Below are 109653 nucleotides of genomic sequence, written 5' to 3'. Positions count from 1 at the left end.
CGACCCCGCCGCCGACGCTTCCGCCGACGCCACCCAGCCCGTCGCCGCCGCCCCGCCCGTCCCCCCTGCCCCGGCCGACGCCACTCAGCCCGTCCCGGCCCCCTCGGCCGACGCCACTCAGCCCGTCCCGGCCCCCTCGGCCGACGCCACCCAGCCCGTCCCGGCCCCCTCGGCCGACGCCACCCAGCCGGTCGCCCCCTCAGCCGACGCCACCCAGCCGGTCGCCCCCTCGGCCGACGCCACCCAGCCGGTCGCCCCCGAACCCGAGGCGGCCCGCACCCAGCCCATCCCGGTCGGCACGGTCGCGGCACCCACCGAGCCCATCCCGGTCGACACCCCGATCGTCCCCGCGATGACCAGCCCCGGCATCCCACCCGGCCCCGGCGGCGTCCCGAGACTCCCCGGCCAGGCCCCGTCCACCACCACGGTCCCCACGGTCGTGGTCGGCACCTACCCCGAGTACGCCCTGGCCCAGCAGGCAGTCGACCACCTCTCGGACGAGAAGTTCCCGGTAGAACGCACCGCCATCATCGGCACCGACCTACGCCTGGTCGAAAACGTGCTGGGCCGTCTGACCACCACCCGAGCGGCCGGCGCCGGAGCCGCCAGCGGCGCCTGGTTCGGCCTCTTCGTAGGCTTGCTGTTCGGCCTGTTCAGCAACTCGAACTGGTTCGCCGTCATCTTCGTCTGCCTCCTGATCGGCGCAGCCTGGGGCGCCATCTTCGGCGCCATAGCCCACGCCGCCACCGGCGGCCGCCGGGACTTCGCCTCCCGCAGCTCCCTGCAAGCCGGCCAGTACGCAGTGGTGACCGACCCCGACGTAGCCGACGAGGCCCGCCACCTCCTGATCCAACTGAACTGGCGCGCCTCCGGCGCCAGCTAGCCCCCGCCCCACCCACCTCTCGCATAGTGAGCCGCCCGTTCCAGCCAGTGGACCCCATCCCGCATTCCGGCCCACCGTCCCGCCCGTGAACAACGGCGTTCACATGCTGGGCAGTGCACGCGCGCCGTCCCCATATTTCGCCTATTTCCGGGCGCCCCTCGCCACCGCAGTCGCAACGATGTAGCCGACATGCGCGCTCCGAACACCAGCCCACCAAGATCGGCAAAGCCCCCGTCGACGGCGCACCCCGCGGAAGCGACTCGGCGCCCCAACAGCATCAGACGCAACAAACGGCACGCCGCCCAACACCCTCCGATGCCGGCCGCCCCGACCGCCAACGACAAACCCGGCCCGCGAACAGCACCCCCCTCGACCACGGCAAGACCACCGGCGAAGGCCGCCCAGCCCTCACCCCCCGCGCGCCCCCGAGCGCAAACCACGAAAGGCGGCGTAGCCGCCGCACCCCCAACCTGTAGGTGGGTGATCTCCTTGCGACGGCAGCCGAACGCCATCTGCTGGTGGGAGGCGGTGCAAGCGGTTTTTGCTTGCGCCGCCTCCCACCAGCAGATCCCCTATGGTTGTCGCCGCAAGGAGATCACCCACCGCCCCACCGCAGCCACCACGCAAGGGCTGATCTTCGCAGCGATGGCCGGGTCTGGGCAGAGCCCAGGGTTTTGCCCCCAAAACGCGAAAAGGGAACCCGCCGCCCCCCGCGAACCGCCCCCACCCTTCTGGGCGGGGCCAACTCAACCACCCGGGTACGACAACTCCCCGCCGCTATCCACAGCTCCCGGCCGAGGGCAGCCCCAACGGACCGCCCCCACCCGTTGTGGGCGGGGCCAGGAAAGCACAGGCGTACGACAAATCCCGGCCGTTGTCCACACGGCGAAAAACCTCAGAACCCGGCGTCCAACTCATGGCGGAGCTTCGCCAGCGCCTTCGCCAACAGCCGGGACACATGCATCTGCGAGATCCCGATCTGCTCCGCGATCTGCGACTGGGTCAAATTCCCGTCAGCGAGGTGGCGTTGTAGGCGCGGGCGCCCTCCAGCCCCTCCAGCACGTCCTCCTCGGTGATCGACAGGTGCGCGGCGATGTCGGCCACCGTCGGCGACCGCCCCAGCGAGTGGGTCAGCGTGCTGTTCGCCTCGGTGATCGCCAGCCGCAACTCCTGCAACCGGCGGGGGACCCGGACACTCCACGTACGATCGCGGAAGTGTCTTTTGATCTCGCCGATGATGGTCGGAATGGCATATCCCGCGAAGTCGACCCCGCGGTCCGGGTCGAACTTGTCGACCGCCTTGATCAGGCCGACCGTGGCCGTCTGGACCAGGTCGTCGGTGGGCTCGCCCCGCCCGGAATACCGATGGGCGAGGTGGCGGGCCAGCGGCAGCCACGCCTCGATGGCGTTGTCCCGCAGGGCGGGCCGGGCGGGGTGGCCGGCCGGGAGAGTGGTGAGCGTGGCGAGGAGGTCGGTAGCGCTCTCCGGCCCGGCGTACGTCTGGATCATGGGTTTGGTCCTCCAGAGCGGGCAGAGAGCCGTGCCCGCACGCGGCGACCGTTCAGTGCATCCACGTTAACCAGAAAGCCTAGCCGAGACTAGCCGAAAGTATGAGTCATTCACGTCGAACGGCCGATCCGTGCGGGGACCGGGTGACCGAGGCGGGATTTACTGTCGTCCCCGCGTGGTAAACAGCGGGAAACAGTTGCGAACCAGGAGACGGGAAACAGGGATGGCCACTCTCGGCATCGACATCGGCGGCTCCGGGGTCAAGGGGGCGCCGGTCGACACGGCGCGCGGCGAGCTGCTCGCCGAGCGGTACCGCGTGCCGACGCCGCAGCCCAGCGACGTGACCAGCGTGGTCGAGGCGGTGGCCGAGGTGGCCACGCAGTTCGACGGCGTCGACCGGGTCGGGATCACGTTCCCGGGCGTGGTGGTCGACGGCGTGACCCGCACGGCGGCGAACGTGGACAAGTCATGGCTCGACGCCCCGGCGGCAAAGCTGTTCGCCGAGCGGCTGGGCAAACCGGTCACCGTGCTCAACGACGCCGACGCGGCCGGTGTGGCCGAGGTCGCGTTCGGGGCCGGGCACGACCAGCGCGGGCTGATCATGATGCTGACCTTCGGCACCGGCATCGGCAGCGCGCTGTTCCTCGACGGCGTGCTGATCCCGAACACCGAGCTGGGCCACCTCGAGCTCGACGGCAAGGACGCCGAGCTGCGCGCGTCCGACCGGGCCCGCGAGGCCGAGGAGATGAGCTGGGAGAAGTGGGCCGGCCGGGTGGAGGACTATCTGCGGCACGTCGAGATGCTGTTCTCGCCCCGGCTGTTCATCATCGGCGGCGGGGTCAGCAAGAAGTCCGACAAGTTCTTCCCGTTGATCGACATCCGGACCCCGATGGTCCCGGCGACCCTGCTGAACAACGCCGGCATCGTCGGCGCGGCGGTCACCGCCGAGCAGGCCGAGGGCGACCCGGGCGCGATCCAGACCGACGCCGCCGCGGCCGCGCGAGCCTGAGGAGTCCGATGCCCCGCACCATCGCCACCAACACGACCGTCGACCGCGAGGGGCTGCTGGAGTTCCTCCGGCCCCGGCACCACGCGATCCTGATGACCACCCGCCGGGACGGCCGGCCGCAGGCCTCGCCGAACACGTGCGGCGTCGACGCCGAGGGCCGGATCGTGATCTCGACGTATCCGGAGCGGGCGAAGGCGTACAACGTGCGCCGGAACCCGGAAGTGAGCGTCCTCGTGCTCGGGGACGACTTCGGCGGGGCCTGGGTGCAGGTCGACGGCACCGCCGAGGTGCTCGACCTGCCCGAGGCGCTCGAACCGCTGGTGGAGTATTTCCGGGTGATCTCCGGCGAGCACCCGGACTGGGACGAGTACCGCCAGGCCATGCGGGACCAGGGCAAATCGCTGATCCGGGTGACGATCGACCGCTGGGGGCCGATCGCCACCGGCGGCTTCCCGGCCCGGCTGGCGGAAAGCTAGGCCGCGATCTCCCGGGCGGCACCCAGCAGGTACAGCAGGGTGTCGCGGTGCATCTCGGCGATCGGCTCCAGCAGGTCCGGGTGGCGCAGGAGCACCGCGGCCTCGCGGTCGCGCGGGTCCGGGTTGAGCAGGCGGCGGAACTCGGTGGGCAGGCCGCCGGTCCGCCGCGGGTACGGCCGGGGCCGGTCCTCGTCGAACGGGACCGCCGCGGCCACCGCGTCGACGCCGCGCCGGGCCAGCATCGGGTCGGCCAGCAGGCAGGCCGCCCAGCTCACCACGACCTCGTCGACCCAGGTGCGCCAGCCCTCCTCCTCGGCGTTCTCGTCCTCGGGCTCGCTGCCGACCCGCCAGTCGAGCACCGCCGAGCCGCCCGGCCCGGCGATCGCGACCAGCGCCGCGTCCATCTCGGTCGGGTAGCGCAGCCAGGCGGCGACCGTCACGGCCTGCCGGGCCTGCAGCTCCGACAGGGTGTGCGCGATGGTGTCGGGGGTGCCCGCCGGGTAGGCCCGCGACAGCCAGTGGGTGCTCGCCGCGATCACGGGCGAGAGCTCGACGGACGGTCCGGCCACCGGTGACTCCTCGAAGGTCTGGCACGGTCCCTTTGCGGCCGCGTCAGGGGTACACGTCGGTTCCGCCCGGTACGAACTTGAGTAGGGTCACCGGGATGGGACCGCACGGCAACCGACGCGCTCCCGTGCACGTGGCGGTCGCCGGTGGCCTCGCCGAGCTGCGCCCCGATCCGGCCCGTCCGCAGGGCTGGACCCTGCTGGTCGACAGCGTGCCGCAGTCGTATGTCGACCTCGCCGATCCGGAGTACCTGCCGTTCCCGTACGAGAGACAGCTGGGGACGGTGATGCGGTCGTGGAGTGCTGATCGCGTACGGGAAACGGTCTTGCACCTGGGTGGCGGCGGGCTGACGCTTCCTCGCCTGCTGCACCACACGCATCCCGGTTTTTCCCAGGTGGTCGTCGAGCGTGACCCGGCGATCCTGGCGCTGGTGTCGCGGTTCCTGCCGTTTCCCGAGCAGATCGAGGTACGGATCGGGGACGCCCGCGCGGAATTGGAGTCGGTGGAGCCGGCCGGCTTCGGGCTGATCGTCTCGGACGTCTTCGTCGGCGTGCACATGCCGGGCAGCGTGGCCGACGTCGGATTCGCGCGCGCGGCCCGGCGCGCGATTCGTCCGGACGGTTTACTTTCGATGAACTTGACGGACGTCCCGCCGCTGGCGCGGACCCGGATCCAGGCGGCCACCGCCCGGGCCGCCTTCGACGACGTGGCCCTCTACGGCGACCTCGACGTGGTGCGGGGGCGACGGGTGGGAAACGTGATTTTGCTGGCCGGTAACGTGCCGATGATCAGAGGGGGCAAGCATGAACGGGTGCTGCGCGGGGACGATCTGACCAATTTCATCGGCGGCGCACGACCGCTCCTGGACGAGCCGCGCTGAGCGCTCTCCGGTAGGTTGAGAAGGACCCCGGCGCCCCATTTCGCCGCGCCTTTTCGTGCCCGTCTGACTACGGTGGAGATCATGACCGGTCGTTTTCCCATCGAGGACGTGACTCCGTCGGTGTCCTGTGGCCGCTACCCCGCCAAGGCGGTGGTCGGCGAGCTCGTCCCGGTCTCCGCGACGTCCTATCGCGAAGGACACCGCGCGCTCGGCGTGAACGTGGTATGGCGCGGTCCGGACGGCGAGTCCGAGCCGTTCACCCGTCTGCAGCCCGGCGAGCCGGGCCTCGACCGCTGGCACGGCACGATCCGGCCGGACCGGGTGGGCCGGTGGACGTTCACCGTGGAGGCGTTCGACGATCCCTACCGGACGTGGCGGGACGCGGTGGTGAAGAAGATCGGCGCCGGCCAGGGCCTGGAGGATCTGGCCAACGACCTGGCCGAGGGCTCCGAGGTGCTGGACCTGGCCGCCAAGATCGTGCCGCACGACCACGAGGAGCGGGTGCGGGCTGCCGCGGCGGCCCTGCGCGACGAGCAGATGTCGCTGTTCGCCCGGGTCTCCCCCGCGCTCGACCTGGAGGACCTGCTCTGGCACAACCCGGTCCGGCACCAGGTGACCACGACCCGGTCGTACGCGATCTGGGTCGATCGCCGGCGGGCGCTGTATTCCGCGTGGTACGAGTTCTTCCCCCGCTCGGAGGGCGCCGAGATCGGCCCGGACGCCACCCCGGTCAGGCACGGCACCTTCGCCACCGCCGCCGCCCGGATCCCCGCGGTCGCCGCGATGGGCTTCGACGTGCTCTACCTGCCGCCGATCCACCCGATCGGCCGGGTCAACCGCAAGGGCCGCAACAACACGCTGGTGGCCCGCCCGGAGGACGTCGGCTCGCCGTGGGCGATCGGCTCGGCCGAGGGCGGCCACGACGCGATCCACCCGGAGCTGGGCACCCTCGAGGACTTCCGCGCCTTCGTTCGTACGGCGAATGACAACGGGCTGGAGGTCGCGCTCGACCTCGCCCTGCAGGCCGCCCCCGACCACCCCTGGGTGACCTCGCATCCGCAGTTCTTCACCACCAAGGCCGACGGCACCATCGCGTACGCCGAGAACCCGCCCAAGAAATACCAGGACATCTACCCGATCAACTGGGACAACGACTACCGCACGCTGCGCGACGAGGTGTACCGCGTGGTGATGCACTGGGTCGAGCAGGGCGTCAAGATCTTCCGGGTCGACAACCCGCACACCAAGGCGGTCAACTTCTGGCAGTGGCTGATCCCGAAGGTGAAGGAGACCGAGCCGGACGTGCTGTTCCTGGCCGAGGCCTTCACCCGGCCGGCCATGATGAACGGGCTCGGCAAGGTCGGCTTCACCCAGTCGTACACGTACTTCACCTGGCGCACCACGGCCTGGGAGATGCGCGAGTACATGGGGCAGCTGCTCGCCTCGCTGGACTGGATGCGGCCCAACTTCTGGCCGAACACGCCGGACATCCTGCACGAGTCGCTGCAGCACGGCGGCCCGCCGATGTTCAAGATCCGGGCGGTGCTGGCCAGCATGCTCTCGCCGTCCTGGGGCATGTACTCCGGCTACGAGCTGTTCGAGCACGTCGCGAGGCCCGGCTCGGAGGAGTACATCGACAACGAGAAGTACGAGCTGAAGCCGCGGGACTGGGCGGCGGCCGAGCGCACCGGGCGGTCGCTGGCGCCGTACATCACCCGGCTCAACCGGATCCGGGCCGCCAACCCGGCCCTGCACTGGCTGCGCAACCTGCGCTTCCACGAGGTCGACAACGGCGCGCTGCTGTGCTTCTCCAAGCGCGACCCGGAGACCGGCAACACCGTTCTGGTGGTGGTGTCCTTCGACGCCAGCAACGTGCAGTGGGGCAACACCACGCTGAACATGCCGGAGCTGGGCATGGAGTGGCACGAGCGGTTCACGGTGACCGATCAGATCACCGGGCAGGCGTACGAGTGGGGACAGCACAACGCGGTCCGGATCGACCCGTACGTGGAGCCCGCGCACGTCTTCGTGCTGCACCGTCAGTGATTCAAGAACCTGCGGGTGGGTAGGTGGGGAACGCGATGGACCTGATCGAAGAGCACGACCCGGCCGAGGGCAGCCACGTCGAGGACGGTGTGGTCGAGCACCCGACCGCCGAGGACTTCGGCCACGCGCGGGTGCTGCCCGCCGATGCCACCTGGTTCCAGCGGGCCGTCTTCTACGAGGTCCTCGTCCGGGCCTTCTACGACTCGTCCTCGGACGGCTCGGGCGACCTGCGCGGCCTGATCGAGCGGCTCGACTACCTGCAGTGGCTCGGCGTCGACTGCCTCTGGCTGCCGCCGTTCTACCAGTCGCCGCTGCGCGACGGCGGCTACGACATCAGCGACTTCTACCGGGTGCTGCCCGAGTTCGGCACGGTCGACGACTTCGTGGCGCTGCTCGACGCGGCGCACAAGCGCGGCATCCGGGTGATCACCGACCTGGTCATGAACCACACCAGTGACCAGCACGCGTGGTTCCAGGAGTCGCGCCGTGACCCGGACGGGCCGTACGGCGATTTCTATGTGTGGAGCGACACCAGCGAGAAGTACCAGGACGCGCGGGTGATCTTCGTGGACACCGAGGAGTCCAACTGGACCTTCGACCCGGTGCGCCGGCAGTTCTTCTGGCACCGGTTCTTCTCCCACCAGCCCGACCTCAACTACGACAACCCGGCCGTGCAGGAGGCAATGCTCGACGTCCTGCGGTTCTGGCTGGACCTGGGCATCGACGGCTTCCGGCTGGACGCGGTCCCGTACCTGTACGAGCGGGAGGGCACGAACGGGGAGAACCTGCCGGAGACGCACGCGTTCCTCAAGCACTGCCGCAAGGTGATCGACGACGAGTTCCCGGGCCGGGTGCTGCTCGCCGAGGCGAACCAGTGGCCGGCCGACGTGGTCGAGTACTTCGGCGACCCGAAGACCGGCGGCGACGAGTGCCACATGGCGTTCCACTTCCCGCTGATGCCGCGGATCTTCATGGCGGTGCGTCGTGAGTCCCGCTTCCCGATCTCCGAGATCATGGCGCAGACCCCGGCCATCCCGGACAACTGCCAGTGGGGCATCTTCCTGCGCAACCACGACGAGCTCACGCTCGAGATGGTCACCGACGAAGAGCGCGACTACATGTACTCGGAGTACGCCAAGGACCCGCGGATGAAGGCGAACGTCGGCATCCGCCGCCGGCTCGCCCCGCTGCTGGAGAACGACCGCAACCAGATCGAGCTGTTCACCGCGATGCTGCTGTCGCTGCCCGGCTCGCCGGTCCTGTACTACGGCGACGAGATCGGGATGGGCGACAACATCTGGCTCGGCGACCGCGACGGCGTGCGTACGCCGATGCAGTGGACGCCGGACCGCAACGCCGGCTTCTCCACCGCCAATCCCGGCCGCCTCTACCTGCCGGCCAACCAGGACCCGGTCTACGGCTACCAGGCGGTCAACGTGGAGGCCCAGCGGGACAGCTCGACGTCGCTGCTGAACTGGACGCGTACCATGCTCGCCGTGCGACGCCGCCACGACGCGTTCGCCGTCGGCACGTTCCGCGAGCTCGGCGGGTCGAACCCGTCCGTGCTGGCCTACCTGCGCGAGAACGGCGACGACGTGGTGCTGTGCGTGAACAACCTGTCGCGCTTCCCGCAACCGATCGAGCTCAACCTGCAGCACTGGAACGGGTACACGCCGGTCGAGCTGACCGGGCACGTGAACTTCCCGCGGGTCGGCCAGCTGCCCTATCTGCTGACCCTGCCCGGGCACGGCTTCTACTGGTTCCAGCTGTGCAGGTCGGAGGAGAAGCAATGACGTTGCCCTTCGCCGAGTGGCTGCCGCAGCAACGCTGGTACGCCGGCAAGGCCCGCACGCTGTCGTCCGTGAAGGAGGCGTCGTCGACCCGCCTCGGCGACAACGTGGACCTCGTGCTGATCGACGTCGAGTACACCGACGGCAGCTCCGAGCGCTACCAGGTGATCGTCGCCTGGGACCACGGGCCGATCGCCGAGTTCAGCGGGGTCGCCACGATCGGCACGACCGAGCACGGCACCGGCTACGACGCGCTCTACGACCAGGGCGCCGCCCGGTACCTGCTGTCCCTGGTCGAGGCCGGCGGGACCTGCGGCGACGTGGTGTTCGAGCCGGAGCCGGGGGCGCGGTTCCCGGGCGAGGACGCGTACCCCCGGGTCTTCGACGCCGAGCAGAGCAACACCAGCGTGATCTTCGGGCAGGAGGCGATCCTCAAGGTCTTCCGCCGGGTCGCCACCGGGATCAACCCGGATGTCGAGCTGAATCGGGTGCTCGGCCGGCGCGGCAACCCGCACGTGGCGAAGCTGCTGGGCTCGTTCGAGACCACCGAGGGCGGGGTGCCCGCGCCGCTGGGCATGGTGACCGCGTACGCCGCGAACTCGGCCGAGGGCTGGGCGATGGCCACCGCGTCGGCCCGGGACCTGTTCGCCGACGCGGAGATGGGCGCCGACGAGGTGGGCGGCGACTTCCAGGGCGAGTCGTACCGGCTCGGCGAGGCGGTCGCCTCGGTGCACGCCGACCTGGCCGCGGCGCTGGGCTCGGGCCCGGCGCCGTTCCCGCTGGACGCGGTGCTGGCCCGGCTGCGGCAGAACGCGAACGCGGTCAGCGAGATCCAGCAGTACGTGCCGGCCATCGAGCAGCAGTTCCGCTCCCTGGACGGGGAGACGGTCACGGTCCAGCGGGTGCACGGCGACCTGCACCTGGGGCAGGTGCTGCGCACGCCCGAGGCGTGGCTGCTGATCGACTTCGAGGGCGAGCCGGGGGTGCCGCTCGAGGAGCGCCGGCTGCCCGATTCACCCCTGCGTGATGTGGCCGGGGTGCTGCGCAGCTACGAGTATGCGGCGTACCAGTTGCTGGTCGACTCGGACGACGACGAGCATCTGGCGGCGCGGGCCCGCGAGTGGGTCGACCGGAACCGGGCGGCGTTCTGCGACGGGTACGAGCACGCGTCCGGCACCGACCCGCGGTCGCACGCGGCGTTGCTGGCCGCGTACGAATTGGACAAGGCGGTCTACGAGGCCGCGTACGAAGCCCGGCACCGGCCAGGTTGGCTGCGGATCCCGCTGCGGTCGATCCATCGGCTGGTCGCCAAGAACTAAGGAGCCATTCTCGTGATCGGCCACCCCGCCTCCCCGCTCGCCGCCGACCAGCGCGCCATGAACGGCGTGGTGGCCGGCGACACGCACGACCCGCACGCGATCCTGGGCGCCCACCCCTCGGGCGATGTCACGGTCATCCGCACGCTGCGCAAGGGCGCCGAGAAGGTGGCCGTGCTGGCCGGCGACGAGCGGACCGAGATGGTCAAGGTGCACGACGCCGGCGTGTTCGCGGCCGAGCTGCCCGGCACGGTCACCGACTACCGGCTCGACGTGGACGGGACGACGGTCGACGACCCGTACCGGCACCTGCCCACGCTCGGCGAGCTCGACCTGCACCTGATCGGCGAGGGCCGGCACGAGAAGCTGTGGCGGGTGCTGGGCGCGCAGCCCCGCGGCACCGGCGTGGGCTTCGCGGTGTGGGCGCCGAGCGCGCGGGGCGTGCAGGTGGTCGGCGACTTCATCGGCTGGGGGCCGTACGACGGGTGGCCGATGCGGTCGCTGGGCTCGAGCGGCGTCTGGGAGCTGTACATTCCGGACGCACACGTCGGCTCCAAGTACAAGTTCAAGATCCTCGGGCGGGACGGGGTGTGGCGCGAGCACGCCGACCCCCTCGCTCAGCACACCGAGGTCCCGCCGGCGACGGCTTCGGTCGTCTACGCATCGTCGTACGAATGGGACGATGCGGACTGGATGCGGTCGCGCGCGTCGAAGGCGTGGCACCAGGAGCCGATGAGCATCTACGAGGTCCACCTCGGATCGTGGAAGCCCGGCCTGACATATACCGAATTGGCCGACGAACTCACGAAATATCTGGTCGAAACGGGCTTCACCCACGTCGAGCTGATGCCGGTCATGGAGCACCCGTTCGGCGGCTCGTGGGGCTACCAGGTGACCGGATATTTCGCGCCGACCTCCCGTTTCGGCAATCCCGACGAATTCCGGCACCTGGTCGACAAACTGCACCAAGCGGGCATCGGGGTGATCCTCGACTGGGTGCCGGCCCACTTCCCCAAGGACGAGTGGGCCCTGGCCCGCTTCGACGGCACCCCGCTCTACGAGCACGGCGACTGGCGGCGCGGCGAGCACCCCGACTGGGGCACGTACGTCTTCGACTTCGGCCGCAAGGAGGTCCGCAACTTCCTGGTCGCCAACGCGGTCTACTGGTGCGAGGAGTTCCACGCCGACGGCCTGCGGGTCGACGCGGTCGCCTCGATGCTCTACCTGGACTACTCCCGCAAGGACGGCGAGTGGACCCCGAACCAGTACGGCGGCCGGGAAAATCTGGACGCGATCAGCTTCCTGCAGGAGATGAACGCGACCGTCTACAAGAACAACCCCGGCGTGATCACGATCGCCGAGGAGTCCACCGCGTGGCCCGGCGTCACCCGCCCCACCCACCTGGGCGGCCTCGGCTTCGGCTTCAAATGGAACATGGGCTGGATGAACGACACCTTGACCTACATGACCAAGGAGCCGATCCACCGGCAGTGGCACCACCACCAGATGACCTTCGCGACGGTCTACGCGTGGAGCGAGAACTACATCCTGCCGATCAGCCACGACGAGGTCGTGCACGGCAAGGGCTCTCTGGCCGGCAAGATGCCCGGCGACGAGTGGCAGAAACTGGCCAACACCCGCGCGCTGCTCGGCTTCATGTGGGCGTTCACCGGCAAGCAGCTGCTGTTCATGGGCAGCGAGCTGGCCGACATGCGGGAGTGGAGCGAGGAGCGCGGGCTCGACTGGGGACTGCTGGAGAATCCGTCGTACGGCGGCGTCCAGGCCCTGGTGAAAGACCTGAACCGGGTGTACCGCGACACCCCGGCGATCTGGACGCAGGACACCTCCCCGTCCGGCTTCCGCTGGATCACCAGCGAGGACTCGCAGCACAACACGTTCTCGTTCGTCCGCTTCGCCCCCAACGGCGACACGATGGCGTGCATCGTCAACTTCGCCGCCATCCCGTTCGAGGGCTACCGCATCGGCCTCCCGAAAACCGGCCGCTGGGCCGAGGTCATCAACACCGACTCCGAGCTGTACGGCGGCTCCGGCGTCGGCAACCTCGGCGAGGTCACGACCGACGACCTCCCCTGGCACGGCTTCGACGCCTCGGTCTCCTTGCGCGTCCCCCCGCTGGGCGCGGTCTGGCTCCGCCACCAGCCATAAAGATCAAGATCCCATACCGTACGGGGAGGACGAGTCCCCGGCGGACACCGGGCCGCGAGCCGCATCACCAGCTCCGACCCCGGCCGCCGGGCGGGCCCGGCCCAAGCTCGACCGCGGCTCGACGTAGTGGCCTAGGACCTGACCGGCGAGGAGTCCGGCACGCCCGCGTAGCCGGGCAGCTCGACGCCGTTGATCGCGCGGTCGATCAGGTCCATGGGCCACTCCTCCGGGCCGGGCCCGGCGTCCGGGCCCGGGCCGTCCAGGCTGCGCACGTGCAACCGGCCGATCTCCTGGTTGGCCTCGACGAACGGGCGCATCCGCCGCTCGTAGCCGGCGAACCCGGCCGCCGGGTCCCACCCGGCGGCGGCCAGCTCCCCGGCCAGGAGGTAGGCGCCGACCAGGGCCAGCCCGGTGCCCTGCCCGGAATACGGCGAGGAGCTGAACGCCGCGTCCCCGATCAGCCCGACCCGTCCGCTCGACCAGCGGTCCATCACCACCTGGGCGGCCTGGTCCAGGTAGAAATCCGGGGTGTCGTCCAGGTGCGCGAGGATGCGCGGGGTCAGCCAGCCCATGCCGGTCATCCGCTCGCGCAGCACGCGCTTCTGCGCCGCGACGTCGCGGTGGTCGACGTCGAGATCGGGCGCGCGGAAGGAGAACATCGCGATCGCCCGGGTGGCGTCCTGGATGGGCCGCAGGCCGGCCGAGCGCCCGGCCCCGGGCTCCTGGTAGTCCAGAAGCCAGCGGTCCAGCCCGAACTCGTTGGGCACCGTGTAGTAGGACAGCATCCGCCCGAGATGGCGGACGAACCGCTCGCGCGGGCCGAAGACCATCGCGCGCAGCGCCGAGTGCAGCCCGTCCGCCCCGATCGCCAGGTCGAAGCGCCGCCGGTCGCCGCCCTCGAAGACCACGTCGACCCCGTCCGCGTCCTGGGTGAGCTCGGCGATCCGGTCGCCGAAGAGGTACTCGACGCCGTCGCGGGTGTCGTCGTACAGCACCCGGGAGAGGTCGCCGCGCAGGATCTCGATCTCCGCGATGTACCCGTCACCGCCGTCGTCGTCCGCGCGGAAGGTCTCCAGCACGTTCCCGTCCACGTCCACGGTGTACGCGCCCGCGGTCGCGGTCCGGGCCGCGCGGACCGCCGCGTCCAGCCCCATCCGCCGGATGACCTCCCGGGCCACCCCGCGCGCGTCCACCGCCTGCCCGCCGGGCCGCAGCTCGGGCGCCCGTTCCACCACGGTCACCTCGGCACCCCGCCGGCGCAGCCAGTGGGCCAGCGCCGGCCCCGCGATGCTCGCCCCCGCCACCAGAACCTTCGCGCTGCTCATCGCGCCCCCTCCTGTCGTCGCACAGGTAGACAGCCTAGGAGCGGAGAACTCATCGGCCGGGCGACGAAAACATCGGGTCAGAAGATCTTCGTGAGGCGCGGGTAGCGGCGCTCCATCTCCTCGTCGTCCTCGAAGTCCCAGGAGGCGTCCGTGGGCTGCGGGGCGAGCCGGAAGTCGTGCCCGCGCTCCAGCAGCACCCGCTCGAGGTCGCCGTCGGTGGCCTCCTCGTACGCGTCCTCGGCCACGTCGTCGAGGCTCTCCCAGCCGGGCCACTCGGCCTCGTCCCAGTCCTCGCTGTCCCGGCCGGCCAGCTCCCTTACGGCCGGGACGTCGGCCAGCGCGTCCGGGTCGGCGGCCACCGCCTCGTACACGTCCCGGCCCTGCCCGATCAGCCAGGCCTGGAAGTACCAGAAGCCGTCCTCGTCGCAGACCCCGCCGCAGACCAGCCACGCCGCGCCCCACAGCCGGTGGTTGTCCACGCGATCTCGCAACGCGTCCACGTGCAACTGGAAGTCGACGATGTCGTCCGGCTCGTAGGCCGCCAACTCGTCGGTCAGCCGGTCGGTCCGCTCCTCCGGGTCGGCCGATTCCCGCCCGCTGCGCTCGATCAGCGCCCAGAACTCTTCGAGATCCACCCCGGCACTACACCACATCAAGGTGATCGTCATTCAACCATTCGGTAGCCAGCAGACCGTAGATCAGGTCGTCGGTCCACTCGCCCTTGATGAAGGTCTGCTGCCGCAGCCGGCCCTCCCGGGTGAAGCCGAGCCGCTCCATCAGCGCCGCCGAGGGCGCGTTCCGGGCGTCGCACTCGCCGGTCACCTTGTGCAGGCCCTGCAGCCGGAAGAGCCGGTCGAGGACGGCGTGCACGGCCTCGGTGGCGTACCCCTGCCCCTGGAAGGCGCGGGCCAGGGTGAAGCCGATCTCGGCCTGCAGCAGGTTGTCATGCAAATGTACGGCTACGTCCCCGATGAGTGCTTTGTCGGCGATACGCTCGATCGCGTACTGGAACCAGCCGGGCTTGTCCGGGTCGGCGGCCATGAAGCCGGCCACCGCCGTCTCGGCCCGCAGCAGCGGGAACGGCGCGTCCCACGACTGGTAGTGGGCCACCTCGGGGTCCGACCGGTACTCCGCCAGCACCGGCGCGTCGGTGACCCGGAAGCGACGAAGCAGGAGCCGATCCGTGGTGATGAGCATCCGCCGAGGATACGGGCGCGCCGGGTGGGCCGCCGTGGCCACCGCCCTGCTGCTGGCCGCCTGCGGCGACGGCACGAGCACGCCGGACTGGGCCGCCACCGGGAGCGTGTCGCCGGCCCCGGCCACCTCGTCCGCCGCCGCCGCCGTGCGCGGCGGCTGCAAGAAGCCCGCCGCGCCGAAGGGCTGGGGGCCGCTGGCGTTCGCCGACGACTTCACCGGCACCCGGCTGGACACCGGCAGGTGGTCGGTCTACGACAGCCCGGCCGGCAAGCCGCCGCGGGACGCCTCCCGGGTCACCGTCGGCGGCGGCGAGCTGCGGATCAGCGGCGGCAAGGGCGCGGACGGCCGGGACGTCTCGGGCGGGCTCTCCAACGACGTCAACCTCATGTACGCGCACGTCGACGTCTGCTTCCGGGTGGACCGGGGCGCCGGCTACTCGGCGATCGCGCTGCTCTGGCCGCAGAGCGAGAAGTGGCCGGACGACGGCGAGATCGACATCGCCGAGGTGAACCGGGGCGCCCGCGCCTACGCGAACAGCTTCGTGCACAACCACGCGAACAACGACCGGCTGGGCCACTCGACCATCGCCGACTTCACCGCCTGGCACGTGATGAGCGTGGACTGGACGCCCGACCACGTGACGTTCTACCTGGACGGCTCGAAGCAGTGGACGGTCGGGCTCGACGACCGGACCGCCGGGCTGGTGCCGACCACCTCGGCGATGCACCTGGCGATCCAGCTCGACCAGGGCTGCGACGCGTTCGTGGAGTGCCGCACCGCCGCCACCCCGGCCCGGGTCGCCATGCACGTCGACTGGGTCCGCGGCTACTCCTACGCCGGCGACTGAAGCAGCCGGTCCAGCTGCTCCCGCATGATCCGGCGGACCAGCACGGCCCGGGCCCGGATCTCCGGCTCGGACAGCTCCACCCGCTCCCCCGCCCGCCGCCGCCGGATCTCGGCGGCCAGCTCCTCGGGGACACCGAGCGCGGGCAGCCGGTCGATCGCCTCCCGCTTGGTGATCAGCCGGCCCTCGGCGATCGTCACGTCCGCCCGGGACACGGTGGTGAGACCGAGATCCACATGCAGGTCGGTACGCCACACCCGGGACCGCCGCACCGCGCCGGTCCAGTACCCGCGCAGCTCGACCCGGGCCGCCTCGGAGAGCGCCTCCCCGGAGACGGCCGGCACCAGGTCACCGGGCGGCGGCCCGTACACGGTGACGCCGAACTGGTGCAGCTCGGCGCGAGAGATGCCGCTGAGCGTACGGTGGAACATCCGCTCGTGGGCCCAGTTCACGTGCTTGACCGAGAGGTCGGCGATCTCGGTCACCGGCACGTACGCGCAGTGCAGCCTGGCCGCCCCGATCGTCCGGTGCACCTTCCGCAGCCGCTCCCGGCGGGGCCGGCCGAGCGGCGCGCCGAGCACCGCGACCAGGTCGAGGTCGCTGATCCCGGGCCGGTAGTCGCCCGAGCCGATCGACCCGCCGGCATAGAAGGCGGTCACCCCGGCCACCTCGCGGACCGCGGCGGCGAAGTGCGGCACGACGGGCGCGACCGAGAGGCGTTGGTCCATGCCCCTCAGCATGACGCTATTCGGCCACAACCCGCGGGGAGGGTCTACGCCCGCGCCCGCGGCGGCAGATAGAGTGACGGCGCCATATTCGGGGGGACTTTCATGCTTGGGGACCGTACGGAGCCGCTGCGCCCGCACGATCCGCGCGCCTTGGGCGAGTACGAGATCGTCGGCCGCCTCGGCGAGGGCGGCATGGGCACCGTCTACCTGGCGCGGACGGCCGGCGGGGTGCTGGTCGCCGTCAAGGTGGTCCGCGCCGACCTGGCCCCCGACGACGAGTTCCGCCGCCGGTTCCGCAGCGAGGTGGCCCGCGCCCGGCAGGTGCCCCCGTTCTGCACGGCCGAGGTGCTCGACGCCGACCCCGACCACGACCGGCCGTACCTGGTGGTCGAGTACGTGGACGGCCCCACCCTGGCGCACGTGGTCGAGGAGCGCGGCCCGCTGACGGCGGCCAACCTGCACAGCGTGGCGATCGGGGTGGCCACCGCGCTGACCGCGATCCACGGCGCCGGGGTGATCCACCGCGACCTCAAGCCGCGCAACGTGCTGCTCGCCCCGGGCAGCCCCAAGGTGATCGACTTCGGGATCGCCCGGGCGATGGAGGCGGCGACCAACGGCAACACCGGCGACGGGCAGATGGTCGGCACGGTGGCGTACATGGCGCCGGAGCGGTTCGGCGACGCCGACGCACCGCTGACCCCGGCGGCGGACGTCTTCGCGTGGGGCAGCGTCGTGGCGTACGCGGGAATGGGCCGCACCCCCTTCGCGGCCGACTCGCCACCGGCCACCGCCGCCCGGATCCTCACCCAGCCGCCGGAGCTCACCGGCCTGACCGGGCAGCTGCGTGACCTGGTCGCGCACGCGCTGGAGAAGGACCCGGCCAACCGGCCGAGCGCCCGCGAGCTGCTCGACCTGCTGGTCTCCGGCCCCACCCAGCCGGCCGCCACCTCGGCGGCGCTGGCCGGCCAGCCCGACCTGCGCGCGGCGGCGGCCGAGGCGCAGGCGGTCACCGGGGTGGCCGGCGACGGCCGGACCCTGGTCGGCTACGACGAGAACACGATCGTGACGGTGCCGATCTCCGAGATGCCGGTGCCGCCGGCCGGCCCGCCCCCGCCCGAGCCGGCCCGCCGCTGGTTCCTGCCGGTCGCGATCGCGGCGCTGATCCTGGCCGTCGCCGCCGGCGCGCTGATGGTGGTGGTGGGCCGGATGGGCAACCGCGCCGACGCGGTCGGGCCGCAACCCAGCGCGAGCGCGGAGACCCTGATCATCCAGGACCAGCTGAGCCATCCCCGCTACTGGCAGCCGGCCACGCTGGCGACGGAGAAGGCGGACTGCTTGTTCCGGGACGGCGCGCTGGTCGCGGAGCGGGCGAAGGCGGGCCTGTACCGCTGCTCCGGGCCGGACGACGTGGTGCCGGCCAATTTCCGGGCCGAGGTGGGCGTGCGGCTGCTGACCCCGGACAGCTGCGGGGGCATCTGGTTCCGGTTCGCGCCGTGGAAGGGCTACCTGGTCCGGGTGTGCGCCGACAAGATCTCGGTGGGCACGCACAAGTCGCAGGGGGTGACCACGATCCGGTCGTTCCCGCTCGACCGGCCGCTGCTGGTGGGCGGCGACCCGGTCCGGATCGGGCTGCGGGCCGTCGGCGGCGAGCTGGAGCTCAGCCAGGACGGGGTGTCGCTGGGCGTCGTGCCGCTGACCGACCCGGAGATCACCGGCGGGCACGTGGCGCTGGGCATCTACACCGACGGTGGAGCGCCGACGGCCGTTCCCTACGAGGTGGCCTTCTCCGACGTACGCATCTGGGGTCTGCCCTGAGGCCGGACGTTCCCGCCCGGCCTCAGTGACGCTCAGTCCTTGATCAGACCGGCCCGGCGCAGCGCCGCGGCCATCTCGTCGTTCATCGGGGCGCCGCCGCCTCCGCCCTGACGCTGGCCGCCTTTTTGCTGGCCCTTTTGCTGGCCGCGCTGGCCGCCGCCTTGCCGCTGCTGGCCACCACCGCCGCCACCTTGCCGTTGCTGGCCACCACCGCCGCCACCTTGCCGTTGCTGGCCGCCGCCCTGACGCTGCTGGCCACCACCGCCCTGCCGTTGCTGGCCCGGCCGGCCGTCCTCGCGCGGCTTGCGCTGGGCCGGCTCGTCCTGCAGCCGCATCGTGAGCGAGATGCGCTTTCTGGCCTCATCCACCTCGACAACGCGAACTTTCACGACATCGCCCGATTTGACGACGTCCCGGGGATCTTTCACGAAAGTGTTGGACAGGGCGGAGACATGGACCAGACCATCCTGGTGTACGCCGATGTCGACGAACGCGCCGAACGCGGCCACATTGGTGACCACGCCCTCGAGGACCATCCCCGGCTTGAGGTCGGCGATCTTCTCGACGCCCTCGGCGAACGTCGCCGTGTGGAACTCCGGCCGCGGGTCCCGCCCCGGCTTGTCCAGTTCGCGCAGGATGTCGGTGACGGTCGGCAGGCCGACGGCGTCGGTCACGAACTGCTCGGGGCGCAGCGCCCGCAGCAGCGGCGAGTTCCCGATCAGCGTCTTGATGTCCGCGCCGGCCGTCGACAGGATCGTCCGGACCACCGGGTACGACTCCGGGTGCACCGCGGACGCGTCGAGCGGGTCGTCGCCGTCCGGGATGCGCAGGAAGCCGGCGCACTGCTCGAACGCCTTCGGGCCGAGCCGGGCCACCTTCTTGATGTCGTTGCGGGTCCGGAACGGCCCGTTCGCGTCCCGGTGCAGCACGATGTTCTCGGCCAGGCCGGCGCCGATCCCGGAGACCCGGGTGAGCAGCGGCGCCGAGGCGGTGTTCACGTCCACGCCGACCGCGTTCACACAGTCCTCCACGACCGCGTCGAGCGACTTGGAGAGCTTCGACTCGGACAGGTCGTGCTGGTACTGGCCGACGCCGATCGAGCGCGGGTCGATCTTCACGAGCTCGGCCAGGGGGTCCTGCAGGCGGCGGGCGATGGAGACCGCGCCGCGCAGCGACACGTCCATGCCGGGCAGTTCCTGGGCCGCGTACGCCGAGGCGCTGTAGACCGACGCGCCCGCCTCGGACACCATCACCTTGGTCAGCTTCGCCTCGGGGTGCCGCTTGATCAGGTCGCCGGCCAGCTTGTCGGTCTCCCGCGAGGCGGTGCCGTTGCCGATCGCGATCAGGTCCACGTGGTGCTTGCTCGCCAGCGCGGCGAGCCGGTGGATCGACTCGTCCCACTTGTTCTGCGGCACGTGCGGGTAGATCACGTCGGTGGCGACCACCTTGCCGGTGGAGTCGACCACGGCGACCTTCACGCCCGTACGGAATCCCGGGTCCAGCCCCATCGTGGCCCGGGTGCCGGCCGGCGCGGCCAGCAGCAGGTCCCGCAGGTTCGCCGCGAAGACCCGGACCGCCTCGTCCTCGGCCGCCTGCCAGAGCCGCACCCGTAGGTCGGCGCCGAGGTGGATGAGCACCCGGGTGCGCCACGTCCAGCGGACCGTGTCGAGCAGCCAGCGGTCGCCGGGCCGCCCCTGGTCCGAGATGTTGTTGCGGCCGGCGATGCGCGCCTCGAAGTAGCCCTCGTCCTCCTCCGGGTGCGGTTCCATGGTGAGGTCGAGGACGTCCTCCTTCTCGCCGCGGAACATCGCCAGGATGCGGTGCGAGGGCAATTTGGCGTACGGCTCGGCGAAGTCGAAGTAGTCCGCGAACTTGGCACCCTCGGTCTGCTTGCCGTCGCGCACCTTGGCGAGCAGGCGGCCGCGGGTCCACATCTGCTCGCGCAGGTCGCCGATCAGGTCGGCGTCCTCGGCGAACCGCTCGATCAGGATGGCCCGGGCGCCGTCGAGCGCCGCTGCCTCGTCCGCGACGCCCTTGTCGGCGTCGATGAACGCTGTTGCGGTCGCCTTGGGGTCCAGGGCCGGGTCGCCGAGCAGCTGGTCGGCGAGCGGCTCGAGGCCGGCCTCGCGGGCGATCTGCGCCCGGGTCCGCCGCTTCGGCTTGTACGGCAGGTAGATGTCCTCGAGCCGGGCCTTCGAGTCGGCGGCCAGGATCGCCTGCTCGAGCGCGTCGTCGAGCTTGCCCTGCGAGCGGATCGACTCCAGCACCGCGGCCCGCCGCTCCTCGAGCTCCCGCAGGTAGCCGAGGCGCTCCTCGAGCGTGCGCAGCTGCGTGTCGTCGAGCTGGCCGGTGACCTCCTTGCGGTACCGCGCGATGAACGGCACCGTGGCCCCGCCGTCGAGCAGATCGACCGCCGCGGTGACCTGCCCCTCCCGAACCCCGAGCTCCGAGGCAATACGCTGATGGATCGCTGTCGTCACGCCGACGATTGTGACCGAGCCGCTCGGCGGTTGTCGCGCCACCCCGCTTGATGATCACCGGAACGGCGTCCGGAGAGCGCCCAGAGGGCCGCCTCGGTCCGCGAGGAGGCGCCCGTTTTGCGCAGCAGATTGGACACGTGAACGGTCACGGTTCGCACGGAAATGCCCAGCGCGGTGGCGATCTGCTTGTTCGCCATCCCCTCGGCGAGCAGCCCGAGGACTTCACGCTCCCGGGCCGTCAGATCGGGCCGCGGCTGTTCGAGGATGGCTTCCCCCTCGACGGCCAGCAGCTCGCTCAGCCGGTACGGGTTGCCGTCGGTGCGCCGCCACACGGCCTCGGCCACGTCCGGCGAGGCGGCGGCCGACCCGTACACCTGCCGGAGAATTTCCCCCACCTCGGCCGGCAGCAGCCCGCTCAGATGGCGCCGGACGGCCCCCGGTCGTCCGCCGAGGCGCGCGAGGGTGCGCTCGGCGAGTTGCGGCGACACCGCGGCCGTGGCCGGCTGACTGGTCACGAGCAGCAGCGCGGGCAGGTCGGTGGCGGCCAACTCGGCGACCAGGTTCAGGCTGGCCGGGTCAAGAGCATGAAGATCCTCGACCACGAGTACGGCCGGAGCCCCGCCGACAAGCGCGCGAACGGTCGCCACGGCGATCCGCAACAATGCGTCCGGCGTGTACCGCTCCCGGGGGACATCCGGATCCTGTTTCAGCCAGGCGAGCGCGTCGGGCGGCACGTCGAACCCGGTCGTGTCCCGCCCCGCGAGCACCGCGGCCAGCCAGTCGTAAGGAGCCGGCGAGTGCACCCGAGCCGCGCCGGCGAGCACCGTCGCGTCTCCCGTGTCCCGCAGAACGGCCCCCACCAGAGCACTTTTCCCAGTTCCGGCCGTACCGGTGACCACCGCGGTGATCGGCTTGCCGCCGGCGTGCACACGGGCCCAGGCCCGCCGGAGCTCCTCCACCGCGGGCGCCCGCCCCACCATCGGCATAGCCATCGTTGACACAGTAGTGCCCACCCGCCACCGCCTGCGCGGCCCAGTCGCGCACCATCCCACCCGGGCCTGCGCCACGTCCGCCCCGTCCCCACGTCGCCGCGCTCCACCCCCACGTCGCCGCCCTCCACCCCACGTCGCCGCCCTCCACCCCCACGTCGCCGCGCTCCATCCTCACGTTGCCGCCCTCCACCCCCGGGCGTCCCCGCGCTCCCTGCGTGCCGCGCTCCGCCATAACACCCGCCGACCTCCACGCCTCCGTAGCCCGAATCCCTCGCGCCCGAGCTAATCGCCCCCACACCGGGCTCACGCCCGACCCTTCGGCCCAACCCCTCGTGCCCGAGCTAATCGCCCCCAAGAGCCCCAGGCGCTCGCCCCCAGCCACCCCTGGCGCCCGAGCCAGACGCCCCAATCCGCACACCCGCGCCGCCGCCTCCGCCGAACTTTGCCGCTGCGCCATGTGGGGTGGCATCGGGCGCGAGGCAGTGACCGGAGATCGCTCGCCCGCGTTACCCACGTCGTGACGCTGAGCCGGACGATGCCGCCGCGGTCCGCCGCCCCGCCCCGGCCGGCCGACGACGCGCCCACCCGCGGATTCCGGTCCGACATCCAAGGCCTGCGCGCGGTCGCGGTCCTGCTGGTGGTGGCCGCGCACGCCGGCCTCCCCGGGCTGGCCGGCGGCTATGTCGGCGTCGACGTCTTCTTCGTCATCTCCGGTTTCCTGATCACCGGCCTTCTGCTGGGCGAAAGTTCGGCCACCCGGAAAATTTCGATTTCGCGATTCTTCGCCCGTCGAGCAATTCGTCTGCTGCCACTTTCCACTCTGGTGGCCGCGCTGACCCTGGCCGCCGCCTGGCGGTGGCTCCCACCCGCCCGGACGGCCGATCTCGGAGCCGACGCCCTGGCCGCCGCGTCCTATTCGATCAACATCCGGCTGGCCCAGGTGGCCACCGACTACTTCGCCACCACCGACCCGTCCCCGTTCCAGCACTATTGGTCGCTGGCGGTCGAGGAACAGTTCTACCTGATCTGGCCCCTGCTCCTTCTCGGAGCACTTCGGATCGGTGGCCGCCGAGCCTTCACCGTGGCCGTTTCTGTTCTTTGTTGTGCGTCTTTCGTCTACAGCATCGTTTCGACCACCCAGAGCGCACCCTGGGCCTATTTCGGATCGCCCAGCCGAGCCTGGGAGCTCTGCATCGGCGCCCTGATCGCGATCGGCTCATCCCGGTGGCGATTTGGCACTTCCGGATCGATGCTGGTCAGCTGGATCGGTCTGGCGGCCGTCCTCGCGGCCGCCGTGCTCTACGACGATCGGACCCCGTTCCCCGGATTCGCCGCCCTGGTGCCCGCCCTCGGCGCCGCCGCCGTGATCGCCGGCGGTCGCACTCGATACCTTCGGCCATTTCCGCTCATCGGCGAACTCTCCTACGGCTGGTACCTCTGGCACTGGCCGCTATTGGTTCTGATCCCGGCGCTGATCGGCCATCAGCTCGAGATCGCCCTCCGAGTGGCCCTCTGCGCCGCGGCCCTGGCGATCGCATTTGTCACCTATCGCCTCGTGGAGAACCCGATCCGCCACCGCCGCGCGCTGATCCGCCGCCCGGCCCGGGGCCTGCTGCTCGGCCTGAGCCTGTCCGCGCTTACCGCCGCACTGGCGGTGGCCGCCGTCCACCACCCGCGATCGCTCACCGTCGGCGCGGCGGCCGTCGACACCAGCGACGCCGTCCAGGCCGCTCCCGCCGCCCTCGCCCGGCTCATCGCGGCCGGCGAGAGCACCGAGCTGATCCCGGCGAACCTCCGCCCCGCCCTGAACGACGCCGCCGGCGACCAGTCCCGCCCGCAGCGCGACGGCTGCCACCTGACCCTGGTCAGCGGCGTCCGCCCCGGCGAGTGCGTCTACGGCCCGCCCCGCGCCGCTCGGACCGTCGTCCTGCTCGGCGACTCGCACGCGCTGCAGTGGTTCCCCGCCCTCGATGTGATCGCCTCGGACGCCGGCTGGCGGCTCGTGTCGTTCACCCGCAGCTCGTGCAGCCCGGCCCCGGTCGCCGTCCGCAACAGCAAGCTGAAGCGGCGCTACACCGAGTGCGACGCCTGGCAGCAATGGGTCGCCCGGCGCGTCGATCAGTTGCGACCGGATCTGGTCGTGGTCACCTCCAGCACCAACTACCTCGGCATGCTCGCCGATCACCCGGCCGATCCGCTGGCCGAGTGGAGCGCCGCCTGGGACGGCCTCTTCGGCCGGCTGCGCGCCGACGCTCGGCACGTCGTCGTGCTCACCGACACCCCGACGCTCACCGGCGACCCGGTCGACTGCATCGCCCGGCACAGCACCGCCATCCGCGACTGCGCCGAACCGGCCGCCACCGTGCTCCGCGACCAGGACGCCCGCCAAGCGATCCGGAACGCCGCGAACCGAGCGGGCGTACGCGTGATCGATCCGACCCCGTGGCTGTGCTCGCGCCGCTGCCCGCTGGTCGTCGGCGACCTGCTGGTCTACCGCGACACCAACCACCTGACCGCCGCCTACGCCGAATCGCTCGCCCCGCTGCTGAGCAGCGCCCTCCCCCGCCTCCCCTGACCCACGCGACCGCCCCTCGCGCGAACAGCCGGAAAGCGCTTGCCCCCCACACGCGGAGGCCCTGCCGCGAGACCGCCATCGCGCGAGCCGGCCACCCCACACGAGCCGGGCACCACACGAGCCGCGCACCCCACACGAGCCGGCCACCCCACACGAGCCGGCCACCCCACACGAGCCGGCCACCCCACACGAGCCGGCCACCCCACGCGGGCCGCGCACGCCACGTGAGCCGCGCAGGCGAGCCGGGTGGGCCACGCGAGTCGGTCACCCCAGGAACGCGGTCGCGCGGGACGGCCGGAAAGCGCTTGCCCGGCGCGCGGAAGCCTGGAGCGAGGCCGCCATCACTCGGGGGGCAGGAAAACGGAACGCGGTCGCGCGAGACGGCCGGGAAACATCATCCTCGCGCGGGCGGGCAGGAAAGGCCTGACCACACCCCTCCGGGTGACCCCGCGACGCCCCGGCACCCGGGTGCGCCGCTGCCCGGAATCCACCGTTCCACCAGCGGCAACGTCATGCTCGGCACACACTACGTAGGAGGTACTAGAGACATCTCCCCTGGCCTTTGGCAGTCTTGTCACATGACGCTTGTCGTTCGGGCGGTCGCCGCCACCGATCAGGGCCTCGTGCGGTCCAACAACGAAGACGCGGTTTTCGTGGGAAACCGCCTCCTCGTGGTCGCGGACGGCATGGGCGGCCTGCCCGCCGGCGAGCTGGCCAGCGAGATCCTGGTGCGCGCGCTGGGCGTGGTCGACGAGATGCCGGACACCGGCGAGCCCCTGCAGGACCTGCTCGCCGCGCTGCAAACCGCCAACGAGCGGATCGAGGCGGCGATCGCCGACGACGACGCCCGCGACGGCATGGGCACCACGGTGACCGCCATCCTGCTCTCCGGCGACCGGGTGGCCGCGCTCAACGTGGGCGACTCCCGCTGCTACCTCGTCCGCGACGGCGGCCTCACCCAGATCACCAAGGACGACACGTACGTGCAGGCCCTGGTCGACCAGGGCGTGCTCACCGCCGACGACGCCCGCCGCCACCCGCAGCGCGCCCTCGTGACCCAGGCCGTGCAGGGCGGCCCGTTCCGCCCGAACGGCCGGATGTATCCGGTGGTCGCCGGCGACCGGTTCCTGCTGTGCAGCGACGGCCTCTCCGACTACGTCGAGGACAGCGTCATCCTGCAGACCCTGTTGTCGAACGCCGACCGCAAGGCCGCCGCCGCCGAACTGGTCCACCGCACCCTGGAGAACGGCGCCCCCGACAACGTCACCGTCATCGTCGCCGACATCACCGAGGGCTGACCGCGGGCGCGCCCGTGATCACGGCGAGCCCGGCGCGAGACGGGCCGAGAGGGCCGCGCCAGGCGAGCCCCACCGGCACCGGGCGCAACCCAGCGCGGCGCAAGGCAGCGGGGCGCCACGCGACACGACGAGCCGGGCACAAGCCAGCAGGGCGCCACGCGACACGACGGGCCGGGCCGGGCACAACACGACGCGGCGGGTCGGGCCGGGTGGGGCACAACGCGACGCGACGCGACGGGCCGGGACGCGCAACGCAACGCGACGGGCCGTGCCGGGACGCAATGCAACGCAACGCGACGGGCCGGGACGCAACACGACGGTCGGGCCGGGCCGTAACGCGGCGCACCGGGACGAGGCGCGGGGCGTAACGCGGGCGACGGACCGGGGGGACCCAGCGGGGGCAACGAAGCGGAGCGCACCGTGGCGGAGCGCACCGTGGCGGAGCGTAACGCGGCCAGGCTCGACGCAGCGTGACGGGACCGGCTGCTAAGGAGCGCTCCAGCCCGCCTTCTTGCACGCCGCACTGAGGTTCTCGGCGGCCTTCTTCCACCCCGCCCCGCCGGCGGCCGCCGCGTTCCCCATCTCGGCCGCCCGCTGCTGGACCTCCTTGTCGTCGGTCTTCCCCGACGACTTGGTCACCTTGTCGGCCAGCGCCAGCCGGTCCGGCTTGGTCGACGCCTTCGGATAGCCCGCCGCGAAGTCGTCGCACGCCTGCCGGCCCGCCGCGTCGAGCCCGGTGTGCTGGTCCTTCTTGCGCGAGTTGGCCACGCACAGCGCGAGAATGATCAGCGCCGCGACCGCGACGACGGTGACCAGGCGTTTGGACGGCTTCTTCACACCCGCAGTTGTACCTTACTGTCCACCGTCGAGCTTCTCGATCAACCCCTTCGGCGCGACCGCCCGATACGCGTCCGTGCACACCTCGGCGATCTCCGACCAGTCCGGATCGCGGTCGAGCCGCACCCCCAGCCAGCCGCGATGCCCCACATAGGGCGGCCGGAAGAAGCGCTCCGGATCGGCCGCGATCAGCTCCTGCTGCACGCCCGGCCCGGCCGCGCACCACATCTGCGGGAACCCGGCGTCGTGATGCCCGCCGGCCATCAGATGCACGAACCCGCGTTTCCCCCGCACGAAGTACGCCGGCGACCCGTGACTGTCCCGCTCGACCACCTCGGGCAGCCCGAGACAGATCCCCCGCACCCGTTGCTCGGTCGCCGAAGTGTCCATGACCGAACCCTACCGATCGGTGAAACCGAGGGTCGGGATCTCAGGGCTCGCTCAGGGCACTTCCCGATGCCGGAACCGCTCACCAACGGCCACTCTTGAGTTACCCACCAGCGAGAAAGCGAGAACGACGATGAACTCGGTGCACGACTCGATGAGCCGCCAGGGCCTGGTCCGGCCGCGGGAGGGCCGCATGATCGGGGGCGTCTGCGCCGGCCTGGCGCGGCGCTTCGGGCTCGACCCGTGGCTCACCCGGCTGCTGTTCGTCCTGATCCTGCTGGCCATCCCGGGCAGCCAGATCCTGGTCTACCCGATCCTGTGGATCCTGATGCCGTCCGAGCAGCCCGCCTACGCCACCGGCTACCCGCCCGCCGTCTGATCGCAACCGATCGCACCGGGCAGGCCGATCGCCACCGGCCGCCCGGACGATCCGATCGGAAATGAGCGGAAAAGCCCCTGCGTCACCGCCCAGCACGGAGCGGCGACGCAGGTGAGCCTGCCGCCGGCGCGGCTCGATCCCCAGTCGGGCCCGCCGGCGGCAGCGCCATCGGACGACGGGCAAACCTCAACCCCAAAGACCCCAGCGTGAGTACGCCGAGCAGCACCACGAACGGCCCCGCGCCGATCGACGACACCACCCCGGCGAGCCACTCCTGCACCGCCCCGGCCGCCGCCACCACCGGATCGTGCCCGGCGTACCGCAGGTCCCGGGCGAGCCGCAGCTCGTACCACCCGTAGTAGGCCACGTAGCCGCCGCTGACCAGCAGGATGGCCCCGCCGAGCCGGGGCACCAGCCCGAGGAAGCGGCGAGCCCGGGTCACCAGCGAGGCGCGCAGCAGGGCCACCGCCACCGCGGTCGCCCCGACCACCAGCCCCATCCCGGCCGCGTAGGCGAGGTAGAGCAGCAGGCCGTTTCCGATCGAACCCGCTCGCAGGCTGGAGACGACCAGGGCGAGGAAGGGGCCGGCCGCACAGCCGAGCGAAGCGATCGCGTAGACCACGCCGAACACCACCATCGACCACGCCGATCCGGTGAGCCGCGGCGCCCGCACGCCCGGGAACGCCGGAAGCGCGCCGCCCAGCGCCAGCCACCCGCCGAGCCCGGCCAGGGCGAGGCCGAAGGCCACGGTGACCCAGGGCAGGCGCGGCTGGATCGCGTCGGCGACCGGGGTGAGCGCGAGCCCGAACGCGCCGAACACCAGCACGTAGCCGAACGTGAGCGCCACCGTGCAGCGCAGCGCGCGCAGTACCGCACGGCCGGGCGACGAGCGATCGGAAGCGATCAGAACCGACAGGTAGGCCGGCAGCAGCGCGAACCCGCACGGGTTGACGGCGCCCAGCATGCCGGCCGTCAGCGCGAGCAGCGGGCCGGCGTCCACCTCACGCCACCAGGGACTTGACCTCGGCGGTCAGCTGCAGATCGTCGAGATAGCCGGTCTTCACGACCTGACCGGTGCGGTCGAGGAACACGTACGTGCTCTGCTGGGTGATCTTGAATTTCTTCCAGATCGCGCCGGCCTGATCGTCGAGGTGCGGGACGTTGCCGACGTTGAGGTCGGAGACGAACTGGTGCATCGCCTTGTTGGTGCCCAGCCCGGCGATGCCGAGGATGCTCAGCCGGCCCTGGTACTCGTCGGCCAGGTCGGTGATGCTCTGTGCCTCGCTCGCGCAGGTGGCGCACCACGGCGCCCAGAACCAGAGGATGGTCGGCTTGCCGGCCATCTTGCCCGCGTCGAAGGAGGCGCCGTCGAGCGTCTTGCCGGTGAAGCGCAACGTGGCCGGGATCGCTGCGGGCGCGGCCGCCGAGGCCACCGCTCCCGCCGGGATGTCGGCCGGCGTGATCGGGGTGGAGGGCGTGGTGACCACGGGGGCCGCGCAGCCCGCCAGCAGCGCGGCCGCCCCGATGATGGCCAGAATCCGGCGCATCAGTGCGTCGCCTTCGCGTCGTCCAGCCGCAGCGCGAGGGCCGGGCAAACGTTTACCGCCTTGCGGGCGCCCATCTCCAGCCACGGCGGCAGCGGCGTCTGCGGGAAGGCCGGGAAGCCGTTGGCGTCCAGCCGGATGATCTCCGGCGCGACGGCCGAGCAGAGGCCGTGCCCGTCGCAGCGGGACCAGTCGAGAGCGAGTTTGCGCGCTCCGGTCTCCGCCGTGTACGGCAGCGGCAGGATGCCACGCACCGACTTGCCGCAGCCCTCGCCGTTGGTGTGCGCGTCGACGTCCTTGGCGAACACCTCGAGCGCGGAAAGCGCGAACCGGGCGGTGCCGTCCGGGTGGCTGCACGCGCCGCGGCCCTTGACCACGCCGGCCGCCTGCCGCACGTTCTCCACCGCGTTGCCGCCCAGCGACACCAGGGTGACCGCGCGGGCCAGGTCCGGCAGACCGAGGCGGCACGGGCCGCACTGGCCGGCCGACTCGCCGGCCAGGTACTGCACGACCTGGGAGACCTCGCCGAGCGGGCAGGTGTTCGAGCCGATCGGCAGGAGCATGCCGGCGCCGAGCGTGCCGCCGACCTTCGCGAAACCCTTGCGGGAGATGGTGACCGTCCTCGCCGCCTCGGCGGTGATCCACTTGCCGTGGTAGCCGCCGACCAGCAGGCCGGGGCCAATGTCGGCGCCGCACATGGCCAGCACGTCCATCAGCGGGGTGCCGGACGGCGCCTCGACGACCGCCGGGTTGGTCGCCGACCCGCCGACGGTCAGCATGACCGTGCCCGGCTCCTCGGGGATGCCGACCGCGTTGTACTCCCACGGTCCGAGCCGGGCCGCGATCGCCAGCTGGGAGAACGTCTCGGCGTTGGAGAGCAGGGTGGGCAGGCCCATCACGCCGTTGTCGCTGGAGCGCACCTTGCGGCCGGGCGGGATGTGCGCCTCGCCGTTGATGCCGCGGACCAGCGCGCCGCCCTCGCCGGAGATGAACCGGTGCGGGACGGTGACGATCCGGGTCGGGCAGGGCATCCGCCGCTCGGCCAGGGCCGCGGTGATCGAGCTCTGGCCGATGCCGTCGTCGGCGATGCCGATCACGATCTCCTCGGCGTCCAGGGCGGCGGCGGCCAGCGCCGCGCCGTCCAGGATCAGGTGCGGCGCCCGGGTGAGGACCGCCTTGTCCTTCCAGGACGGCGGCTCGCCCTCGGTGCCGTTCACCACGATCACCGGGGGCAGGTCCTGCCGGCGGCAGGAGTCGAGCACCGCACGGACCTTGCGGGCGAACGGGAATCCCGCGCCGCCGCGGCCGCGCAACTCGATCCGGTCGGCAAGGCCGATCAGTTCGCCGGACGAGAGCGCGGCGAACCCGCCGTGGACCTCCTGGTGGGCCAGGAGGTCCAGGCGGCCGTACTCGTCCATCCCCGCGGTGATCCGCGGAACGCCGATCGCGGTGACCGGCGGAACCTGAGCAGTGCTCAATTCGCTTCCCCTCGCAGCTGCGACCAGTACCGGTCGTCAGTCACGTCGTCGTCCGCCCGGCCACGGCCACCGCGGCGAGCCCCCCGGCCCACCTGACCACGCCCGGGATCCTGCTGCTCCCGCATCGCCCGGCGGCTGGCCATGTCGACCAGCGTCGGGAGTTCGTCATCGTCGTCCGCGAGGTCGACGAATCCGGTGCGGCTGTGCCGTCCCGAGTCGGCGCGGTCGACATCAGCGCCCCGGTCGCGCCGGGCCCGGGGCGCCTCCTCCGCCTCCTCGCCGAAGCGCGGCTCGTAGCGGGCGGAGCGCCGGTCGTCCTCGTACCGGCCGGCGCCGCGCTGGCGGGGCACCTCGTCGTAGCCGGGCTCGGCCCGGCGGCGCCCGCGCGGGGCGTCGTCATACGTCGGCATCGGCATCGGCTCCGGGGCGGCCCGGCGGCGGGACCGCGGGGCCGGCTCGTCGAAGTCGCCGGCCTCGATCCGGCGCAGCCGGCCGCTGGTGTCGTCCATCTCGACGCGGCGCATCCGGGTCGAGGTGTCGTCCATCTCGACGCGACGCATCCGGGTCGAGGTGTCGTCCATCTCGACGCGACGCATCCCGGTGAACGTGTCGTCCATCTCGGCGCGGCGCCACGCGCCGGTGTCCTCGAAGTCGGCACGGCGCATCCGGGTGGACGTGTCCTCGCCGGCGTACCGGCGGCCGCGCGGGGCCGGCTCGTCGTACTCGATCTCGTCCTCGATGGCGGCCCGGCGCTGCCGCGGCGGCGGCCCGGCCGGGGCGACCAGCTCGGCCCGTTCGCTCACCGGCGGTGGCGGCGCGGCGGCCGGCTGGAAGCTGTCGACGACGGCGACCGGCCCCAGGGTCTGCGGCTCGGGCTCGGGCTCGCGGCGGCGCGGCTTCTTCATCACCGGGGACGCGGTGGGCACCATGTTCCCGACCGGCTTGAGCGCGGCGCCCGCCGACGAGGAGAAGTCCTTGTTCCGGTTCATGCTGACCGACAGGCGGACCGCGAGGCCGATCAGCACGGCGAGGATGCACACGATGTAGCTGACGATGACCCAGGTCTTCGCGGCGCGGCCGGCGGCCAGGCCGTGCACCAGGGCGATCGGCCACATCAGGTACGAGATCGCGTGGATGCTGCGCCACATCCAGGGCTTGCCGCGCCCGATGAACCGGGAGCGGGCGATGCCGGTCCACATCACCAGCACCATGATCCAGCCGGAGATGGTGCCGAAGCCGACGTAGAGCCGGTTCCCCTGGTTGAGGAAGGGGATGAAGATGTCGATCACGCTGATGTGCGACTCGGCGATCTTCGTCCAGACGTGGAGGGCGAGGGAGGTCACCGCGATCAGGCCGGTGGTGCGATGGGCCGATTGCAGCAGCACCCGTTGCCGGATCGACAGCACCAGCCGGTCGGTGGCGACGAGTCCGATCATGATGGTTATGGAGAGCGCCACCAGGGCGAGCACGCCCATGTAGAACTCGGAATACATGTAGAAGTACACATAGCCGACACGACCGGGGGCGGTCATCATCGCGACCGCCCAGACGGCGGCGAGCACGCAGACGACCAGGATCAGCACGGCGCCCCTCGGCGCCGGTTTGGTACCGGTAGCACCGACGTCGACAGCAACACGATTGGCGGATCGCTGGTTGTTACCTGTCCGGGCCATTGACTCCTCGTTCTCCGCAGCGGGTCACGTCCCGGTGGGCGCCGGAACGACGGCATCCGTGGGGGATGCCCCGTGCTTCACGTCCTGCGGGCCGGGCGCCGGTCTCCCGGTCCTTGCCCTCCCCGACATACGTGTAGCGCCCGGCTTCGGATGAACGTCACGGGGCGAAAATGTCGGCCAGTTTCCACCGGGCTCCGGCGGAACCCCGCTGAGCTGGGCGGATGCCGGCGGACGATCGGCAACTAAACAAAAAATAAGGTCCGCCGTAGAGTGACCCGGCGCACCGGATGAACCTTTCACCGTCCCGGCACGAACCATCCAGTGCGCACGTGCGTGCATGTACGCGCCCGAAGGAGATGATCGTTCATGCGACACCGGGCATCGGCACGGGTCACCACCGGGCTGGCACTGATCGCCGCCGTCCTGGCATTTTTCGCGACGCCGGCCGTGGCCGCCGTCGACGGCTTTCAGGTGACGATGGGCCAGACGCCGGCCACGTTCACCATCGGTCAGGGGGCACGCACGGTCACCGCGGCCGTCGCCACCGACCGGCAGCGCCGCTGCTTCAAGGTGCGCTGGGCCCTGGTGATCACCACAGACGGCGTCAGTCTCGACCAGATCCGGGTCAATCGGGTCGAGAACGGACAATCTTTCCGCGTACGCGTTCAGCTCGGCGCCGACGCGGCCCAGATCACCGACACGCAGCCCGACCCGGGCCAGGTCTGTCGCAACCAGACCGACAGCGCCCAATGGGACATCTCGTTCACCGGCCCGGACAATGGGCGGGTCACGTTCGCCGCGCACGCCTTCGACGCGGGCGGCCGCCAGGAGCTGGCCGCGGCCGAGACGAGCAGCCGGGTGGTCACCGCGGTGGCGGACAAGCCGAGTCCGACCGAGTCGGCCAAGCCGGCGCCGACCGAGACCGACGCCGCGACCGAGCAGCCGGTGTCCGACGACCAGACCGCCCCGGCTGCGAAGGCCACGACCACGTCGGCGGCGCTCAAGCCGACCGGCGGCGGGACGCCGAGCGTGCTCGGGCCCGGCCTGATCATCGGGGCGGTGCTGGTCTTCCTCGGGGTGGCGCTGCTGCTGCGGATCCGGACCCGCAACCGCAAGGCCGACGGCGAGCCGGCCTGGCAGGCGAACACCCAGACGCTGCCGACCGGCTTCTACTCGATGCCGGACCGCCGCAGGCGCTGAGGCCGTTCCTCGATACCCGGCGCGGGTCCGCGCCGGGTATCGATGCTTGCGTGCGTATCTCGGGTGTTCCAGAACGCCTTGCCCCGGGCGAGTGCTTTGGCATAGAACGTCTTACATGCGTCCTGGGGAGCTCGCGGAGGCTTGGTTCGACATGTGCCGGGCGGGGGATGAGAAACGGTTCGCCGGACTGACCACCGAGGACTTCCTCTTCCACGGGCCGGGCGGCACCGGGGACCGGCGGACGTTCGCCGACTGGCTGCGCTGGTACCCGACCGCGTTCACCGACCAGCGGCCGGGCGTGCACGACGTGATCGCCGGCGGGGACCGGGTGGTGGTCCGCTACGTGGTGCGGTCGACCTATCGCGGGGGCTATCTCGACCTGCCGCCGCGCGGGCAGCACGTCGAGGAGACCGGGATCATCATCTTCCGGCTGGAGGGCGACCGGGTCGCCGAGACCTGGTTCGAGTCCAACGACCTCGAGGTGGCGCAGCAACTCGGGGGGCGGGTGCAGCTCGAGGCCTGACCACCGATCGGCTCCGGACCTCTGGTCAGCTCCGGGAAGCGCTTGCCCCCATCTCAGGAAAGCGCTTGCCTGAATCGATGTACGTTGATTGAATGGCGGGCATGACGCTCGATCGGAGAACGCTGCTGCGCGCCGCGGTCGGCGGTGCGGTCGCCGGCGCGTACGGGATGATCGCCTCGCCCGCGAAAGCCGGCGGCCGCCCGCCCCGCCGCACCATCTACGTCGCCGGCGACTCCACCGCGGCGACCTATGCCACCGCCGACGTGCCGCGCGCGGGCTGGGGGCAGGCACTCCCGGTGTTCCTCCGGCCGGAGATCGCGGTGGTGAACGGCGCGCTGTCCGGGGCGAGCTCGAAGAGCTTCGCCGACCTCGGCCGGCTCGACCTGATCCTGACGGCGATCCGGCCGGGCGACGTGCTGCTGGTCTCGTTCGGCCACAACGACGAGAAGAGTGACGACCCGGCCCGATACACCACGCCGTACGGAACGTTCCAGGAGTATCTGCGGCTCTACCTGGACGGCGCCCGGGCCCGGCACGCCCAGCCGGTCCTGGTGACGCCGGTCGAGCGGCGGCGCTTCACGGCCGACGGCGTCGCGTACCTGTCGCACGGGGAGTATCCCGACGCGATGCGAGCGCTCGCGACCGAGACCGGCACGCCGCTGATCGACCTGACCGCGTTGTCGTTCGCGCTGTGGAGCCGGCTCGGACCGGAGGCGACCAAGGCGTACTTCCTCTGGCTGGCCGCGGGCGCGTCGCCGAACTATCCGACCGGGGTCTCGGACAACACACACTTCCAGGCGCACGGGGCGATCGAGGTGGCCCGCCTGGTGGCGCTGCACGGGTGCACGCTGCCGGGGCGCGACTTCTGGGCGCTGCACGATCCCGCCATCCCGGACGACTCGCTGACCTGGCCGGCGACCCGGCCGGCCGAAAGCTAGCGACCCCGGCCGGCCGAAAGCTAGCGCCCCCGGCCCGCCGAAAGCTAGCGACCCCGGCCCGCCGAAAGCTAGCGACCCCGGCCCGCCGAAAGCTAGCGACCCCGGCCGGCCGAAAGCTGGAGACCCCGGCCGTGTTCCCCAGCGGTGGCCTTCGGGGAGCATGGCCGGCCCGGCACAATAGGCGATCGTGCGCCTGCCCAGTGATCTCGAGATCCGGTCCCTGCACGAGCGGTTCGCGCCGAACGCGGCCGCCCTCGACCTGGTGCACACCCATTGCGTGATCGTGGCCGAGATGGCCGCCGAACTGATCGCGAACAATCGCCTCGACGTGGACGCCGCCCTGGTCCGGGCCGGTTGCCTGCTGCACGACATCGGCGTCTACCGCCTGTACCGCGCCGACGGGTCGCTGGACCACGCCAACTACATCCGGCACGGCATCCTCGGCCACGAGCTGCTCAGCGAGTTGGGCTTCCCGGCGACGGTGTGTCGCTTCTGCTCATGTCACACCGGCGTCGGCATCACTCGGGACGACATCCGCCGGCAGGCCCTGCCCCTGCCGATCGGCGATTACGTCGCGCGAAGCCCCGAGGAACACCTGGTCATGTACGCCGACAAGTTCCACAGCAAGTCCAGCCCGCCCACGTTTCTGACGGCCGCCACCTACCGGTCGGAAGTGGCCGGATTCGGGCCGGACAAGGCCGCCGTCTTCGCCGCGATGGTCGCGACGTACGGCGAGCCGGACGTCGAGGCGCTGGCCGCCACCCACGGCCACGCGCTCCGCTGACCGCCACGTTCAACCGCGCGCCGACGAGCAGCGGCCCGGGGATGTCCACCACGGCGTCGTCCCGCTGCGGGCCGTACACAATGGTGTCCTTCTCCCCCGCGAAAGCCAGCCGCGTGGTAACCACCCATCGCCAGCCCGGTGAGCCGATCGGTCCGCTGGGCAAGCTGCAGGCCGGCGACCGCAAGCCACGAATATCCGTAACACGCGAAATTCCCGGCGACGGCGGCATCGGCCCTGCCGCCGGTTACCACGTCATGGCAGGACGCACCCCGAGCCGGCCTGATCGCCGTCACCCGCCCGCTGGCCGCCGCGCTCGCCGCGGCCTGACCACCTTCGACCGGCTCGCCCGGGCGGCGCGCAGCCGTCAGGGAGACACCTCGCCCGGCTTGCCGGAGAGCGCGGAATCCAACAGCCGGCGCAGGGACGCCGCTCTGGGCAGCGCCACCAGCTCCGGGTGATCGTGGAGAAACCGGCTCAGCCGCGGCGCTCCGGACGGGTGCTGGGCGAGAGCGCCCAGGTCCTCCGGGGAGAGGCTGCTCTCGGGCATGGCGAGGATGTCATGCAGCAGGCGCCCCAGGAGATCTTCGTCGGTGAGGATAGGCAGCGCGCCGGCGAACAGCCGGAAGGCAGTGCGGTCGCGTTCGCCGCCGAGCCCGGCGGCGGCCGTGGAAAGCACGTACTCCAGTACGAGTTCGATGCCGGGTGCATCGTGATCGAGCACCGACTGGTCGATGATCGCGAGGACGTCCATCGGCGACAGCCGGGGCGCGTCCGCAACCAGCGAGCGCACCAGGATGGTGGTGCAGCGCTCCCGGTCGACCAGAGCACCGGCGCTCACCGCGTTCGCGGCCCGCCGGTACTCCGCGATCAGATGGGATCGATCCGCGTTCGACGCGGAGGCCATCCACATGCGGAGCAGGCTGTGTGCGACCGACTCGGTGCCCGTGATGTCGGGGTGCCGGACGAACGTCGTGATCGCCTCTGGCACCTCGTACAGCAACGGTTCCAGTGCGTGCAGGAAAGTGTCGTCACTGAGATTGTTGCTCAGGCTCATCGACGTGAGCGCGGGCACCAGCGCGAAGTTGGCCTGGAACTCGGGGCGTGGCGGGGAGCCGGGAACGACGCGATGGGACCAGTCGGTGTCGACGAACAGCACGTCTGCCTGCCCGAGGCTCAGGACCATGTCGCGGCGGCCGCCGTGCCAGTCCCGCCTGACCCACAGGCTGTTCAACGACTCCAGCCACATGGTGCCGGGGATGGCCGCGCGCCATTGCAGGGCCGTGCCGCGCAACCAGTCGGCCGGGTCCTTCGCGCCGGTGAACAGCTCCGACGCACGCAACTCCCCGCCGCACGCCAGGGTCAGCAGGACGACGTTGAACGAGTAGGTGGCCATCCAGTGGTCGATGCGCTTGTCGACCGGCCGGTACGGACCCGGGGTGTAGGCCGGTCGGGTGACCGACTCGCTGGCCCGGCGCAGCAGCGACGCCCGGAAGGCACCGCGCTCGTCGTTGCGGATCAAGCCGCCGACGAAGAAGAGCACCGTGTTGCGGGCGGTCAGCGGGGTGTACCCGAGCAGGGTCTGGATCAGATCGCCCGGCAGGCGGCGACTCAGCCGGGGGCCTCGCGTGCCGACCTGCTCATGCGCGATCACCTCGCGCAGCGCGTGCACGAGAAGGCGGGCGATCAGGTACTCGCCGAAGGTGGCGTGCAGGAACTCGTACGTCTGAAGCAGTTTGTCGTCTCTGATCGCCTGCGATCGCTGGATGAAGAAGAACCGGCCGACCATATCCTGCGCGGCGGTCAGCGGAGTGCGGAAGTGATCGGCGGACGCCGACGGGGACGGAGCCAGGTCCAGTCCGGCCAGGTCGGCGTCCAGCTCCCGCTCGCTGATCCAGAGACGGTTCCGGTTGAACATCGCGAAGGCCACCACCGAGAGACGGACCAACTCGTCCTCGACCAGTTCCGCCCGGCGATGATCGGGCAGGCCGGCATGGACGCGATCGACCTCGCGCAGCGCGAACCGGGCGAGAAGTCGCTCGTAGAGCTGGCCGCTGTCCAGCGACGCCGCGTCGTGGCGCAAGGCGTTCCCGGAGGCGTCGTAGAGGGCCAGCATCAGCAGCAGCAGCGGCTGCCCGGCAAGGTCGCGGAAACGGATCAGCACGGCCGGGTCGAGCGGGTCCCGGCCGGAATCTCGGAGGCGGTCGCGGTTTGCCGTGTTCCAGACGGCGGCCCAGCGGGCGATCTGCGCGTCGTCGAACGGCTCCAGCCGGACGACCAGGCCGCCGTCGGGCAGGCGGGCACGGTCGGCGACGGCGATGCGGCTGGTCACCAGGACCACCACCGGGCGGCCGACCGCCGCCTCGCGACGCTGGAACTCGGCGACCCGCTCCAGGTAGTTCGACTGGTGCACGCCGGTCGCCTGGAGCAGTTCGTCGAAGCCGTCCAGGAGGACGACCGGCAGGGCGTCGCCGGCCAGGGCGGCCCACTCGACCGCACGGCCGATCGCGGCCCGCAGCGACCACTCCACCTGATCCAGGATGTCGGTCTCGGCGGGCACGTCGCGCAGCGGCACCCGGACCACGAGGAAGTCGGCGGCCGGGAGGCGGGCCGCGAGTATCCGGGTCAGCGCGGACTTGCCCGCGCCGGGCTGGCCCAGCACCAGCAGCGGAGCCTCGGTGGGCCGGTCGGTCGTCAGATACGCGGCGAGGAACGCCGGGAAGTCGGTACGAACCTCGGCGGTCCACCACTCCTCGGCCGACGGCCGCGCCCCGGGCCCGGCGGCCTGCACGCGAAAGTGCGGATCGATATAGGCCTCGCCCAGAGTGGGCAGCACGACGTCGCCGGGCTCGCCGCCGAGGACGGGACGCTCCAGCTCGGCTCGATAGGCGCCGGCCAGGGCGGCCCGGTCCGCGCCCGGGTCGCGGCCCGAGCCGGCGCGCCGCAGGGCGGACTCGAGCCGTTCCAGGCCGCGGGCGGCGGCCCGGTCCTCCAGCCGTCCGGCCCAGATGGCGAACTCCGGAATCTCCTCGGCGAGCCGGCGGTGGGATCGGTCGTAGCGGTCGACGGCCCACTCCGGCAACCTCGCGGCACCGGAGACACGCGGCAGCACCAGCGACAACGCGGTGGCCTGGCTCCGGTACCACCGGTCGAGCTCGGCCAGCAGACTGTCGTATGTCCGGTCCGCGGAGGGCAGCGGGATCTTCGCGCTCAGCAGGCGGTAGACGGTCGACTCGCCGGGTGGTGCGCCCAGCCGCGTGATCTCCTCCTCGGTGGTGAACCCGGTCCTCTCCGACGACCCGGCGACCAGGATCTCGTCGACGGATTCGAAGAAGGCGGCGACCACCAGCACACAATGGGCCGCCAGGAGCCGTTGGCTGCGGTCGTAGCGCTTGAGCCCGGACATCGAGTCGTTGAGCCGGGCGGTGAGGAGGCCACCGAGCCTGAGGATCTCGGTCTTGGCGTCGAAGAAGCCGAGCGCCGCTTCGCTCCCGCCCAGGGTGGCCAGGCTCAGGGCGCCACCGAGCAGATTGTCGATCGCCCTGGCCGCCGGCCCCTGACCGCCGAGAATCTTGACGGCGTCCGCATAGGAGAGTCCCTTGGGCATCGCCTCATCTTGGCGGAAACCAAGGTCTGTTTCATCACCGGGGCGCGGTTGCAGACCCTAGGCCGCCGCGGGTGTCCTGGTGAAGCCGGGCTCGGCGACCGGCCGGCCGAAGTGGTAACCCTGCAGGTAGCGGTAGCCGAGCCGGCGCAGGGCCTCGGCCTGCTCCGCGGTCTCGACGCCCTCGGCCACCGCGGACAGCCCCAGGCCGCTGCTCAGGCGGATGAGCGCCTCGGCGATCACGGTCTCCCGCCCGGCCGAGGTGATGTTGTCGACGAACGACTTGTCCACCTTGATGGTGTCGACCGGCACCGTCTGCAACAGGCCGAGCGACGAGTGCCCGGTGCCGAAGTCGTCGAGGGCGATCCGTACGCCGAGGGCGCGCAGCTCGTGCAGCGCGACCACGGCCGGCCCGCCCTCGAAGACGGCCGTCTCGGTCACCTCGACGGCCAGGCACTCGGCGGGCAGGCCGGTCTCGGCCAGCACCCGGGCCACCTGCGCGGCGAAGCCGGGGCGGGCGAGCTGCCGGGCGGACACGTTGACGCTCACCTTGTTCGGGGCGTCGGCGCCGATCGTCGCGCGCCAGAACGCCAACCGCTCACAAGCGGTCCGCAGGATCCACGCGCCGAGCTCGACGATCAGGCCGTTCTGCTCGGCGACCGGGATGAAGCCGGCCGGGCTGACCAGGCCGCGCACCGGGTGTTCCCAGCGGACCAGGGCCTCCACGGACTGCACCCGCCCGGACGGCAGCTCGACGATCGGCTGGTAGACCACCCGGAACTCGCCCCGGTCGAGCCCGCTCCGCAGCTCGGCGCCCAGCCGCGCGTGCTCGGTGATGCGCTCGTCCAGCACGGGCGTCCAGCGGACCGGCTCGCCCGAGCGCTTCGCGGCGTGCATCGCGGCCTCGGCCTGCCGCAGCAGCTCGTCCGGGTGCAGGCCGGCGCCGCCGGCGAGGCCGATGCTGACGCCGAGCAGCAGCTCGGCGACCGGCTCGCGGAGCACCCCGGTCAGCGCCTGCGCCGCGGTGACCGCCTCGGCGGCGCTCGCGTCCGGCAGCAGCACCGCGAACTCGTCGCCGCCGACCCGGGCGACCAGCGCGCCGGCCGGCGCCGCGGCGGTCAGCCGGCCGGCCAGCATGGCCAGCACCTGGTCACCGGCGGGCCGGCCGAGCTCGTCGTTGACGTTCTTGAAGCCGTTGACGCCGAGCAGGGCCACCTCGGGGCGGGCCGCGGCCGGGGCGTCGCGCAGCGCCTGCTCGAGGCTGCGCCGGTTGGCCAGCCCGGTGAGGTCGTCGGACATGGCCAGCCGGCGCAGCCTCCGCATGAATTCGGCCATCCGCACGGTGACCAGCAGGAACAACAGGACCGAACCGGCCGCGAGGGCACGCCGGTCGATGGCGTCGTGGCCGACCCACGGCACGAACAGCAGCGCCGGCGGGATCATCGTGATGCCGCCGAACACGACCAGGCGTAGCGGCCGGTGGTCGGCGGTGGCGGCCGGCGAGGGGGCCGCCATCGACGGGTGCAGCGCGGCCGCGGCCCAGCACAGGTAGGAGAGCAGGAACCCGGCGTCGATGGCCGGGAGGTCCGCGTTCCAGTAGAGCGACACTAGCGAGAACGCGGTGTCGGCGGCCAGCAGCAGCACCGAGGCGGCGGCGATCAGCCGGATGCTGGTGGTGCGGCCGCCGGGCGAGGTGAACAGCCGGGCGAGCATGACCAGCAACAGCACGTCGGCGGCCGGGTAGGTGGTGCTGATCCAGCGCTCGAGCCCGGAGGACGCCGACTCGGCGGCGACCGGGTGCAGCACGAAGACCCAGAAGGCCAGGCCCAGTCCGGTGGCGACGATCGCGGCCTCGACCAGGCCGGTGGCGTTGCCCCGGTGGCGGCGCACCAGCAGCACCAGGCCCGCGGCCAGCAGCGGGTACGCCGCGAGGTAGAACACGTCCGCGAGCGACGGGTACGGCTTCTCGTGCAGCACCTTCTCGTAGTAGCTGTAGACCACGTCGCCCAACACCGAGGCCAGCTGGCCGCCGGCGAACAGATACCACATGGCCGGCCGCTCCGGCCGGTGCATGCGGACGCCGGCGAGGATCGCGAGCGCGGCGATCAGGCCGATCGAGTCGTACGTCGCGGTGCTCGCGAAGGTGCCGCTGGGCACGAGGAAGTAGCCGAGCATCGCCGCGATTCCGCCGACGAGCCACCACCGCCACACCCTGTCCAGCCGCACGTGCGTTTATCGGCGGCACTCGTTCCCACTTGAGCCGCGGACCAGCGGAGAGAGGTTGGTCACCCCATCCGCATCCGCCGCTCGGCAAGCAGCCCGCCCACCCCCGGCACCAGCGCGAGCAACCGCGGCCGGCCACGGCGGGTCGCGGCCAGGGTCGAACCGATCACCAGGAGGTACGCGCAGCCGTGCAGCGGGCCGACCAGGGTGGCGACCGCGCGGGCGTGCACGGTGGCGAGGTTGGCCAGCAGCACCAGCAGGGAGACGAGCTCGACCCGGGCGGCGACGCGGAGCAGCACGGTCAGGCCCCCGTCGTCGAACCGGGCCGGACGATCATCAGCACCACGACGACCGTCCAGAGCAGGTTGAACACGCCCGCGAGCATCCCCAGCCGGGCCGGTAGCGACGGGCCGCCGGCGAGCGCCGCCTCCTGAGCCGGCAGGACCGCCAGGCCGAGCACGGCGGCGGCGACGGCGGTCAGGGCGATCGAGACGATCAGCCAGGCGTCGCCGAGCACGCCCAGCGACCCGGCCGTGGCCAGGCCGAAAACCGGCACGGCCAGGCCCAGCAGGGCGTAGACCCGGCAGACGCGGTGCAGCTGGCGCATGGCGTCGCGGTCACCGCGGCGGAGCGCGGACGGGAACACGCTCGCGGCCACCGTCACCGGGCCGATCGCCACGATCGCGGCGAGCACATGCAGCGAGAGCAGGACTTTTGTCACGAGAGGAAACCGTATGGGGGTGATCGTCCGCGCGGAAGTGGCTCGAATGCCACACGTCAACGGATTCTCGCCAGGCGGCCGTCTACGCTGGCGGCATGCATCGGATCGTCGTGCTCGCTCTCGACCAGGTGATCCCGTTCGATCTCGCCACCCCGATCGAGGTCTTCGAGCGGGTCCGGCTCCCCGGTGGTGTCATTCCCTATGACGTACGCGTGTGCGCGCCCACGCCGGAGGTGGACGCCGGCCGGTTCACGCTGCGGGTCGCGCACGGGCTCGAGGCGCTCGGCGACGCGGACACGATCATCCTGCCCGGCGTGCGGGACCCGGCTCACCCCGTACCGCAAACGGTCTTGAATGCTCTGCGATCGGCCGCGGCCCGCGGCACCCGGATCGCCTCGGTCTGCGCCGGCGCCTTCGTGCTCGCGGCGACCGGCCTGCTCGACGGCCGGCGCGCCACCACCCACTGGGCGGGAGCGATCGCGTTCGCTCAGCGATTTCCGCGGGTCGAGCTCGATCCGGCCGTGCTCTACGTCGACGAGGGCCAGTTCCTCACCTCGGCGGGCGCGGCGGCCGGCCTCGACCTGTGCCTGCACCTGATCCGGAAGGACCACGGCTCGGCGGTGGCCGCGGACGCCGCCCGGCTCTCCGTGATGCCGCTGGAGCGCGAGGGCGGCCAGGCGCAGTTCATCGTGCCCGAGCAGCCGCCGGCCCCGCGCGGGTCCACGATGGAGCCGCTGCTGCGCTGGCTCGAGGAAAGCGCATACCGCGAGCTGACGCTGGACGAGATCGCCGCGCACGCCGGCCTGAGCACCCGGACGCTCAACCGGCGCTTCCGCGAGCAGACCGGCACCACTCCCCTGCAATGGCTGCACCGGGCCCGGATCCGCCGCGCGCAGCACCTGCTCGAAACCACCGCGGAACCGGTCGACCGGATCGGCGACGCGGTCGGTTTCGGATCACCCACGGCGTTCCGCGATCGGTTCAAGCGGATCGTCGGGACCAGCCCGCACCACTACCGGCGCAGCTTCAGGACGTCCAGGACGAACCACTCGTCGTCGTGATGGACAGCGCTTTCCAGCCCGGGCAGGGCGGCCAGCTCGTCGTGCACGTGGGCGCCGTCCCAGGTCGCGCCGGAACGGTCGCGGTAGTGCATCGCCACGATCTCGCCGCCCGGCTCCAGGCGCTCCCGCAGGCCGCGCAGGAGAGCGGCGAGATCGCCGGCGGACAGGTAGTAGAGCAGGTCACCGATCACGATCAGGTCGAAGGTGCCGGCCGGCAGGTCGGCGGGCAGAATCGCCTGTTCCACCGTGACGTGCGGAAAGTCACTCACCGCCGCGGCCGCCTGCCGCACCGCCTCGGGCACCGCGTCGACCGCCAGCAGCTCGTCGCAGCGCGGCGCCAGCTGCCGGGTGAACAGGCCGACCGCGCAGCCCGGCTCGTAGGCGCGCCGGTACCGCGGACGCAGCAGGCTCGCCGTGGTCACCGCATATTTGCGCTGGTCGGACCACTTGGTGGCGTTGTCCCACGGGTCGGTCTTCGCCTCGTACATCCCGATGAAATGCTCCAGCGAGACGGATCGGTCCGGCGGCGACGGGTCGCCCTGTGCTCGTGTCACGACCGGAATTGTGCCAGTCGGGTCCCGGACCGAGCGGTACAGCGGGTTGCCCGCCCTCACTAGCGTGGGGTGGCGTGCGGGTCAGGCTTCTCGGGCCGGTCGACGTCACCGTGGAGGGCGCCGCGCGATCCGTCGCGGGTACCCGCCGGCAGGCGGTTCTCGCCGCGCTCGCCCTGGCGCCCGGGCATGTCGTCAGCACCGATCGGCTCGCCGACCTGGTGTGGGGCGACGCGGCCCCGCCCACGGCGGCGAACACGCTGCAGAGCCACGTGTCCTACCTGCGCCGGCTGCTCGGCGGGCGGGACGCGATCCTGGCCCGGCCGCCGGGCTACCTGCTCGACCTGGGCACCGAGCCCACCGACGTGGCCGCCGCCGAGCGGCTGATCGGGCAGGCCGAGCAGAGCGCCGACCCGGGCCACCGGGCCGGGCTGCTGAGCGAGGCGGTGGCGCTGTGGCGCGGGCCGCCGCTGGCCGACCTGCCCGGCTTCGAGCGCGAGGCGCAGCGCCTCGACCAGCTGCTGCTCAGGGCCCGGCGGCAGCTGGTGGACGTCCGGCTGGAGCTGGGCGAGCACGCGGCGCTGCTGGGCGAGCTGACCGAGCTGAGCCGGCAGTACCCGCTCGACGAGGAGGTGGCCGGGCGGCTGATGCTCGCGCTGTACCGGGCCGGGCGGCAGGCGGACGCGCTCGACGCGTACCGGCGGCTGCGCGGCACGCTGCGCGAGGACCTCGGGATCGACCCCGGTCCGGCCGTACGCGACCTGGAGTCGGCGATCCTGCGGCAGGACCCGTCGCTGGAGCTTCCGGCCATGCCCGCGTCCGCCGAGGTTCCGGCCCAGTTGCCGCTGGCGGTATCGGCTTTCACCGGCCGGGCGCGGGAGCTGGCGGCTCTCGACCGGCTGATGGACGAGGAGGTGCAGTCGGTGGCGATCGCGACCGTCTCCGGCACCGCCGGCGTCGGCAAGACCGCCCTCGCCGTCCGGTGGGCGCACCGGGCCGCCACCCGCTACCCGGACGGCCAGCTCTACTGCGACCTGCGCGGCTTCGACCCGGGCGGCGGCGCGGCGGTCGACCCGGTCGACGCGCTGCGCGGCTTCCTCACCGCGCTCGGCATCCCGGCCGACCGGGTCCCGGACGGCCTGGCCGCGCGGGCCGGCCTCTACCGCAGCCTGCTGGCCGGCAAGCGGGTGCTGGTGCTGCTGGACAACGCCCGCGACGTCGACCAGGTGCGGCCGCTGCTACCCGGCGCGCCCGGCTGCCTCGTGCTGGTGACCAGTCGCGATCGGCTCACCCCGCTGCTGGCCATCGAGGGCGCCCGGCCGGTCACGCTGGACGTGCTCTCCCCCGGCGAGGCGCGCGACCTGATCACCGGGCGGATCGGGCAGGGGCGGGCCGCGGCCGAGCCGGAGGCGATCGACGAGATCGTCGAGCGGTGCGCCCGGCTGCCGCTCGCGCTCGCCATCGCCTGCGCCCGCGCCGCCGCGTACCCGGAGCTGCCGCTGGCCAAGCTGGCCGGGGAGCTGCGCGACGCAGCCGGGCCGCTGGACGCCCTGGCCGGCGACGACTGCGGCACCGATCTACGGGCCGTCTTCTCCTGGTCGTACCAGCGGCTCGACCCGGCGGCGGCCCGGCTGTTCCGGCTGCTCGGGCTGCACCCGGGACCGGATGTGACCGCTTCGGCGGCAGCCAGCCTCGCCGGGTTGCCGCTCGATCGCACCCGCCCGCTGCTCGCCCAGCTGACCCGGGCGCATCTGCTCACCGAGAAGACCGCCGGCCGGTTCTCGGCGCACGACCTTCTTCGGGCGTACGCGGCGGAGCTCGCCGGCCGCGCGGACGACCCGGCCATGCTCGGGGCGGCCCAGGTGCGCCTGCTCGACCACTACCTGCACAGCGCGTACCGGGCGGCCGGGCTGGTGCATGTGCCGTCCGACCCGCTCGCCCTGGACGACCTGCGGGACGGGGTGACGGTGGCCGAGCTGGCCGGCCGGCCGGACGCGTTGCGCTGGCTCGGGGCCGAGTACCCGGCGCTGGTCGCGGCCATCGACCGGGCCGCGGAGGAGGGCTTCGACGCGTACGTCTGGCGGTTGGCCTTGATCTTGTGGGATTTCCAGGATCGGCAGGGGCGCTGGCACGACCTGGACGCCTCGATGGCGAGCGCGCTGGCCGCCGCGTATCAGATCGGCGATCGCGACGCGCAGGCCCGCATCCACCGCCGGGCCGCGGTGGCCGGTCGCCGACTGGGCCGCGGTGACGACGCCGAGCGGCACCTGCGGCTCGCGCTCGGCCGCTACCGGGAGCTGGGCGACCGGGCCGGCGAGGCGCGCATCGTGATCAGCTTGACCGTGGTCTTCGATCAGGGTGGCCGGTACGCCGAGGCGCTGCGGCACGCTCAGATGGCCTTCGACCTGCACCTCGAGCTCGGCGACCGGCGCGGGCAGGCGACCGCGAGCAACATGATCGGCTGGTGCCTGGCTCGACTCGGGAACTATGCGGAGGCCGCCTCGCACTGCCGGCGCGCGCTGGCCGAGCACCGGGCGATCGGCGACGAGGACGGCCAGGCCGAGGCCCTGGACAGTCTCGGCCTGATCAACCACCACCTCGGCCGGTACGAGCAGGCGGTCACCGACCTGGAGGAGGCGCTGCGGCTGTTCCGGCAGGGCGGCGACCGCTACGCGCAGGCCCAGGTGCTCGACCACCTCGGCGACACCCGGGTGGCGGCCGGTGACGAGCCGCTCGCCCGGGCCGCCTGGCGCGAGTCGCTGGCGATCCTGCACGAACTGGCCCACCCGGACGCCGACACCATGCGCGCGAAGCTCGACGCGCTGCGCTGACCGGTTCCAGCCGCGCATCAGGCCCGCTCCAGCGCGAGCTGGGATCGTGCCCCCGTCCGATCGGACAAAGGGGGGAAGAAAATGAAGTTACCAAGCATGCTCGCGGTCGCGGGCGCGCTGGCGATGATGGTCGCGGCCGCGCCCGGGGTGGCGCAGGCGGCGTCCCCGGCCTGGCCGCAGTTCGGGTTCGACGCGGCGAAGACGGGCGCCAACCCGGCCGAGAAAACGGTTACCCGCGGCACGGTCGCCGGGCTCACGCTCGACTACGTCGCCGTCGGCCCGGGCAGTGACCTCTTCGACGCCATCTCCGACTCGTCGCCGGCCGTGGTCGGCGACGTCGCGTACATCGGCACCGACTCCGGCTTCCTGGTCGCCTGGCCGGCCACCGGATGCGGCAGCGACACCTGCTCGCCACTGTGGACGGCGAAGCTGAGCAACGGCGTGCACACCACCCCGGCGGTGGCCGGCGGCCTGGTGTTCATCTCGTCGGCCGGTTCGGTCGACAACGGGATCGGCACGCTGTACGCCTTCAAGGCGGCCGGCTGCGGGCAGGCCACCTGCAAGCCGGTGTGGAGCGCGCCGGTGCCGAACACCCAGTCGTCGCCGACCGTGGCCGACGGCGTGCTGTACATCGTCTCCGGCGACGGGCGGCTGCTGGCCTTCACCGCCGCCGGGTGCGGGAAGGCGACCTGCGCGCCGCTGTGGAGCGGCAACCTGAAGACGTCCGGGAACGGGTCGCCGGCCGTGGCGAACGGGCTGGTCTACGCGACCTCGTCGGAGCGGCTGATCGCGTTCCGGGCCGCCGGCTGCGGGCTCAGGACGTGCCCGCCGGTCTGGGCGAGCCAGCCGGTCGCCGGGTCGGACACCGGCGCCGGGCTGATCCAGGACGCCGGGCCGACGGTCAGCGGCGACAAGGTGTACTTCCCGAGCGTCGACTTCCAGGCGCCGGGCGGGAAGGCGGGGACGGTCTACGCGTACTCCTCCTCGGCCTGCCTGGCCGGGAACAACCTGAACTGCTCGCCGCTGTGGGTGGCGCACCCGGCCGACTTCGACTCGATCAACACCAGCATGACGGTCGCCAACGGGATCCTGTACGGCAGTGCCACCGGCTTCGTGTACGCGTTCAACGCGAACGGCTGCGGTCAGCCGGTATGCGGTTTCCTCTGGCTCGGCGGGCTGGGCCAGAGCGGCGGCACCCGGGCCGCGCCGTCGGTGGCCGGCGGGGTCGTCTACTACACCCAGAACGTCGGCCTGATCGGCGGCTTCGACGCGGCCGGGTGCGGCGACATCACGTGCTCGCCGCTGTGGTCGGCCTTCACCGAGCAGTTCGACGGGTTCATGACGACACCGGTGATCGTGAACGGCCGGGTCTACGTGGCCGGTCCGGCGCTCGCCGGCCAGCCCACGATGTGGGTGTACCACCTGGCGAAGTGAGGTGATCGGCCGGCTCCGAGGCCTGGGTTCGCCACGCCGTCCGCGGAATCGGGCGTCGGAATGACTCAGCCCGGGGCCGGCCGCTCCGCCCATCGGTGATCGAACGAGGGCGGAACGGTTTCCGCCCGTCATGCGCCGGACGCCTGATGGTCACCGAGGCTGCCGAGAATGTCGGGATGAACGGGACGGATGTGGCGCGCGACCTGCTGACCCCGATCCCCGCGCACGCGACGACGGGCCTGTCGGTCGTGTCCGCCTCGGACGGCGTGGGCGTCGTCGCGATGGATCCGGGCCCGTCGCTGGCGAACGTGATCGGATCGCTGCACTCGAGCGGCCTGATCACCCTGATCGACGCCGCCGGCCTGGCCGCCATCATCGCCGCCGGCCCCGCCGAGATGGACGGCGTGATCCCGCTCGGCTCGGCCGCGACGCTGCGTTTCCTGGCGCCCGCGCGGGGCCGCCTGACCGCCACCTGCGCTCTCGACGCGCACGCCCGCGATCAGTTGGCCGCCCTGTTCGCCCGGGCCACCCCCAAAATCAAAATCAAGACCACCGCCGACGTACGCGACGAGCGCGGCACGCTGGTCTGCGAGGGCACCTTCCGATGGAGCGTCCGCCGCATAGCCTGACCGTCCGCGACCGCCTACGGCCGAACTCGACCGCCCCCGACCACTCGATTCCTGGGCCGTCCTGATCGAACGCGACCGTGTCTGACCGCTCGATTCGCGCGCCGTCCCGGTGTTGTCCGATCGAATGCGACCGTCATGGGGCGGCCTGGTCAGGCGGTCGCGAGCGTGCTGAAGGCGGTCAGGGTCGGCGTGCCGGCTGAGCGGTCGAGCACGGCGAACGTCACTTGGTCGAACCACGGGCACTCGGCCAGGGCACCGGCGAACATGTCGGCGACGTCGGCCGGGGCGTTGCCGAAGACCCCGCAACCCCAGGCGCCCAGGACCAGCCGCCGATGGCCGTGCGCGGCGGCGACCGCGAGGATTCGGCGGGCGCGCCGGGCCAGCACCTCCGGGACCTCGGCGAGGCGCCGCGGCTGGTCGCCGGCCATCGCCGCGCGGTTGGGCGCGGCCGCGGTGAGGAACGAGACCAGGTACGGATCGTCCAGCAGCGCGCCCCGGTCGTCCCGGATCACCGGCACCCGGGGCGAGTAGATGACGCGATCGGAATAGGTCAGTTCGGCATGCGCGCGGTGATAGTCGTAGAACTCGCCGGCCGCCCGCAAGCACGGGTAGAGGGCCGAACTACGCGCGACGCTCTCCTCCTGGGCCTGCGCCCCGTTGAGGAACCCGCCGCCCGGCTTGCGCGCGGACGCGAACACCAGCGCGGCCACGTCCCCGCCGAGCCTCCGCGCGGCCGCCAGCGTCGACTCGTCGGTCACCTCGACGGCCATGGCACCCGGACGGCCGGGGCCGAGCGGCTCCTCCGGCTGGTGCAGCCGGGTGCCCGCTACCGCCCGCGCCACCAGGTCGGCGATGACCACGTCGCGGTAGCCGCCCCGCTCCACGATCGCCACCGTCTCCCGGCCGATCGCCCGCAATCGTTCGCTCCGCACGTGGTTGCTCACGTCCGCCATGGTCGCCGCCGCCCACCTCGGAGCGCGACCACTTTCCGGACCGGGCACGACGTCGCGCAACCGCCCGGACCGGATCAGAACGCGCAACAAGCCGCAGAACGGCGCCCGAGCCGAGCGCGGAAAGGCGCCGGCAGGTGCCTCCGACGCGCTGCCCGGCGGGGTCTCGGCCGTGGCTGTCGACGCGTCAGCAAGGTGTCCACGGGCCGGCATACCGATCGAGGTTGCCGGGGCGCCACTACTTGACGGGTGTGATCGGCGTTCCCACGGCGCGGCGCCGGCCGGTGTAGTGCGCCCACGTGATCGACGCGATCTTCAGGGCGACCAGCGCCACCATCGCGTCGACGGCGATGCCGGTCCACCGCGAGTGCGCCACGGCGGTGCCGGCCGCCCCGACGTGCAGGGCGATGACCAGGACCGCCGCCGGCGGGAGCAGGATCGTCCGCAGGCGGGTCCGCGGCGCGCCTCGCCGGGGCGGAGATGTCATCGCGGGGGTGGGTCGAAAGGGGGCGGCGCCGGGAGGTTGCTGCCAGCTCACGGACAACGGGTCGCGGCGGCTGAACCGCTGCAGGTCACGGTCGATGACGTCGCGTATCCGCGTGAGCCCGTCCTCATCGGTGGCCTCGATGCGCACGGTCAGGGTGTCGCCGTCGGCGGTGAGGGTGCATCGGCCCCAGGGAGTGAAGGTGACGGTTCCGCTGGTGTCCGACCAGTCGGCTGTCACCCGTACGTCACGGCGGTCCATCGCCGTGTGCAGGTGCATGCGGGGGCCGTGGCCGCCGTCGCCGATGGCGGCGGCGTGCTTGCAGAACTGAACAAGATAGCGGCTGGCCCGTTCGGTGGTGATCTGAGCGTGCAGGATCGGCGGCATCGGGTTCCTTCCGGGTCGTCTGTCGGCCGCGCCCGGATGTCTTCGAGCGGCCCACCGCCCAAGTTATCGAGACAGTGTGTCTACGTCAACGTCACAATGTCGCCGCCAGAACGATGTGTAAGGTAGGGGCGTGCCGAATTTGTGGACGGAGACGATCGACGCGCACCGCGCCGCGGTTCGGGATGCCGCCCTGGACGCCATGGCCACCCTGGTGGCCGAGCGCGGACTGGTCGCGCTGACCATGTCGCAGATCGCCGAGCAGGCCGGCATCGGGCGAGCCACCCTGTACAAATACTTTCCGGACGCCCAGGCCGTGCTGACCGCCTGGCACGAGCGTCAGATCACCGCGCACCTCGAGCAGCTCACCGCTGCAGCCGATCCCACCGCCACGGCCGTCGCGCGGCTGGAGGCGGCCCTGCGGACGTACGCCCACATCCAGTACCACTCGGCCCGGCATCACGGCGGCGAGCTCGCCACGCTGCTGCACCGGGGCGAACACGTCGAGCACGCCCGGCGGCGACTGCGGGACTTCGTGCGCGCCCTGATCGAGGAGGCCGCCCGGGACGGCGACGTCCGCGACGACGTGACGGCCGACGAGCTGGCCGGCTACTGCCTGCACGCCCTCACCGCGGCCGGCACCGCCACCCGCGACGCCGTCCCACGCCTGGTCGCCGTCACACTGTCGGGGCTGCGTCGCCAGGGCGACGCCTGATCCCCGCGCCCTCAAGCCGCGAGCGAGCGCGACGGGCCCACCGGACCCGGATGCGCGAGCGCGCGGTGCGGCCGCACGGCCGCGGCGTGGGGCCGGGCACGCGGGCGCGGGCGGTGCGGCCGCACGGGCCCGGGCGTGCGGGCCTCGGGACGCGGGCGCGAGGGTGCGGCCGCACGGGCCTGGGCGCGAGGACCCGGGTCGCGGGCGTGGGGGCGCCGAGCGGGCCCGCGCCGTCCCCGACCTTGCAGGCTTTCCGTTCGTCGGGGGCCTGTTGCTTTTTGGGTCGGCGTGGCGGCTGGCCTGTTTGATCCAGGTTTGTGAATATTGATGGTATGGCTCGTGGGTATCGGCCGGTTGATCGTGAGCAGCCGTTCCTGTTGCCGCCGTCGATGACGGACTGGCTGCCGGCTGATCATCTGGTGTGGTTCGTGATCGACGCGGTGGGCCAGTTGGATACCGCCGCGTTCCACCGCCGGGCCCGGTTGGGCGGGGTCGGCCGGCGTGGGTTCGACCCGGACATGCTGGTCACGCTGCTGGTGTATGCGATGGCGCAGGGACTGCGCTCGTCGCGGCGGATCGAGGCGTTGTGCCGCACCGATGTGGCATTGCGGATCATCTGCGCCGGTGACGTCCCGGATCATACGGTGATCGCCCGGTTCCGCCGTGATCACGAAGCGGCACTGGGTGACCTGCTGACCGCGAGTCTGCTGTTGTGCGCCCGGCTGGGCATGCTCCGGCTCGGGGTGGTCGCGCTGGACGGGGTGAAGATCGCCGCGAACGCGTCGCGGGACGCCAACCGGGGCGAGGCGAGCCTGCGCCGGCTGGCCGTCGAGCATCTGGCCGCCGCGGCCGCGACCGACCAGGCCGAGGACACCCTGTTCGGCCCGGGCCGCCGCGGGGACGAGATCCCGGAAAAGCTGCACGACCGCACCCGTCGCGGCACGCGGATCCGGCAGGCCCTAGACGAGATCACCGCGCAGACCGCGGCCCGGGCCGCCGCGCAGGCAGCCGCCCGGGCCACCGCCACCGACTACCAAGACCGGCAGCAGACCGCGGCCCTGACCGGCGGTCGGGCACCGACCGGCCGCCGCCCGAAAACCCTCGATCCGGTCACCGCGGCCAAAGCCCGCTGGGACAAAGAACGCGTCCGCCACCAGGCCCGCATCGACGACTGGCACGCCCGGTACGCCGCCACCGGCCGCAAACCCTCCCGACGCACCCCCGTCCCGGCCGACCAGTACTGCCGGGTCCGCGACGCCAAAGCCGCCTACGACACCGCCCTCGCCGCCAGCACCAAGAACACCGGCAGCACCAGCCAGGACACCAACGACACCAACGACACCAACGACGGCAACGCGGGCAACGCGGGCCGCCGCAGCCGGCAGCCACCACGGGCCAACCTCACCGACCCGCAATCACGACGGATGCACACCCGCAACGGCTGGATCCAGGGCTACAACTGTCAGACCGCCACCAGCCACGACCGCTTCATCCTGCACGCCAACGCCACCCAGGACGCCAACGACTTCCAGCAATTCATCCCCACCCTGACCGCACTCACCCAGCTCACCCACCACCTGAACACCATCACCGGCCGCGACGACCTAACCATCGGCACCCTGCTCGCCGACGCCGGCTACGACAGCACCACCAACCTCACCACCCCCGGACCAGCACGCCTGATCCCCAACCGCTGGCACCGCAAACTCACCCCACCCACCCAACCCCCACCACCCGAGGCCACCGAACGAGAACGCCTCGACCACGAACTGACCACCCCCGCCGGCAAAGCCCTCTACCGGCAACGCTCTCCCCAAGCCGAAACCAGCCACGCCTGGCTCAAAGACCACCGCCAGCTACGCCACTTCACCCGCCGCGGACTCACCGCCGCCCACCACGAAATCCGCTTCGCCGCCGCCGTCACCAACCTCCTACGCCTGCGAACCCTCACCACCTGACCCAGCCACCCAGCCACCCGGCCACCCGGCCACCCGGCCACCCGGCCACCCGGCCACCCGGCCACCCGGCCACCCGGCCACCCGGCCACCCGGCCACCCGGCCACATTTCCGCCGTCGCGAGCTCCCCGACAAAAAACAACAGGCCCGTCGGGAACAGGAAATCTCCAGCCTTGGTCGGCCTGCCCGCATCGATGATGAGTTTCCGTTCGCCGCGAACGGTTCGGCTCCAAGATCTGCGCAAGGGCCGGGGAACGGCGCGGGCGACCGCGAGCCCGGACCCAAGCGCACGGCACGCTGGGCCCGGGCGCACGGCGCGCTGGGCCCGGACCCAAGCGCATGGGCACGCCGGAGTCCGGACGCGAGGGCACGGGCCGCCGCGGGTGCGGCCGCGAGCCCGGCCACCGATCTCAGCCCGGTGGCGGACCGCGGGCGTCCGTTGCAGGTGCCGCCCGGCGAAGGCGGGCGCGCGGTCCTGCGGTTGGGGACCCGCCGGGCGTACGGGCGAATGGTTTTGAATCAACCTCCGGCCATGGCGCCGACGATCAGAAACGGCTCCTTGCCGGCGACGACCTCCGGCGGGAGGGGCGCGTCGGGCGACTCGTTCGACAGGTCCTCCGAGCAGGCGAAGAAGCGGACCAGCGCCCGCCTGTTCCCGGTCGCCCGGTCGCGCATCGTGCCGCGCAGCATCGGATAGCGCAGCTCGATCGCGTCCAGCACGTGGCGCTGGGTCGGATCACCTTCGATCGACACGGTCACTTCGCCGCTGATCTGAGCGAGCGTGCGCAGATGCGGCGGCAACACGACCCGGATCACGACAGCCCGATCACGGCAGCACCTGGGCCTCGACGGAGAGGACGGCCGGCAGGTCGCGGACGATCGGTTGCCACGAATCGCCGCTGTCGGACGAGCCGTAAACCTGGCCGCCCGAGGTGCCGAAGTAGACGCCGCACTCGTCGAGGGTGTCCACCGCCATCGCGTCGCGCAGGATGTTGACGTAGCAGTTCTCCTGCGGGAGGCCGTTCGTGAGCGGTTCCCAGTCATCGCCGCCGGTGCGGCTGCGGTAGACGCGCAGGCGGGCGTCCGGCACGTAATGCTCGGAATCGCTCTTGATCGGTACGACATAGACCGTCTCGGGCTCGTGCGCGTGCACCGCGATCGGGAAGCCGAAGTCGGTCGGCAGGTCGCCGCTGATCTCGTGCCACTGGTCGCCGGCGTTGTCGGAGCGCATCACGTCCCAGTGTTTCTGCATGTAGAGCACGTCGGGGCGGCTCGGGTGCATGGCCAGGCGGTGCACGCAGTGGCCGACCTCGGCGTCCTCGTCCGGGATCTGAGCGGAGCGCAGACCCTTGTTGATCGGCTGCCACGTCCGGCCGCCGTCGTCGGTGCGGAAAGCGCCGGCCGCCGAGATGGCCACGAAAATACGATCGGGATCGACCGGATCGAGAATGATCGTGTGCAGGCACATGCCGCCCGCGCCGGGCTGCCAGCGCGGACCGGACTCGTGCGTGCGCAAGGCGGTCAGTTCCGTCCACGTCGCGCCGGCATCGGTCGACTTGTACAGCGCCGCGTCCTCGGCGCCCGCGTAGACCACATCCGGATCGGTACGGGACGGTTCGATGTGCCAGATGCGCTTGAACTCCCACGGGCGCGGCGTGCCGTCGTACCAGAGGTGTTCGCCCACCTCCCCCGCGTACGTGAAGTCGTTCCCGACCGGCTGCCAGCTGCGCCCGCCGTCGTCCGAGCGCTGCATGATCTGACCGAACCAGCCCGACGTCTGCGACGCCCACAATCGATCGGGATCGGCCACCGAGCCGTTGACGTGGTAGATCTCCCACCCGCCGAAGTGCGGCCCGCTCACTTCCCAGTTCTTTCGCGTGCCGTCCGCGGTCAGGGTGAACGCGCCCTTGCGTGTGCCGACCAGCAGCCGTACGGCGGTCATGGTCCTGCTCCCTCCGGTAGTCGTCCGGACCATCCTGCCCCAACGACCGTTCGGATGTGACTCGGGTCACCCCTTCACCGGCGACTACTTCTCGGTCAGGTTGGTCAGCGGCGTCGGCTGATCGATGTTGGCCGGCGCGTTCCACTTCTGGATGTCGGCCGTGCTGCACGTGGCGATCAGGACCTTGCTGGTGCCGTCGCTGTGGTAGTTGTTGGCGATGCCGGTGCCCTGCTCGGTGGGCTGCAGGCAGTTCCCGTTGTAGTCCTTGATCCGGTAGCTCGTGCCGTAGTCGCCGGTGTCGTGATAGACGGTCCACTGCAGGTTGGCCTGGGCCTGGAGGGCGGCGGTCGAGCACGCCGTCACGGTCACCCAGGAGGTCGAGGTGGCGGTGCCCGGCGACGTCAGGCAGTAGTTCTTGTTGGCGTTGCCGTTGTTGGCGTTGCTGTTGGTGCTGGTGTTGTTCACGATGATCGGGCCGGTCGCGGAGACCGCCGGCAGCACCGGCACCGGGTGGACCCACTGCTGGTTGAAGTCGACCAGCGCGCCCGGGTCCTGCTTGCAGAACCAGGCGATCATGTACGACGCGTTCATGTTCTTGCTGGTCACGTCGAGGCAGCGGCTGAACTGCTTGTAGTTGACCAGTTGGTTGGTGGAGTCACCGGCCATGCCGGCGCCGACGCCCGGCGAGGAGTAGAACTGGTTCTTGGTGGGCGACGCGCCGCAGCCGGCGAGGACCACCACGTGGTCGGTGGCCGATCCGGGTGTCCGGATGTTGATGCAGTAGCTGCCGTCGGACTTGCTGGCCGAGGTCGTGGCGTGGAAGACGCTGTTGCCGTCCAGCGCCCACTGAAAGGTCGTGGTCCGGGTGGCCGGGCAGGCCTGGAAGACCGGCTGGGTGGTGCCGCTCACCCGGGTCGAGCTCGCGAACAGGCACATGCCCGACGCCGCGCTGGTCGTCTCCGAGCCGATCAGCTTGAGGTACAGGTCCGGCGTGTAGCCGAACTGCTGCTGGCTGCTGCCGTTGCAGTCCTGCACGGTGACCGCCGTCCCGGCGGCCGGGCTCGCGACCGAACCGCCGTCGAGGCACTGGCCGGTGCTCAGGGTGGTGCTCTCGATCTTGATCGAGCCGCCGGGAATGTTGGTGTTGCTGGTGGAGAAGATGTAGGTGGCGATCAGGGTCCGGGTGGTCGGCCCGCTGGTGCCGGCCGAGGTGACGGTCGCGGTGCTCGGCACGTCGGTGACCGCGCAGTTGGTGATGGCGGTGCCGTTCGCGTCGCGGTAGACCACCGAGACCGTGTACGTCGAGGCGATGCCGCCGCCGGTCGCGCCGACCACCCCGGTCAGCGTGCAGGGCGGCAGGTTCTCCAGATAGCCGTTCTGCGCGGCATCGGAGGCGGCTCGCACGCGGGCCATCATCACGTCGAGGCCGGTCTGCGCGGCGTCGAGCGCCGAGTCCCGCCGGGCGTAGCTCTGGGTGTTCTTGATCTGGCGCACCACGATCGGGACCATGACCGCCGACAGCGACATCACCACGGTGACGACCAGCATCGCGAGCGGCAGCGATCCCTCGTCCGGGCGGCGGAGTGAGAGCCTCATCAGGTCGGCCTTCCCTTGCTGCAGTCGTTGGCGGCCGGGGTGTTGCGGTCGGTGTTCTGCGCCGTGAACAGCACGTCCAGCGGCAGATCGGCCTTGCCGACGTGGCCGCTGAACCGGAGCCGGACCTGGCTGTGCTCCAGCTCGTAGTTGGCGCCGACCCCGCTGGTGCCGGGGCTGGCCGAGGCGTACGGCCGGTTGCCGGGCGCATAGACGGTGAACGGGGCGATGGTGCCGGTCTGTGCCAGGTCGGAGGCGATCACCTGGGGCGTGCCCGGCGTCGTGCTCGGCAGAACCCACGTCAGCTTGGTCAGCACGCCGTTCTGGAAGACCAGCTGCTGGCAGTTGGTGGGGGTGGCGAACTCCAGGTACCAGGCGCCGTTCACCTGGCCCGGGGTGGCCACCCAGGTGGCGTAGCGCAGTTCCCGGTCCAGCCGGCGGAAGCTGTTGCCGACCTGGTCGCGGGCGGTGCTTATCGCGTCGGACTTGTTGACGTCCGAGTAGACCTCGATGATCCCGCCGGTGACGATCACCATGATCACGGCCATGATCGAGGTGGCGACGATGATGTCGATCAGCGAGAAGCCCTGGTCCGCGTGCTGGTCGTCGCTCATGTGACCGTCCAGATGAAGGTGAGGACGCTGGTGCTGGTCGCGGTCGCCGTAGCGGTCACGGTGTAGCTGCCGGCCGTGGTCGGCGTACCGGAGATGACCCCGGTCAGCGCGTTCAGGGAGAGGCCCGGCGGCAGCCCGCTGATCGTCAGCACCGGTGAGAGGCCGAGCAGCGTCCCGTTCGTGGTCAGCGTGAGCGACGCCGCGCTGCCCTTGGTCGTGCTCTGGTCGGGCGCGGTCAGCGCGGGCGCCGTGAAGACCAGCGAGCTGCTGGTGGTCACGAGGACCACGATCTGCTGGCTCGCGCTGCCGCCGCTGCCGTCGGTCACGGTGATCGTCGGCAGGAACCGGCCGGAGACGCTCGACTTCGCGTTGACCTTGCCGTTGTTGCTGTTGATCGACACACCGGTCGGCAGGCCGGTCGCGCTGTACGTGTAGTTGCCGTCGCCGCCCGCGCCGGACGCGGTAAAGCTGATCTTCGTATTGAGGTCGACCGACTGGCCGGACACGCCGCTCAGCGTGACGCCGGGCTTCACCGTGTGCGGGTAGGTCGCCGTCGCGGACCGCTGGTTGGCGTCGGTCACCGTGACCGACACGGTCGAGGCGCCGGCCGTGGTGGGCGTGCCGCTGATGGCCAGGGTGGTGGCGTTGAAGCTCAGCCCGGCCGGGAGGCCGCTCACCGTCCAGGTGTACGGCGAGACCCCGCCCGTGGCCGACAGCGTGAGGCTGTACGCGACGCCGGCGTAGCCCGTGACGCTCGCCGGCACCACCGGCGTGGGCGGCTTGACCACGGTCAGGGTCACCGCGCCGGTGTTGTTGCGGTTCGCGTGGTCGGTGACCGTCGCGGTGGTGCTCGTGACGGCGGCCGTGGTCGGGGTACCGGTGATCATGCCGGACGGGGCCATCGACAGGCCGGCCGGCAGCGCCGCGATCGTCCAGGTGTTCGGGAGCTGCCCGCCGCGGGCCTTCATCTGGTACGAGACGGTGTCCCCCACGTACCAGGTCTGGGTGTTGTCCATGACCGTCGGCGCCGGCCGGTTGAAGTCGAAGGTGGGCTCGGAGGCGCGGGACACCAGCGTGGTGGCGACGTAGGTGCAGGTGCCGCCGGCCGCCCGGCAGGCGTTGTTGTCGGTCCAGGTCTCCAGCACCACGACCCGGAAGAACTGCAGGATCTGGGTGGTGTCCGACGGGGCGGCCGCGCCCTTCGGGTAGACGCACTCGCTGGTGCCGGTCAGATAGACCTCGCACTCGCCGACGTAGATGTTCTGGGTGTACGTGGTCCCCTCGACGGTGAGCGTCTGGGCCGACGTGGAGATCGGCGCGTCCGCGCCAACGGTCGAGGTGGCGCCGAGCATCGGGTCGCCGACCACCTGCATGGTCGCCAGGTACGGCGCGACGGCGGCCGGGGCGGCGGCGAACTGCGCCTGGGTGGCGATCGCGCTGCGGCCGCTCAGCAGGGCGCTCCCCTTGAGCCCGCGCACCTGCTCCATCGCGGTGTCGGCGAGCTGGATCGCGGCCTGCCGGGTCCGCTGCCGGTTGACATTGGTCAGGCTGTTCACGAAGAACGGACCGCTCGCCAGCATGGTGACGCTCAGGACGGCCAGCGCGACGACCATCTCGAGGGTGCTGAAGCCCTCATCGCCGGCACCCGGCTCCCGTTCCCTGCCCACGCGTTTCTCCCGGCGTTCTCCATCGCTGAAGGTAAGATCGGCAGCCGCCCGCACGGGTTTAGCCGATCGGCCCGGCGGCGGGCAGCGTGATCCGGGCGAGCGTCCCGTGCCCGGGCCCGCCGGAGGCGATCGCCAGCCGGCCGCCGTGCGCCGAGACGATCCGCCAGGCGATCGCCAGGCCGAGACCCATGCCCGGCACGGCCTGCTCCTCGGCGAAGCGACCGCGATAGAACCGTTCGAAGACGTACGGGAGTTCCTCGTCCGGGATGCCCGCGCCGTCGTCCGACACCTCGACCTCGGCGCCGTCCAGCCCGACCCGCACGGCCGAACCGGGCGGCGAGAACAGGATCGCGTTCCGGATCAGGTGCTCGACCGCCTGGACGAGCGCGGGGGACTCGCCCACGACGTACACCTGATCGGTTCTGATCGTGACGGTGACCGTGACGCCGCGGGTGACCGCGAGGGTTTCGCAGGCACTCGCCGCGCCGCGCGCCGCCTCGGCCAGGTCGACCAGCCGCTCGGCCCGGGGCGGGGTGTCGTCGGGGCGGGTGCCGGCCAGCAGGTGGTCGACCATGCGCACCAGGCGGTCGCCGTTGCGCCGGATCGGCTCGATCAGCCGCCGGTACGGCGCGAGCTCCTCCTGCTCGGCGAGCATCTCCAGGTAGCCCTGCATGGTGGCGACCGGTGTGCGCAGCTCGTGCGAGACGGTCGCGATCAGATCCCGCTCACGCCGGGTCAGCCGGCTCAGCTCCCGGTCCAGCGCGGTCAGCCGGATCTGATCGCGAAAAGCCGCGAGATGGCCGTACGCCTGGGCGGCCAGATCGCCGAGCATCGCCACCTCGTGGTCGCCGATCCGGCGCGGCTCCCGGTCGATCACGCACACGCTGCCGAGCACGTAGCCGTCGTCGCTGATCAGCGGCACCCCGGCGTAGAACCGGATGAACGGCGCGCCGACCACGTTCGGGTACGAGCGGAACCGATCGTCCGCGCGCGCGTCCTCGACGATCAGCGGGCGCGGGTGGTCGACCAGGTGCGCGCAGAACGAGACACTGCGCGGGTCCTCGTTCCCGGCCATCCCGGTGGCGCCGGCGAACCACTGCCGATCACGATCGATTAGGGTGACGGTCGACATGGGCGTGTCGAAGACACGCGCGGCCAGCCGGGTGAGATCGTCCAGCACGACCGGCCGCGCAGCGTCCAGCAGGCCGTAGCTGTGCACGGCCGCCAACCTGCTCTGCTCGCTCACGTGATGTCCCGTCCGTCGGTGATGCCACGCAACGTCGGCCGCCCGCGACCGGAACTGAGCGTTTCGCCCGTCGTGACACCTGCCGGTCATCGTCGGCACGTAGGGTCGCGCCATGACGCGCATCCTGCTCATCTCGGGCCACACCCGGGCCGACGCCCTGCACACCGCGGCCCTGCGGACGGCCGCCCGGCACGCGCCCGCCGGGATCAGCGCGTCGCTCTACGACGGCCTGCGCGACCTGCCGGCCTTCGTCCCCGGCGAGTACGACCCGCCGGACCCGGTGTCGTTCCTGCGCCTGCAGGTGTCGGCGGCCGACGCGGTGCTGTTCAGCACGCCCGAGTTCGCCGGCTCGATGCCCGGCAGCTTGAAGAACCTGCTCGACTGGCTGGTCGACGGCGGCGACCTGACCGGCAAGCCGGCCGCCTGGCTGTCGGTCGCGGCGCCCGGCCAGGACGAGGGCGCGTGCACGGCGCTGGAGGTCGTGCTCGGTCACGCCGGGGCGAAGGTGCTGCACCCGGCCTGCGTGCGCATCCCGCTCACCCCGTCCGCGATGGACGACACGGGCACGATCGGCGACCCCCAGCTGCACCAGGCGCTGCTCGACCTGCTGCAGACCCTGGTGCGCGCGCTGGCCGCCCCGCGCCCCCGGGCGCAGCCGTCGTGGCAGGCCGTCTCCAGCCTCTACCCGGTGGTCCAGCGCAACGACGCCTCACCTTTGCGCAGCTGGCGAGCGGAGATCTGGCGCCCCAGCGAGTAACGTGAACCTTACTTTTCGTAGAGGGAGTATCGATGACCACCATGCTCTCGACCGACCGTACGGAAAAGTTCCTCTGGTGGCTCGCCCTGTCCGGGGCCGCCGTCTCACTGATCCTCGGCATCCTGTTCCTCGTCTGGCCCGGCGAGACCCTGCACGTCGGCGCCGTCCTGTTCGGACTGTGGCTGCTCTTCCACGGCATCGTCTATCTCGTCAACGCGATCACCGCGACCGCTGCCGACGGCCTGCATCGGGCGCTGGGCGCGGTGATCGGCCTGCTGTTCGTCATCGGCGGCATCGCCTGCCTGCGCGACGTCGTGGTGTCGCTGCTGGTCATCGCGACCATCATCGGCATCAGCTGGCTGGTCGGCGGCATCATCGCGCTGATCGAGGCCTTCTCCGGCTTCCGCACGGGGCCGGCCCGCCTGCTCGTCGGCGGGCTCGGCGCGCTGTCCGTGCTGGGCGGCCTGATCGTGCTGATCTGGCCCGGCCCGTCGCTCGCCACGATCGTCGTGCTGACCGGCGTCTGGCTGCTCGTGCTGGGCGCGATGCAGCTGGTCCTGGTGCTGCGCTCGCGCCCGTCGACCGTCTGATCAAACCTGGTCGGCGCCGCCCCCTGGTGATCGTCTGCTGGAATGGAAGGCGATGAGACTGCGGGTGGGGGCGGCGCTGGCCGCGCTGGTAGCCGGGGCCGGCCTGCTGGTCACCCCGGGGGTGGCGCTCGCCGCGCAGCGGGTGTGCCGGATCGGCGCCAAGCACATGACCGAGCTGTCCGGGATGGCGGCGACCCCCGGCGGGCTGGTCGTGGTCAACGACGGATCGGACGACCCGGCCGCCCGGAAGATCTTCTACCTGGACGGCAGGTGCGCCGTCACGCGTACGGTGTCGTATCCGTCCCGGCCGCGGGACACCGAGGACCTGGGCATTGCGCCGGACGGGACGCTGTGGGTCGCCGACATCGGGGACAACAACCGGAACCGGCCGACCATCGGGCTGTGGCGGCTGCCGAAGGGCGCCGGCCGGCCCAAGCTGTACCGGCTGACCTACCCCGACGGGCCGCACGACGCCGAGGCGCTGCTGTTCGACGGCGACGGGACACCGATCGTGGTGACCAAGACGATCGGCACCGCGGGAATCTACGAACCGGCCAAGCAGCTCGACGCCGCCGGTACCACGCCGCTGCGCAAGGTCGGCGAGGTCACGCCGCCGATCACCACGACCAGCAACCCGTTCTCGATCCCCGGCCGGCTGGTGATCACCGGTGGGGCGGTCAGCCCGGACGGGAGACACGCGGTGCTGCGGACGTACGCGGACGCCTTCGAATTCGACGTGGCCGGCGGGGACGTGGCCGGCGCGCTCACGCACGGCGAGCCGCGGCAGATCCCGATGCCGGACGAGCCACAGGGCGAGTCGGTCACCTACACCACGGACGGCACGGCGCTGCTGACCGTCTCCGAGACGTCCCGCCAGCCGCCCGGCACCGAGGCGGAGATTCTGCGCTACGCCTTGCCGCCCCGGCCGGCGGTCACCACGAGCCCGGCCGCCGCGCCCACCAACCCGAGCGTCGCCCACGAGGCGAAATCGGTGGCCGGAGCCGCCGCCCGAAAGGCCGGCACCCCCGCCGGCATGCTGGTCACCGGCGGCGCGCTGCTGCTGGGCCTGGCCACGCTGCTCGGCGTCCTGGTCCTCCGCCGCTCGCGCCGCTCCTAGATGACGCCCAGCCGCTCGCACAGGCCGCGCAGTTGGGTGCCACCGGAGCGGTCCAGGAGCGATCGTGTCGTTTCCTGAGCGAGCGGGGATGCGTGCAGGTGCTGCGGCGCGATGCGCTCGGCGGTGAGCAGGAAGCGGATCGCCTCGCGATCGCGTCCGCGCACCTGGGCGAGGGCCCGCGCGGTGTCGGCGTAGTAGAAGACCTGCCGGCAGCCGGCCGCGATGGTTGCCGGGTTGGTGTTCTCGGCGATCGCGATCGCCCGGGCCGGCTCGCCGCCGTCGACCTCGATCCCGATGCTCCAGAAGTTCACGTTGGTGGGGCCGAAGAACAGGCCCATCGCACCGCTCTCCCCGGTGCGCGCGGCCAGTTCGGCCGCCTCGGCGATCCGGTCACGGCTGTCGTCGAGGCGCTTGAGGCCGCGGCCGGCCTCGGCGCAGATCAGCTGGAGGAGCCCGGCCGTCTCCAAAGCGCCATATTCGGCCAGATGCGGTCGCAAATCGTCAATGGCGGTAGCGGCGAGCGTGTGGCTGCGCCGGTACGAGCCGCAGGCCGACGCGGCGCAGGCCCGGGCGTAGGCGGCGAACGCCACCAGCACCGGGTCGTCGGCGGCCTCGGCGGCTTCCCGGCTGCGTTCGGCGCTCAGCCAGGCCTCGGCGGGGTGGCCGAGGTTGCGGACGACCGCCGACGCGATGAACGCGGCCTCGCAGAGCATCCGCAGCGCCCGGGACCGTTGCGGCCCGGCGGCGGCCGCGTGCAGCGATCGCAGGAGTTCGGGCAGGAGCCGCCCGGCGCCGGCGTAGTCGCAATCGCCGCGGAGTTTGTCGACCAGTTCGAGGGTACGGGTGAGCTCCTCGACCGGCGGTGCGGCCCGATCCGATCGTTCCCGCGGATCGACCTCGACCAGCGCCTGCCGGATGCCGTGCACGGCGACCTGCGCGGCTGCCGTTTCCCGGTCGGCGGCCGGCACCGCCACCCCGACCAGTTCGGCGGACGAGCACTCCAGCGCCGCCGCGATGTCGGCCAGCATGAACCGGTTGTCGGCCGCCTGCCGGCCCCGCTCGATCCGGCTCCAGGTGGCGTGCGAGACGCCCGCCCGGCTCGCCGCGTACCGCATGCTCCAGCCGCGCAGCAGGCGCCGCGCCCTGATCCGCTCCCCGACCGTCATACACCGACCGTAATTTCGCGCGCGCCGCGGGCGGTACAGCCCGGTACCGGCTGTGGAAGACTCTTGGGCCATGAGCACGGGTGGCGGCCCTATCGACAGCTCGGTGGCGCACATCGCGCGCGTCTACGACTACTGGTTGGGCGGCAAGGACAACTTTGCTGTCGACCGGCATGTCGGCGACCTGATGCGGGAGGCGTCGCCCGAGGTGGTCGAGGGGGTGCTGGGCAACCGGGCGTTCCTGGCGCGCACGGTCCGGTACCTGGCCGGCGAGCGCGGCATCCGCCAGTTCCTCGACATCGGCACCGGGCTGCCGGCCGCCGACAACACACACGAGGTCGCCCAGGCCGTCGCCCCCGGCAGCCGGGTGGTCTATGTGGACAATGACCCGATCGTGCTCAGTCACGCCCGGGCGCTGCTCACCGGCGCCGGCACCGCGTATCTGGACGCCGACCTGCGCGACACCGGGCGCATCCTCAAGGAGGCGGCCGCCACGCTCGACTTCACCCGGCCGATCGCGGTCATGCTGATCGCGGTGCTGCACTGCGTGCCGGACGAGGACGAACCGGCCGCCATCGTGGCCCGCCTGGTAGAAGCGGTGCCGCCGGGCAGCTTTCTGGCGCTCTCCCACCCGGCGATCGACATCCACGCGGGCGTGCGCGAGGCCGCCCCGAAGATGAACAAGCTGATGGACGCCCAGCTGACCTTCCGGACGTACGACCAGGTCGCGGCCCTGTTCGAGGGCCTCGACATGGTGGAGCCGGGCGTGGTCCGGGTCCCCGAGTGGCGCCCGGGGAGCGAGGCGGAGCGGGCCAACCCGGCCGCCGTCTGGGGCGGGGTGGCCCGCAAGCGCTGATGAGACCTATCGCCCGCCGAAGAAGGAGACCGCCTCGGCCAGGGCCAGGTCGGTGAGGGCCGGGTCGTGGCGGGCGCCGATGTCGCGCATGAAGGCGTGCTCGCCGCCCCGGTAGATGTGCAGCTCCAGGTCGTCCAGGCCGGCCGCGTACACCGCCGACACCACCTGCAGGCGGGCGTCGGCGGGCACGTGCGGGTCCTGTGAGCCGAAGACGACCATCAGCCGGCCGCGGATGTCGGCGGCGCGTTCGAGGGAGTCGGCCACGTCCGCGCCGAGGCCGCCGTTCTGCAGGCCGGTCGGGTAGAAGCACACCGTCGCCTCGACCCGCGGGTCGAACGCCGCCCGGAAGGCCAGGTGGCCGCCGATGCAGAAACCGGTCACGAACAGCGCGGCCACGTCGTCGCGGGCGGCCAGGTAGTCGAGAACCGTGGAGCGGTCCTGATCGAACGACGCGGTCGGGGTGGCCGCGGCGCCGGCCAGTCCGGCCGCCTTCCCCGCGTCGTCGAACTCCAGCGCGACGCCGGCCAGCTCGCCGTGCGGGTAGATCTCCGGTACGCAGACGACGAAGCCGGCCGCCGCGAGCCGGCGTGCGGTGCGCAGCGTCGACTCGGTCAGTTGAAAGATGTCCGTGTAGAGGAGCACCCCGGGCCACGACCGCTCGCCCACCGGCCGGATCACCATGGATCGGATCTGACCGGAAATCTTCACTTCTTCCTCGCGTACCTTCATGCCGAGTGACCCTAGTGGCGCCGGTAACCCGGCGCGGCCGAAACACCGGCCATCATGTCGGCGAAGGCGACCGCCGCCGCCTTGTTGGTGAACAACCGATCGAAACGCGCCTTGGCCAGCCGCCGCCGGAACGGGTCGCCGTCCATGTCGTGCACCATCTCGGTGAACCAGCGGCTGAACTCCTGGTAGTCCCAGGTGCGGCGCAGGCACACGTCGGAGTAGGCGCGCAGCGCCGCGTCGTCCCCGCGCAGCGCCGAGGTGAGCGCGCCGGCCAGCACGTCGGCGTCGGCGATCGCCAGGTTCATCCCCTTGGCGCCCATCGGCGTGATGATGTGCGCCGCATCCCCCGCCAGGAACAATCTGCCGTACGCCATCGGCTCGGCCACGAAGCTGCGCATCTCGACGATCTCGCGCTCGGTGATGACGCCGCCCGGCAGCCCGGGATCGCCGAGCCGGTCCCGCAGCTCGGCCCACGTCACGTCGTCCGGCCAGGCGCGCGGGTCCTCGGCGCCCGGCCGGTACTGCAGGTAGAACCGGCTCGCCTTCGGTCCGCGGGCGAAGTGGGCGGCGAACCCCTTCGCGCCGATCCCCATCAGCGGATAGCGCGGCGGCGGCGCGTCGGCCAGCACCGTGTACCAGCCGATCCCGTGATCGAACGTGTACGTGGTCAGCTCGTCCGCGGGGATGCTGCGCCGGCTCACCCCGTGGAAGCCGTCGCACCCGGCCACGTACGCGCACTCGATCCGATGCGATCCCGAAGCGTCGGTGTACGTCAGCGACGGCGTGGACGTCAGGTCGTGCAACGCCACGTCGCGCACCCCGAACCGCAGGTCGCCGCCGCCGGCCAGGAACGTTCCCAGCAGCCGCCGCACCAGCAGTTGCTGCGGGACGATCCGGCCGGCCCGGCCGCCGGCGAGGGCGGGCGCGTCCAGCAGGTGCGGCTCCCCTTCGTACCGGAGCTCGAGGAACGTCTCGACCGGCGCGCCGGCGAGCACCTCGCCGGCCAGCCCGGCCCGCTCGAAGATCTGGCCACCGTAGTGGTCGAGGACCCCGGCACGCTGCCGCTCCTCCACATGGGAACGATCGCGCGCCTCCAGGACGACGCAGTCGACGGCGTTGCGCTGCAACAGGTTGGCGAGGGTGAGACCGGCCGGCCCGGCCCCGACTACCACCACATCGGGCATACGCCCACCGTATCGAAAACGATCAGCCGCGGTAGCGCCGGCGCGGACGGCGGCCGATCAGGAAGCGGGTGGCGACGATGCCGGCCACGATCCCGCCGGCCAGCGCGAGCAGGACCACCGGCATGCTGGTGACCGGCGAGGCCGCCGTCGACCGGCGGTCGGCGGCGAGCACCGCCGGCGCGGCGCTCGCGGACGGCGGCGGCACCGTCGGCAGCCCCTGGAAGTCGACGATCCCGCTCGACTCCAGCAGCGTCATGTGCGTCATCACGAACTGGTTGGCCCGCTGGGCGAGCAGCCGTACGGTGTCGTTGCGGGTGCCGGACCGGATCGCCGCGATCGCCGGGAAGATCTTCCCGTGCGCGGCCCGCAACCGGTCGATGTAGATGTGGTCGAAGTCGGTACCGGTGGCGTCGCGCATCTCGCCGAGCCACGTCTGCTGGTCGCTGTTCGGCTTGTCCGGCAGATCGATGTCGAGCTTCTTGGCGGCGTCCCGGGTGAGCTGGTCGAGCACCTTGTGCTGCCCGGAGATCTCCCGGCCGATCGCCTGGATCCGCGGGTCCTTCGAACGCTGCTGTGCCATCTCGCCCGCGGGGATCTCCCACAACCCGGCGAGGCGCACCCTGGTCACGAAGTCGCGATCCGCGTCCGTCACCTCGCCGCGCGCCTTGTCGGTGAGCAGCCCGTTGGGCGGAACCGGAACTCCCGGATCCGCCGCCCGGGCCGCCACCGGGTCGATCGCGATCAGCACGAGGGCCACGATCGCGGTCCCACACAGTCGACGCCAGCCAAGCATTCAGACCTCCCGCACAGGATGTTGACAGGAAGTACGGTTGATCGACCGGAAAGGATGAATCAGGCGGAGACTATCGTCGAGGTGCCGGCCTCCACCGCGTACGAGGCGGAGGTGCTGACCGGCGTCTCGCGGACGTCGATGGTCTCCACCGTGCGCACGTCGGTGTGCCACGCCGACCGGTTGACCACGCATCGCAGGTAGCCGCGGCGGGAGCCGCGCGCTGCCGGGCGAACTCGGCCACCGTCTGGCGCTTGGCGCCGGGGTGCCCCGTATCCGGGAACGGCCCGCGATCGCCTCTCCTCGTCAGCCTAATAGGGGCGATCGCCCGCGGCGCGGGAGGCGACGCCAGCAGGCTCCGGGGCGAAAACGTGCTGGATGACTACGGCGAGGCCGGAGATGGCCAGAGCCACCGCGCCGGCCAGCAGAAAGCCGAGGATGGGCCGGCCGGCGAACACCTCGCCGCCCAGGTAGCCGATCAGCGCGGCCTCGACCGCCCACGCCACCACGCCGAGCGTCGTGTACCAGTGGAACCGCACCGCCGGATAGCCGACCACCCCGGCCGCGAGCGCGGTCGTCGACCGGCCGCCGGGCAGGTACCGGGCGAACACGATGACCAGGCCGCCCCGGCTGTGCAGCAACCGGCGCACCCAGTTGTGCAGCTGCCGCGCCCTCTGGTGGCTCAGCCGCGCCTCGACCGACCCGGTGCTGCGCCGGCCGATCCGGAACGACGCCTGATCGCCCAGGTACGCCCCCGCCGAGGCGACCACGATCAGCATTGCCAGGTGCGGCCGCCCGGTGCCGGCCGCCGCCACGCCGCACGCCACCACCGTCGACTCGCTCGGCATGAACGGCAGCAGCGCGTCGAGCCCGGCCACGACGAAGACCACGGCCAGGACCCACGGGCTGGCCGCGACGGTGTCCAGGTAGTGGGGCATGCCGTCACGATGCGGGATCAACCGAACACGCACGTGTACGGCGATCGAACAACCGACGGTTTTACTGCCCGGCGGCCCGCCGTCCGGTGTAGTCGCCGCGACGGGACGGATACTGGATCAGGTTGTCCGGCACTTCCTCCCAGCCGCGTGGGTCTTCGTACTGCTGGCGCGGCAGGAACTGGCGGCCGTAGTCCATCATCCCGTCGATCAGCCGGTCGACGTCCCGCGCCGGGCGCACCACCAGGCGCATGAACTGGCTGGTCATGCCGAGCTTGTTGCCGCACTCGCGGGTGTAGACGCCGTGGTTGGCGACCAGGAAGTCGCGCAGCGCCACGCCCGACCACTCGGTGGGCAGCTTCACGAGGATGAAATTTCCCTGGGACGGAAAGACGGTCAGCCCGGGGACCCGGGACAACTCCCCCGCCATCCCCCGGCGGTCCCGGCTCAACAGGCGCAGGCTGTCCTCGTACTCCTCCTCATGTTCTTGAATCATGAAGACGACCTTCTCGGCCAGGGAGTTGAGGTTCCACTTCGGCAGCGCCTTGGCGATCGTCCCGGCGATCGCCGGGTTGGCCAGCATGTAGCCGAACCGGATGCCGTGCAGCCCGAAGTTCTTGCCGAGGCTCTTCAGCACCACCGTGTTCGGCCGGATCACCGCGTCCGGGCCGACCGACGGGTACTGCTCGGCGTCGGAGAAGTCGATGAACGACTCGTCGATCACCACGAGGTCGAGGCCGCCCAGCAGGTCCATGAACCGGATGACGTCCCGGCGCGGGAGGTAGTTGCCGTCCGGGTTGTTCACGTTGCAGATCACCGCGACCCGGGACTTGCGCTCCCGGATGAACCGCACGTAGTCGTCCAGGTTGAGCCGGAAGCCGTCGCGCTCCTGCAGCGGGAACATGTCGACCCGCTTGCCGGTCTCGAACGGCTGATCGGTCCAGCGGCCGAAGGTGGGGATCGGGATCGCCACGCTCTCCTTGATCAGCAGGTGGTCGATCCAGGTGATCAGCTCGGTCGACCCGTTCGCCATCGCGACCGTCTGCGGGTGCAGGCCGAGCACGCTGGCCAGCTTCTTGGTGATGCCGGCCGAGTCCGACGGGTAGTACTTGAGGATGTTCTTCAGCTCCCGGGCGAGCTCGTCGAACATCGCCGGGGTCGGGAAGTACGGGTTGCAGGGGATGCAGAAGTCGACGATCTCGACGTCGCCGCCACTTCGAGCGAGATCGAAATAAGAGGCACTGTGCGACCCCTTGTGCAGGATCGAGGTGTCGATTCCGGTCCCTGCCATCGCGGAGCTTCCCCTCTTTCGGCGGCCCTGCCGTCCACCTGTACGAGCGAGACTGTGCGATCGTTCAATGTCCCTGGCTCTATGCTGATCGGGTGGACCGAGCCCATCCCGCGCGCGTGTACGACTACCTCCTCGGCGGCAAGGACAACTTCGCCGTGGACCGGGCCGCGGCGGAGGAGGGCCTGAAGGCCAATCCGAACGCCGCGACCGCACCCCTGCAGAACCGCGCGTTCATGCGCCGGACGGTGCGCTGGCTGGCCGAGGAGGCCGGGATCCGGCAGTTCCTCGACATCGGGACCGGCCTGCCCACCTCGCCGAATGTGCACGAGGTCGCGCAGTCGGTCGACCCGTCCGCCCGGATCGTCTATGTGGACAACGACCCGATCGTGCTGACCCACGCCCGGGCGCTGCTGACCAGCGCCCCCGAGGGCCAGACGGCGTACATCGACTCGAGCCTGAGCGATGTCGATCGGGTTCTGGCCGGGGCGAAGGAAAACCTGGACCTGTCCCGGCCGGTCGGCCTGCTGCTCTTCGCGATCCTGCACTTCTTCGAGGACCAGGCCGACCCGTACGGCATCGTCCGGCAGTTGCTCGCCGCGCTGCCCAGCGGCAGCTACCTGGTGTTGTCGCACATCACGGCCGACTACGAGCCGGAGCGCTGGGCCGGCTTCACCGCGGTCATGCGCAAGCAGGGCATCCCGACCCAGCTGCGCTCGCAGGCGGAGGTCGCCCGCTTCTTCGACGGCCTCGAGCTGGTCGAGCCGGGCGTCGTCCCGATCCTCCGGTGGCGCCCGACCGAGGCGGTCGATCTGACCGACGCCCAGGTGGCCCTCTACGGAGGCGTCGCCCGCAAGCCGTAGTCAGTCCTTGCGGCCGCTCACGGCCAGGCCCACGCCGAGGCCCACCATGGTGAGCCCGGCCGCCCCGCCGACCAGATCGAGCCGCCGCGCGGAACGGGCGAACCAGGCCCGGATGGCGCCCGCGGCCATGCCCCACACCGAGTCCATGACCAGCGCCATCACCGCGAACACGGCGCCCAGCACCAGCATCTGGGTGCTCGCGTGACCGGCCCGGCGGTCGACGAACTGCGGCAGGATCGCGGCGAAGAACACCACCGTCTTCGGGTTGGTCACGCCGACCAGGAAGCCCTGCAGCACGGTGCGCCGGCCGCTGATCGGGCCGGCCTTGGCCGCGAACGCCTCGCGCAGGCTCCGCCGGTGCCGGACCGCCTGCACCCCGAGAAAGATCAGGTACGCCGCGCCGGCGAACTTGACGACCGTGTACACCACCACGGACGTCTCGACGATCGCCCCGATCCCGAACGCCACGGCCACCGCCGCGGTGAGGCTGCCGAGGGCGCCGCCGAGCACGGTCCGGAGCGCGACCGACCAACCGTACGCGAGGGCCCGGCTCACCGCGAACAGCACGGCGGGCCCGGGGATGACGATGAGCACGAACGAGGCGAGGGCGAAGGCGGCGAGCCGGTCGGCGGGAGGCATGCCGGCCAGGTTAGTCGCCGACCCAGAAGTCGACCTCGCGCAGGGCGGCGCTGTCCGGCTTCAGGTACCACTCCTGCCAGGTGTCCGCGTCGACCAGGCCCGTCCAGCGCTTCGCCACCGGCTGCAACTGCCGGCGGAAGCGCCACCGGTACTGGTTGTACACGCTCATGATGTTCGTGGCGTACGCCCCGGCCACCCCCGGCGCGTCCCGGATCACCAGCAGGTTCTCGTCGTTCGTGTCGCTCGCCTTCGGTCCGAGGTTGTGCGAGCCGGTCAGCACCGTGGGCCGGTCGCCGAACGGGTCCACCACGATGACCTTGCTGTGCACCATCGCGAACGCCCGGTCGAGCTTCTTCAGTTCGGCCCGGAAGAAATCGGTCGCCTTGTCGATCGCGGCGGGCAGCACCACGTCGTAGTCGGCGTACTCGTGGTTCTGCTGGTCGAACAGGCCGACCGGGTGCGGTTTCGTGCTCGGGTCCTGGTTGAGGACGCCCCGGAAATACAGCCGGCTGCCCGCGTGCGGGGCGCGGGCGAGGTCGAGGATGGCGTTCAGCAGGGAGTCACGCGGGCCCGGATTGAACATCAGGAACAGCACCGCCTGCTGCGCGTTCGCGATTATCTTGCGGGTGTCGACCAGATCGGCGTACTCGAGGGTCGGGGTGAACCACAATCGCACGCCGGCCTTGTCCACCTGCTGGTCGCGCGGCAGGGTGTCGGCCTGCTTCAGCGATGCCGGGGTGACGTCGCCGGCCTCGCGCAACCGATCCCATTGCGATCGGTATTGCGCGGCCAGTTGCGGGTCGTCGATCAGGACCGAATTGTTCGCCTGCGTGCACAGCCCGGTCATCGTCCAGTTCTGGCTGCCGGTCCAGACCCAGCGCGGCGATCCGTCGACGTCGCAGACGACCAGGAACTTGTTGTGCCCCAGCGCCCGCGGCGCGCACATCCGGGCGTACAGGTCGACCTTCCCGGTCAGGGCGGCGCGGGCGACGGCGTTCTCGTCCTGGCCCGTCTTCTCGACGCTGCCGTTGGCGAGCACGATGTGCGCTCGCTCGCCGATCGCCAGCAACGCGTCCATCAGCTGCGGATCGTCCAATTCGAACAGTGCCGCGTAGATCTCGCGCTTCTCCGTGGCCGCCTCGGCGAGCAGCGCGAACAGGCGATCGCCGAGCGGACCGGCCAGATACGATCGCAACTTGTCACCGGGCGTCGCGATCACCCGGTCGAGGGTGGCGTTCTGCAGGTCGTGCCCGGTCACGCCGAGCCGCCGGGACACCCATTGCGAGGCGACGATCCCCCGGTTGAACAGCACCTCGACGCCCGGCGAGACCAGGTGCGACAGCGTGACCGGCTCGGTCCAGTCGCTCGCGGTGGCCGGGTCGGGATGCAGGTTGTCCTTGTCCGGCCCCACCATCGGCAGCACGCGATAGGCCAGCGAATCGCCCGGCTGGGCCATGTAGTCGGTCCATTGATATTTCTGGATCGGCCAATTCGTCGACGCGCGGCGCTCGCCCTCGGCCGCCTGCTGTCCCACGAAGCCGACCCAGGTGCTGACGACTTCCTCGACCCCGTTGCGGCGCCGCAGCAGCCCGAATCCGCGGCAGCCCGGAATGATCCCGTCCGGCTTCCAAGCGATGAAAACGTCGTCACCGTTGTGATAGACCCGAACCTTCATGACCGCCGCCCCCAGCCCGTTTTCCCTGATGGTCGCATGGCTGGGCCGGCGGCTCGCCGTCCACATTCCGACAATCACCACCCGGCGACGGCAGCCGGAACGGGCCACCCGATCGGGCTAATTCGATGGAGTGGCGAATGATGGCCCGTTCTCGGCCGACCCGATAGCGTCCGATTCCGCTCGCCGTTCTCGTGCGCGAACCGTCGCCCGCCGACGAGGAAATCGCCGCAATTCCGGAAAGGATCGAAATGGAGCCCTTCGCGCTGGTCAATCAGGCGATCGACCTGCTCGCCGCCCATCTGCCGAGCGCCGCCCAGGTCGAGAACGCCGCCGCGCACGGCCTGTACCGGCTGATCGCCGATCGCCTGGGCCGGCGGAACGAGTCCGAGGCGATGACCGAGTTCGTCGACAGTCCGCGGAACAACGCGCTGGTCAAGCGACTCGTCAGGGAGGCCGTGCGGGACGATCCGCAGTTCGCCGAGGAGTTGGCCCGCGCGGTCGCGGCGGTGGCGGCCCCGGCGGTCTCCGCCACCGTGGTGCACCAGTCCGGGAACGTGGCCGGCGGCGACATCGTGGGCCGCGACTCGATCCGGACGACGACCACCAACACCTCCAACGCCTATACGAACAACACCAACAAGAAATCGAACCCGGTCGGCGTCGCGATCGGCGTGGCCTCGCTGGTCGTGGTGGCCCTCGTCGTCATCTTCGTGCTCAAGGCGGTGGCCGGCGCGGTCGGCGGCGGCGGGCTCAGCGGCAAGTCCACCTGCACCGAGTTCCTGCAGTCCGCGGACGACGCCGCCAAGGCCGCCGTGATGAAGCAGCTCTACCTGGCCAAGAACAAGCCGCAACTGGCCGCCGACCCGTTCATCAACCAGAACACCGAGTACTTCTGCGGCGAGCGCCCGACCATGACGCTCGAGCACCTCGCCGACATCCGGACCAACGGCTGATCAGCTCTTGAGGATGCGGCGCTTCAGGGCCCGGGCGAACGCGCGCGGGTCCCGCACCTTCGCCACCTTCCGGCTCACCTCGTGCAGCCGCATCGCCGGTGAGTTGCGCAGTTTGCGCAGCTCGTCGCGCATGGTGCGGATCTGCTGCTCGCGCGTACGCAGGCTCTGGTCGCGGTAGCGCATCGTGCGCTCCAGCCCGAACACCTTCCCCGCCAGTTCGGTCGCCCGCTGCCGGTCGGCGGCGGCGTCGGCCAGGACGGTCCGCAGGTCGGGCTCGTCGGCGGCCGGTTCGGCCAGCCCGTCGGCGATCTCCCGCCCGCGCTTGACCGCGCCGGGGTCGTCGGCGACGCCGGACATGCTCAGCCAGGTGGTGACCAGGTCGTCGGTCGAGGTCATCCACGGCGGCCACGGGTGCCGGCGGTGCGCCCGCAGCAGCCTGTCCCGCAGCCGGTGGTAGGCGGCGGCCAGCAGCGCGGCGGCCTCGTCCTCCCCGGCCGGCCGGGTCAGCCCGCGCACGAAGCCGTCGCCCTCGGGGTACAGGTCGTCGAGCAGGACCACGCCGTCCGCGAGCCCGGCCCACGCGCCCAGCCGGCCGGCGAGCGCCCGGAAGCCGGGCACGTCCTCGGCCGCTGCCAGCCGGAACAACAGGGTCTCCACCGACTCGGTGTCGGGCAGCCGCCCGGCCGGCTCGAGGGCGGAGTCGCGCACGCTCAGCGTCCACTCCGCCTCGTCGAGGTCGGCGAGCAGCACGCCGCCGGAGTCCAGCGACGCGTACGCCGTGTGGATCGCCCCGCCCGAGCCGAGCACCGCCAGCCAGCCCGGCGCCACCGCCGCGAGCAGCCCGGCCCGCGCCGCCGCGTCCGCCCCGTCGGCCACCGGCGCCAGCAGCGGCGTGTGCGCCGCCGACGCCGCCAGGCCGGTCACCGCGAACCGCGCCCCCGGCCGGCCGGGCCGGGTCGAGCCGGCCGCCGCCGCGTCGAGCAGCGTGTGGCTCGTCCCCGCCGCGTCGAACGTCGCGTACAGCCGGGTCACCCGCTCGCCCAGCGCCTCCGCCACCTGCCGCGGCGAGGTCGGCCGGGCCGCGTCGTCGTGCAGCGGCCGCCACTCGTCGTCGCCGTGCCGCTCGTCGGCCGGTCGCCGGTCGTAGAGGCCGGTCAGCGCGAACTCGTTCTCCACCGCGACCACGACCAGCGCGTCGCCGGTCGCCAGCCGCCGCAGTTCGGCCCAGCGGGCCGGCCAGTCGAGGGCCGGCGAGTCGGCGCCGAGCACCCGGTCGAGCCCGTCGGCCGCGATCACGACGTCGAACGGCGGCACGTCGACCAGCCCGTCGAGGGCCCCGGTGATCACCGTGACGTGCCCGGCCGGGACCGCCGCCCGCAGTTCCTGCGCGTCGCTGACCGAGCGGACCAGCACGGTCACGGCGGCGCTGCGCGCGGCGACGAGCTCGACCACCGGGTACGAATGCGGCCCCACGATCAGCGCCGTCGGCGCCGAGGCCGGCAGCAGGTCGTCGAGCAGGGCCAGCAGCGGCTCGCCGCCGGCCGGCGACCGATAGCCCGTGTAGTCGGTCCACGGCTGGATCTCCCCGCGCACGATCTGGACGGCCGGGGTCGGGACGCTGTCAGTCACGCTGGTTCCAATCGAAGAGCATGCGCATCTCGGCCGGCGGCATCACCCAGGCCCGGCCGAGTTCGTCGTCGGTGATGGCGCGGGCGGTCGGCAGGTCGATCTGCTTGCCGAGCATGTCGCCCCACAGCCGGGCGATCCGGGTCTGCCCGCCGAACAGCGGGTTGTCCCCCTCGAGCTCCATCGGGTCACCGTAGACGGCCGGCTCGCAGCCCGCCGCCACGCCGTAGAAGATCGCCGTGGCGAGCCGGTTGGAGGCCACCCGCTTGACCCGCCGGAACGCCTTGAGCTGCTTGTACAGGAACTGCCGGTCGGTGCCCTCGTAGTTCCAGCCGCGCTTGCCGAAGCAGATCACCTCGAAGCCGGCCTCCTCGTACGAGCGGCGCACCTCGGCCCGCTCGTACTCGGTGTAGTACAGGCTGATCGTGACCGGCTCGGTCTCGGTCTCCTTGATCTCGCTGATCAGCCGGGCGTGGTCGCCGTGGATCTTGGCGCCCATGCCGGGGGCGTCCCAGCCGTGGAACAGGAACCAGAGCGTGCCCCGGCGTTCCGCATCGGGCACCTTGCCCAGGTCGGGCTCGAGATCCATCAGGTACAGCATCGGCGCGCCGGTCACCGCGTAGTTGCGCCGGCCGAGCGAGTGGCCGCGCCGCCGGGGGGCGTCGCTCCAGACGTACCGCCAGGCGCCGTCGAAGAACTCGTGCACCGGGTTCCAGCCGCAGCCGACGTTCCAGCCGTGCTGCAGGTAGCCGGGGATGCGCGGCGGGAACTCGTCGTCCAGCCCGCAGTACCGGGCCAGGATGTGCTGCTGCCCGTAGTAGAAGTTGTGGTGATGCATAGGGTTCAGTCCGTTTCCAGGTGCAGGACGCCGGCGCGCGGCCGCAGGACGAACGGGCCCACCCGCAGCGGCAGCCGCGCGAGCAGGAAGTTGTCGGCGACCACAGCGTACGGGGTGGCCGTGCCGGGATCGGCGAAGAGCGTCCAGTTGTACGCCTCCGCGCCGGTCAGCGTGGTCACCTCGGTCTCCGTCGTCCAGCGCTCGTCGTCCAGGGTGACCGCGCAGGGCGCGTCGATCGAGTCGTCCGAGTCGGGCAGGAACCGCCGCCAGGTGATCTTGTCGTACGCGACGCCCGGCCAGCGCGGCCCGGCGATGGTGAGCCGCGCGCCGTCGTCGGACCGGGTGATCTCGTCGACGGTGACCCGGGCCGGCGACTCGATGAAGTTCAGGTACGCCCCCGGGGAGCGGGAGACGCTCACCACCCGGCGGCCGCGCGGCGCGAACACCCCGCGGTCCAGGCCGGTGACCATCACCAGCACCTGGTCCTCGCCGTCGTGGACGCGCGGCACCAGCACCGAGCGGTCGAGGAACGGGTCGTCCGGGTTGACCGCGTCGATCAGGTCGGCGAACGCTATCCGCGCCTTGTACTCGTCCATCGGCACGCTCCGCTGCTTCGGCTCGACCGGGATCCGCCGCCGCTCCAGCGAGACGCTGATGTCGCCGGCCGCGCGGGCCAGCCGCAGCTCGGGCCGCGCCAGCCGGGACGGGATGCGCCCGGTCAGCTCCAGGTGATCGCCGTCCACCCGGGCCCCGGTCAGCTCCGGCACCGCGCTGCGCAGCTGCAGCGTGAGCTTGCCGTCCGGGGTACGGGCCGGCTGCACCCAGCGCGGCCCGACCTGCGCGCCCGCCGGGTACTGCAGGTCGCCGCCCGGGCCGAGCCCGCCCCGCCGGTGCACGTAACCGGTGCGCACGTCGACCGCGATCCACGCCGAGTTCGCCCAGCCGGGCAGCCCGGCCAGCTTGCGGCGGGGCACCCGGGTCTCGAAGGCGAGCGGCGCACCCGGGTCGGGCCGGTCGACGATGGTGACCGGCAGCCGCTGCCGCAGCCGCCCGCAGACCAGCGCCAGCCGCAGCCGGGTGTTGCTGGTGTCGGCCGGCAGGTGCGAGATCTCGGCGGTGCCCCGGATGACCAGGTCGTCGTCGGTCCACTCGAGCGCGGTCACCGCGGTGGTCACCTCGAGCTCGGCCCGCGGCAGCCGGTACAGCTCGGGCGGCAGCCGGGAGTCGCGCAGGCCCGGGTACTGGCTCTCGAACCGCCACTTGGCCGCCGGGCTGCGGACGGCCGGCACCCGCAGGTGTCCCTCGGCGCGGAACCGGGCCAGCCGGCGCAGCAGGTCGGTGTCGCCGGCCTGCATCGCCTCGTACTCCAGGCGCTGGAAGGTGGTGGCCTCGCCGAGCACCTCGGGCAGCAGCCGGGAGCTGAGCCGGCGGCCGAGCGTGACCAGCGGGCCGAGCTCGTCGTCGTCGGCCGTGTCGAACGCCTGCGCGATGGTCACGAGGTCCATCTCGGCGAAGTGCCGGTGCACCAGCGGCCGCAGCTCGGGCGCCTTGGCGTCGAGCAGGTCCAGCACCATCTCGGCGGATTGAACCCGGTCGGCGAGATTCCCGTACTGGAATTTGTGCTGCGTGATCGACTCACCCGACTCGCGCTCGCGCCAGTAGTAGACCGGCGCGGCGATGCAGTCCACGGTGACCGCGTCGATGTGCGAGCGGAGCGTGACCGGATAGTCCTCGTACCGGATCGCCGGGAACTCGAACTTGTACTGGTCCCAGAAGGTGCGCCGGTAGACCTTGTTCCACACCATCCGGTCGATGGCCAGGTCCGGGTGGTCGAAGACGTGCGTGGCCGGGAGGTTCGCGGCGAACGGGACCCGGTGCACGTAGGACTGGCGTACGCCATAGGTGTTGTTGAACCGGCGGGCGTTGCCCGCCGCCAGCGACGAGGACGTCTCGTCGAGCGAGCGGACCATGATCTCGTACGCGTGGCGCGGGATCAGGTCGTCGCTGTCGACGAAGGTCAGGTAGTCGCCCTGGGCGTGCCGCGTGCCGGTGTTACGGGCCGGGCCGAGCCCCTGATTTTCCTGGCTGACCAGCCGGAACCGCCCGTCCCGCGAGCAGAAGTCACGCGCCGCGTCGACGCTGGCGTCCTTCGACCCGTCGTCGACGAGGATGACCTCGAAGTCGTCGTAGGTCTGCCGGGCCAGCGAGTCGAGGCAGTCCGCGATGTAGCGCTCGACGTTGTAGAACGGGACAACGATGCTGAGCCGGGGATTCACCATGCCTTCCGCTGAGATCCGGTCGTTGGGGAGTTCACGGTACGACGAAGCATGACACCGCATCCTAGTGGCAACGGGGACCCGTCGAGGCTGCCCGATATCAGATCGATTGACCGCCGTTACCGAGCGAACGTTTGCCGTCCGCCCGGTTGCCCATGGTTGAACTGCCGTCGAGTCCGCCGCTGTGGGATAGCCCACAGCCAGTTTCCCCTAGGTACCTAATGGACCGGCGCGGCTAGCTTTTCCGCAGGTCCGAATCGGTATCTGAAGGGAAGCACGACATGATCACCATAGTGGGAGCGACGGGGAACCTCGGCGGGCCGCTGGTCCGGATGCTGGCCGAGCGAGGCGCGGGGGTGACCGCGGTCTCCCGGGGCGAGCCGGCCGGCGGGGTGCGGCACGTGCGGGCCGACCTGGCGGCGCCGGAGACGCTGCGGCCGGCCTTCGACGGGGCGGAGGCGGTGTTCCTGATCGTGCCGGGCGCGGGCGGCGGTCTCGACCCGCGGGCCCTGGTCGAGCGGGCCCGGGCGTCCGGCGTACGCAAGCTGGTCCTGCTCTCGTCGCAGGCGGTGACGACGCGGCCGGGCTCGGCGTCCTACGCGCCCATGCGGGCGCTCGAAGCGGCCATCGAGGGGTCCGGCTTGGCGTGGACGTTCCTGCGGGCGGGCGGCTTCGCCAGCAACGCGTACGCCTGGGCGCCGGCCGTCCGGGCGGAGCGCACGATCGCGGCCCCCTTCGGCGACGTCGGGCTCCCGGTCGTCGACCCGCTGGACATCGCCGAGACCGCCGCGGCCGTGCTGCTCACCGACGGGCACGACGGCCAGGCGTACGAGGTGACCGGGCCCGCGCTGAGCACTCCCCGGTCCCGCGCGCGGGACCTCGCCGGCGCGCTCGGCGAGCCGGTCCGGTTCGTCGAGCAGACCCCGGCCGAGGCCCGCGAGCAGATGCTGCGGTTCATGCCGGCGCCGGTGGCCGACGGCACGCTCGAGATCCTCGGCGCGCCGACCGCCGGCGAGCAGCGGATCAGCCCGGACGTCGAAAAGATCCTCGGCCGTACGCCGGGCTCCTTCGCCGCATGGGCGGCCCGCAACGTGGCCGCGTTCCGCTGAGGTACAACTGACCGATGAGCGACGACGGCCCGATCGCGGCCTGCCCGATCGGCCCGGTCGTCGACCTCGTCTTCAGCCGGTGGACCACGCCGATCCTGCTCACCCTGCACCGCGACGGCCGGCTGCGCTTCGTCGAGCTGCACCGGCGGATCGGCGGGGTCACCGCCAAGGTGCTGACCGAGCGGCTGCGCCGGCTGGAACGGGACGGCCTGGTCACCCGCAGTTACTTCGCCGAGGTCCCGCCGCGCGCCGAGTACGAGATCACCGAGCTGGGCCGCAGCCTCGGGCCGGTCTTCGCAACCCTCGCCGCCTGGCAGGCCGAACACCTGGGCGAGGTGGAGAGCGCCCGGCGCGGGTTCGACGGGTGACGCAGCTCACCGCCAGGACGAATCCGCAGGAAGCGCCGCGTACGCGTGCCGTACGGACACCTCCGCTTCCCGAAGTTGTCGGACCCCCGCCGTAACGTCCGTCGAGGTAACGGAGACCTAGCGTTCGTGACGACGGGAGAACGCCCGATGACGACGCTCGACCAGGACGCATCCGCGGCCACCGGCCGGCGGTTGCGGACCCAGGAGGAAGTGGAGGCGCACATCCGCGCCATCTGCTTCAAGACCGGCCCACCGGCGCTGATCGGCGCCGAGCTCGAATGGACCGTGCATCACACCGCGGCGCCCCGCGCGCCCCTCGACCGCGAAGTCCTGCGGCAAGCCCTCGGCCGGCACACCCCGGCCACCCTCGATGCGAAAGCGGGCGCCCCAGCCCCGAAGGGGCCCGGGTTCTCCACGCCGTCCGAAGGACCAGGCGTCGGTAACGGCTCAGCTCCCCTGCCCGCCGGTGGCCAGATCACCATCGAGCCCGGCGGCCAGGTGGAGATCTCCTCGGCGCCGGCCGGCTCGACCGCGGCCCTGCACGCGGCCGTCACCGCCGATCTCGCCCATCTCACCGCCCTGCTCGACGACGCCGGCCTGCGCCTCGGCGAGCACGGCATCGATCCGTACCGCCCGCCCCGCCGGCTGCTGGACACCCCGCGGTACGCGGCGATGGAACGGGTCTTCGACGCCCGCGGCCGGCACGGCCGCATCATGATGAGCAGCACCGCCGGCCTGCAGGTCTGCCTCGACGCCGGCACCCCGGCCGAGCTGCCGCTCCGGTGGCGGGCCGCGCTGGCGCTCGGGCCGCCGCTGCTCGCCCTGTTCGCCAACTCGCCCCGGCACGCCGGCCGGGAGACCGGGCTGGCCTCGGCCCGGATGGCCGCGTGGTGGGGCATGGACCCGCGGCTCACCCATCCCCCGATCGGCCCGCCCGCCGACCCGGCCGCCGGCTGGGTCCGGTACGCGCTGGCCGCGCCGCTGATCTGCGTACGGCGCGGCGACGGCTGCTGGGATCCGCCGCCCGGCGCGACCCTGGCCGACTGGCTGGCCGGCGCCCTGCCCGACCCGCTGACCGCCGCCGACGTCGACTACCACCTGTCCACCCTCTTCCCGCCGGTCCGGCCGCACGGCTACCTGGAGGTCCGCTACCTGGACAGCCAGCCCGGCGACGAGTGGATCGCGCCGGTGGCCGTGCTCGCGGCGCTGTTCGCCGACCGGCAGACCACCGAGGCGGCGCTCGACCTGGCCGGGCCGGTGGCCGGGTCCTGGCACGCGGCGTACCGGTCGGGGCTGGCCGACCCGCCGCTGCGCCGCGCCGCCACCGCCCTGGCCGAGCTGGCCCTCGGCCGGCTGGAGGCGGGCCTCCCGCCCGGCGTCCGCGCCCACGTCACCGACACCGTCCAGCGGCGCCTGCACGACGCCTCCGGCGCGCACGTCACCGACACCGTCCAGCGGCGCCCGCGCGGCGCCTCCACCGCCGAGGAGCCGTGATGACCATCGAGACCGACCGCCTCCGTGACCGGGTCGCCGCCGAGCTCGGGCGGGCCCGCGACCGCACCACCCTGCTGACCGGAACGGTCGACGAGGGCGACCTGATCCGGCAGCACTCGCCGCTGATGTCGCCCCTGGTCTGGGATCTCGCGCACGTCGGCAACCAGGAGGAGCTGTGGCTCGTCCGGGACGTCGGCGGCCGCGAGCCGGTGCGCCGCGACATCGACGAGCTGTACGACGCGTTCAAGCACCCCCGCCGCGACCGGCCGCAGTTGCCGCTGCTCTCCCCGGCCGATGCCCGGCGGTACGTGGCGACCGTCCGGGACAAGGCGCTCGACGTGCTGACCGGCAGCCGGCTGGACGGTACGCCGCTGGTCGACCAGGGGTTCGCGTTCGGCATGATCGTGCAGCACGAGCAGCAGCACGACGAGACCATGCTCGCCACCCACCAGCTGCGGGCCGGCGCGCCGGTGCTCGAGGCGCCGCCGCCGCCCGCGCCGGCCGCCCCGGTGACCGGGGAGGCGTTCGTGCCCGCCGGGCCGTTCACCATGGGCACCAGCACCGAGGCGTGGGCGCTGGACAACGAGCGGCCGGCGCACCGGGTGGAGGTGCCGGCCTTCCACATCGACCGGGCGGCGGTGACCAACGGCGCGTATGCCGAGTTCATCGACGACGGGGGCTACGACGACCCGCGGTGGTGGAGCGAGGCCGGCTGGGCGCACCGGCAGAAGGCGGACCTGGTCGCGCCGCTGCACTGGAGCCGCGACGGGGACGGCTGGGCGTACACGCAATTCGGTCGTACGAGCCGGATCGCGCCCGGCGAGCCGGTGGTGCACGTCTGCTTCTACGAGGCGGCCGCCTACGCCGCCTGGGCGGGCAAGCGGCTGCCGACCGAGGCCGAGTGGGAGAAGGCGGCCCGCTTCGACCCGGCGACCGGGCGGTCCCGGCGCTTCCCGTGGGGCGACGACGAGCCCACGGCGTCGCACGCGAATCTCGGGCAGCGCCATCTGCGTCCGGCGACCGCCGGGGCGTACCCGCAAGGGGTTTCGCCTTTGGGGGTGCACCAGCTGATCGGCGACGTGTGGGAATGGACGTCGACGGATTTCGCCGGCTATCCGGGGTTCCGGGCATTTCCCTACCGGGAGTACTCGGAGGTCTTCTTCGGGCCGGAGTACAAGGTGCTGCGCGGCGGGTCGTTCGGCACCGACCGGTCGGCCTGCCGGGGCACGTTCCGCAACTGGGACTATCCGATCCGGCGGCAGATCTTCAGCGGGTTCCGCTGTGCGCGGGACGCCTGATGTGCCGGCATCTGGCCTATCTCGGGCCGCCCGTCCCGCTGTCGCGCCTGCTGTTCGAGCCGTCTCATTCGCTCAGCCACCAGTCGTGGGCGCCGCGGGACATGCGCGGCGGCGGCACGATCAACGCCGACGGGTTCGGGGTCGGGTGGTACACACCGTCGGGGCCGGTCCGTTACCGGCGCGATATGCCGATGTGGAGTGATTCATCGCTTCCCGGGCTGGCCGGCTCGATCTCCTCGGGGGCCGTGCTGGCCGCCGTCCGCAGCGCGACCGCCGGCATGCCGGTGGTGGAGACCGCGGCGGCGCCGTTCGGCGAGGGGCCCTGGCTGTTCAGCCACAACGGGGTCGTCGCCGGGTGGCCCGCGTCGGTCGCCAAGCTCGCCGGAACACTGCCGCCCGCCGACTTGTTGACGATCGACGCGCCGACCGATGCGGCGCTGCTGTGGGTCCTGGTCCGCGATCGGCTGCGGGACGGCGCCTCGCTCTCCGGGGCGCTGGCCGCGGTGGTGGCCGAGGTGTCGCGGGCCGCGCCGGGCTCCCGGCTCAACCTGCTGCTCACCGACGGCGTGGCGCTCGCCGCCACCGCGGTCGGCCACTCCTTGTCGTACATTTCCGATTTTTCGTTTATAACGGTCGCCAGTGAGCCGCTGGACGACCGCCCCGCCTGGCGTCCGGTCCCCGACGGGACCCTGCTGACCGCCACGGCCACCGATCTCACGCTGACGCCTTGGGGAGAAGCATGAACGAGCCCGCGCTCGAAGTGCACATGGACGCCGACGACCTGGACCGCACGCTGCGGGCCGACGTGATCGCCGGCCTCACCGCCGACCGGAAATGGCTGCCGCCCAAGTGGTTCTACGACGCCCGGGGCAGCGAGCTGTTCGAGAAGATCACCGAGCTCGACGAGTACTACCCGACCCGCGCCGAGCGGCAGATCCTCGCCGGGCACGCGCCGGACATCGCCCGGCACACCCGGGCCCGGGCCCTGCTCGAGCTGGGCGCCGGCTACTCGACCAAGACCCGGCTGCTGCTCGACGCCCTCACCGCGCAGGGCACGCTGGAGACGTTCGTCCCGATGGACGTCTCCCCGTCGGCCCTGTCCGAGGCGGCCACGCTGATCAGCGCCGACTACCCGGCGCTGCGGGTGCACAACATCGTCGGCGACTTCGCCCGGCACCTGAAGCACCTGCCCGGCGGCGGCGACCGGCTGATCGCCTTCCTCGGCGGGACGATCGGCAACCTGGTGCCCGAGGAGCGCGCCGAGTTCCTGGCCGACGTGCGCTCGGTCCTCGAGCCGGGCGAGCACCTGCTGCTCGGCACCGACCTGGTTAAGAGCCCGCGGGTGGTGGTGCCGGCCTACGACGACGCGGCCGGGGTGACCGCCGAGTTCAACCGGAACGTGCTGCGGGTGATCAACAACAGCCTGGCGGCGGATTTCGACCCGGACGGGTTCGCGCACGTCGCGCTCTGGGACCCGGAGCGGGAATGGATCGAGATGCGACTGCGGGCGCGCTGGCCGATGCGGGTGACGATTCCCGGGGTGGGTCTCGTGGTCGACTTCGCGGCCGGCGAGGAGGTGCGCACCGAGGTGTCGGCCAAGTTCCGCCGGGAGGGGGTCGAGGAGGAGCTCGCCGAGGCCGGCTTCGCACTCGATCATTGGTGGACGGATCGGGACGGGCTGTTCGCGGTTTCGCTCGCTCGGGCGGTCTGACCCATCCGATCGCTCCGTCGCTCCGAATGCCGGGTGGTATGACAACTACTGGCACATAGGGGGACCCATGGCGGAGAGCGGCACCAGCCGCCGGCCCGAGCATCTGTCGGCCGTGCCGGATCCCGATCCCGGCCCGGCCGACCTGCTGCGGGCCGTGGCGGGCGGCGACGAGAAGGCGTTCGCCCGCCTCTACGACCTGGTCGCGCCGCGCGTCTACGGCCTGATCCGGCGGGTGCTGCGCGATCCCGCCCAGGCCGAGGAGGTCGCCCAGGAGGTGCTGGTCGAGGTGTGGCGCACGGCCGCCCGCTTCGATCCGGCGCGCGGCTCGGCGACCGCCTGGATCTGCACGATCGCCCATCGCCGCGCGGTCGATCGGGTGCGATCGGAACAGGCCGCCGCCGATCGGCTGAGCTACGTCGGCCGCGCCCAGGTCGAGGTGCCCTACGACGCCGTCGCCGACGAGGTGTCCGGCCGGCTCGAACGCCAGCAGGTGCGCCGCTGCCTGCACGACCTGACCGAGTTGCAGCGGCAGGCGGTGACGCTCGCGTACTACCAGGGCCACACCTATCCCCAGGTCGCCGAGTTGCTCGGCGCTCCCCTCCCCACGGTGAAGACACGAATGCGCGACGGTTTGATCCGCCTACGTGACTGCTTGGGATCGGGGGTGACCGCATGACCGCGTCGGTGCATTCCCTGATCGGTCCGTACGCGCTGGACGCGGTGGACGATCTCGAGCGGGCCGCCTTCGACCGGCACCTGAGCGAATGTGGCGCCTGCCGGGCGGAGGTGGACGAACTGCGCGAGGCCGCCGCCCGGCTCGCCGACGGCGCCTGGTCGGTCCCGCCGCCCGCGCTGCGCGAGAACGTGCTCGCCGCGATCGGATCGGTTCGCCAGATCGCTCCGGCCTCCCCGGCCCCGGTTCGCGCCCCGCGCCGTCTCCGCCTGGTGACGGCCGCGGCCGCCGTCGTGGTCGCGGCGGCCGGCGCGGCAACGGCCGTCTATGCCATTCAAGACCATCGCGTACGCGTCGAGCAGTCCCGCACCGAAGCGGTCCGCGCCCTGCTCGCCGCGCCTGACCTGGTGCTCAAGGAAGGAACCGTGGCCGGCGGTGGACGGGTCACGGTCGCCACCTCGAAGCTGCGCGACGCCGGCGTGATCATGCTGGCCGCCGACGCCGCGCCGACCGGCGGCCGGGTCTTCGAGCTATGGACGATCCGCTCCTCGGGGCCGGTCAGCGTGGGGACGCTCGCCCCTGGCCAGACCGTCGCGGTCCAGGTCGTGAACGGCATGGAACAGGCCTCCGGCGTGGGCGTCTCGGTCGAGCCGCCGGGTGGTTCGAAGACCCCGACGACCCCGCTAGCGGCCTCGGTACCGCTCTGACCGGGTGTCTCGCGGGACACACTCGGCACCGAAATATCGGGCCTGGCGGATCGGTTGAACAGGCCGATCCGCCAGGAGGTAGAGCCATGAAGACCGGAATCCACCCCGACTACAACTACGTCGTCTACCGCGACCGCAACGCGGACTACGCGTTCCTGACCCGCTCGACGGAGCGTAGCGAGAAGACCGTCGAGTGGACCGACGGGAAGACCTACCCGGTCGTGGACGTGCAGATCTCGGACGCGAGCCACCCGTTCTGGACGGGCCGCACGCGGGTGCTGGACACCGCGGGCCGGATCGAGAAGTTCCGCGCGAAGTACGCCAAGTTCGCCAAGTAGTCGTCAAGAACGGCCGCTCTCCGCGGGGAGAGCGGCCCTTCTTCTATGCGGTCAACACCCGGACCGGCGCCCCGGCGCGCCAGGCCGCGATGTCCTCGACGACCTGCGCGTACCAGGCCCGGTAGGTGGCGTCGGTGACGTAGCCGAGATGCGGCAGCAGCACGGTGTTCGGCGCCCCGCGCAGCGGGTTCCCGGCGGGCAGCGGCTCGACGTCGTACACGTCCAGGCCCGCGCCCGCGATCGAACCGGCGGTCAGCGCGGTGACCAGGGCGCTCTCGTCGACGATCGGGCCGCGCGAGGTGTTGACCAGAATCGCGCTCGGTTTCATCGCCGCCAGTTCGGCCGCGCCGACCGTGCCGATCGTCCGCTCGCTCAGTTTCAAGTGGACGGTGAGCACGTCGCTCGTTTCGAACAGCTCGTTTCTGCTCACCAGCGTCGCGCCGGCCGCCTCGGCCCGCTCGGCGGTGAGGTGCTGGCTCCAGGCGATCACCCGCATGCCGAAGGCCACGCCGATCCGCGCCACCTGCGTGCCGAGCCGGCCGAGACCGAGCACGCCCAGGGTGGTCCCGGCCAGATCGGTTCCGATCGTGGTCTGCCAGCGGCCCTCGCGCAGCGCCCGGTCCTCGGCGACCACCCGGCGCCGGCAGGCCAGGATCAGCGCCCAGGTCAGCTCGGCCGTGTTCGTCGCGGAGCCGGCCGCGTCGGTGCCGCAGACGGTCACGCCGTGCGCCGCGGCCGAGGCCAGGTCGATCGAGGCGTTCTTCATGCCGGTGGTGACCAGCAGCCGCAGGTCGGGCGCCATGGCGAACAGGTCGGAGCGGAACGGCGTACGCTCGCGCATCGCCACCGCGACCTCGGCGCCGCGTAGCGCCCAGGCCAGCTCGTCCAGGTCGGCGACGTGCTCGTGCAGCACCTCGACCTCGGCGTCCGGCAGCGTGTCGAACGGGCCGTAGGCGCGGGCCACCCGCTGGTAGTCGTCCAGCACGACGATCTTCATGCGGTCACCGTACGCGGCCGGCCGCCGGGGTGCCGGGCCCGGCTTCCCTCGCCCGGGCACGGCTTCCTTCGCGCGGGTCAGGCTTCCGTCGCCCGGGTCAGGCTTCCTTCGCGCGGGTCAGGCCGAGCACTCCGGAGCGCCGTAGTGCCCGGTCGCCGTCGTCGTGCTGAGCACCTTGCCGTCGACCGTGATCGAGCAGGTGACCGGCCCGGTTCCGCCCTGCTTGCGCTGGGCGATCAGCACGAACGCGTGCCGGTCCCCGGTCACGTGGAAGGTCACCCGCCAGGGCAGGCCGATCCCGCCGCGAGTGATGATGTCGCCGTCCTGATCGGTGTACTGGACGCTGCCGATGTCGCCGCTCCCGGCGGTCACCAGGTAGACCACCGCGTGGGTGGCCGGCGCCGGGCTCGCCGAGACGGCCGGTGCGGGGACGGCCGGCGCCGCGGGCGTCGGTGTGGGCCTGGGCGTGGGCCGGTGTTCCGATCGCAGCCCGAAACCGAACCCGGCGGCGATGACGATCGCGGCGATCAGGCCCTGCAGCCACCAGCGGGTCCGGGCCCGCGCCGGCCAATCCTCGGGCACGGGCGGCGTCGGTGGCCAGGCGGCGCCACCCTCCCAGGGGGCGTCGGGCCACGGATCGGACGGCGGGACCAGGCCGTCCTGGTCGAGCTTCGTCACACCCTCACGGTAGGTGTCCGCGGCAACACTCGCACCGGCCGATCAGACCGATCCGATGCGCTCACGCCGACTCGCGGACCAGGAGCCTGGTCTCCAGCACGGCCGGCTCGGGTCGCTCGCCGCTCAGCAACCGGCGCGCCTGGGCGACCGCCAGCTCGCCCATCCGGCGCTTGTCCAGGTAGACCGTGGTCAGCGACGGGTCGAGCAGCTCGCCGAGGGTGAGCCCGTCGTAGCCGGCCAGCGCCACGTCGCCCGGCACCGCCCGGCCGAGCCGCCGCGCGGCCCGATGCGCGCCCACCGCCACGAGGTCGTTGAAGCAGAAGACCGCGGTCACCTCCGGGTGCGCCGCCGAGAGCCGGGCGAACCCGTCCTCGCCCCCGGCCACCGACTGCTCGACGTCGACGACCGCGGCCGGCGCAAGACCGAGCTCGGCCGCCTCGGCCAGGAACACCGTCCGCCGCGCGGCGTCGTTGGCGCCCGGGCAGTCGATCATGCCGAGCCGCCGGTGCCCCCGGCCGGCGAGGTGCCGCACCAGGGCCCGCACGCCGCCCACGACGTCGATCTCCACCGCGCCGAACGCCGGATTCCGCGGGCGCTGGTTCATCAGGACCAGCGGCACCCCCTCGATCGCGTCGGCGATCACCGTCTCGGGCGTGAAGAGATAGCAGACCAGCGCGTCCACCTGCCCGGACAGCGCCCGGAGCAGCCCCGGCTCCCGCGTCACGTCGTCCTGGCCGCTGCTGACCAGCACCTGCCACCCGGCCTGCCCGGCGGCGTCGATCACTCCCGCGATCAGCTCGGGGAAGAACGGGTTCACCACGTCCGGCACGATCAGCCCGAGCGTGGTCGTGCCCGGCCGCACCAGCCCCCGGGCGAACCGCGACGGCCGGTAGTGCAGCTGCCGGGCGGCGTCGAGCACCCGGCGGCGGGTCTCCGGGTCGATCTCGCCCTTGTCGTTGATCGCCCGCGACACGGTCTGGTGCGAAACGCCCGCCAGCCGCGCCACATCCCGCAGGGTGGGCCGTTTGTCCTGTCTCTCGTCCACGATCACCGCATCGTAATCCCGCTTGACCCCCTCCCTTCGGCGGCGCACACTTCCGTTAACGGTCACGTGACCGTTAACGGACTACCCGGAGGGAGAAGATCATGGATTTCGCCGCACTCGTCTTCAGCGTCGAGGCGAGCCGCCACGACAGCCGGTCCGCCCTGCCCGGCGCCGCGGTCCAGCCCTGCCCGACCTGGGGTGAGCGCCTCTGGGCGGCCGTGCGCGAAGCATTCTCACGCGCACCGGCGCCGGCCGCGGACCGCTCTCCGGGCGCCTCGACGGACCACCGTTGCGCTCGCCCCACGGTGGTCCGGCCGCGCGGAGCGGCGGTTGGCGGCCGACGACGGTGATGATCGATCGCGCGGAGTTTTGGTCCTCCGCGTCCGGGTAACGGGCGAGGTGGAGGTGACGTGATGAAGTTCGTGGTCAAGAAGACCAGCAACGGCGAGTTCCGCTTCAACATGGTGGCCACCAACGGCCAGGTCGTGGCGACGAGCGAGTCCTACAAGCAGAAGGCCTCGGCGCTGAACACGATCTCGTCGATCCAGAAGAACGCCGGCGGCGCGACGATCGACGATCAGAGCGCCTGATCCCCCGGGTTCCCGGTCGTTCCCGGGCGGCCCGGATCGATCCGGGCCGCCCGGGGCCCGGTCAGCGCAGGCCGGCGGCCATCTCCATCAAGTGACCGAGAACGGCCTCGCCGGCCGTCCGCAGGCCGTCGTGCTGGTGTTCGTTCGTGACCCAGGTGCGCACGTTGCCGACCGCCGCCGCGGTCTCGAGCGAGAGGCCGGCGTCGACGTACATGTCGTCGAAGTAGACGGCGGCGACCACCGGCACCTCGTTCGCGGCCAGCCGGGCCGGGTCGACGAGCGGCGGCCAGTCGTCCGCCGAGGCCAGGATCTCGGCCGCGCCGGCGAACGGGCGGAGGGCGGCGATCTGCTCGAACATCCAGGGGTACATCATCTCGCCGGTGAACAGCAGCGGATCGGCGTCCGCGGCGAACGCCGGATGGTTCTCCAGGGCGCGCGACGCGGCCCAATCGGTCGGGCCGCTCCCCGGCCGGCCGTAGCAGTACTCCTGGAGCGCGAACAGCGGCTGGTCGATGAAGCCGGTCTGGGCCATCACGTCGTACCGGAAGGTGTCGGACAACTGCTCGCCGTGCCACGCCTCGTCGAGCAGCCAGCGCACGTGGGCGTACCCGTAACTCATCCCGAAGCCGTTGCCGAGCACGCGCAGCCGCTCGACCGTGAGCCGGTCGCCGTCCGGCAGGCGCACGTCCTCGGCCGCCAGGTGATCGGCGATCCGGCGGACCGCGGCGGCGGCGCCCGGGTACCAGCGGTAGAACTCGGCGTTCTTGGCCGCCACCCGGGGGTAGGTCCGGGCGTACACCTGATCGGCTGTCGCGGTCAGTCCCGGCAGCCCGCCGGTGATGTAGCAGGTGCGCAACCCGCGCGGAGCCGTCGACAGATAGCTCATCGTCACGAATCCGCCGTAGCTCTGCCCGAGCGTGTCCCACTTGTTGCCGCCGGCCACCCGCTCGCGCAGGATCTCGGCGTCGGCGACGATGCTGTCCGCGCGGAACAGCCGCAGATAGCCGGCCAGTTCCCCGGCGGACCGATCGCCGGCCGTGCGCGCGGTGATCGGCGTGCTCCGGCCGGTCCCCCGCTGGTCGAGCAGCAACACCCGGTGGGTCCGCACGGCGTACGCGATCCAGCTCTCGGCGCGCACCGGCCGGGGCGACTTCCCGCCCGGTCCGCCCTGCAGGAAGAGCAGCCAGGGCAGGTCGTCGCCGTCCCGATCAGCGGCGACCACCTCCCGGGCGAAGACCTCGATCGTGCCCTCGTCCGGTCGTTCGTGGTCGAGCGGCACGGTGACGGTGTGATCGGTGAAGCGCAGTCCCGGGTGAGCGATCATGCACCCAATCTAGGACCGTTCGGTCTTGAAGCGGACGTCGACGGCGTTCGGCTTGACCAGCGCCAGCAGGATCGGGCACCGCTCGGTCCACGCGGCGTAGAGCTCCTGCAACCGCTCCTCCGGCTCCGGCGAGACCACCGCGACCTCGATCGCGAGGTCGCCGAGGTCGGGCATGGCGCCGGGCATGCCGAGCAGCCCGCGCGCGTCGGTGGTGCAGCTCGCGGTCGCCCGGATGTCGTCGATCCGCAGACCGAGCTGCGGGCCGAGGGTGTCGCGCAGGAACACCGCCGCGCACCCGGCGAGGGCGCCGAGCAGGTACGCGCTCGGGCTGGGCGCGAGGTTGCCCCCGCCGACGGCCGGCGCGAGGTCGGATTCCCAGTTGAACGGTCCCGAGGAGAGCCGGGCCCGGCCGTTGGTGAGAGTGGCGGTGACGGCCGGCGCGGCGCGGCCGGCGTCCGGGGCGGCGGTGAACTTGGCGATGCTGGCTTCGATCAGGTCGGTTGTCATGACCCGACGGTATGGGCGGACGCGATCGGTCCGGATCGGTGCTGACACGCAACCGCGCGGGCCGGCGGTGGCGGCGAACACGCAGTCAGGCCAGGCCGCGGCGAGCCAGCCCGGCGACCGCGGCGGCGCGCCCGGCCCGCCCGCTGACCCCGAGCTTCAGGTACGCGTTGGACAGGTGCCGCTCGACCGTCCGGACGCTGAGCACGAGGGAGGAAGCGATTGCGCCGTTGTCCATCCCGGCCGCCGCGAGCCGCAGGATCTCCAGCTCCCGGGTGGTGAGGTCGTCGAGCGAGCCGTCATCGGCGCGGGCCGGCGAGTCGGCGGCGAGGAACTCCCCCACTTCCCGGACGAACACCGGCCACGCCGGATCGTCCGCGAGCAGGATGTGGTTGTCGCTCGCCAGCGGCACGAACGAGGCCCCGGGGATCGTCGAGGCCATCATCCGGCCCTCGGCGAAGCGGACCGACTGGTCGCCGAGCGCGTGCAGCACCAGCGTCGGCACCCCGACCCGCGGCAGCAGATCGGTCACGTCCTCCCGCTGCCTGGCAACCCGGAAGCGGTACGCGTTCTCGGTCGACGTCGACATCCGCTGCAGCGCGTCCACCCACTGCATCTGCGCCTCGGTCGCCCCCGGGATGAGCAGGTTGGTGAACACCCGGCGGAACGTCGACTCCGGCCGCGCCCAGCCGACCTTGATCAGGCTCGCGAACGCGGTGAACATCTCGTCGTCCTCGGGCCCGCGCCGCCGGGCCGCGTACGCGCCGAACAGGATCAGCCGGGTGAGCCGCTCCGGGTGGGCCACCGCGTACGAGACGCCCACGGTCCCGCCCTGGGACATGCCGAGCAGCGCGAACCGGTCGAGCCCGGCCGACTCGGCGACCGCAGCGAGGTCGCCGACCCGCGCCTCGAGCGAGAAGTCCTCGACCGCCCAGTCGGAGAGCCCGTGCCCACGCTCGTCGTACCGGATGACGGTGGCGACCCGGCCCAGCGCCTCGAGGAAGTGCCGCCAGACCGGGCTCTGCCAGTCGTGCTGGAGGTGGGACAGCCAGCAGGAGTTGATCAGCAGGGGCGGACCGGCGCCGTGCACGGCATACGCGATCCGCACCCCGTCCGGCGAACGGCAGAACCGCACCTCCTGGGCCATGCCCGCATCGTAGGCCCGGGTACGGCGCGCTCACCACGACCGAAAAGGCTGGTCCTGACACTCTCGTACGGCGAAAACGGTTTTATGATCCGGCCACGAGCCGGGTGATCAGGTCGCAGGTGGTGAGCACCACGGGCTTGAGTTCGCGCACGATCCGCTGCGCCGACCAGTCCCGGGCCTGCACTGCGAGGTTGACGCCGGCGATCAACCGGCCGTCCGGCCCGATGATCGGCCCGGCCACCGACCGCAATCCGTACGCGAGCTCCTCGTCCTGCACCGCCCACCCCTGCTCGCGGATGCGGGCCAGTTCCTCCCGCAGCTCATCGAGCGACACCTTGGCGTTGGGCCCGTGCTGCGCCGGGAACGACGCCTCGGTGATCTGCTTGGCGAGCACCTCGGGTTCGAGGTCGGCGAGCAGCAGCTTCCCGATCGACGTGTGCACGGCCGGCAGCGTCGAGCCCACCTGGATGTTGGCCGTGACCAGGTCGGAGTTGCGCAGCCGGACCAGGTAGAGCACCCGGTCGCCGGTCAGCACCGCGAGGTTCACCGTCTCGCCGGTCTGCGCCGCCAGCTGCTGCAGGCGGGGGGTGGCCAGCTCCACCAGGTCGAGACTGCGCAGCGCCGCGCCGCCCAGCGTCAGCACGCGTACGCCCGGCCGGTAATCCCCGCCCGGCAGGTGATCGAGGTAGCCCTCCGAGGTGAGCGTCTGCACCACCCGGTAGGCGGTCGGCATCGGCAGCCCGGCCGCCTCGGCGAGGTCGGTGACCCGCCAGGTGGGCCGCTGCTCGGTGAAGAGACTGAGCAGCCGGAGCCCCTTGGCCAGGGCTTCGACCCGATATTCCGGCTTCGCGTCCGCCATCGTGCTCCCCGCGACGAAGGTTGAGAACCCTGAGCCTAAGGCCCGGCGCAAGCGCAGCCTGGACAGGCCCGACCCCGCCGTCTACGGTACTGGATAGTCGCTTTCGTGATGCGAGAACAGAGGTTGCCCCATGGTGGATTGGCTAGCGCTCACGGGTAGGCCGGCCCTGGTGGCCGGCGCCGGCGGACTCGGCGGCGCGAGCGCGGTGAGCCTCGCCGCGCAGGGCGCCCGGGTCGCGCTGGCCGACCTCGACGAGGGCAAGCTGGACGCGATCGCCCGGCAGGCCAAGGAGGCCGGCGCAAGCATCGAGACGATCCCCGGCGACCTGCGCGATCCCCGGCGCTGCCGGCAGGTGGTCGACGAGGCCGCCGCGCGGATCGGCGTGCCGCAGGTGTTCCTGCACGCCGTCGGGCGCAACGTCCGCCGCCCGGTCCTCGAGCTCACCGACGCCGACTGGCAGCAGCTGATGGAGCTCAATCTCTCCACCGCCTACTGGCTGGGCCAGCACGTGGGCCGGCTGATGGTCGGCGCCGGCTACGGCCGGATGATCTTCGTGTCGTCGGTGTCCGGCCTCCTCGCGCACGCCGACCACGCGCCCTACGCCGCGACCAAGGGCGGTCTCAATCAGCTCGTACGCGTGATGGCCCGGGAGTGGGCGGCGCGCGGCGTGACGGTCAACGCGGTCGCGCCCGGCTACATCGAGACCGATCTGACCAAGGACCACCTCGACAGGAACGGCAACCGCGCCGCCCTGGAACGGCTCGTCCCGGCCCAGCGCCTCGGCGTCCCGGAGGAGGTGGCCGACGCGGTCACCTTCCTCGCCTCCGATCGGGCCGGCTTCATCACCGGCCAAGTCCTCTACGTCGACGGCGGGCGCGTGCTCGTCTGAAAGGAACTCTCGTGGCTCTGCATCCCGTTCCCATCCCCCGCCGCTTCGAGGGCCGCTCGGTCGTCGTCACCGGGGGCGGCACCGGCTTCGGCGCCGAGATCGCCGTCCGCGCCGCGCAGGAGGGCGCCCGCGTCGTCGGCGTGCACTACCGATCCTCGAAGGCCGGCGCCGAGCAGACCGCCGACCGGGTCCGCGCGGCCGGCGCCGAGCCGGTCCTGCTGCAGGCCGACATCGCCGACTGGGCCCAGGTCAAGGCGCTCGCCGACGAGGCGTTCCGGCAGCTCGCCGGCGTCGACGTGGTGATCAACAACGTCGGCGACGTGGCCCGCGAGCAGATGTCCTGGCGGGACATCACCGAGGAGTCGGTCGACCACGTGCTGGCGGTCGACATCAAGGGCACGATGGCCTGCGTCCACGAGTTCGGCGCCCGGATGCTCGACCAGGGCCACGGCGCGATAGTCAATATCGGATCGACCGTGATCGTCCGGGGCAGCGCCCGCGCCCCGCAGTACGCGGCGGCCAAATACGGCCTGCTCGGCCTCACCAAGTCGTACGCGCACGCGTTCGCCCCGGTCGTGCGGGTCAACGTGTTCGCGCCCGGCTTCATCGAGACCGAGGCGACGCTGGGCCGCAAGGACTGGCGCGAGGGCCGCGGCGACCAGTTGCGCGGGATGACCCCGATGGGCCGCATCCCGGGCCCCGCCGAACTGGCCGGCACCGCCCTGTTCCTGGCCACCGACGACGCGTTCCACATGACCGGCGGCTACCTGGTCGCCGACGGCGGATACAACATGGTCGGCGCCTGATGAACGGCCACGCCGCCGGATCGCCACCGGCGGAGGGCGCGTCGCGGCCGGCGGCCGGTCGACGATCGGAGGCGGGCGGCGAGCAGCCGGCGGCGAGCGACCGGCCGCCGAAGCGGGACGGCTCGATTCACCCCGCGGATGTCTCGCTTGCCGAGGCGCGCGTGCTCGTGCGCCGGGCGGTGGACAAGGCCGAGCAACTGGGCCTGCGCGGCGCGATCGCCGTGGTCGGCGCGAGCGGCGCGCTGGTCACGGCGTCCCGGCTCGACCACGGCGGTGCGGGCGGCATGGCCCGGGCCCGCTCCAAGGCCTGGATCCCGGCGACCCAGCAGATCCCGAGCGCCGAGCACCTGCACCGGATGACCACCCTGCCCGCCCCGATCAGTCAGGGCTTCGTGACCGCCTCGCCGGAGGCGCTCTTCCCCGGCGCGGGCGGCCTGCCGATCCGCGACGGCGAGGTGGTCGTCGGCGGCATCTCCGCGTCCGGCGCCACGGTAAGCCCTTTCCTGCCCGCCGGGGTGCCGCCCGAGGTCGTCTCCGCCGACGGTGAGCCGGCCAACCCCGAAGACCTCCTGATCGCGTACGCGTTGGGCACGCCCTACGCCGGACAGCACGGCGACGACCGCACCCGCTGGCTGGCCCGCTTCGGCGATCTGACCGTCGCGCCGGAAGACAGTCTCGGCATGCGACCGGCCCCGCCCGCCACGGGGCAGGCCGAGCTGGACTGGGCCGTGGCGCTGTGCGATCGGGTGCTCGCCGCCGCCGAGAGCAGTGGATTGCGGGTGAGCGTGGCCGTCGTCGACCGCGGCGGCGACCCGATCCAGCAGGACCGGATGGACCACGCGGTAGCCGGCGGCGTCGACGTCGCGCTGGCCACGGCGAGCGCGGCCGCCCGCTTCGGCGTCCCGAGCGAACAGCTCGCCGACTTGTATCCGGCCGCCCAGCTCGCCGCGCTGCATCCGGCCCCGCTGCTGGCGGCCGCGGGCGGCCTGCCGATCGTCGTCGACGGCGACGTGGTCGCCGGCCTCGGCGTCGGTGGCGCCCACCCGGCAACTTGCGCGGCCCTCGCCCGCGCGGCCCTGGCCCACGCGGCGCCCGAGCAACCGGCCATCGCCCACGCGGCACCCGAGCAACCGGCCATCGCCCACGCGGCGCCCGAGCAACCAGCCATCGCCCACGCGGCACCCGAGCAACCAGCCATCGCCCACGCGGCCGATGCGGGCGCGTCATGACCGGCGCGGTGCGCGTCGCGGTCCTCGGGTGCGGCGCGATCGGCAGCCTCTACGCGGCCTACCTGACCCGAGCACCGGACGTCGAAGTCTGGGCGGTCGATCCCTGGGCCGAGCACATGAGGGCGATCCGCGACGACGGCCTGAGGGTGACCGGGCCGGCTGGCTTCGTCGCTGCGGTGCACGCGCTGACCGACGCCGCCGACCTGCCGGCCTGCGACTTCGGCATCGTGGCGACCAAGGCGCGGCACACCCGGGAAGCGGTCGAAAACGCTCACCGGGCGCTCTCGGACGCCGGCGTGGTGAGCGTGCAGAACGGCATCGGCAACGAGGAAACGATCGCCGAGGTGATCCCCCGGGTCATCCGCGGGACGATCGTCACCGCCGGAGCGGTCACCGCGCCCGGCACGGTCCGCCACGACGCCCCCGGCGACACGTGGATCGGCCCGTTCGAGCCGAGCCCGGCGCGACCGGATCAGATCGCCCTGCTGGCCCGGCTACTCAACGCGGGCGGCCTGACCACCCACGCGGTCGCCGACGCGCGTGGCCCGCAGTGGACGAAAGTCGTGTTCAACGCGGCCACCAGCCCGCTCTCGGCGCTCACCGGGCTCACCGTGGGCGCGGTGTGCACCGATCCGGGCCTGCGCCGGGAGGTCGAGCGCCTGATCGAGGAGGCGGAGACCGTGTGCGACCGGGCCGGGATCGCGCTCACCCGCGATCCGCGTGAGGCGGTCGACGAGGCCGTCCGGGAGGCGTACGCCCACCAACCCTCGATGCTGCAGGACGTGCTCGCCCGCCGGACCACCGAGATAGCCGTGCTCAACGGCGGCATCGCCGCCGAGGGCCGCCGTCACGGCGTGCCGACGCCCGCCCACGACGCGATGGTCGCGCTGGTGAGCGGGCTGGAAACTTCCTGGCCGGGGCGTTGACGTCACAGGTTGGAAATGGTCCGGCCAAGCCATGGACATCGTGCAGCAGCTCACTTATGTTTCTCCCATCTCCAAGAAAATCGCTTTCACGATGTGAAAGTTGGCCCTGAAGGAGTCCGACAGTGAACGTGCTCCGCACCGCCTTGGCCGCCGCCCTAGCCACCCCGCTCCTGCTCACCGCCGCCTGTGGCGGCTCGTCGAGCGGCGGCTCCTCGGCCTCCGGCGCCGCCGGCGACAAGCAGCTCCCCAAGACCCTGGTCTTCTCCCCGCTCTCGCTCGCGCCGCCGGCCCTCAAGGGCCTCGCCGAGGGCGTGCAGGGGTACGCCAAGTCGAAGGGCTGGGACGTCATCGTCCAGGACCCCAACTTCGACGCCACGAAGCAGAGCCAGCAGCTCAACGAGGTGATCAGCGCGGGCCGGGTGGGCGCCGCCTGGATCCTCGCGAACGCGCCCAAGTCGATGGGCCCGCTGCTCAAGACGGCCCAGTCCAAGGGGGTGCCGGTCCTCGTCAACGGCCAGCCCGCCGAGTACGGCTTCACCGGGCCGCAGCCGGGCATCACGTTCGACTACATCGACTACCCGGCCGGCGGCAAGGAGCTCGGCTCCCAGCTCGGCAAATGCCTCACCGAGAAGGCGGGCGGCACCGGCAAGGTGCTCTACACCACCAGCCAGGAGGGCTCGGCCGGCAAGGAGGCCTTCGACACGGCCGCCCTGGCCGCGCTGAAGGCCGCCGCCCCCGGCGTCACCGTCGTGCAGAACCTGCCGGTCGTCGACCGCGCCAAGGGCCAGACCGACATCGGCAACGTGCTGCAGGGCAGCCCCGACCTCGTCGGCGTCATGTCCGCCAACGACGAGGGCTCGCTCGGCGCGCTGGGCGCGGCCGGCGCCGCCGGCAAGAAGCTCGCCTGCATCACCGACTTCGGCGGCAACGACGAGGTTCTCAAGGACGTCAAGGACGGCAAGATGTACGCCTCGGTGGCGCTCCAGTTCAACGACGACATGACGCAGTCGTTCGACACCCTGGTCAAGATGCAGGCCGATCCGAAGGCCAACGGTGAGATCCTGATCGTGCCGCAGAAGACCACGACGGCCGGAAGCTGAGGAGACCGTGGCCGTGACCATCGCACCCGCGCGCACCGCCGGCGCCGAGCGGGACAAGGATCCGGCGGTCATCCGCTCGCTGATCTTCGTCCGGGACCGCGGCATCTTCGTCCTCTGGGCGTTGCTGCTGATCGCCTTCAGCATCTGGGCCAGCCCGTACTTCGCCAGCGTCGACAACGCGTTGCTGATCGCGAACGCGGCGGCGCTCACCGCGATCTTCGCGGCCGGGGTGGCGGTCGGCATCATCTGCGGCGCGCTGGATCTCTCGATCCCGGGCACCGCGGCGCTGGCGAGCTGCGTCTGCGGCTGGCTGATCACGCACGGCACGCCGACCTGGGTGTCGATCGTCGCGGCGCTGGTCCTGGGTGCGCTGGTCGGGGCGGTCAACGGCCTGATCACCTTGCGCGGCTTCAACCCGATCGTGGTCACGATCGGCACGCTGTCGGTGATGACCGGGCTCGCGTCGGTCATCGTCGGCGGCTACACCGTCCCGGGGCTGGATTCGCTCACCTTCATGGGCACCCAGCGCTACCTGGGCGTCCCGGCGCCGGTCTGGATCACCGCGGTGCTGTTCGTGGCCATCACGGTCTTCCTGACCCGCACCCGCGACGGCATCCGGATGATGGCGGTCGGCGGCAACCCGGAGGCGGTCCGCCGGTCCGGCATCCACGCCGACCGGTACAAGGTGGTGGGCTTCGTGATCAGCGGGTTCTGCGCCGCGCTCGGCGGGCTGGTGACCACGGCGCTGGTCACCGAGGCAAACCCGGCCGCGAACGCAAGCATCATCTTCAACGCGCTGACCGCGGTCGCGCTGGCCGGCGTCTCGCTCGCCGGCGGCCGCGGGTCGCTGCCGCGGGTGCTGGTCGGCGCGCTCATCCTCGGCACCATCTCGAACGCGCTGACCATCAAGGGCATCCAGCCGTACTGGGGCACCGCGGTGACCGGCGTGCTGCTGCTCGGCTCGCTCGCCATCGAGAAGTGGGTGTCCACGACCGTTTCCCGTCGCCTGGTGCAGTCCGCCCACGCGTCCGTCCACACCGGAACGAGGTGACCAGCCAATGACCGGGAACAGCGGCACGGCCGCGCAGGGGCCCGGGTTCTCCGCGCCGTCCGTAGGACCGGGCGCCGGTAGCAGCACAGCCCTCGAACTGCGTGGCATCGACATGCATTACGGCTATGTGCGGGCGCTGGACCAGATCGACATCGAGGTACGCCAAGGCGAGGTGCTCGGCCTGCTCGGCGACAACGGCGCCGGCAAGTCGACGCTGCTCAAGGTGATGTCCGGGGCGCACCAGCCGACCTCCGGCGAGATCCGGGTACACGGCGAGACGTCGGCGTTCGCCTCCCCCGCCGACTCGACGCACGCCGGCATCCAGATGGTCTACCAGGATCTGGCGCTGGTCGACGCGCAGGACATCGCCACCAACCTCAGCCTCGGCCGGGAGATCCTGCGGAAGGGGCCGCTCGGCTGGCTCGGTTTCGTCGACCACAAGGCGCAGCGCCGCCGCTCCACCGACGAGTTGGAGAAGCTGGGCGTCCGCACGGCGGCGATGACCCGCCCGGTGGAGATGCTCTCCGGCGGCCAGCGGCAGGTGGTCGCGCTCGCCCGCGGCGCCACCCGGGTCTCCGGTTTGCCCGGCGACGACGAGAAGCGCGGCATCCTGCTGCTCGACGAGCCGACCGCGGCGCTCGGCTACGAGCAGACCCAGCAGGTGCAGTCGCTGATCCGCCGGCTCGCCGATCGGGGCGTGGCGTGCGTTCTGGTCACCCACAACCTGCCGCTGGCGGTGGCCGTCTGCGATCGGATCGCGGTGCTCAACCGGGGCCGGAAGGTCGCCGACGTGCCGGTCGCCGACACCGACAACGACCAGTTGGTCGGCTGGATCACTGGGGCCCGCCCGTCGATGTTCGTCTAGACGTCCGCCGCCTCTCCCCCGGGGAGGCGGCGGACCACCCCGTCGCCGGCGAAGGCGGCGAGCATCCCGCAGTACTTGGCCGGATCGGTGGTCTCGCCCTCGTGCATCGGCACCGCCACCCGCGGGTCGACCGCCCGCACGTAGTCGACCGCCTCGGCCAGCTTGAGCCATGGCCCGTCCACCGCCACCGCGAGCACGTCCACTTCGGACGGCGGCACGAGGAAGGAGTCGCCCGGGTGGAAGAACGCGCCCTCATCGATCAGGTACGCCGCGTTGGCGCACCCCGGCACGTCTCCGTAGACCGCCGCGTGCCGGCCGCCGAAGACGTCGACGGTGGTCGCGCCGAACCGCAAGCGGTCACCCGGCTCCACCACGACGTGACCGGGCAGCCCCTCGACGGTGGCGGCGGTGTCGACGTCGACGACCACGCTCGCGCCCGGGTTCGCGGCGAGCAGCGCGGCCAGGCGGGTCACGTCCACGTGGTCGGGGTGCTGGTGGGTGACGAGCACGGCGTCGAGGTCGCGCACGCCGTCGAAGCCGGACATCGTGCCGGGGTCGAGGAGCAGGCGGGCGCCGGTCTCCACCAGGAGGCAGGCATGGCCGAGATGGGTCAGCTTCACAGCGCGCAGCATACTCTCGCATCGGGAGAACAACTTCCGTACAGCAAGAACGGTAGGCGATAGATGGACGGACTCTTCCTCCGCGGCGAGGACGGCTACGAGGAGGCCCGGGTCGGCCGGGTCTTCAACCGGCGCCGGCCTTCGCGCTACCCCGACGCGGTGCTGGTCGCGGCCGACGCGGACGCGGTGGCCGAGGGGGTGCGGCTGGCCCGATCGCGCGGCTGGCCGGTCGCCGTCCGGTCCGGCGGGCACTCCTGGGCGGTCTGGAGCGTGCGCGACGGCGGGCTGCTCATCGACCTCAAAAACCTCAACACGATTTCGTACGACGAGAGCAGCGGCATCGCCGTCGCGGGCCCGTCGGTGCGCGGCGGTCAGGAACTGGCCCCCTTCCTCGCGTCGCGCGGCCGGGCGTTCCCCGGCGGGCACTGCCCGACGGTCGGGATCGGCGGGTTCCTGCTCCAGGGCGGTCAGGGATGGAACAGCCGATCGGCCGGGTGGGCGTGCGAGAGCGTGGTCGCGGTGGAGGTCGTCACGGCTTCCGGCGACCGGGTTCGAGCGGACGCTACGCAGCACAGCGATCTGTACTGGGCGGCGCGCGGGGCGGGGCCCGGGTTCCCGGCCATCGTGACCGCTTTCCACCTGCTGACGTACCCGACGTACCCGCATCTGTGGCAGGACACCTGGACGTTCGTGCTCGCCGACGGCGAGACGCTGCTCTCCTGGATGCATGAGCTGCTGCCCAAGCTCGACCGGCGGGTCGAACCGGTCATCGCGGCGACCCGGCTGCCCGACGTGCCGCTCGATCCCGGCGTCGCCCACCCGGGCGGCACGGTCCTGCTGCTGCACACCACGGTGATGGCGGCGTCGCCGGAGGAGGCCGCGTCGCTGCTGGCGGTCTTCGACGACGGGCCGCTCGCCGGGCGGCGGCTGGGGCATGTACGCGGTGAGACCAGCCTCGAGGAGGAGAACCGGGCGCAGGCCGGGCAGAACCCGGAGGGCTACCGCTACGCCGTGGACTGCACCTGGACCGACGCGCCGGCATCGTCGCTGGCCCCGCCCCTGCTGCGGCTGTGGAGCGAACTCGACACGGAACACTCCTTCTCGATCTGGTACGGCTGGGCTCCGGACCGGCCGCTGCCGGACATGGCGTTCTCGGTCGAGGGGAACGTGTACATCGCCACGTACGCCATCTACCCGGACGCGGCGGACGACGAGAAGTACCGATCCTGGGTGCACGCCCGGACCGCGGAGATCGACGGCACCGGCGTCTACCTCGGCGACACCGACTTCACCCGGCGCCAGGACCGATTCGTGTCGGAGGCCAGCTTCGAACGGCTGGCGTCGGTTCGCGCGAAGTGGGACCCGGACGGCCGCTTCGTGTCGTACCTGTGCGCCGACCCGGCGAGGCTGAACAGCCGTGGCTGAGCCTCGCCTCGACCACGTGGGCCTCGCGGTGCACGACCTGGACGCGGCGGCCGAGTGGTACTGCGCCGCGTTCGGTTACGAGCGCGAACTCACGCTCCGGGTCGATCCGATCGATCTCGACATCGTCATGCTCCGCCACACCGTGCACGGGGACCGGCTCGAGCTGCTGCATCGCCCGGGCTCGTCGGCGGGCCTGCGGGCGGCGGATCCGGCCGAGGCGGCCCTGTCCGAGGCCTTCGGCCACATCGCGTTCGACGTGCGCGGGCTCGATGCGGCGTTCGAGCGCGCGGTCGGGCTGCTGGGCGCCCGGCCGGTGATGACCCCGCAGCCGTCACCCGAGAAGGGCGTGCGGATGGCCTTCGTGGCCGACCCGGAAGGAAACCTCGTCGAGCTTTTGGAGCGACCATGAGCAAGGTTCTCGGACTGAGCGCGGGAACGGCCGGCGGAAGCGCCGAGATCCTGTTGCGCCTCGCGCTCGACGCCGCCGGGCCGGGCGCCGAACTGGTCCGGCTGGCGGATCTCGACCTGACGGCGCAGAGCGATCTCGACTGGTTGTGGGAGAAGCTGGTCGAGTGCGACGCCCTGATCGTCAGCACGCCGATCATGAGCCGCACCATGGCGGCCGGCCTCAAGCTGCTGGTCGACCGCCTGCTCGGGCCGAACGCCGACGCCGCGATCATCGAACAACTGGTCGCCGTACGCCGGGCCGGCAACGAGCCGGCAGTGCCGTTCCGGGTCGACGAGCGGGTGCTGCGGCCCCGGGTCGCCGGTTTCCTGGCGGTCGGCGGATCGCTGACGCCGCAGTGGAAGACGCTCACCCTCCCGCTGATGCACACGCTCACGTTCTCCATGCACATCGCCGTGGCCGACCAGGTGGTCTTCGGCGGCGCCGGCACCCCGCGGTCGATCCTGCTCGACGACGAGGCCCTGCGCCGCGCGGCCGCCCTGGGCGCGAACGTCGCCGGCCAGGTGGGCAAGCCCTACGACGACGTGACCTACCTCGGCGAGCCCGGCCTCTGCCCGATGTGCCACCTGAGCGTGGTCGAACTGACCGGTACCGACGTCGCCTGCGCGACGTGCGGCTGCCGCGGCACTCTCGGAAACGCCGGCCGGATCGAGTGGACCGATCGCACGACCTCGGTGCTCTCGATGGACGAGAAGCGGGCTCACGCGGTGGAGATTCAGGAGACCGCGACCCGGCACCGGGAGGCTCAGGCGACCATCGCCGAGCGCGCGGCGACGATCCCGGTGGTCGATCCGGTGTCGCCGCGGTGATCGGCCAGGAACCGGGACGGTGGGACGCCTTGGCCGACGCCACCCGGGACGCGTGGCAGCGGGAATTCCTCGGGGCGGACGGGCGGCTCACGCCGGATACGCAGGCCGCAACCCCCACAGATTCGACGGATTTCTTCGGCGTAACGTCCCCGGGCGTGAACACGATCGAAGGTGCGCTGGTCTTCGCCGGAATCCCGCTGGCCGTGGTGGGCATCGTCTTCGGCGCCGTCTTCAGCACCACTCCGAAGCCGCCGCGCGACGAGTCGAAGAAGACCAAGAAGTCCTGATCGGCTGTCACGTTTCGCCGCGGCGGCTCGTCCTGGCGGCATGACTTCCTCGCTCATCCGCCGCACCTTCGCCGTCCTGGCCGTACTCCAGCTTCTGATCGTTCTTGCGCAGTTCTATCTGGCCGCGACCGGGGCGTTCAGCGCCAAGCCCAACGACGAGGCGTTCGAGCCGCACAAAGCGCTCGGCTACGTCACGTTCATCGTCCCGGTGGTGATGGCGATCGTCGCCGCGGCGGGCCGGTTGCCGGGGCGGCTCACCGGGCTCTCCGCGCTGATCGCCGGACTGGTCACGGTCCAGGTCGTCGTCGCGAAGATCGCCGAGTCGCTGGGCGACGACGGCACGGCCGGTCCGCTGTTGTTCGGCCTGCACGCGCTGGTCGCCCTGGTCATCGTGGCCGCGGTGGGCGATCTCGCACGCCGATCGCGGGAACTGTGGCGCGCCGATGAGCGGGCGGGCTACGATATTACTCATGGGTAACTTGGGACTTCAGGAAGCGCTCGACGGGCGATGGGCGGACGTGCGGCGGGCCGCGCGCGAGCAGCTCGCGGGAACGCATTTCGTGGCGGTGCCGGGTGAGACGCTCGAGCAGAGCCGAGAGAGGATCACCCGGCTCCTCCGGGAGCTTCCGGTCGATCCGGGGGTCGGGGCGGGCTTCCCGACCGAGTACGGGGGCGGGTCCGATCCCGGTGGCGCGGTGGTCGCCGCCGAGATGCTGGCGCAGCTCGACCTGTCGCTGATGGTGAAGGCCGGCGTCCAGTGGGGACTGTTCGGCGGCGCGGTGGTGGCGCTCGGCAACAAGGCGCAGCACGACGCCTACCTGCGCGACATCATCTCGACCGACCTGCTCGGCTGCTTCGCGATGACCGAGACCGGCCACGGCTCGGACGTCCAGCAACTGCGCACCACCTGCACGTACGATCCGGAAACCCAGTCCTTCGATCTGCACACGCCGCACCAGGCCGCCCGCAAGGACTACATCGGCAACGCCGCCCGCGACGGGCGGATGGCGGTCGTGTTCGCCCAGCTCATCACCGGCGGCCGGACGTACGGCGTGCACGCGTGGCTGGTGCCGATCCGGAACGACCGGGGCGAGCCGCTGCCGGGCGTGACCATCGGCGACGACGGGCACAAGGCCGGCCTGCTCGGCGTGGACAACGGACGGCTCACCTTCGATCACGTGCGCGTGCCCCGCGAGATGCTGCTCGACCGGTACGGACAGGTCGCGCCGGACGGCACCTATTCGAGCCCGATCGAGAACGACACCCGGCGCTTCTTCACCATGCTCGGCACCCTGGTCCGCGGCCGGGTCGTGGTCGGCGGTTCGGCTTCCGCGGCCACCAAGGAGGCGCTGACCATCGCCGTGCGCTACGGCGAGGCCCGGCGTCAGTTCGCGGCCCCCGGCGAAGAGCGCGAGATCGCGATCAACGATTACCTCGCCCATCAGCGGAAACTCCTGATCGGGCTGGCCACCACGTACGCGCTGACCTTCGCTCAGGAGGAGTTGGTCACCGCCCTGCACGAGGTGCAGACCGCGGACGGCCCGGCGGACGAGCACCGGCAGCGGGAACTGGAGTCGCGGGCCGCCGGGCTGAAGGCCGCGCAGACCTGGCACGCGACCCGGACGATCCAGGTGTGCCGGGAGGCGCTGGGCGGCGCCGGGTACCTGGCCGAGAACCGGCTGCCCGGCCTGAAGGCGGACACCGACGTGTTCACCACCTTCGAGGGCGACAACACGGTGCTGCTCCAACTGGTCGCGAAGGGCCTGCTCACCGGCTATCGGGACGCTTTCGGGTCGCTCGACGGCTGGGGGCGCGCGACGTTCGTGGCCGAGCAGGTGCGCGAAATGGTGCTCGAACGGACGGCGGCGCGCTCCCTGATCCAGCGCCTGGTCGACGCCGTGCCCGGCCGGGACGAGGAGGTGGCGCTGACCGATCGCGGCTGGCACCTCAAGATGTTCGAGGACCGGGAGAAGCATCTGCTCGACGGCGTGATCCGGCGGCTGCGCCGGGGCGCGGCGAAGAAGCCGGCGCGATCGTTCGACATCTTCAACGACGTGCAGGATCACGTGATCGAGGTGGCGTCCGCGCACGTCGACCGGGTCGTGCTGGAGGCGTTCGTGGCGGCGATCGCGCGCACAACCGACCCGTACACCCGTGATCTGCTTTCCAAGGTCTGCGATCTGTACGCGCTGAGCACGATCGAGGCGCACAAGGGGTGGTATCTGGAGCACCAGCGGCTCACCCCGCCGCGCTCGAAAGCGGTCACCGGGATGGTGAACGACCTGCTCAAGCAGCTGCGCCCGAAAATGACCGAACTGGTCGACGCGTTCGCGATCCCGGACGAGTGGCTGGCGTGCGCGGCGCTGCGCGAGGAGCCGGGCCGTCAGGAGGTCATGGCGGACCACGATCTCCTGACAGCCTCCCCCGAACCGGTCACATCCGCTCGTTAGTTGTTCTCGCCGTTGTCGTTGTTGCCGTTGGTGCCGCGGCCCGTCGCCCAGTCGCGGGCGCCCCGGGCCGCCGAGCCCGCGAGGTCCGCCGCGCCGCCGGCGGCCTTGCGGGCCAGCGTCACCAGCGGGTCGGTCGAGTCCCGGAACTGTTCGCGGTAGCTGGACGCGGCCGCCTTCACGTCGTCGGTGACCGACGCGTCCCGGTCGTCGTCGCGGCGCGGGTAGTCGCCCCCGATGATCCGGGCGTAGGCGCCGGAGTCCACCCAGCGGCGCAGCTCGGCGGCGCGCGCCACCGGGAACGGCTCGCTGTTGAACAGGGTCATGCCCAGCTTGTGCAGGCTGTCGCGCAGGTCGCCGCCGCCCTCGTACTCGGCGGCCTGCTCGAGGAACGCGGCGGTGTCGATCTGCGAGAGGTCGCCGCCACCGGCCATCTTCATGAAGAGCCGGATCGACGCGCCCTGATCCTGCGCGGCGAGCAGTCCGGCCCGGTCGGCGGAGAGCTCGGCCTTGCGCCACCACTCGTACATCGCCACGATCACGGCCCGCAGCGCGAGCGCGCCCATCGGGATCCAGCTGATGTTGGTCACCCAGCGGGTCAGGATGGTGAGGATCGTCTGGTAGACCGCGTGACCGCTGCGCACGTGACCGATCTCGCGGCCCAGCAGCGTGCGCAGTTCCTCGTCGTCGAGCTTGTCCACCGCGGCCGTGCTGATCACGACGAACGGCCGATCCATACCGATCGCCTGCCCGCTGATGATCGGCGACTGGTGCACGTACAGCTCGGGCGGCTCGGGCACGTCGAGCGTCCGCGCCGCCTCGGTGAAGCGCTGGTAGACCCGCGGGTACTGCCGGTGGTCGACCCGGATCGCACCGGCCAGGTACTGCAGGCGGAACCCCCGCTCGTTCCACATGCCGAAGAACGCCTTCACCAGGTCGTCGAAGCCGCGCAGCTCCCGCAGGGCGGTGAGCGCGCCGCGATCGGCCGGGTGCTCCCAGGCCCGCGAACTGATGCCGGTCAGCGTGACCCGCTGCCGTTCCGGCCGATTTTCCCCGTCGTCTGTCATCGTGACCCTCCGTCTCGTCGGGATATGAGCCTTCCCGACCGGCCGCCTCCGCACATCGGCCCAGGGCCGGGATATTCACACCCGTCCGCTACGACTTTTGGCCGATGCCGCCGGAGCCTACATAACGGTCACAAACGCTCCCGCCGATCCGCGTGGCCGGGTGCTCGGCGGTCCTACCCGCGCCGGGCGACGGCCGCGGCGGTCTCCTCGGCCACCAGATCGAAATTGATCTGCGCGCCGGCGAGGGCACCTTGCGCGGCCGCGGAGCTCACCTGCGCGGAGAGGTCGGTGACGTTGCCGGCCGCCCACACGCCGGGGACCTCGGTGCGGCCGGTCGGATCGGCCGGGAGGTGCTCGCCCATGCCGGACGGGTGCTCGACCGGTTTGAGGCCGAGCCCGGCCAGGAACCCGGCCCGGGCGACCATCCGGGTCGCGACCGCGATCGCCTGCCGGGGGAAGAGCCGGCCCGACTTCAGCCGTACGCCCTCCGGCTCCAGCCGGTCCACCTCGCCGGGCACGACGGTGATGCCGCGCGCGGCCAACTGCTCGGCCTGCTCGCCGGCCGGTTCCGGCTGCCGGTCCGGGAAGAACTGCACGTCCTCGCTGAGCTGCCGGAACAACAAGGCCTGGTGTACGGACATCGGACCGGTCGCGAGCACCCCGATCGCCCGGTCGCGGATCTCCCAGCCGTGGCAGTACGGGCAGTGCACCACGTCGTGGCCCCAGCGCTCGCGCAGACCGGGGACGTCCGGCAGTTCGTCGACCAGCCCGGCGGTGACGAGCAAGCGCTTTCCCCGCACCCGGCGCCCGCCGGCCAGCTCGACCACGAAACCGTCGCCGTCCCGCGCGGCGCTCACCACCTCGCCGTCGACGACCTCGCCGCCGTAGCCGCGGACCTCCTCGCGGCCGCGGGCGACCAACTCGAGCGGGTTCACGCCCTCGCGCCCGAGCAGCCCGTGCACCCCGTCGGCCGGCGCGTTGCGCGGCCGGCCCGCGTCGACCACCAGAACGCTCCGGCGGGAGCGGGCGAGCATCAGGGCGCCGCTCAGGCCGGCCGCCCCGCCACCGATCACGATCACTTCATAGGCGTCATTCATGCCACGACCATGCCGCGCCGCCGAGAGATCCGGCAAGCATCGTTGCCGGAACAGCAAAGACCGGGCAACCGCGCCGCCCGGCGCTCCGGCCGCCCGCCGCCGATCGAAGGATTTGTCGGAAATCGAGCGGTTCGGCCGGGTGCGCGCATATAACGAGAGGTGGTCAGCACACCGCGCAATCCGAGGAGCCCGCATGACCGCAGTCGCCCCGCGCCCGGTAGCCACCCGGCCGTACCCGGTCCGGCGGCAGGTCAAGGGTTCGGCGCTGTCCCGGATCCTGCGCACGACCGACGCGAAGCAGATCGGCATCATGTACCTGTTCACGTCGCTCGCGTACTACGTGGTCGGCGGGTTCCTGGCGCTCCTCATGCGCACCGAACTGGCCCGGCCCGGCATGCAGTTCCTCTCCCCCGAGCAGTTCAATCAGCTGTTCACCATGCACGGCACGATCATGCTGCTGTTCTTCGCGACGCCGATCGTGTTCGCCTTCGCCAACTTCGTGGTGCCGATCCAGATCGGCGCTCCCGATGTGTCGTTCCCGCGCTTGAATGCCCTCGCGTACTGGCTGTACCTGTTCGGCACCGGGATGGTCATGCTGGGCTTCATCACCCCCGGCGGCGCGGCCGACTTCGGCTGGTTCGCGTATGCGCCGCTGAGCGACTCGCTGCACTCCCCCGGCATCGGCGGCAACCTGTGGGTGGTCGGCCTGGCCCTCTCCGGCCTCGGCACGATCCTCGGCGGGGTCAACATGATCACCACGATCCTGACCCTGCGCGCCCCCGGCATGACCATGTTCCGCATGCCGATCATGACGTGGAACATCCTGGTCACCAGCCTCCTGGTGATCCTGGTCTTCCCGTTCTTCGCGGCCGCCCTCTTCGCGCTAGCCGCCGATCGGGTGCTCGGCGCGCACGTCTTCGACGTGGACACGTCCTTCCTGATCGCGGTGCCGACCGGCATGAAGTTCTTCGTGTGGATCGGCACGATGTGGCGCGGCCAGATCAGTTTCGAGACGCCGATGATGTTCGCTCTCGGTTTCATGGTGACGTTCCTGTTCGGCGGGCTCTCCGGGGTGCTGCTCGCGTCGCCGCCGATCGACTTCCACGTCTCCGACTCGTACTTCGTGATCGCGCACTTCCACTACGTGCTGTTCGGCACGATCGTGTTCGCGGTGTTCGCCGGCATCTACTTCTGGTTCCCGAAGATG

At 71.8% G+C, this 109653-nt stretch carries 101 protein-coding genes and 1 pseudogene; 53 read left to right on the top strand and 49 right to left on the bottom strand.

Annotated features, from left to right (window positions below):
- Positions 1–352 precede the first annotated feature (352 nt).
- Positions 353–883: a general stress protein gene (locus IH26_RS61480; RefSeq protein WP_051808731.1), complete on the top strand. Its 531-nt coding sequence runs from the start codon at positions 353–355 to the stop codon at positions 881–883.
- An 895-nt stretch (positions 884–1778) separates the two neighbouring features.
- Here IH26_RS61480 and IH26_RS54165 read toward each other — a convergent pair.
- A pseudogene (locus tag IH26_RS54165) lies at positions 1779–2392 on the bottom strand (sigma-70 family RNA polymerase sigma factor).
- A 223-nt stretch (positions 2393–2615) separates the two neighbouring features.
- Here IH26_RS54165 and ppgK point away from each other — a divergent pair.
- Both ppgK and IH26_RS0130070 read left to right on the top strand, forming a co-directional pair.
- On the top strand, positions 2616–3401 hold the full coding sequence (ppgK, locus tag IH26_RS0130075) for a polyphosphate--glucose phosphotransferase (protein ID WP_030439630.1): 786 nt from the start codon (positions 2616–2618) through the stop codon (positions 3399–3401).
- Positions 3402–3409: 8 nt separating this feature from the next.
- The gene (locus IH26_RS0130070) at positions 3410–3877 is read left to right on the top strand and encodes a PPOX class F420-dependent oxidoreductase (RefSeq protein ID WP_030439629.1); all 468 of its coding nucleotides are present in this window, start codon (positions 3410–3412) and stop codon (positions 3875–3877) included.
- Here the strand turns inward: IH26_RS0130070 and IH26_RS0130065 are convergent.
- Positions 3874–4446, bottom strand: a complete 573-nt coding sequence (locus IH26_RS0130065) for a hypothetical protein (protein ID WP_030439628.1) — start codon at positions 4444–4446, stop codon at positions 3874–3876. The two genes, IH26_RS0130070 and IH26_RS0130065, sit on opposite strands and share 4 nt — an antisense overlap.
- A gap of 95 nt (positions 4447–4541) precedes the next feature.
- Between IH26_RS0130065 and IH26_RS0130060 the strand changes: the two genes are divergently transcribed.
- From IH26_RS0130060 to glgB, 5 genes are all read left to right on the top strand, one after another.
- On the top strand, positions 4542–5324 hold the full coding sequence (locus IH26_RS0130060) for a spermidine synthase (protein ID WP_030439627.1): 783 nt from the start codon (positions 4542–4544) through the stop codon (positions 5322–5324).
- 81 nt (positions 5325–5405) lie between these two features.
- A complete protein-coding gene (locus IH26_RS0130055; protein ID WP_030439626.1) occupies positions 5406–7370 on the top strand; it encodes an alpha-1,4-glucan--maltose-1-phosphate maltosyltransferase in 1965 nt (654 codons plus the stop codon).
- A gap of 35 nt (positions 7371–7405) precedes the next feature.
- Positions 7406–9163, top strand: a complete 1758-nt coding sequence (gene treS / locus IH26_RS0130050) for a maltose alpha-D-glucosyltransferase (RefSeq protein WP_030439625.1) — start codon at positions 7406–7408, stop codon at positions 9161–9163.
- On the top strand, positions 9160–10479 hold the full coding sequence (locus IH26_RS0130045; protein ID WP_030439624.1) for a maltokinase N-terminal cap-like domain-containing protein: 1320 nt from the start codon (positions 9160–9162) through the stop codon (positions 10477–10479). The genes treS and IH26_RS0130045 overlap by 4 nt, the downstream gene beginning before the upstream one ends.
- Positions 10480–10536: 57 nt before the next feature.
- Complete coding sequence (gene glgB, locus IH26_RS0130040) at positions 10537–12642, top strand: 1,4-alpha-glucan branching protein GlgB (RefSeq protein WP_030439623.1); 2106 nt, start codon at positions 10537–10539, stop codon at positions 12640–12642.
- Between the two features lie 131 nt (positions 12643–12773).
- Here the strand turns inward: glgB and IH26_RS0130035 are convergent, their stop codons facing one another.
- The 3 genes from IH26_RS0130035 to IH26_RS0130025 all read right to left on the bottom strand — a co-directional run bounded on the left by IH26_RS0130035 (position 12774) and on the right by IH26_RS0130025 (position 15164).
- Positions 12774–13967 (bottom strand): FAD-dependent monooxygenase, encoded by a 1194-nt coding sequence (locus IH26_RS0130035; protein WP_030439622.1) that lies wholly within the window; start codon positions 13965–13967, stop codon positions 12774–12776.
- Between the two features lie 77 nt (positions 13968–14044).
- Positions 14045–14635, bottom strand: a complete 591-nt coding sequence (locus IH26_RS0130030; RefSeq protein WP_084599172.1) for a DUF4240 domain-containing protein — start codon at positions 14633–14635, stop codon at positions 14045–14047.
- Positions 14610–15164 carry a GNAT family N-acetyltransferase gene (locus IH26_RS0130025; RefSeq protein WP_034216280.1) on the bottom strand — a complete coding sequence of 185 codons (555 nt, stop codon included), beginning with the start codon at positions 15162–15164 and terminating at the stop codon, positions 14610–14612. Before IH26_RS0130025 ends, IH26_RS0130030 begins: the two co-directional genes overlap by 26 nt.
- Here IH26_RS0130025 and IH26_RS0130020 point away from each other — a divergent pair.
- A complete protein-coding gene (locus IH26_RS0130020) occupies positions 15157–16011 on the top strand; it encodes a glycoside hydrolase family 16 protein (RefSeq protein WP_157437456.1) in 855 nt (284 codons plus the stop codon). The genes IH26_RS0130025 and IH26_RS0130020 overlap by 8 nt on opposite strands.
- On the opposite strand, the gene IH26_RS0130015 is transcribed toward IH26_RS0130020, so the two are convergent.
- Positions 15996–16736, bottom strand: a complete 741-nt coding sequence (locus IH26_RS0130015) for a nucleotidyltransferase domain-containing protein (RefSeq protein ID WP_030439618.1) — start codon at positions 16734–16736, stop codon at positions 15996–15998. The genes IH26_RS0130020 and IH26_RS0130015 overlap by 16 nt on opposite strands.
- Positions 16737–16838: 102 nt before the next feature.
- On the opposite strand from IH26_RS0130015, the gene IH26_RS0130010 reads away from it, so the two are divergent.
- Complete coding sequence (locus tag IH26_RS0130010; protein WP_030439617.1) at positions 16839–18551, top strand: serine/threonine-protein kinase; 1713 nt, start codon at positions 16839–16841, stop codon at positions 18549–18551.
- Between the two features lie 32 nt (positions 18552–18583).
- On the opposite strand, the gene IH26_RS0130005 is transcribed toward IH26_RS0130010, so the two are convergent.
- Both IH26_RS0130005 and IH26_RS0130000 read right to left on the bottom strand, forming a co-directional pair.
- A complete protein-coding gene (locus IH26_RS0130005; protein ID WP_030439616.1) occupies positions 18584–21031 on the bottom strand; it encodes a Tex family protein in 2448 nt (815 codons plus the stop codon).
- Positions 21028–22023, bottom strand: a complete 996-nt coding sequence (locus IH26_RS0130000; RefSeq protein ID WP_063763766.1) for a helix-turn-helix transcriptional regulator — start codon at positions 22021–22023, stop codon at positions 21028–21030. Before IH26_RS0130000 ends, IH26_RS0130005 begins: the two co-directional genes overlap by 4 nt.
- Positions 22024–22540: 517 nt before the next feature.
- Here IH26_RS0130000 and IH26_RS0129995 point away from each other — a divergent pair.
- Together IH26_RS0129995 and IH26_RS0129990 are read left to right on the top strand one after the other, a co-directional pair.
- Positions 22541–24598, top strand: a complete 2058-nt coding sequence (locus IH26_RS0129995; RefSeq protein ID WP_051808720.1) for an acyltransferase family protein — start codon at positions 22541–22543, stop codon at positions 24596–24598.
- 578 nt (positions 24599–25176) lie between these two features.
- Positions 25177–25896, top strand: coding sequence for a PP2C family protein-serine/threonine phosphatase (locus IH26_RS0129990; protein ID WP_030439613.1), 720 nt, complete (start codon positions 25177–25179; stop codon positions 25894–25896).
- Between the two features lie 486 nt (positions 25897–26382).
- Here IH26_RS0129990 and IH26_RS0129985 read toward each other — a convergent pair whose 3' ends face one another.
- Both IH26_RS0129985 and IH26_RS0129980 read right to left on the bottom strand, forming a co-directional pair.
- The gene (locus IH26_RS0129985) at positions 26383–26733 is read right to left on the bottom strand and encodes a hypothetical protein (protein WP_030439612.1); all 351 of its coding nucleotides are present in this window, start codon (positions 26731–26733) and stop codon (positions 26383–26385) included.
- A gap of 15 nt (positions 26734–26748) precedes the next feature.
- The gene (locus IH26_RS0129980; protein WP_030439611.1) at positions 26749–27123 is read right to left on the bottom strand and encodes an MmcQ/YjbR family DNA-binding protein; all 375 of its coding nucleotides are present in this window, start codon (positions 27121–27123) and stop codon (positions 26749–26751) included.
- A gap of 130 nt (positions 27124–27253) precedes the next feature.
- Between IH26_RS0129980 and IH26_RS54160 the strand changes: the two genes are divergently transcribed.
- A complete protein-coding gene (locus tag IH26_RS54160; RefSeq protein ID WP_030439610.1) occupies positions 27254–27499 on the top strand; it encodes a PspC domain-containing protein in 246 nt (81 codons plus the stop codon).
- Positions 27500–27581: 82 nt separating this feature from the next.
- Here the strand turns inward: IH26_RS54160 and IH26_RS0129970 are convergent, their stop codons facing one another.
- From IH26_RS0129970 to IH26_RS0129955, 4 genes are read right to left on the bottom strand one after another with little or no spacing between them, the layout of a single operon-like run.
- On the bottom strand, positions 27582–28463 hold the full coding sequence (locus IH26_RS0129970; protein WP_051808729.1) for a cytochrome c biogenesis CcdA family protein: 882 nt from the start codon (positions 28461–28463) through the stop codon (positions 27582–27584).
- Between the two features lie 37 nt (positions 28464–28500).
- Positions 28501–29049, bottom strand: coding sequence for a TlpA family protein disulfide reductase (locus IH26_RS0129965; protein ID WP_425394411.1), 549 nt, complete (start codon positions 29047–29049; stop codon positions 28501–28503).
- Positions 29046–30521: an NADH-quinone oxidoreductase subunit NuoF family protein gene (locus tag IH26_RS0129960; RefSeq protein WP_030439607.1), complete on the bottom strand. Its 1476-nt coding sequence runs from the start codon at positions 30519–30521 to the stop codon at positions 29046–29048. Before IH26_RS0129960 ends, IH26_RS0129965 begins: the two co-directional genes overlap by 4 nt.
- Positions 30518–32104, bottom strand: a complete 1587-nt coding sequence (locus IH26_RS0129955) for a ferric reductase-like transmembrane domain-containing protein (RefSeq protein ID WP_084599171.1) — start codon at positions 32102–32104, stop codon at positions 30518–30520. The genes IH26_RS0129960 and IH26_RS0129955 overlap by 4 nt, the downstream gene beginning before the upstream one ends.
- A gap of 456 nt (positions 32105–32560) precedes the next feature.
- Here IH26_RS0129955 and IH26_RS0129950 point away from each other — a divergent pair, with 456 nt between their 5' ends.
- The 4 genes from IH26_RS0129950 (at position 32561) to IH26_RS0129935 (ending at position 35639) form a co-directional block, all read left to right on the top strand.
- Positions 32561–33394 carry a hypothetical protein gene (locus IH26_RS0129950; RefSeq protein ID WP_051808718.1) on the top strand — a complete coding sequence of 278 codons (834 nt, stop codon included), beginning with the start codon at positions 32561–32563 and terminating at the stop codon, positions 33392–33394.
- Between the two features lie 115 nt (positions 33395–33509).
- Positions 33510–33917, top strand: a complete 408-nt coding sequence (locus tag IH26_RS56265; RefSeq protein ID WP_084599170.1) for an ester cyclase — start codon at positions 33510–33512, stop codon at positions 33915–33917.
- A 101-nt stretch (positions 33918–34018) separates the two neighbouring features.
- Positions 34019–34855 (top strand): rhamnogalacturonan acetylesterase, encoded by an 837-nt coding sequence (locus tag IH26_RS0129940; RefSeq protein WP_030439603.1) that lies wholly within the window; start codon positions 34019–34021, stop codon positions 34853–34855.
- A 187-nt stretch (positions 34856–35042) separates the two neighbouring features.
- Positions 35043–35639, top strand: coding sequence for an HD domain-containing protein (locus tag IH26_RS0129935; protein WP_030439602.1), 597 nt, complete (start codon positions 35043–35045; stop codon positions 35637–35639).
- Between the two features lie 364 nt (positions 35640–36003).
- Here IH26_RS0129935 and IH26_RS0129930 read toward each other — a convergent pair whose 3' ends face one another.
- The 4 genes from IH26_RS0129930 to IH26_RS0129915 are packed head-to-tail and all read right to left on the bottom strand — an operon-like array spanning position 36004 to position 42184.
- On the bottom strand, positions 36004–39243 hold the full coding sequence (locus IH26_RS0129930) for an NACHT domain-containing protein (protein WP_051808716.1): 3240 nt from the start codon (positions 39241–39243) through the stop codon (positions 36004–36006).
- A gap of 57 nt (positions 39244–39300) precedes the next feature.
- The gene (locus IH26_RS0129925) at positions 39301–41466 is read right to left on the bottom strand and encodes a putative bifunctional diguanylate cyclase/phosphodiesterase (protein WP_030439600.1); all 2166 of its coding nucleotides are present in this window, start codon (positions 41464–41466) and stop codon (positions 39301–39303) included.
- Between the two features lie 59 nt (positions 41467–41525).
- Positions 41526–41762: a DUF3817 domain-containing protein gene (locus IH26_RS0129920; RefSeq protein ID WP_211268776.1), complete on the bottom strand. Its 237-nt coding sequence runs from the start codon at positions 41760–41762 to the stop codon at positions 41526–41528.
- A gap of 2 nt (positions 41763–41764) precedes the next feature.
- A complete protein-coding gene (locus IH26_RS0129915; RefSeq protein ID WP_030439598.1) occupies positions 41765–42184 on the bottom strand; it encodes a hypothetical protein in 420 nt (139 codons plus the stop codon).
- 95 nt (positions 42185–42279) lie between these two features.
- Between IH26_RS0129915 and IH26_RS0129910 the strand changes: the two genes are divergently transcribed.
- Positions 42280–43245, top strand: coding sequence for a GlxA family transcriptional regulator (locus IH26_RS0129910; protein WP_030439597.1), 966 nt, complete (start codon positions 42280–42282; stop codon positions 43243–43245).
- Here IH26_RS0129910 and IH26_RS0129905 read toward each other — a convergent pair.
- Positions 43197–43799, bottom strand: coding sequence for a class I SAM-dependent methyltransferase (locus tag IH26_RS0129905; RefSeq protein ID WP_030439596.1), 603 nt, complete (start codon positions 43797–43799; stop codon positions 43197–43199). The genes IH26_RS0129910 and IH26_RS0129905 overlap by 49 nt on opposite strands.
- Before the next feature lie 74 nt (positions 43800–43873).
- On the opposite strand from IH26_RS0129905, the gene IH26_RS0129900 reads away from it, so the two are divergent.
- The 3 genes from IH26_RS0129900 to IH26_RS0129890 all read left to right on the top strand — a co-directional run bounded on the left by IH26_RS0129900 (position 43874) and on the right by IH26_RS0129890 (position 48690).
- The gene (locus IH26_RS0129900; RefSeq protein WP_030439595.1) at positions 43874–46627 is read left to right on the top strand and encodes an AfsR/SARP family transcriptional regulator; all 2754 of its coding nucleotides are present in this window, start codon (positions 43874–43876) and stop codon (positions 46625–46627) included.
- Between the two features lie 81 nt (positions 46628–46708).
- Positions 46709–48061 carry an outer membrane protein assembly factor BamB family protein gene (locus IH26_RS0129895; protein WP_084599169.1) on the top strand — a complete coding sequence of 451 codons (1353 nt, stop codon included), beginning with the start codon at positions 46709–46711 and terminating at the stop codon, positions 48059–48061.
- Between the two features lie 176 nt (positions 48062–48237).
- Positions 48238–48690: a PaaI family thioesterase gene (locus IH26_RS0129890; RefSeq protein ID WP_030439593.1), complete on the top strand. Its 453-nt coding sequence runs from the start codon at positions 48238–48240 to the stop codon at positions 48688–48690.
- A 149-nt stretch (positions 48691–48839) separates the two neighbouring features.
- Here the strand turns inward: IH26_RS0129890 and IH26_RS0129885 are convergent, their stop codons facing one another.
- Both IH26_RS0129885 and IH26_RS56260 read right to left on the bottom strand, forming a co-directional pair.
- Positions 48840–49634, bottom strand: coding sequence for a TIGR02452 family protein (locus IH26_RS0129885; protein ID WP_245665636.1), 795 nt, complete (start codon positions 49632–49634; stop codon positions 48840–48842).
- 244 nt (positions 49635–49878) lie between these two features.
- Positions 49879–50511, bottom strand: a complete 633-nt coding sequence (locus tag IH26_RS56260) for a DUF2218 domain-containing protein (protein ID WP_051808714.1) — start codon at positions 50509–50511, stop codon at positions 49879–49881.
- A 130-nt stretch (positions 50512–50641) separates the two neighbouring features.
- Between IH26_RS56260 and IH26_RS0129875 the strand changes: the two genes are divergently transcribed.
- The gene (locus tag IH26_RS0129875; protein ID WP_030439590.1) at positions 50642–51223 is read left to right on the top strand and encodes a TetR/AcrR family transcriptional regulator; all 582 of its coding nucleotides are present in this window, start codon (positions 50642–50644) and stop codon (positions 51221–51223) included.
- Between the two features lie 332 nt (positions 51224–51555).
- Complete coding sequence (locus IH26_RS64010; RefSeq protein WP_030439589.1) at positions 51556–53181, top strand: transposase; 1626 nt, start codon at positions 51556–51558, stop codon at positions 53179–53181.
- A gap of 517 nt (positions 53182–53698) precedes the next feature.
- Here IH26_RS64010 and IH26_RS0129865 read toward each other — a convergent pair.
- The 6 genes from IH26_RS0129865 to IH26_RS0129840 form a co-directional block, all read right to left on the bottom strand.
- Entirely contained in the window at positions 53699–53995 is a 297-nt protein-coding gene (locus IH26_RS0129865) for a MoaD/ThiS family protein (RefSeq protein ID WP_030439588.1), read from the bottom strand.
- A gap of 10 nt (positions 53996–54005) precedes the next feature.
- Entirely contained in the window at positions 54006–55121 is a 1116-nt protein-coding gene (locus IH26_RS0129860; protein WP_030439587.1) for a WD40/YVTN/BNR-like repeat-containing protein, read from the bottom strand.
- 84 nt (positions 55122–55205) lie between these two features.
- Positions 55206–56717, bottom strand: a complete 1512-nt coding sequence (locus IH26_RS0129855) for an RICIN domain-containing protein (RefSeq protein ID WP_030439586.1) — start codon at positions 56715–56717, stop codon at positions 55206–55208.
- Positions 56717–57328 carry a PulJ/GspJ family protein gene (locus tag IH26_RS0129850; RefSeq protein WP_030439585.1) on the bottom strand — a complete coding sequence of 204 codons (612 nt, stop codon included), beginning with the start codon at positions 57326–57328 and terminating at the stop codon, positions 56717–56719. Before IH26_RS0129850 ends, IH26_RS0129855 begins: the two co-directional genes overlap by 1 nt.
- Positions 57325–58995, bottom strand: coding sequence for a putative Ig domain-containing protein (locus IH26_RS0129845; protein WP_030439584.1), 1671 nt, complete (start codon positions 58993–58995; stop codon positions 57325–57327). The genes IH26_RS0129850 and IH26_RS0129845 overlap by 4 nt, the downstream gene beginning before the upstream one ends.
- A 58-nt stretch (positions 58996–59053) precedes the next feature.
- On the bottom strand, positions 59054–60241 hold the full coding sequence (locus tag IH26_RS0129840; RefSeq protein WP_030439583.1) for a sensor histidine kinase: 1188 nt from the start codon (positions 60239–60241) through the stop codon (positions 59054–59056).
- A gap of 112 nt (positions 60242–60353) precedes the next feature.
- Between IH26_RS0129840 and IH26_RS0129835 the strand changes: the two genes are divergently transcribed.
- From IH26_RS0129835 to IH26_RS0129825, 3 genes are read left to right on the top strand one after another with little or no spacing between them, the layout of a single operon-like run.
- A complete protein-coding gene (locus tag IH26_RS0129835; RefSeq protein WP_030439582.1) occupies positions 60354–60998 on the top strand; it encodes an NADPH-dependent FMN reductase in 645 nt (214 codons plus the stop codon).
- A 32-nt stretch (positions 60999–61030) separates the two neighbouring features.
- Positions 61031–61588: an HdeD family acid-resistance protein gene (locus tag IH26_RS0129830; protein WP_051808711.1), complete on the top strand. Its 558-nt coding sequence runs from the start codon at positions 61031–61033 to the stop codon at positions 61586–61588.
- Positions 61589–61640: 52 nt separating this feature from the next.
- The gene (locus tag IH26_RS0129825; protein WP_030439580.1) at positions 61641–62705 is read left to right on the top strand and encodes an NHL repeat-containing protein; all 1065 of its coding nucleotides are present in this window, start codon (positions 61641–61643) and stop codon (positions 62703–62705) included.
- On the opposite strand, the gene IH26_RS0129820 is transcribed toward IH26_RS0129825, so the two are convergent.
- Positions 62702–63871, bottom strand: coding sequence for a helix-turn-helix domain-containing protein (locus IH26_RS0129820; RefSeq protein WP_030439579.1), 1170 nt, complete (start codon positions 63869–63871; stop codon positions 62702–62704). The two genes, IH26_RS0129825 and IH26_RS0129820, sit on opposite strands and share 4 nt — an antisense overlap.
- A 70-nt stretch (positions 63872–63941) precedes the next feature.
- Here IH26_RS0129820 and IH26_RS0129815 point away from each other — a divergent pair, with 70 nt between their 5' ends.
- Positions 63942–64724 carry an SAM-dependent methyltransferase gene (locus IH26_RS0129815; protein ID WP_030439578.1) on the top strand — a complete coding sequence of 261 codons (783 nt, stop codon included), beginning with the start codon at positions 63942–63944 and terminating at the stop codon, positions 64722–64724.
- Between the two features lie 6 nt (positions 64725–64730).
- Here IH26_RS0129815 and IH26_RS0129810 read toward each other — a convergent pair whose 3' ends face one another.
- From IH26_RS0129810 to IH26_RS0129785, 6 genes are all read right to left on the bottom strand, one after another.
- Positions 64731–65453 (bottom strand): dienelactone hydrolase family protein, encoded by a 723-nt coding sequence (locus IH26_RS0129810; RefSeq protein WP_030439577.1) that lies wholly within the window; start codon positions 65451–65453, stop codon positions 64731–64733.
- A gap of 11 nt (positions 65454–65464) precedes the next feature.
- Complete coding sequence (locus IH26_RS0129805) at positions 65465–66637, bottom strand: 4-hydroxybenzoate 3-monooxygenase (protein ID WP_034216252.1); 1173 nt, start codon at positions 66635–66637, stop codon at positions 65465–65467.
- Between the two features lie 22 nt (positions 66638–66659).
- Positions 66660–67394, bottom strand: a complete 735-nt coding sequence (locus tag IH26_RS0129800) for a DUF4142 domain-containing protein (RefSeq protein ID WP_342668317.1) — start codon at positions 67392–67394, stop codon at positions 66660–66662.
- Between the two features lie 95 nt (positions 67395–67489).
- A complete protein-coding gene (locus IH26_RS64005) occupies positions 67490–67618 on the bottom strand; it encodes a hypothetical protein (protein WP_281179800.1) in 129 nt (42 codons plus the stop codon).
- 120 nt (positions 67619–67738) lie between these two features.
- Positions 67739–68365 carry a DedA family protein gene (locus IH26_RS0129790; RefSeq protein WP_051808709.1) on the bottom strand — a complete coding sequence of 209 codons (627 nt, stop codon included), beginning with the start codon at positions 68363–68365 and terminating at the stop codon, positions 67739–67741.
- A 61-nt stretch (positions 68366–68426) separates the two neighbouring features.
- The gene (locus IH26_RS0129785; protein WP_030439573.1) at positions 68427–69653 is read right to left on the bottom strand and encodes a pyridoxal phosphate-dependent aminotransferase; all 1227 of its coding nucleotides are present in this window, start codon (positions 69651–69653) and stop codon (positions 68427–68429) included.
- A 92-nt stretch (positions 69654–69745) separates the two neighbouring features.
- On the opposite strand from IH26_RS0129785, the gene IH26_RS0129780 reads away from it, so the two are divergent.
- The gene (locus IH26_RS0129780) at positions 69746–70513 is read left to right on the top strand and encodes an SAM-dependent methyltransferase (protein WP_245665634.1); all 768 of its coding nucleotides are present in this window, start codon (positions 69746–69748) and stop codon (positions 70511–70513) included.
- Here IH26_RS0129780 and IH26_RS0129775 read toward each other — a convergent pair whose 3' ends face one another.
- Together IH26_RS0129775 and IH26_RS0129770 are read right to left on the bottom strand one after the other, a co-directional pair.
- Positions 70514–71152 carry a LysE family translocator gene (locus IH26_RS0129775; protein WP_030439571.1) on the bottom strand — a complete coding sequence of 213 codons (639 nt, stop codon included), beginning with the start codon at positions 71150–71152 and terminating at the stop codon, positions 70514–70516.
- A 10-nt stretch (positions 71153–71162) separates the two neighbouring features.
- Positions 71163–72827 (bottom strand): phospholipase D-like domain-containing protein, encoded by a 1665-nt coding sequence (locus IH26_RS0129770; RefSeq protein WP_051808707.1) that lies wholly within the window; start codon positions 72825–72827, stop codon positions 71163–71165.
- A 248-nt stretch (positions 72828–73075) separates the two neighbouring features.
- On the opposite strand from IH26_RS0129770, the gene IH26_RS0129760 reads away from it, so the two are divergent.
- Positions 73076–73780: a hypothetical protein gene (locus IH26_RS0129760; RefSeq protein WP_030439569.1), complete on the top strand. Its 705-nt coding sequence runs from the start codon at positions 73076–73078 to the stop codon at positions 73778–73780.
- On the opposite strand, the gene IH26_RS0129755 is transcribed toward IH26_RS0129760, so the two are convergent.
- Genes IH26_RS0129755 through IH26_RS56255 form a run of 3 tightly spaced genes read right to left on the bottom strand, consistent with a single transcriptional unit; the run spans position 73781 to position 78523 of the window.
- Positions 73781–75409 carry a hypothetical protein gene (locus tag IH26_RS0129755; RefSeq protein WP_030439568.1) on the bottom strand — a complete coding sequence of 543 codons (1629 nt, stop codon included), beginning with the start codon at positions 75407–75409 and terminating at the stop codon, positions 73781–73783. It abuts the gene before it with no gap.
- Positions 75402–76244 carry a hypothetical protein gene (locus IH26_RS0129750; RefSeq protein WP_030439567.1) on the bottom strand — a complete coding sequence of 281 codons (843 nt, stop codon included), beginning with the start codon at positions 76242–76244 and terminating at the stop codon, positions 75402–75404. The genes IH26_RS0129755 and IH26_RS0129750 overlap by 8 nt, the downstream gene beginning before the upstream one ends.
- 5 nt (positions 76245–76249) lie before the next feature.
- A complete protein-coding gene (locus tag IH26_RS56255; protein WP_030439566.1) occupies positions 76250–78523 on the bottom strand; it encodes a glycosyltransferase family 2 protein in 2274 nt (757 codons plus the stop codon).
- A 278-nt stretch (positions 78524–78801) separates the two neighbouring features.
- Here IH26_RS56255 and IH26_RS0129740 point away from each other — a divergent pair, with 278 nt between their 5' ends.
- From IH26_RS0129740 to IH26_RS0129700, 9 genes are all read left to right on the top strand, one after another.
- Complete coding sequence (locus IH26_RS0129740; protein WP_030439565.1) at positions 78802–79629, top strand: NAD(P)H-binding protein; 828 nt, start codon at positions 78802–78804, stop codon at positions 79627–79629.
- 14 nt (positions 79630–79643) lie between these two features.
- Positions 79644–79997: a winged helix-turn-helix transcriptional regulator gene (locus tag IH26_RS0129735; protein WP_030439564.1), complete on the top strand. Its 354-nt coding sequence runs from the start codon at positions 79644–79646 to the stop codon at positions 79995–79997.
- 147 nt (positions 79998–80144) lie between these two features.
- On the top strand, positions 80145–81491 hold the full coding sequence (locus IH26_RS0129730; RefSeq protein ID WP_051808705.1) for a glutamate-cysteine ligase family protein: 1347 nt from the start codon (positions 80145–80147) through the stop codon (positions 81489–81491).
- Positions 81491–82789: an ergothioneine biosynthesis protein EgtB gene (gene egtB / locus IH26_RS0129725; protein WP_030439562.1), complete on the top strand. Its 1299-nt coding sequence runs from the start codon at positions 81491–81493 to the stop codon at positions 82787–82789. Before IH26_RS0129730 ends, egtB begins: the two co-directional genes overlap by 1 nt.
- Positions 82789–83532 (top strand): ergothioneine biosynthesis protein EgtC, encoded by a 744-nt coding sequence (gene egtC, locus IH26_RS0129720; protein WP_030439561.1) that lies wholly within the window; start codon positions 82789–82791, stop codon positions 83530–83532. Before egtB ends, egtC begins: the two co-directional genes overlap by 1 nt.
- The gene (gene egtD / locus IH26_RS0129715; RefSeq protein ID WP_030439560.1) at positions 83529–84500 is read left to right on the top strand and encodes an L-histidine N(alpha)-methyltransferase; all 972 of its coding nucleotides are present in this window, start codon (positions 83529–83531) and stop codon (positions 84498–84500) included. The genes egtC and egtD overlap by 4 nt, the downstream gene beginning before the upstream one ends.
- 67 nt (positions 84501–84567) lie before the next feature.
- The gene (locus tag IH26_RS0129710; protein WP_030439559.1) at positions 84568–85176 is read left to right on the top strand and encodes a sigma-70 family RNA polymerase sigma factor; all 609 of its coding nucleotides are present in this window, start codon (positions 84568–84570) and stop codon (positions 85174–85176) included.
- Complete coding sequence (locus IH26_RS0129705) at positions 85173–85880, top strand: anti-sigma factor (RefSeq protein ID WP_030439558.1); 708 nt, start codon at positions 85173–85175, stop codon at positions 85878–85880. Before IH26_RS0129710 ends, IH26_RS0129705 begins: the two co-directional genes overlap by 4 nt.
- 86 nt (positions 85881–85966) lie before the next feature.
- Entirely contained in the window at positions 85967–86218 is a 252-nt protein-coding gene (locus IH26_RS0129700; protein WP_030439557.1) for a type B 50S ribosomal protein L31, read from the top strand.
- A gap of 43 nt (positions 86219–86261) precedes the next feature.
- Here the strand turns inward: IH26_RS0129700 and IH26_RS0129695 are convergent, their stop codons facing one another.
- The 3 genes from IH26_RS0129695 to IH26_RS0129685 form a co-directional block, all read right to left on the bottom strand.
- On the bottom strand, positions 86262–87215 hold the full coding sequence (locus IH26_RS0129695) for a D-2-hydroxyacid dehydrogenase family protein (RefSeq protein WP_030439556.1): 954 nt from the start codon (positions 87213–87215) through the stop codon (positions 86262–86264).
- A gap of 117 nt (positions 87216–87332) precedes the next feature.
- On the bottom strand, positions 87333–87893 hold the full coding sequence (locus IH26_RS56250) for an MmpS family transport accessory protein (RefSeq protein ID WP_030439555.1): 561 nt from the start codon (positions 87891–87893) through the stop codon (positions 87333–87335).
- 61 nt (positions 87894–87954) lie between these two features.
- Positions 87955–88938 carry a LacI family DNA-binding transcriptional regulator gene (locus IH26_RS0129685; RefSeq protein ID WP_245665632.1) on the bottom strand — a complete coding sequence of 328 codons (984 nt, stop codon included), beginning with the start codon at positions 88936–88938 and terminating at the stop codon, positions 87955–87957.
- 413 nt (positions 88939–89351) lie between these two features.
- Here IH26_RS0129685 and IH26_RS0129680 point away from each other — a divergent pair, with 413 nt between their 5' ends.
- A complete protein-coding gene (locus IH26_RS0129680; RefSeq protein ID WP_084599165.1) occupies positions 89352–89528 on the top strand; it encodes a YegP family protein in 177 nt (58 codons plus the stop codon).
- Between the two features lie 61 nt (positions 89529–89589).
- On the opposite strand, the gene IH26_RS0129675 is transcribed toward IH26_RS0129680, so the two are convergent.
- The 4 genes from IH26_RS0129675 to IH26_RS0129660 form a co-directional block, all read right to left on the bottom strand.
- Complete coding sequence (locus IH26_RS0129675) at positions 89590–90852, bottom strand: alpha/beta fold hydrolase (protein ID WP_030439552.1); 1263 nt, start codon at positions 90850–90852, stop codon at positions 89590–89592.
- Between the two features lie 9 nt (positions 90853–90861).
- Positions 90862–91359 carry an OsmC family protein gene (locus IH26_RS0129670; RefSeq protein WP_030439551.1) on the bottom strand — a complete coding sequence of 166 codons (498 nt, stop codon included), beginning with the start codon at positions 91357–91359 and terminating at the stop codon, positions 90862–90864.
- Between the two features lie 85 nt (positions 91360–91444).
- On the bottom strand, positions 91445–92503 hold the full coding sequence (locus IH26_RS0129665; protein WP_030439550.1) for an alpha/beta fold hydrolase: 1059 nt from the start codon (positions 92501–92503) through the stop codon (positions 91445–91447).
- 82 nt (positions 92504–92585) lie between these two features.
- The gene (locus IH26_RS0129660; RefSeq protein ID WP_030439549.1) at positions 92586–93362 is read right to left on the bottom strand and encodes an IclR family transcriptional regulator; all 777 of its coding nucleotides are present in this window, start codon (positions 93360–93362) and stop codon (positions 92586–92588) included.
- Positions 93363–93492: 130 nt separating this feature from the next.
- Between IH26_RS0129660 and IH26_RS0129655 the strand changes: the two genes are divergently transcribed.
- From IH26_RS0129655 to IH26_RS0129625, 7 genes are all read left to right on the top strand, one after another.
- Complete coding sequence (locus IH26_RS0129655; RefSeq protein WP_030439548.1) at positions 93493–94251, top strand: SDR family NAD(P)-dependent oxidoreductase; 759 nt, start codon at positions 93493–93495, stop codon at positions 94249–94251.
- A gap of 11 nt (positions 94252–94262) precedes the next feature.
- Positions 94263–95057 (top strand): SDR family NAD(P)-dependent oxidoreductase, encoded by a 795-nt coding sequence (locus IH26_RS0129650; RefSeq protein ID WP_245665630.1) that lies wholly within the window; start codon positions 94263–94265, stop codon positions 95055–95057.
- Positions 95057–96286: a GlcG/HbpS family heme-binding protein gene (locus tag IH26_RS56245; RefSeq protein WP_051808703.1), complete on the top strand. Its 1230-nt coding sequence runs from the start codon at positions 95057–95059 to the stop codon at positions 96284–96286. The genes IH26_RS0129650 and IH26_RS56245 overlap by 1 nt, the downstream gene beginning before the upstream one ends.
- The gene (locus tag IH26_RS54145) at positions 96283–97212 is read left to right on the top strand and encodes a ketopantoate reductase family protein (protein ID WP_034216249.1); all 930 of its coding nucleotides are present in this window, start codon (positions 96283–96285) and stop codon (positions 97210–97212) included. The genes IH26_RS56245 and IH26_RS54145 overlap by 4 nt, the downstream gene beginning before the upstream one ends.
- 122 nt (positions 97213–97334) lie before the next feature.
- Positions 97335–98312, top strand: a complete 978-nt coding sequence (locus tag IH26_RS0129635) for a sugar ABC transporter substrate-binding protein (protein WP_030439545.1) — start codon at positions 97335–97337, stop codon at positions 98310–98312.
- A 13-nt stretch (positions 98313–98325) separates the two neighbouring features.
- Entirely contained in the window at positions 98326–99363 is a 1038-nt protein-coding gene (locus tag IH26_RS0129630) for an ABC transporter permease (protein ID WP_169789839.1), read from the top strand.
- Between the two features lie 7 nt (positions 99364–99370).
- Positions 99371–100228 (top strand): ATP-binding cassette domain-containing protein, encoded by an 858-nt coding sequence (locus tag IH26_RS0129625; RefSeq protein WP_084599164.1) that lies wholly within the window; start codon positions 99371–99373, stop codon positions 100226–100228.
- Here the strand turns inward: IH26_RS0129625 and IH26_RS0129620 are convergent.
- Positions 100225–100848, bottom strand: coding sequence for an MBL fold metallo-hydrolase (locus IH26_RS0129620; protein ID WP_030439542.1), 624 nt, complete (start codon positions 100846–100848; stop codon positions 100225–100227). The genes IH26_RS0129625 and IH26_RS0129620 overlap by 4 nt on opposite strands.
- Positions 100849–100911: 63 nt before the next feature.
- On the opposite strand from IH26_RS0129620, the gene IH26_RS0129615 reads away from it, so the two are divergent.
- From IH26_RS0129615 to IH26_RS0129590, 6 genes are read left to right on the top strand one after another with little or no spacing between them, the layout of a single operon-like run.
- Positions 100912–102273, top strand: coding sequence for an FAD-binding oxidoreductase (locus tag IH26_RS0129615; protein ID WP_030439541.1), 1362 nt, complete (start codon positions 100912–100914; stop codon positions 102271–102273).
- Positions 102266–102682: a VOC family protein gene (locus IH26_RS0129610; RefSeq protein WP_030439540.1), complete on the top strand. Its 417-nt coding sequence runs from the start codon at positions 102266–102268 to the stop codon at positions 102680–102682. Before IH26_RS0129615 ends, IH26_RS0129610 begins: the two co-directional genes overlap by 8 nt.
- A complete protein-coding gene (locus IH26_RS0129605; RefSeq protein ID WP_051808701.1) occupies positions 102679–103548 on the top strand; it encodes a flavodoxin family protein in 870 nt (289 codons plus the stop codon). The genes IH26_RS0129610 and IH26_RS0129605 overlap by 4 nt, the downstream gene beginning before the upstream one ends.
- A gap of 29 nt (positions 103549–103577) precedes the next feature.
- The gene (locus IH26_RS0129600) at positions 103578–103835 is read left to right on the top strand and encodes a hypothetical protein (RefSeq protein WP_157437453.1); all 258 of its coding nucleotides are present in this window, start codon (positions 103578–103580) and stop codon (positions 103833–103835) included.
- A 40-nt stretch (positions 103836–103875) separates the two neighbouring features.
- A complete protein-coding gene (locus IH26_RS0129595) occupies positions 103876–104313 on the top strand; it encodes a DUF6220 domain-containing protein (RefSeq protein ID WP_245665613.1) in 438 nt (145 codons plus the stop codon).
- Entirely contained in the window at positions 104306–106285 is a 1980-nt protein-coding gene (locus IH26_RS0129590) for an acyl-CoA dehydrogenase family protein (protein ID WP_030439536.1), read from the top strand. Before IH26_RS0129595 ends, IH26_RS0129590 begins: the two co-directional genes overlap by 8 nt.
- On the opposite strand, the gene IH26_RS0129585 is transcribed toward IH26_RS0129590, so the two are convergent.
- Together IH26_RS0129585 and IH26_RS0129580 are read right to left on the bottom strand one after the other, a co-directional pair.
- Positions 106282–107349 carry a M48 family metallopeptidase gene (locus IH26_RS0129585; protein ID WP_030439535.1) on the bottom strand — a complete coding sequence of 356 codons (1068 nt, stop codon included), beginning with the start codon at positions 107347–107349 and terminating at the stop codon, positions 106282–106284. The two genes, IH26_RS0129590 and IH26_RS0129585, sit on opposite strands and share 4 nt — an antisense overlap.
- A gap of 173 nt (positions 107350–107522) precedes the next feature.
- A complete protein-coding gene (locus IH26_RS0129580) occupies positions 107523–108446 on the bottom strand; it encodes an NAD(P)/FAD-dependent oxidoreductase (RefSeq protein ID WP_034216245.1) in 924 nt (307 codons plus the stop codon).
- A gap of 193 nt (positions 108447–108639) precedes the next feature.
- Between IH26_RS0129580 and IH26_RS0129575 the strand changes: the two genes are divergently transcribed.
- A partial coding sequence (locus IH26_RS0129575; RefSeq protein WP_030439533.1) for a cbb3-type cytochrome c oxidase subunit I occupies positions 108640–109653 on the top strand: 1014 nt, incomplete at its 3' end.

The sequence above is a fragment of the Actinoplanes subtropicus genome, from assembly GCF_000721705.1.
Classification (GTDB): domain Bacteria; phylum Actinomycetota; class Actinomycetes; order Mycobacteriales; family Micromonosporaceae; genus Actinoplanes; species Actinoplanes subtropicus.
The sequence above is the reverse complement of the archived record's forward strand: the minus strand, read 5'-3'. Positions and strand labels throughout refer to the sequence as shown.

Coding starts and splice junctions, on each gene's coding strand:
- IH26_RS0129835 (WP_030439582.1), top strand. CDS start 60,354: ATGACGCGCATCCTGCTCATCTCGGGCCACACCCGGGCCGACGCCCTG.
- IH26_RS0129890 (WP_030439593.1), top strand. CDS start 48,238: ATGAACGGGACGGATGTGGCGCGCGACCTGCTGACCCCGATCCCCGCG.
- IH26_RS0129705 (WP_030439558.1), top strand. CDS start 85,173: ATGACCGCGTCGGTGCATTCCCTGATCGGTCCGTACGCGCTGGACGCG.
- IH26_RS56245 (WP_051808703.1), top strand. CDS start 95,057: ATGAACGGCCACGCCGCCGGATCGCCACCGGCGGAGGGCGCGTCGCGG.
- IH26_RS0129605 (WP_051808701.1), top strand. CDS start 102,679: ATGAGCAAGGTTCTCGGACTGAGCGCGGGAACGGCCGGCGGAAGCGCC.
- IH26_RS0129625 (WP_084599164.1), top strand. CDS start 99,371: ATGACCGGGAACAGCGGCACGGCCGCGCAGGGGCCCGGGTTCTCCGCG.
- IH26_RS0129710 (WP_030439559.1), top strand. CDS start 84,568: ATGGCGGAGAGCGGCACCAGCCGCCGGCCCGAGCATCTGTCGGCCGTG.
- IH26_RS0129740 (WP_030439565.1), top strand. CDS start 78,802: ATGATCACCATAGTGGGAGCGACGGGGAACCTCGGCGGGCCGCTGGTC.
- IH26_RS0130035 (WP_030439622.1), bottom strand. CDS start 13,967: ATGAGCAGCGCGAAGGTTCTGGTGGCGGGGGCGAGCATCGCGGGGCCG.
- IH26_RS0129730 (WP_051808705.1), top strand. CDS start 80,145: ATGACGACGCTCGACCAGGACGCATCCGCGGCCACCGGCCGGCGGTTG.
- treS (WP_030439625.1), top strand. CDS start 7,406: ATGGACCTGATCGAAGAGCACGACCCGGCCGAGGGCAGCCACGTCGAG.
- IH26_RS0129665 (WP_030439550.1), bottom strand. CDS start 92,503: ATGGCCCAGGAGGTGCGGTTCTGCCGTTCGCCGGACGGGGTGCGGATC.
- egtC (WP_030439561.1), top strand. CDS start 82,789: ATGTGCCGGCATCTGGCCTATCTCGGGCCGCCCGTCCCGCTGTCGCGC.
- IH26_RS0130030 (WP_084599172.1), bottom strand. CDS start 14,635: ATGACGATCACCTTGATGTGGTGTAGTGCCGGGGTGGATCTCGAAGAG.
- IH26_RS0130060 (WP_030439627.1), top strand. CDS start 4,542: ATGGGACCGCACGGCAACCGACGCGCTCCCGTGCACGTGGCGGTCGCC.
- IH26_RS0129940 (WP_030439603.1), top strand. CDS start 34,019: ATGACGCTCGATCGGAGAACGCTGCTGCGCGCCGCGGTCGGCGGTGCG.
- IH26_RS0129680 (WP_084599165.1), top strand. CDS start 89,352: ATGAAGTTCGTGGTCAAGAAGACCAGCAACGGCGAGTTCCGCTTCAAC.
- IH26_RS0129820 (WP_030439579.1), bottom strand. CDS start 63,871: ATGACGGTCGGGGAGCGGATCAGGGCGCGGCGCCTGCTGCGCGGCTGG.
- IH26_RS0129585 (WP_030439535.1), bottom strand. CDS start 107,349: ATGACAGACGACGGGGAAAATCGGCCGGAACGGCAGCGGGTCACGCTG.
- IH26_RS0129660 (WP_030439549.1), bottom strand. CDS start 93,362: ATGGCGGACGCGAAGCCGGAATATCGGGTCGAAGCCCTGGCCAAGGGG.
- IH26_RS0129850 (WP_030439585.1), bottom strand. CDS start 57,328: ATGAGCGACGACCAGCACGCGGACCAGGGCTTCTCGCTGATCGACATC.
- IH26_RS0129760 (WP_030439569.1), top strand. CDS start 73,076: ATGGAGCCCTTCGCGCTGGTCAATCAGGCGATCGACCTGCTCGCCGCC.
- IH26_RS0130010 (WP_030439617.1), top strand. CDS start 16,839: ATGCTTGGGGACCGTACGGAGCCGCTGCGCCCGCACGATCCGCGCGCC.
- IH26_RS56260 (WP_051808714.1), bottom strand. CDS start 50,511: ATGCCGCCGATCCTGCACGCTCAGATCACCACCGAACGGGCCAGCCGC.
- IH26_RS0129615 (WP_030439541.1), top strand. CDS start 100,912: ATGGACGGACTCTTCCTCCGCGGCGAGGACGGCTACGAGGAGGCCCGG.
- egtD (WP_030439560.1), top strand. CDS start 83,529: ATGAACGAGCCCGCGCTCGAAGTGCACATGGACGCCGACGACCTGGAC.
- IH26_RS0129980 (WP_030439611.1), bottom strand. CDS start 27,123: ATGGACACTTCGGCGACCGAGCAACGGGTGCGGGGGATCTGTCTCGGG.
- IH26_RS0129860 (WP_030439587.1), bottom strand. CDS start 55,121: ATGACCGCCGTACGGCTGCTGGTCGGCACACGCAAGGGCGCGTTCACC.
- IH26_RS0129805 (WP_034216252.1), bottom strand. CDS start 66,637: ATGCCCGATGTGGTGGTAGTCGGGGCCGGGCCGGCCGGTCTCACCCTC.
- glgB (WP_030439623.1), top strand. CDS start 10,537: ATGAACGGCGTGGTGGCCGGCGACACGCACGACCCGCACGCGATCCTG.
- IH26_RS0130020 (WP_157437456.1), top strand. CDS start 15,157: ATGAGCATCCGCCGAGGATACGGGCGCGCCGGGTGGGCCGCCGTGGCC.
- IH26_RS0130045 (WP_030439624.1), top strand. CDS start 9,160: ATGACGTTGCCCTTCGCCGAGTGGCTGCCGCAGCAACGCTGGTACGCC.
- ppgK (WP_030439630.1), top strand. CDS start 2,616: ATGGCCACTCTCGGCATCGACATCGGCGGCTCCGGGGTCAAGGGGGCG.
- IH26_RS0129815 (WP_030439578.1), top strand. CDS start 63,942: ATGAGCACGGGTGGCGGCCCTATCGACAGCTCGGTGGCGCACATCGCG.
- IH26_RS0129785 (WP_030439573.1), bottom strand. CDS start 69,653: ATGGCAGGGACCGGAATCGACACCTCGATCCTGCACAAGGGGTCGCAC.
- IH26_RS0129775 (WP_030439571.1), bottom strand. CDS start 71,152: ATGCCTCCCGCCGACCGGCTCGCCGCCTTCGCCCTCGCCTCGTTCGTG.
- IH26_RS0129810 (WP_030439577.1), bottom strand. CDS start 65,453: ATGAAGGTACGCGAGGAAGAAGTGAAGATTTCCGGTCAGATCCGATCC.
- IH26_RS0129580 (WP_034216245.1), bottom strand. CDS start 108,446: ATGAATGACGCCTATGAAGTGATCGTGATCGGTGGCGGGGCGGCCGGC.
- IH26_RS0129695 (WP_030439556.1), bottom strand. CDS start 87,215: ATGAAGATCGTCGTGCTGGACGACTACCAGCGGGTGGCCCGCGCCTAC.
- IH26_RS54160 (WP_030439610.1), top strand. CDS start 27,254: ATGAACTCGGTGCACGACTCGATGAGCCGCCAGGGCCTGGTCCGGCCG.
- IH26_RS0130015 (WP_030439618.1), bottom strand. CDS start 16,736: ATGGACCAACGCCTCTCGGTCGCGCCCGTCGTGCCGCACTTCGCCGCC.
- IH26_RS0129855 (WP_030439586.1), bottom strand. CDS start 56,717: ATGAGGCTCTCACTCCGCCGCCCGGACGAGGGATCGCTGCCGCTCGCG.
- IH26_RS0129990 (WP_030439613.1), top strand. CDS start 25,177: ATGACGCTTGTCGTTCGGGCGGTCGCCGCCACCGATCAGGGCCTCGTG.
- IH26_RS0129655 (WP_030439548.1), top strand. CDS start 93,493: ATGGTGGATTGGCTAGCGCTCACGGGTAGGCCGGCCCTGGTGGCCGGC.
- egtB (WP_030439562.1), top strand. CDS start 81,491: ATGACCATCGAGACCGACCGCCTCCGTGACCGGGTCGCCGCCGAGCTC.
- IH26_RS0129950 (WP_051808718.1), top strand. CDS start 32,561: ATGCGACACCGGGCATCGGCACGGGTCACCACCGGGCTGGCACTGATC.
- IH26_RS0129910 (WP_030439597.1), top strand. CDS start 42,280: ATGCATCGGATCGTCGTGCTCGCTCTCGACCAGGTGATCCCGTTCGAT.
- IH26_RS56265 (WP_084599170.1), top strand. CDS start 33,510: ATGCGTCCTGGGGAGCTCGCGGAGGCTTGGTTCGACATGTGCCGGGCG.
- IH26_RS0129595 (WP_245665613.1), top strand. CDS start 103,876: ATGACTTCCTCGCTCATCCGCCGCACCTTCGCCGTCCTGGCCGTACTC.
- IH26_RS61480 (WP_051808731.1), top strand. CDS start 353: ATGACCAGCCCCGGCATCCCACCCGGCCCCGGCGGCGTCCCGAGACTC.
- IH26_RS0129735 (WP_030439564.1), top strand. CDS start 79,644: ATGAGCGACGACGGCCCGATCGCGGCCTGCCCGATCGGCCCGGTCGTC.
- IH26_RS0130025 (WP_034216280.1), bottom strand. CDS start 15,164: ATGCTCATCACCACGGATCGGCTCCTGCTTCGTCGCTTCCGGGTCACC.
- IH26_RS56255 (WP_030439566.1), bottom strand. CDS start 78,523: ATGGTGAATCCCCGGCTCAGCATCGTTGTCCCGTTCTACAACGTCGAG.
- IH26_RS0130055 (WP_030439626.1), top strand. CDS start 5,406: ATGACCGGTCGTTTTCCCATCGAGGACGTGACTCCGTCGGTGTCCTGT.
- IH26_RS0130000 (WP_063763766.1), bottom strand. CDS start 22,023: ATGGCTATGCCGATGGTGGGGCGGGCGCCCGCGGTGGAGGAGCTCCGG.
- IH26_RS0129750 (WP_030439567.1), bottom strand. CDS start 76,244: ATGCATCACCACAACTTCTACTACGGGCAGCAGCACATCCTGGCCCGG.
- IH26_RS0129790 (WP_051808709.1), bottom strand. CDS start 68,365: ATGCCCCACTACCTGGACACCGTCGCGGCCAGCCCGTGGGTCCTGGCC.
- IH26_RS54145 (WP_034216249.1), top strand. CDS start 96,283: ATGACCGGCGCGGTGCGCGTCGCGGTCCTCGGGTGCGGCGCGATCGGC.
- IH26_RS0129970 (WP_051808729.1), bottom strand. CDS start 28,463: ATGCTGGGCGCCGTCAACCCGTGCGGGTTCGCGCTGCTGCCGGCCTAC.
- IH26_RS0129700 (WP_030439557.1), top strand. CDS start 85,967: ATGAAGACCGGAATCCACCCCGACTACAACTACGTCGTCTACCGCGAC.
- IH26_RS0129895 (WP_084599169.1), top strand. CDS start 46,709: ATGAAGTTACCAAGCATGCTCGCGGTCGCGGGCGCGCTGGCGATGATG.
- IH26_RS0129675 (WP_030439552.1), bottom strand. CDS start 90,852: ATGATCGCTCACCCGGGACTGCGCTTCACCGATCACACCGTCACCGTG.
- IH26_RS0129930 (WP_051808716.1), bottom strand. CDS start 39,243: ATGCCCAAGGGACTCTCCTATGCGGACGCCGTCAAGATTCTCGGCGGT.
- IH26_RS64010 (WP_030439589.1), top strand. CDS start 51,556: ATGGCTCGTGGGTATCGGCCGGTTGATCGTGAGCAGCCGTTCCTGTTG.
- IH26_RS0129770 (WP_051808707.1), bottom strand. CDS start 72,827: ATGAAGGTTCGGGTCTATCACAACGGTGACGACGTTTTCATCGCTTGG.
- IH26_RS0129670 (WP_030439551.1), bottom strand. CDS start 91,359: ATGACAACCGACCTGATCGAAGCCAGCATCGCCAAGTTCACCGCCGCC.
- IH26_RS0129825 (WP_030439580.1), top strand. CDS start 61,641: ATGAGACTGCGGGTGGGGGCGGCGCTGGCCGCGCTGGTAGCCGGGGCC.
- IH26_RS0130070 (WP_030439629.1), top strand. CDS start 3,410: ATGCCCCGCACCATCGCCACCAACACGACCGTCGACCGCGAGGGGCTG.
- IH26_RS0129590 (WP_030439536.1), top strand. CDS start 104,306: ATGGGTAACTTGGGACTTCAGGAAGCGCTCGACGGGCGATGGGCGGAC.
- IH26_RS0129830 (WP_051808711.1), top strand. CDS start 61,031: ATGACCACCATGCTCTCGACCGACCGTACGGAAAAGTTCCTCTGGTGG.